This is a genomic window from Streptomyces sp. NPDC057877, from assembly GCF_042796855.1.
Lineage (GTDB): Bacteria > Actinomycetota > Actinomycetes > Streptomycetales > Streptomycetaceae > Streptomyces.
Map to the genome: position 1 here is coordinate 340,064 of NZ_JBHVMS010000006.1, position 114,766 is coordinate 454,829.

General features: G+C 72.0%; 96 protein-coding genes and 2 pseudogenes (2 of these 98 cut by a window edge). 33 read left to right on the top strand and 65 right to left on the bottom strand.

Translation table 11 applies throughout. The annotated features are described in order from the left end of the window. The 5 genes from ACFVQG_RS20125 to ACFVQG_RS20145 form a co-directional block, all read right to left on the bottom strand. Positions 1-177 carry the 5' portion of an ABC transporter permease gene (locus tag ACFVQG_RS20125; protein WP_383384700.1) on the bottom strand. Its footprint begins 801 nt before the window's first position, so 177 of the gene's 978 nt are visible here — the first part of the coding sequence; the start codon lies at positions 175-177; the stop codon falls past the left edge of the window. 97 nt (positions 178-274) lie between these two features. Then, positions 275-2,065: an ABC transporter substrate-binding protein gene (locus ACFVQG_RS20130; RefSeq protein ID WP_383384707.1), complete on the bottom strand. Its 1,791-nt coding sequence runs from the start codon at positions 2,063-2,065 to the stop codon at positions 275-277. A 102-nt stretch (positions 2,066-2,167) separates the two neighbouring features. After that, positions 2,168-3,214: an ABC transporter permease gene (locus ACFVQG_RS20135; RefSeq protein WP_383384710.1), complete on the bottom strand. Its 1,047-nt coding sequence runs from the start codon at positions 3,212-3,214 to the stop codon at positions 2,168-2,170. Between the two features lie 387 nt (positions 3,215-3,601). Continuing rightward, the gene (gene typA / locus ACFVQG_RS20140) at positions 3,602-5,518 is read right to left on the bottom strand and encodes a translational GTPase TypA (RefSeq protein ID WP_383384712.1); all 1,917 of its coding nucleotides are present in this window, start codon (positions 5,516-5,518) and stop codon (positions 3,602-3,604) included. A gap of 191 nt (positions 5,519-5,709) precedes the next feature. Continuing rightward, the gene (locus tag ACFVQG_RS20145) at positions 5,710-7,692 is read right to left on the bottom strand and encodes an ABC transporter family substrate-binding protein (protein WP_383384715.1); all 1,983 of its coding nucleotides are present in this window, start codon (positions 7,690-7,692) and stop codon (positions 5,710-5,712) included. Positions 7,693-8,127: 435 nt separating this feature from the next. On the opposite strand from ACFVQG_RS20145, the gene ACFVQG_RS20150 reads away from it, so the two are divergent. From ACFVQG_RS20150 to ACFVQG_RS20170, 5 genes are all read left to right on the top strand, one after another. Continuing rightward, a complete protein-coding gene (locus ACFVQG_RS20150) occupies positions 8,128-8,418 on the top strand; it encodes a hypothetical protein (protein ID WP_383384717.1) in 291 nt (96 codons plus the stop codon). 68 nt (positions 8,419-8,486) lie between these two features. Beyond that, positions 8,487-9,323, top strand: a complete 837-nt coding sequence (locus ACFVQG_RS20155) for a hypothetical protein (protein ID WP_383384720.1) — start codon at positions 8,487-8,489, stop codon at positions 9,321-9,323. Between the two features lie 16 nt (positions 9,324-9,339). After that, positions 9,340-11,223: a fumarate reductase/succinate dehydrogenase flavoprotein subunit gene (locus ACFVQG_RS20160; protein WP_383384722.1), complete on the top strand. Its 1,884-nt coding sequence runs from the start codon at positions 9,340-9,342 to the stop codon at positions 11,221-11,223. Further along, entirely contained in the window at positions 11,220-11,990 is a 771-nt protein-coding gene (locus ACFVQG_RS20165; protein ID WP_383384725.1) for a succinate dehydrogenase/fumarate reductase iron-sulfur subunit, read from the top strand. Before ACFVQG_RS20160 ends, ACFVQG_RS20165 begins: the two co-directional genes overlap by 4 nt. Before the next feature lie 88 nt (positions 11,991-12,078). Then, on the top strand, positions 12,079-13,563 hold the full coding sequence (locus ACFVQG_RS20170) for a hypothetical protein (RefSeq protein WP_383384728.1): 1,485 nt from the start codon (positions 12,079-12,081) through the stop codon (positions 13,561-13,563). Positions 13,564-13,567: 4 nt separating this feature from the next. Here ACFVQG_RS20170 and ACFVQG_RS20175 read toward each other — a convergent pair whose 3' ends face one another. The 7 genes from ACFVQG_RS20175 to ACFVQG_RS20205 all read right to left on the bottom strand — a co-directional run bounded on the left by ACFVQG_RS20175 (position 13,568) and on the right by ACFVQG_RS20205 (position 22,113). Continuing rightward, positions 13,568-16,411, bottom strand: a complete 2,844-nt coding sequence (locus tag ACFVQG_RS20175) for a SpoIIE family protein phosphatase (RefSeq protein ID WP_383384731.1) — start codon at positions 16,409-16,411, stop codon at positions 13,568-13,570. Between the two features lie 237 nt (positions 16,412-16,648). After that, positions 16,649-17,101, bottom strand: a complete 453-nt coding sequence (locus ACFVQG_RS20180; RefSeq protein WP_383385567.1) for an ATP-binding protein — start codon at positions 17,099-17,101, stop codon at positions 16,649-16,651. 83 nt (positions 17,102-17,184) lie between these two features. Beyond that, a complete protein-coding gene (locus tag ACFVQG_RS20185) occupies positions 17,185-17,613 on the bottom strand; it encodes a (deoxy)nucleoside triphosphate pyrophosphohydrolase (RefSeq protein WP_383384734.1) in 429 nt (142 codons plus the stop codon). Between the two features lie 37 nt (positions 17,614-17,650). Next, the gene (locus ACFVQG_RS20190) at positions 17,651-17,842 is read right to left on the bottom strand and encodes an SPOR domain-containing protein (protein WP_383384737.1); all 192 of its coding nucleotides are present in this window, start codon (positions 17,840-17,842) and stop codon (positions 17,651-17,653) included. 381 nt (positions 17,843-18,223) lie between these two features. Continuing rightward, positions 18,224-18,976, bottom strand: coding sequence for a GntR family transcriptional regulator (locus tag ACFVQG_RS20195; RefSeq protein ID WP_383384740.1), 753 nt, complete (start codon positions 18,974-18,976; stop codon positions 18,224-18,226). A 113-nt stretch (positions 18,977-19,089) separates the two neighbouring features. Then, a complete protein-coding gene (locus tag ACFVQG_RS20200) occupies positions 19,090-20,286 on the bottom strand; it encodes a DUF4190 domain-containing protein (protein WP_383384742.1) in 1,197 nt (398 codons plus the stop codon). A gap of 243 nt (positions 20,287-20,529) precedes the next feature. Then, the gene (locus ACFVQG_RS20205) at positions 20,530-22,113 is read right to left on the bottom strand and encodes a S8 family serine peptidase (protein ID WP_383384745.1); all 1,584 of its coding nucleotides are present in this window, start codon (positions 22,111-22,113) and stop codon (positions 20,530-20,532) included. 287 nt (positions 22,114-22,400) lie between these two features. Between ACFVQG_RS20205 and ACFVQG_RS20210 the strand changes: the two genes are divergently transcribed. From ACFVQG_RS20210 to ACFVQG_RS20230, 5 genes are all read left to right on the top strand, one after another. Continuing rightward, the gene (locus tag ACFVQG_RS20210; protein ID WP_383384748.1) at positions 22,401-25,730 is read left to right on the top strand and encodes a DUF4132 domain-containing protein; all 3,330 of its coding nucleotides are present in this window, start codon (positions 22,401-22,403) and stop codon (positions 25,728-25,730) included. Next, positions 25,727-26,869, top strand: a complete 1,143-nt coding sequence (locus tag ACFVQG_RS20215; protein WP_383384751.1) for an AAA family ATPase — start codon at positions 25,727-25,729, stop codon at positions 26,867-26,869. The genes ACFVQG_RS20210 and ACFVQG_RS20215 overlap by 4 nt, the downstream gene beginning before the upstream one ends. Further along, the gene (locus tag ACFVQG_RS20220; protein ID WP_383384753.1) at positions 26,869-29,169 is read left to right on the top strand and encodes a DUF5682 family protein; all 2,301 of its coding nucleotides are present in this window, start codon (positions 26,869-26,871) and stop codon (positions 29,167-29,169) included. Before ACFVQG_RS20215 ends, ACFVQG_RS20220 begins: the two co-directional genes overlap by 1 nt. Positions 29,170-29,312: 143 nt before the next feature. Further along, complete coding sequence (locus tag ACFVQG_RS20225) at positions 29,313-30,464, top strand: VWA domain-containing protein (protein WP_383384756.1); 1,152 nt, start codon at positions 29,313-29,315, stop codon at positions 30,462-30,464. Continuing rightward, a complete protein-coding gene (locus tag ACFVQG_RS20230; protein ID WP_383384759.1) occupies positions 30,464-32,557 on the top strand; it encodes a hypothetical protein in 2,094 nt (697 codons plus the stop codon). Before ACFVQG_RS20225 ends, ACFVQG_RS20230 begins: the two co-directional genes overlap by 1 nt. On the opposite strand, the gene ACFVQG_RS20235 is transcribed toward ACFVQG_RS20230, so the two are convergent. The 4 genes from ACFVQG_RS20235 to ACFVQG_RS20250 all read right to left on the bottom strand — a co-directional run bounded on the left by ACFVQG_RS20235 (position 32,547) and on the right by ACFVQG_RS20250 (position 38,520). Beyond that, complete coding sequence (locus ACFVQG_RS20235; protein WP_383384762.1) at positions 32,547-34,727, bottom strand: bifunctional serine/threonine-protein kinase/ABC transporter substrate-binding protein; 2,181 nt, start codon at positions 34,725-34,727, stop codon at positions 32,547-32,549. The genes ACFVQG_RS20230 and ACFVQG_RS20235 overlap by 11 nt on opposite strands. A 12-nt stretch (positions 34,728-34,739) precedes the next feature. After that, entirely contained in the window at positions 34,740-36,878 is a 2,139-nt protein-coding gene (locus ACFVQG_RS20240) for a bifunctional serine/threonine-protein kinase/ABC transporter substrate-binding protein (RefSeq protein ID WP_383384766.1), read from the bottom strand. After that, a complete protein-coding gene (locus ACFVQG_RS20245) occupies positions 36,878-37,756 on the bottom strand; it encodes a hypothetical protein (RefSeq protein WP_383384769.1) in 879 nt (292 codons plus the stop codon). Before ACFVQG_RS20245 ends, ACFVQG_RS20240 begins: the two co-directional genes overlap by 1 nt. A gap of 185 nt (positions 37,757-37,941) precedes the next feature. Continuing rightward, entirely contained in the window at positions 37,942-38,520 is a 579-nt protein-coding gene (locus ACFVQG_RS20250; RefSeq protein WP_383384772.1) for a helix-turn-helix domain-containing protein, read from the bottom strand. Between the two features lie 40 nt (positions 38,521-38,560). On the opposite strand from ACFVQG_RS20250, the gene ACFVQG_RS20255 reads away from it, so the two are divergent. Continuing rightward, the gene (locus tag ACFVQG_RS20255) at positions 38,561-40,096 is read left to right on the top strand and encodes an MFS transporter (protein ID WP_383384775.1); all 1,536 of its coding nucleotides are present in this window, start codon (positions 38,561-38,563) and stop codon (positions 40,094-40,096) included. 7 nt (positions 40,097-40,103) lie between these two features. Here the strand turns inward: ACFVQG_RS20255 and ACFVQG_RS20260 are convergent, their stop codons facing one another. The 3 genes from ACFVQG_RS20260 to ychF all read right to left on the bottom strand — a co-directional run bounded on the left by ACFVQG_RS20260 (position 40,104) and on the right by ychF (position 44,654). Further along, positions 40,104-40,760, bottom strand: coding sequence for a response regulator (locus ACFVQG_RS20260; protein WP_383384778.1), 657 nt, complete (start codon positions 40,758-40,760; stop codon positions 40,104-40,106). Further along, a complete protein-coding gene (locus ACFVQG_RS20265) occupies positions 40,757-43,114 on the bottom strand; it encodes a sensor histidine kinase (RefSeq protein ID WP_383384781.1) in 2,358 nt (785 codons plus the stop codon). The genes ACFVQG_RS20260 and ACFVQG_RS20265 overlap by 4 nt, the downstream gene beginning before the upstream one ends. A gap of 451 nt (positions 43,115-43,565) precedes the next feature. Next, positions 43,566-44,654, bottom strand: coding sequence for a redox-regulated ATPase YchF (gene ychF, locus ACFVQG_RS20270; protein WP_383384784.1), 1,089 nt, complete (start codon positions 44,652-44,654; stop codon positions 43,566-43,568). A 337-nt stretch (positions 44,655-44,991) separates the two neighbouring features. On the opposite strand from ychF, the gene ACFVQG_RS20275 reads away from it, so the two are divergent. Beyond that, positions 44,992-45,396, top strand: a complete 405-nt coding sequence (locus ACFVQG_RS20275; protein ID WP_383384787.1) for a DUF6542 domain-containing protein — start codon at positions 44,992-44,994, stop codon at positions 45,394-45,396. Between the two features lie 3 nt (positions 45,397-45,399). Here the strand turns inward: ACFVQG_RS20275 and ppgK are convergent, their stop codons facing one another. Both ppgK and ACFVQG_RS20285 read right to left on the bottom strand, forming a co-directional pair. Further along, positions 45,400-46,146, bottom strand: coding sequence for a polyphosphate--glucose phosphotransferase (gene ppgK / locus ACFVQG_RS20280; RefSeq protein ID WP_383384792.1), 747 nt, complete (start codon positions 46,144-46,146; stop codon positions 45,400-45,402). Positions 46,147-46,190: 44 nt separating this feature from the next. After that, the gene (locus ACFVQG_RS20285; RefSeq protein ID WP_383384795.1) at positions 46,191-47,210 is read right to left on the bottom strand and encodes a 4-hydroxy-3-methylbut-2-enyl diphosphate reductase; all 1,020 of its coding nucleotides are present in this window, start codon (positions 47,208-47,210) and stop codon (positions 46,191-46,193) included. A 126-nt stretch (positions 47,211-47,336) separates the two neighbouring features. Between ACFVQG_RS20285 and xseA the strand changes: the two genes are divergently transcribed. The 3 genes from xseA (at position 47,337) to ACFVQG_RS20300 (ending at position 49,647) form a co-directional block, all read left to right on the top strand. After that, positions 47,337-48,557 carry an exodeoxyribonuclease VII large subunit gene (gene xseA, locus ACFVQG_RS20290; protein ID WP_383384798.1) on the top strand — a complete coding sequence of 407 codons (1,221 nt, stop codon included), beginning with the start codon at positions 47,337-47,339 and terminating at the stop codon, positions 48,555-48,557. Continuing rightward, positions 48,554-48,802 (top strand): exodeoxyribonuclease VII small subunit, encoded by a 249-nt coding sequence (locus ACFVQG_RS20295; RefSeq protein WP_383384801.1) that lies wholly within the window; start codon positions 48,554-48,556, stop codon positions 48,800-48,802. The genes xseA and ACFVQG_RS20295 overlap by 4 nt, the downstream gene beginning before the upstream one ends. Before the next feature lie 251 nt (positions 48,803-49,053). After that, positions 49,054-49,647: a malonic semialdehyde reductase gene (locus ACFVQG_RS20300; RefSeq protein WP_383384804.1), complete on the top strand. Its 594-nt coding sequence runs from the start codon at positions 49,054-49,056 to the stop codon at positions 49,645-49,647. A gap of 90 nt (positions 49,648-49,737) precedes the next feature. On the opposite strand, the gene ACFVQG_RS20305 is transcribed toward ACFVQG_RS20300, so the two are convergent. Continuing rightward, on the bottom strand, positions 49,738-50,271 hold the full coding sequence (locus ACFVQG_RS20305) for a DUF4245 domain-containing protein (RefSeq protein ID WP_383384807.1): 534 nt from the start codon (positions 50,269-50,271) through the stop codon (positions 49,738-49,740). A 128-nt stretch (positions 50,272-50,399) separates the two neighbouring features. Between ACFVQG_RS20305 and glpX the strand changes: the two genes are divergently transcribed. Further along, positions 50,400-51,431: a class II fructose-bisphosphatase gene (gene glpX, locus ACFVQG_RS20310; protein ID WP_383384810.1), complete on the top strand. Its 1,032-nt coding sequence runs from the start codon at positions 50,400-50,402 to the stop codon at positions 51,429-51,431. A gap of 162 nt (positions 51,432-51,593) precedes the next feature. On the opposite strand, the gene ACFVQG_RS20315 is transcribed toward glpX, so the two are convergent. Together ACFVQG_RS20315 and ACFVQG_RS20320 are read right to left on the bottom strand one after the other, a co-directional pair. Continuing rightward, a complete protein-coding gene (locus tag ACFVQG_RS20315; protein ID WP_383384813.1) occupies positions 51,594-51,971 on the bottom strand; it encodes a WhiB family transcriptional regulator in 378 nt (125 codons plus the stop codon). A 118-nt stretch (positions 51,972-52,089) separates the two neighbouring features. Next, entirely contained in the window at positions 52,090-52,839 is a 750-nt protein-coding gene (locus tag ACFVQG_RS20320) for a DUF1707 domain-containing protein (RefSeq protein WP_383384816.1), read from the bottom strand. Between the two features lie 389 nt (positions 52,840-53,228). On the opposite strand from ACFVQG_RS20320, the gene ACFVQG_RS20325 reads away from it, so the two are divergent. The 4 genes from ACFVQG_RS20325 to ACFVQG_RS20340 all read left to right on the top strand — a co-directional run bounded on the left by ACFVQG_RS20325 (position 53,229) and on the right by ACFVQG_RS20340 (position 59,557). After that, positions 53,229-54,896: a fumarate hydratase gene (locus ACFVQG_RS20325; RefSeq protein WP_383384819.1), complete on the top strand. Its 1,668-nt coding sequence runs from the start codon at positions 53,229-53,231 to the stop codon at positions 54,894-54,896. Positions 54,897-55,041: 145 nt separating this feature from the next. Further along, positions 55,042-56,427, top strand: coding sequence for a class II fumarate hydratase (locus ACFVQG_RS20330; protein WP_383384823.1), 1,386 nt, complete (start codon positions 55,042-55,044; stop codon positions 56,425-56,427). 72 nt (positions 56,428-56,499) lie between these two features. After that, positions 56,500-57,195: a DUF402 domain-containing protein gene (locus ACFVQG_RS20335; protein ID WP_383384826.1), complete on the top strand. Its 696-nt coding sequence runs from the start codon at positions 56,500-56,502 to the stop codon at positions 57,193-57,195. A gap of 286 nt (positions 57,196-57,481) precedes the next feature. After that, positions 57,482-59,557 (top strand): SpoIIE family protein phosphatase, encoded by a 2,076-nt coding sequence (locus tag ACFVQG_RS20340; RefSeq protein ID WP_383384829.1) that lies wholly within the window; start codon positions 57,482-57,484, stop codon positions 59,555-59,557. A gap of 258 nt (positions 59,558-59,815) precedes the next feature. On the opposite strand, the pseudogene ACFVQG_RS20345 reads toward ACFVQG_RS20340, so the two are convergent. Then, positions 59,816-59,938 (bottom strand): annotated as a pseudogene (locus ACFVQG_RS20345) (peptidase); the annotation flags it as partial. 1 nt (position 59,939) lies between these two features. On the opposite strand from ACFVQG_RS20345, the pseudogene ACFVQG_RS20350 reads away from it, so the two are divergent. Beyond that, positions 59,940-60,322 (top strand): annotated as a pseudogene (locus ACFVQG_RS20350) (catalase); the annotation flags it as partial. Between the two features lie 22 nt (positions 60,323-60,344). Here the strand turns inward: ACFVQG_RS20350 and ACFVQG_RS20355 are convergent. Beyond that, on the bottom strand, positions 60,345-62,648 hold the full coding sequence (locus tag ACFVQG_RS20355; RefSeq protein ID WP_383384832.1) for a transglycosylase domain-containing protein: 2,304 nt from the start codon (positions 62,646-62,648) through the stop codon (positions 60,345-60,347). Between the two features lie 217 nt (positions 62,649-62,865). On the opposite strand from ACFVQG_RS20355, the gene ACFVQG_RS20360 reads away from it, so the two are divergent. The 5 genes from ACFVQG_RS20360 (at position 62,866) to ACFVQG_RS20380 (ending at position 67,939) form a co-directional block, all read left to right on the top strand. After that, positions 62,866-63,801 (top strand): SPFH domain-containing protein, encoded by a 936-nt coding sequence (locus tag ACFVQG_RS20360; RefSeq protein ID WP_383384835.1) that lies wholly within the window; start codon positions 62,866-62,868, stop codon positions 63,799-63,801. Continuing rightward, entirely contained in the window at positions 63,798-64,076 is a 279-nt protein-coding gene (locus ACFVQG_RS20365; RefSeq protein ID WP_383384838.1) for a hypothetical protein, read from the top strand. The genes ACFVQG_RS20360 and ACFVQG_RS20365 overlap by 4 nt, the downstream gene beginning before the upstream one ends. 322 nt (positions 64,077-64,398) lie before the next feature. After that, the gene (locus ACFVQG_RS20370; RefSeq protein WP_383384841.1) at positions 64,399-64,926 is read left to right on the top strand and encodes a PadR family transcriptional regulator; all 528 of its coding nucleotides are present in this window, start codon (positions 64,399-64,401) and stop codon (positions 64,924-64,926) included. Continuing rightward, positions 64,923-65,612 carry an ABC transporter ATP-binding protein gene (locus ACFVQG_RS20375; RefSeq protein WP_383384846.1) on the top strand — a complete coding sequence of 230 codons (690 nt, stop codon included), beginning with the start codon at positions 64,923-64,925 and terminating at the stop codon, positions 65,610-65,612. Before ACFVQG_RS20370 ends, ACFVQG_RS20375 begins: the two co-directional genes overlap by 4 nt. Further along, positions 65,609-67,939, top strand: coding sequence for an ABC transporter permease (locus ACFVQG_RS20380; RefSeq protein WP_383384849.1), 2,331 nt, complete (start codon positions 65,609-65,611; stop codon positions 67,937-67,939). The genes ACFVQG_RS20375 and ACFVQG_RS20380 overlap by 4 nt, the downstream gene beginning before the upstream one ends. Here ACFVQG_RS20380 and ACFVQG_RS20385 read toward each other — a convergent pair. After that, positions 67,884-68,903 carry a LysR substrate-binding domain-containing protein gene (locus ACFVQG_RS20385; protein ID WP_383385570.1) on the bottom strand — a complete coding sequence of 340 codons (1,020 nt, stop codon included), beginning with the start codon at positions 68,901-68,903 and terminating at the stop codon, positions 67,884-67,886. The two genes, ACFVQG_RS20380 and ACFVQG_RS20385, sit on opposite strands and share 56 nt — an antisense overlap. Positions 68,904-69,045: 142 nt before the next feature. On the opposite strand from ACFVQG_RS20385, the gene ACFVQG_RS20390 reads away from it, so the two are divergent. Continuing rightward, positions 69,046-69,600, top strand: a complete 555-nt coding sequence (locus tag ACFVQG_RS20390) for a peroxiredoxin (RefSeq protein WP_383384852.1) — start codon at positions 69,046-69,048, stop codon at positions 69,598-69,600. Between the two features lie 10 nt (positions 69,601-69,610). Further along, a complete protein-coding gene (locus ACFVQG_RS20395) occupies positions 69,611-70,144 on the top strand; it encodes an alkyl hydroperoxide reductase (protein ID WP_383384855.1) in 534 nt (177 codons plus the stop codon). Between the two features lie 310 nt (positions 70,145-70,454). Here ACFVQG_RS20395 and ACFVQG_RS20400 read toward each other — a convergent pair whose 3' ends face one another. The 7 genes from ACFVQG_RS20400 to ACFVQG_RS20430 all read right to left on the bottom strand — a co-directional run bounded on the left by ACFVQG_RS20400 (position 70,455) and on the right by ACFVQG_RS20430 (position 78,496). Next, positions 70,455-71,741 carry an AI-2E family transporter gene (locus ACFVQG_RS20400; RefSeq protein WP_383384858.1) on the bottom strand — a complete coding sequence of 429 codons (1,287 nt, stop codon included), beginning with the start codon at positions 71,739-71,741 and terminating at the stop codon, positions 70,455-70,457. Positions 71,742-71,900: 159 nt separating this feature from the next. After that, positions 71,901-72,605 (bottom strand): transglycosylase SLT domain-containing protein, encoded by a 705-nt coding sequence (locus ACFVQG_RS20405; protein WP_383384861.1) that lies wholly within the window; start codon positions 72,603-72,605, stop codon positions 71,901-71,903. 417 nt (positions 72,606-73,022) lie between these two features. Further along, complete coding sequence (locus ACFVQG_RS20410) at positions 73,023-74,348, bottom strand: PhoH family protein (RefSeq protein ID WP_383384864.1); 1,326 nt, start codon at positions 74,346-74,348, stop codon at positions 73,023-73,025. Positions 74,349-74,663: 315 nt separating this feature from the next. Beyond that, a complete protein-coding gene (locus ACFVQG_RS20415) occupies positions 74,664-75,437 on the bottom strand; it encodes an isoprenyl transferase (protein ID WP_383384867.1) in 774 nt (257 codons plus the stop codon). A gap of 611 nt (positions 75,438-76,048) precedes the next feature. Continuing rightward, positions 76,049-76,837: a methyltransferase domain-containing protein gene (locus tag ACFVQG_RS20420; protein WP_383384870.1), complete on the bottom strand. Its 789-nt coding sequence runs from the start codon at positions 76,835-76,837 to the stop codon at positions 76,049-76,051. Positions 76,838-76,840: 3 nt separating this feature from the next. Then, positions 76,841-77,713, bottom strand: coding sequence for an LLM class flavin-dependent oxidoreductase (locus ACFVQG_RS20425; RefSeq protein ID WP_383384873.1), 873 nt, complete (start codon positions 77,711-77,713; stop codon positions 76,841-76,843). Positions 77,714-77,752: 39 nt separating this feature from the next. Then, entirely contained in the window at positions 77,753-78,496 is a 744-nt protein-coding gene (locus ACFVQG_RS20430; protein WP_383384876.1) for a prepilin peptidase, read from the bottom strand. 114 nt (positions 78,497-78,610) lie between these two features. On the opposite strand from ACFVQG_RS20430, the gene ACFVQG_RS20435 reads away from it, so the two are divergent. Beyond that, complete coding sequence (locus ACFVQG_RS20435) at positions 78,611-78,988, top strand: DUF192 domain-containing protein (protein WP_383384880.1); 378 nt, start codon at positions 78,611-78,613, stop codon at positions 78,986-78,988. On the opposite strand, the gene ACFVQG_RS20440 is transcribed toward ACFVQG_RS20435, so the two are convergent. The 22 genes from ACFVQG_RS20440 to ACFVQG_RS20545 form a co-directional block, all read right to left on the bottom strand. After that, positions 78,969-79,481: a hypothetical protein gene (locus tag ACFVQG_RS20440; protein WP_383384883.1), complete on the bottom strand. Its 513-nt coding sequence runs from the start codon at positions 79,479-79,481 to the stop codon at positions 78,969-78,971. The two genes, ACFVQG_RS20435 and ACFVQG_RS20440, sit on opposite strands and share 20 nt — an antisense overlap. Beyond that, positions 79,478-80,191 (bottom strand): hypothetical protein, encoded by a 714-nt coding sequence (locus ACFVQG_RS20445; protein ID WP_383384886.1) that lies wholly within the window; start codon positions 80,189-80,191, stop codon positions 79,478-79,480. The genes ACFVQG_RS20440 and ACFVQG_RS20445 overlap by 4 nt, the downstream gene beginning before the upstream one ends. 98 nt (positions 80,192-80,289) lie before the next feature. Continuing rightward, on the bottom strand, positions 80,290-82,461 hold the full coding sequence (locus ACFVQG_RS20450) for a Tox-REase-5 domain-containing protein (protein ID WP_383384889.1): 2,172 nt from the start codon (positions 82,459-82,461) through the stop codon (positions 80,290-80,292). Positions 82,462-82,584: 123 nt separating this feature from the next. After that, complete coding sequence (locus ACFVQG_RS20455; protein WP_383384892.1) at positions 82,585-83,595, bottom strand: ACP S-malonyltransferase; 1,011 nt, start codon at positions 83,593-83,595, stop codon at positions 82,585-82,587. Beyond that, on the bottom strand, positions 83,592-84,890 hold the full coding sequence (locus tag ACFVQG_RS20460) for a beta-ketoacyl-[acyl-carrier-protein] synthase family protein (protein ID WP_383384895.1): 1,299 nt from the start codon (positions 84,888-84,890) through the stop codon (positions 83,592-83,594). The genes ACFVQG_RS20455 and ACFVQG_RS20460 overlap by 4 nt, the downstream gene beginning before the upstream one ends. Beyond that, positions 84,887-85,165, bottom strand: a complete 279-nt coding sequence (locus ACFVQG_RS20465) for an acyl carrier protein (protein ID WP_383384898.1) — start codon at positions 85,163-85,165, stop codon at positions 84,887-84,889. The genes ACFVQG_RS20460 and ACFVQG_RS20465 overlap by 4 nt, the downstream gene beginning before the upstream one ends. Positions 85,166-85,380: 215 nt before the next feature. Beyond that, the gene (locus ACFVQG_RS20470; protein WP_383384900.1) at positions 85,381-85,752 is read right to left on the bottom strand and encodes a hypothetical protein; all 372 of its coding nucleotides are present in this window, start codon (positions 85,750-85,752) and stop codon (positions 85,381-85,383) included. Positions 85,753-85,778: 26 nt separating this feature from the next. Beyond that, positions 85,779-87,827, bottom strand: a complete 2,049-nt coding sequence (locus tag ACFVQG_RS20475; RefSeq protein WP_383384903.1) for a PrsW family glutamic-type intramembrane protease — start codon at positions 87,825-87,827, stop codon at positions 85,779-85,781. A gap of 155 nt (positions 87,828-87,982) precedes the next feature. Beyond that, a complete protein-coding gene (locus tag ACFVQG_RS20480; protein WP_383384906.1) occupies positions 87,983-88,606 on the bottom strand; it encodes an OmpA family protein in 624 nt (207 codons plus the stop codon). 7 nt (positions 88,607-88,613) lie between these two features. Continuing rightward, positions 88,614-89,201, bottom strand: a complete 588-nt coding sequence (locus tag ACFVQG_RS20485) for a hypothetical protein (protein ID WP_383384909.1) — start codon at positions 89,199-89,201, stop codon at positions 88,614-88,616. A 34-nt stretch (positions 89,202-89,235) separates the two neighbouring features. Beyond that, positions 89,236-89,832 (bottom strand): pilus assembly protein TadG-related protein, encoded by a 597-nt coding sequence (locus ACFVQG_RS20490; RefSeq protein ID WP_383384912.1) that lies wholly within the window; start codon positions 89,830-89,832, stop codon positions 89,236-89,238. Continuing rightward, positions 89,832-90,026, bottom strand: a complete 195-nt coding sequence (locus ACFVQG_RS20495; RefSeq protein ID WP_383384916.1) for a Flp family type IVb pilin — start codon at positions 90,024-90,026, stop codon at positions 89,832-89,834. The genes ACFVQG_RS20490 and ACFVQG_RS20495 overlap by 1 nt, the downstream gene beginning before the upstream one ends. 145 nt (positions 90,027-90,171) lie before the next feature. Further along, the gene (locus ACFVQG_RS20500) at positions 90,172-91,077 is read right to left on the bottom strand and encodes a response regulator (RefSeq protein ID WP_383384919.1); all 906 of its coding nucleotides are present in this window, start codon (positions 91,075-91,077) and stop codon (positions 90,172-90,174) included. A gap of 13 nt (positions 91,078-91,090) precedes the next feature. Then, positions 91,091-92,575: a histidine kinase gene (locus ACFVQG_RS20505; RefSeq protein WP_383384922.1), complete on the bottom strand. Its 1,485-nt coding sequence runs from the start codon at positions 92,573-92,575 to the stop codon at positions 91,091-91,093. Between the two features lie 17 nt (positions 92,576-92,592). Then, the gene (locus ACFVQG_RS20510; RefSeq protein WP_383384925.1) at positions 92,593-93,480 is read right to left on the bottom strand and encodes a DUF5936 domain-containing protein; all 888 of its coding nucleotides are present in this window, start codon (positions 93,478-93,480) and stop codon (positions 92,593-92,595) included. Positions 93,481-93,509: 29 nt separating this feature from the next. Then, positions 93,510-94,454, bottom strand: a complete 945-nt coding sequence (locus tag ACFVQG_RS20515) for a type II secretion system F family protein (RefSeq protein WP_383384928.1) — start codon at positions 94,452-94,454, stop codon at positions 93,510-93,512. A gap of 11 nt (positions 94,455-94,465) precedes the next feature. Then, positions 94,466-95,806, bottom strand: coding sequence for a CpaF family protein (locus ACFVQG_RS20520; RefSeq protein ID WP_383384931.1), 1,341 nt, complete (start codon positions 95,804-95,806; stop codon positions 94,466-94,468). Positions 95,807-95,829: 23 nt separating this feature from the next. Further along, a complete protein-coding gene (locus ACFVQG_RS20525; protein WP_383384933.1) occupies positions 95,830-96,186 on the bottom strand; it encodes a TadE/TadG family type IV pilus assembly protein in 357 nt (118 codons plus the stop codon). A gap of 1 nt (position 96,187) precedes the next feature. After that, complete coding sequence (locus tag ACFVQG_RS20530) at positions 96,188-96,586, bottom strand: TadE/TadG family type IV pilus assembly protein (RefSeq protein ID WP_383384936.1); 399 nt, start codon at positions 96,584-96,586, stop codon at positions 96,188-96,190. Between the two features lie 3 nt (positions 96,587-96,589). Beyond that, positions 96,590-97,849, bottom strand: a complete 1,260-nt coding sequence (locus ACFVQG_RS20535) for a CpaE family protein (protein WP_383384939.1) — start codon at positions 97,847-97,849, stop codon at positions 96,590-96,592. A 9-nt stretch (positions 97,850-97,858) separates the two neighbouring features. After that, positions 97,859-98,563, bottom strand: a complete 705-nt coding sequence (gene cpaB / locus ACFVQG_RS20540; protein WP_383384942.1) for a Flp pilus assembly protein CpaB — start codon at positions 98,561-98,563, stop codon at positions 97,859-97,861. Positions 98,564-98,673: 110 nt separating this feature from the next. Continuing rightward, complete coding sequence (locus ACFVQG_RS20545) at positions 98,674-99,522, bottom strand: hypothetical protein (RefSeq protein WP_383384945.1); 849 nt, start codon at positions 99,520-99,522, stop codon at positions 98,674-98,676. 395 nt (positions 99,523-99,917) lie between these two features. Between ACFVQG_RS20545 and ACFVQG_RS20550 the strand changes: the two genes are divergently transcribed. The 3 genes from ACFVQG_RS20550 (at position 99,918) to ACFVQG_RS20560 (ending at position 103,657) form a co-directional block, all read left to right on the top strand. Continuing rightward, positions 99,918-101,627 carry a chitinase gene (locus tag ACFVQG_RS20550; RefSeq protein ID WP_383384948.1) on the top strand — a complete coding sequence of 570 codons (1,710 nt, stop codon included), beginning with the start codon at positions 99,918-99,920 and terminating at the stop codon, positions 101,625-101,627. Between the two features lie 197 nt (positions 101,628-101,824). Then, a complete protein-coding gene (locus ACFVQG_RS20555; protein WP_383384951.1) occupies positions 101,825-102,334 on the top strand; it encodes a SigE family RNA polymerase sigma factor in 510 nt (169 codons plus the stop codon). A gap of 54 nt (positions 102,335-102,388) precedes the next feature. Continuing rightward, entirely contained in the window at positions 102,389-103,657 is a 1,269-nt protein-coding gene (locus tag ACFVQG_RS20560) for a hypothetical protein (RefSeq protein WP_383384954.1), read from the top strand. Here ACFVQG_RS20560 and ACFVQG_RS20565 read toward each other — a convergent pair. The 4 genes from ACFVQG_RS20565 to ACFVQG_RS20580 all read right to left on the bottom strand — a co-directional run bounded on the left by ACFVQG_RS20565 (position 103,650) and on the right by ACFVQG_RS20580 (position 109,035). Beyond that, positions 103,650-104,978 carry an Nramp family divalent metal transporter gene (locus tag ACFVQG_RS20565; protein WP_383384957.1) on the bottom strand — a complete coding sequence of 443 codons (1,329 nt, stop codon included), beginning with the start codon at positions 104,976-104,978 and terminating at the stop codon, positions 103,650-103,652. The two genes, ACFVQG_RS20560 and ACFVQG_RS20565, sit on opposite strands and share 8 nt — an antisense overlap. 96 nt (positions 104,979-105,074) lie before the next feature. After that, on the bottom strand, positions 105,075-105,578 hold the full coding sequence (locus tag ACFVQG_RS20570) for an ATP-binding protein (RefSeq protein WP_383384960.1): 504 nt from the start codon (positions 105,576-105,578) through the stop codon (positions 105,075-105,077). A 92-nt stretch (positions 105,579-105,670) separates the two neighbouring features. Next, on the bottom strand, positions 105,671-106,582 hold the full coding sequence (locus ACFVQG_RS20575; protein WP_383384963.1) for an anti-sigma factor RsbA family regulatory protein: 912 nt from the start codon (positions 106,580-106,582) through the stop codon (positions 105,671-105,673). Between the two features lie 53 nt (positions 106,583-106,635). Further along, positions 106,636-109,035, bottom strand: coding sequence for an ATP-binding protein (locus tag ACFVQG_RS20580; protein WP_383384966.1), 2,400 nt, complete (start codon positions 109,033-109,035; stop codon positions 106,636-106,638). 353 nt (positions 109,036-109,388) lie between these two features. On the opposite strand from ACFVQG_RS20580, the gene ACFVQG_RS20585 reads away from it, so the two are divergent. Further along, entirely contained in the window at positions 109,389-110,744 is a 1,356-nt protein-coding gene (locus ACFVQG_RS20585) for a M14 family metallopeptidase (protein ID WP_383384969.1), read from the top strand. Here ACFVQG_RS20585 and ACFVQG_RS20590 read toward each other — a convergent pair whose 3' ends face one another. The 5 genes from ACFVQG_RS20590 to ACFVQG_RS20610 form a co-directional block, all read right to left on the bottom strand. Next, the gene (locus ACFVQG_RS20590; RefSeq protein ID WP_383384972.1) at positions 110,745-111,266 is read right to left on the bottom strand and encodes a hypothetical protein; all 522 of its coding nucleotides are present in this window, start codon (positions 111,264-111,266) and stop codon (positions 110,745-110,747) included. A 110-nt stretch (positions 111,267-111,376) separates the two neighbouring features. Beyond that, positions 111,377-112,831 (bottom strand): GntP family permease, encoded by a 1,455-nt coding sequence (locus ACFVQG_RS20595; protein ID WP_383384975.1) that lies wholly within the window; start codon positions 112,829-112,831, stop codon positions 111,377-111,379. Between the two features lie 108 nt (positions 112,832-112,939). Then, complete coding sequence (locus ACFVQG_RS20600; RefSeq protein ID WP_383384977.1) at positions 112,940-113,350, bottom strand: RidA family protein; 411 nt, start codon at positions 113,348-113,350, stop codon at positions 112,940-112,942. Between the two features lie 8 nt (positions 113,351-113,358). Beyond that, positions 113,359-114,120, bottom strand: a complete 762-nt coding sequence (locus ACFVQG_RS20605; protein ID WP_383384980.1) for an IclR family transcriptional regulator — start codon at positions 114,118-114,120, stop codon at positions 113,359-113,361. Continuing rightward, positions 114,117-114,766 carry the 3' portion of a sugar kinase gene (locus tag ACFVQG_RS20610; RefSeq protein WP_383385572.1) on the bottom strand. Its footprint extends 373 nt past the window's final position, so 650 of the gene's 1,023 nt are visible here — the last part of the coding sequence; the start codon falls outside the window, past its right edge; its stop codon occupies positions 114,117-114,119. Before ACFVQG_RS20610 ends, ACFVQG_RS20605 begins: the two co-directional genes overlap by 4 nt.

Here is a 114,766-nt window from a genome sequence, read left to right on the forward strand (position 1 = left end):
CTGGTCCAGACCGAGGGCGTGCCGGATGTCCTCCAGTCGCGCGGGCGAACAGTCCTTGCCACAGGCCAGGGAGGCGTAGTCGGACGGCGCGGCGACGAAGAGGAAGAAGGTTGCGGCGCCGATCAGGAACAAGGTGACGACGGCACCGACCGAGCGCCGGAGGATGTACTGAAGCATGGCGGGGGGCTGCTCTCTGCGGAGACGGTGGACGGGTTCACGGAACCGCGGGGACGCGCTCCGCCTGGTGCGCGCCCCCGCGAACAGCCGTAGAGAGTTACGACTTCAGGAACAGTCGGGTGACGTCCATGTAGCTGGACTCAGTGCTGTAGCGGGCACCACCGATGTTCGAGCCGTAGAGCTGCAGCTGCTTGGTGTACCACAGCGGCGCGGCCGGGTTGACCTCCTCCAGGATGTACTTGTGGGCCTCTTCCCAGGTCTTGGCGGCCTGCTCGGGCTGCTCGGTCAGGGCCTTCTTGATCAGCTCCTGGACCTTGGGGTCGTTGATGTGCGAGTAGTTCGACGCACCGTCGGCCACCTGGTCACCGTCGTAGATCGGGGTGACGACCGTTCCGGCGGACGGCCAGTCCTGGCCCCAGCCGGTGATGTAGATGTCGTACGGGTTGGCGAGCTTGCCGATCTGCTCGTAGTAGCTGGCGGCGTCGATCTCCTTGGAGACGACGTCGAAGCCGACCTTGCCGAGCGCGTCCTCGATGGCGACCTTGCGCTTCTGGCCCGCCTCCGAGTTGGCGTAGGCGAAGACGAGCTTCTTCTCGGCGGCCGGAACGTCCGCGAGCAGCTCCTTGGCCTTCTCGATGTTGCCCGCGGGCGTCGTCAGACGGCCGTAGGGGTCGTACTTCGCGTCGTAACCCGGCAGGGTCGGGGCGAACAGGTTCGGGGCGACGTCACCGCCGTACGCGCCACCCTCACCGGCGATCAGCGACTTCGAGTTCACCGCGTAGGTGGCGGCGTCACGGACGGCCTTGTTCTTGACGCGGTCCAGGTTGAACGTCAGCTGCATCACGTAGGGCTGGTAGCCCTTGATGGTGCGGCTCTCCACCGGCTGGTTGCCGATGACGTCCTGGATCTGGGTGGCGTCGACGCTGCCGGTGAACTGGATGGCGTTCTTGGCGTCACCCTGGTCGGAGATCAGACGCTTGGTCTGGGACGACTCGGTGATGCCGAACTGGAAGTCGAAGCCGTCCACGTACTGGTGACGCACCGAGTCCGTCTTCGGGTCCCAGTTCTCGTTCTTGACGAGCTTGAGGGTCTTGCCCGCCTTGAACTCGGCGATCTTGTACGGGCCGAGCGAGACCGGGGCGGTGTCGTACTTCTCCTTGGTGTCGGTCTCCTCCGGCACGATGGAGTAGCCCGGCATCGCCAGCGTCATCGGCAGGTCGGGACGCGGGGTGTCGAAGTGGAAGACGATCGTCTTGTCGTCCGGCGTCTCCAGGACCGAGTCCGGCAGGTGCTTCTTGCCGAAGCCGCCGTCCGGCAGGGCCTTGCGGTAGTCCGGACCGCTCAGCCAGGTCTGCAGGTAGGTCGGGCCGTCGAAGATGAACTCGGCGTACAGACGCTCGACGCTGTGCCGGACGTCGGCCGAGGTGATCTCGTTGCCGTTCTCGTCCTTGACGCCGTCCTTGAGCGTGAACGTCCAGGTCTTGTTGTCGTTGGACGCCTTGCCGGAGTCGGTGGCGAGGTCACCCACGACCGCGACACCGCCCTTGCCGTCTTCCTCGAAGTTGGTCAGGCCGCGGAAGACCAGGTTGGCGAACTGGCCGGCGTCCGAGACGTAGATCTGGCCCGGGTCCATGTGGGACAGGGCCGACTCCTGGTAGACCGTGATGGTGCCGCCCGGCTTGGCCCCGGGGACCTCCTCGGCCGGACCGGCGGAGGCCTCGGCGTCCAGGTAAGCGACGCCCTGCTGCTGCTCCTTGGCCTTGTCCTGCTTCTCGCTCTTGTCCTTACCGGTGTTACCGGTGTTCTCCGAGCAGCCGGTCAGCGCCAGCGAGCCGGCCGCGATGGCGACCAGTATGCCGCGCGCTCTGCGCGAGGTGAACGACTTCATAGCGGTGAATGCACCTACCTGTCGGTTGTTATCCATGAGTACTGCCTGACGCGGCTGGTAGGCCGACGCGGGGGCGGCAGCCACCCCCCACCAATGGACGGCTCAGCGCCCGGACTTGGGGTCGAAGGCATCCCGTACCGAGTCTCCGAGGAGGTTGAAGCACAGGATGAAGATCACCAGCGCCACACCCGGGAAGAAGATGAACGCGGGGTCCTGCTGGGTGTAGTCGGCACCGGCGGCGAACAGACGCCCCCAGTCCGGGGTGGGCTCGACGAAGCCGACGCCCGCGAAGGAGAGGAAGGCGATCGTCAGGATGGTGCTGGGCAACTGGTACGTGAACTGCACCAGCACCGGCGTGACGATGTTCGGCAGGACCTCCTTGCGGATGATCCGGCCCGGCGAGGCCCCCGAGACCTTGGCGGCCTCGATGAACTCGCGCTCGCGCAGCGCCAGGACGACGGAGCGCACGAGTCGGGACATGCCCATCCAGCCGAGCACCCACAGCACGATCAGGATCGCCAGCGCCCGGAAGTACGTGGGCGTCTCGTCCCGCGGGTCCACGAAGAACGAGGTCACCACGGGCATGAAGGCGATGAAGAACAGCTGCGAGGGGAAGGACAGGAAGAAGTCCGTGACCCGGCCCAGCCAGTAGTCGGTGCGACCGGCGAAGTAGCCGCCGACGAGACCGATGATCACGCCGGTGACCGTCAGCAGGACCGAGACCCCGAGCGCCATGAACAGCGACGTCCGCATGCCGTACACGAGCATGGCGAACAGGTCACGGCCGTACTGCGGCTCCACACCGAACCAGTGGTCCGCGGACATGCCGCCGAAGTAGCCGAGCGGGAGCCCGAAGTCGTCGAGGATGGGCTTGTCCGCGTACGTCGGGTCCTGGCCGTACAGCGTGTACGGGTCGGTGCCGCTGATCGCGGTGAGCAGCGGTGCACACAGCGCGATGACGAAATAGAAAATCACTACGCCGGCGCAGAACATCCCTGTACGGTCACGCCTGAAGCGCTGCCACATCAACTGCCCGGGAGAGCGACCCTCAAGCTTCTTGGGACCTTCGGCGACCTCGGAGGTCGCGTCCAGCTCTGGGTCCAAGGCGACCGCGGACCCGGAGCCCTCGGCCTTCGTCGGACTGGTCATGTGTGTTCTTCCCCCGGGGGGTTGGAGAGTTGAGCGCAGCACAGATACCGGCAGGTTCTGTGGTTTGGGGGAACTTTCGCCAAACGCATCAACGCGCGTCAAGGGCAGAAGACATAGGGATCTCCCTACCGAGCTTTTTTTGAGCAAAAATTGCAAAGATTGACACCTGCGCGCGCTTGACAGGTGAGACGGAAAATCTGCATTGCGGCTCAAAGCGGACAATTTACTGGTTTACATGTCCGAAACTTGAGCGCAGCCATACCGATATCCGAACAGCGCGGAACAACCACCATGAGTCGCCCTCCGCGGCCCTCTCCCGGACACGACGACGACCCGATTCCCCGTCGGGGGAACCGGGTCCGTGTCATGCGCCCCTCGCGGGGTCCGTCAGGTGTGCTTGGCGCGGCTCGCGGCGCGGGCGCGCTCGCGGGCGTCCAGGTTCACCTTGCGGATGCGAACGGCCTCCGGGGTCACCTCGACGCACTCGTCGTCGCGGCAGAACTCCAGCGACTGCTCCAGCGACAGCTTGCGCGGCGGGACGATCGACTCGGTCACATCGGCCGTGGAGGACCGCATGTTCGTGAGCTTCTTCTCCTTGGTGATGTTGACGTCCATGTCGTCGGAGCGGGAGTTCTCACCGACGATCATGCCCTCGTACACCTCGGTGCCGGGGTCCACGAAGAGTACGCCACGCTCCTGGAGGTTCGTCATGGCGAACGCCGTGACGGCGCCGGAGCGGTCGGCGACGAGCGAGCCGTTGTTGCGGGTCTGGAGCGGCCCGAACCACGGCTCGAAGCCCTCGTGGATGGAGTGGCCGATGCCGGTACCGCGGGTCTGCGTCAGGAATTCCGTCCGAAAACCGATCAGGCCGCGCGAGGGCACCACGAACTCCATGCGAACCCATCCCGAACCGTGATTGGACATGTTGTCCATCCGGCCCTTGCGGACGCCCATGAGCTGGGTGACGGCGCCCATGTGCTCCTCGGGCACGTCGATGGTCATCCGCTCGACCGGCTCGTACACCTTGCCGTCGACGTCCTTGGTGACGACCTTCGGCTTGCCGACCGTCAGCTCGTACCCCTCCCGGCGCATGGTCTCGACGAGGATGGCCAGCGCCAGCTCACCGCGGCCCTGCACCTCCCAGGCGTCCGGCCGCTCGGTGTCCAGCACCCGGAGGCTGACGTTGCCGATCAGCTCCCGGTCCAGCCGGTCCTTGACCTGGCGCGCGGTGACCTTGCGGTCCTTGACGGCGGCCTTGTTGTCGGCGCCCTTGCCGGTGCCGCCCCTGCCGACCAGCGGCGAGGTGTTCGTACCGATCACCATGGAGATCGCGGGCTCGTCGACCGTGATCAGCGGCAGGGCGACGGGGTTCTCCGGGTCGGCGAGCGTCTCACCGATCATGATCTCCGGGATACCGGCGACGGCGCAGATGTCACCGGGGCCCGCCTTCTCCGCGGGCTTGCGGGTCAGCGCCTCGGTCATCATCAGCTCGGTGATCCGCACGTTGCTGACCGAACCGTCGCGCTTCATCCACGCGACCGTCTGGCCCTTCTTCAGCTCGCCCTGCTGGACGCGCAGCAGCGCGATACGGCCGAGGAAGTTGTCGGCGTCCAGGTTGGTGACGTGCGCCTGGAGCGGGGCCTCCGCGTCGTACGTCGGCGCCGGGATGTGCTCCAGGATGGTGGAGAAGAACGGCTCCAGGCTGTCGCTGTCGGCCGGGACGGTGCCGTCCTGCGGCTTGGTCAGCGACGCGATGCCGTCGCGGCCGCAGGCGTAGACGATCGGGAACTCGATCTGGTCCTCGTCGGCGTCCAGGTCGAGGAACAGGTCGTACGCCTCGTTCACGACCTCGTCGATACGGGCGTCCGGCCGGTCCGTCTTGTTGATGCACAGGATCACGGGCAGCCGCGCCTGGAGCGCCTTGCGCAGCACGAACCGGGTCTGCGGCAGCGGGCCCTCGGAGGCGTCGACGAGCAGGACGACACCGTCGACCATCGACAGGCCGCGCTCGACCTCGCCACCGAAGTCGGCGTGGCCGGGGGTGTCGATGATGTTGATGGTGATCGGGTCGCCGCCCGCCTTCGGGTGGTACTTGACCGCCGTGTTCTTGGCCAGGATCGTGATGCCCTTCTCACGCTCCAGGTCGTTCGAGTCCATCATGCGGTCGTCGACCTGATCGAGCTGGTGGGCGGCGAAGGCACCGGCCTGCTTGAGCATGGCGTCGACGATGGTGGTCTTGCCGTGGTCGACGTGGGCGACGATGGCGACATTGCGGATGTCGTGACGCGTTGCAGTCACAGCCATATTGCGGCGTACTCCCGGGATGGTGAGGACGGCTGCGCGTAGGTCTGCGTTACGCGCGCCCTGCCGGGCTTGACACGCCTCGGCCTTATCCCATGGTACGGGGCGTATGGGGTAGGGGCTTGCCGGGACCCTGACAGCTCCGGGGGCCGCCTGCCCCCAGGAGCCCGCGACCAGGCACGACGAACCCGCGGCTAGGCCCTGGACGGCCCGGCCGACGGCTTGCCGGACTTCTTCAGGAAGCCCATGTCCTCGTACACCGGCGTCCGGAAGCCGAAGGCGCCCACGTTGGCCAGGTCGCCCTTCGTCGAGACGAGTTCCGGGCGTTGGTAGAGCGGGATGGAACCCGCCGCCGCCCAGATGCGGGCGTCCGCCTTGCGGATCAGGGCGTGGGACGCGCTCTCGTCCAGCGTGCTGACCGCCTGGTCGAAAAGCTGGTCGACCTGGTCGGTGCCGACCCGGGTGTAGTTCTGCTCGACGTTCAGCGAGCCGTCCGCCGCGGGCACCGGCTTGGCGTAGATCGGGCGGGCGTCGGTCGCGGGGAAGGCGGAGGCGGGCCACGAGTACAGCGCGAGGTCGTACTCACCGGACGCGATGTGGTCCTTGAAGTAGCTCTCCTCCTCGACCTTGGACAGCTCCGTGCGGATGCCCACCCGGTCCAGCATCCGCCGGATCCGCTCGGCCACGGTCCGCAGCGTCTCCGACCCCGGCCCCGTCGGCAGCACGAACCGCAACGACAGCGCCTTGCCGTCCTTGGCCAGCGGCCCCGCCGGGGCCCCCGCGGGCGCGGGCGTGCCCTTGGGCGCGTACGCTCCCGGCGCGCCGCCCTGCTTCAGGTTCTGCTTGCCGTCCTGCGCGAGCTCCTCATCGCCGCTCTGCCCCTTGTCGTCCTCCCCGACGATGTACGTACCGTCGTCGTTCCCCTCCCCGTCCCCTTCCCCGGCGGACTCCCCCTTCTTCTTCCCCTCGCCCTTGGGGCCCGCCGCCTTCTCGCCCTTCTCCTTCTCCTCCACCTTCCCCGGCACCCAGCCCGCGTCCGCCAGCAGCGCCCGTGCCTCCTTGGTGTCCTGACCGCCCAGCGCCCCGCTGCCGTCCGCGTACGCCGCCTGCCCGGACAGGGCGACATGGCTGCCGAGCGGCTTCACCGGCAGCCCCAGCGGCTTGTGTACGACCCGTGCCAGCTCCTTGCGGTCCAGCGCCCGCGCCACCGCCCGCCGTACCCGCTCGTCGGCCAGCGGCCCGCCCGCGCCGTTCAGCGCGAGCTGGGTGTACGCGGGCTCCAGGGACCTGCGCACCTCCACCCCGCGCCGCTGCGCCCGCCCGGCCGCCCCCGCGTCGATCTCCGCGACGTCGATCTCGCCCTTGGCCAGCGCGGTGGCCCGCTTCTCCAGGGGCACCTCGCGCAGCACGATCCCGGAGAGCTTCGCGGGCCGCCCCCACCAGCGTGGGTTGCGGGCCAGGACCACCTCGTCGTCCTCGCGGTCGACCTTCTGCACCAGGAACGGCCCGGCCGTCAGCTTCAGCTTGCGCCGCGCGCCCTCGTTGAAGGCGTCCGGCGCCCCCATGACCTCCTTGGGGTACAGCGGCGAGAACAGCGACTTCCAGTCGGCGTACGTCCGCCGGAAGGTCACCCTGACCTCCAGGTCGCTGTCCCCGCGCTCGATCCGCTCGATCCGCTCGTACCCGGCGTTGCGGGCCGTCCAGTACGCGCTGTCCCTGCCGGACAGGGCCCGCCACTGCGCGGCGAAGTCCGCGGCGCCGATCTCCCGGCCGTCGCTCCAGACGGCCTGCTGGTTGAGCTTGTACAGGACGACCTGCCGGGGCTCGGTCTCGACGACCTTGGCCGACTCCAGATAGTCGGTGTTGATCTCCGGGCGCCCCTGGGCGCTCATCCGGTACATCGACGGCAGCACGGCCTGCGCCACGCGCGTCGTGGTCGCGTCGGCGTCCGCCTGGAAGGTGTTCAGCGTCTCCGGCACCGCGTCCACGGCCCACCGCAGCGTGCCGCCGTCGGCGACCCGGTCCCGGGCGGCGGGCGCGATGTCCGGACCGGCCAGCGGCTTTCCGGCGGGGTCGGGGGAGCCGCACCCGGCGAGGGCGGGTACCGCGAGCGCGCCCGCGGTGAGGAAGACGGCCGAGCGCTTGACCGCGCGCAGTCCGACGCCGTGCTGGGACATCTCTGCTTACCTCCGGAGGCCGCGGGCGTTACGATCCCTTTGGCGGTATATGGCGGTATATGGAGCTGATCACATCTACTGCCCAGTGCGGCCACTGAAGAGGAAAGGGTTCTGCAACCACCGGCGACACGGCGACAACCACCGCGAAGCCCACCCGTGCGGCGCAACAGCACCGGACACCGCACCCCACGCGCCCGCGGGCCCGCCCGACACAGCCCCGCCTGCCCGGCGACACCAGGCGCGCTCCGGCGCACTGCGGCGCACGCACCCGTCAGCGCACGCACCGGACGACGGGTACTTGTCGGACCGGCCCTGGGCCAATCGGTGCACGTCCCTTCCCACCGACCGGTGTGACGCGCAACACTCGCAGGCGCATGAACGTCACCTGAACGTTGCCGCACGCGGCCGCCCGGCCGACGGAAGTGAGGTCACGTCATGTCCGTGCACGACGAACTGACATCGGTCCAGCGCTGTCTCGACGACCTGACCAGGTCGGTGCGGCGGCTGGAACAGCAACTGGGCAGCGGCGGAGTGGACATCCGCCGGGTCCGCGCCGACTGCGACCACCTGCGCGAGAGCGTGGCGCTGCTGCGCGAGGCGGCGGCCACTCCGCCCGCCTCCCGGCGCCCGGAACTGGTCACCATCTCCGACACGCCCTACGACAGCGCCCTGTGGACGGACTCGGACGACGAGGGCCTGGGCGCCCGGAACCGCCACGCGCCGTGACGCCGTAGAAGCAGCGCGCGGGGTGTGACAGCCGCGCCCCGCGCCCCCGACCCGACCGGAGTCAAGACTTGGCCACTGGTACGGAACCCCCGACAACAGAACCCCATCCCCCCGGCGGCGGTGTCCGGTCCGCGACCCGCGCCGCCATCACCGCCCCCCATCTGCGGACCGACCGCTGGTGGCTGGCGCCCGCCGCCACCGCCGCCGCGCTGACCGCCTTCATCGTGTACTCGACCTGGCGGGCGTTCGTGAACGCCGACTACTACGCGGCGCCGTACGTCTCGCCCTTCTACTCCCCCTGCCTGGCGGAGAACTGCGAGCCGATGAAGGCGGGGCCCAACTGGGAGATCTTCGGCAGCTGGTGGGGCCTGTCCCCGGCGATCCTGATCCTGATCTTCCCGCTCGGCTTCCGTCTGACCTGCTACTACTACCGCAAGGCGTACTACCGCGGCTTCTGGGCCTCCCCACCGGCCTGCGCGGTCGCCGAGCCGCACAGGAAGTACAGCGGTGAGACCCGCTTCCCGCTGATCCTCCAGAACACCCACCGCTACTTCTTCTACGCGGCGGTCCTGGTCGCGGGCATCCTCACCTACGACACGGTGCTCGCCTTCCGCGACGAGAACTACGAGTGGGGACACATGGGTCTGGGCACCCTGGTCTTCCTCGTCAACATCGTCCTGATCTGGATCTACACCCTGTCCTGCCACTCCTGCCGCCATATCGTCGGCGGCCAGCTGAAGCACTTCTCCAAGCATCCGGTGCGCTACCGCATGTGGCGGTGGGTGGGGCGGCTCAACGCCCACCACATGGCGCTGGCCTGGGCGTCCCTGGTGAGCGTGGCGCTCGCCGACTTCTACGTGTACCTGGTCGCGTCCGGCGCCTTCGACGATCCGCGGTTCTTCTAATGAGTGGGGCCTTCTGATGACGGTGGTGGAGCGACAGCAGTGGGACGTCGTGGTCGTCGGCGCGGGCGGCGCCGGACTGCGCGCCGCCATCGAGGCGCGCGAGCGGGGCGCCCGTACGGCCGTGATCTGCAAGTCGCTGTTCGGCAAGGCGCACACGGTGATGGCGGAGGGCGGCATCGCCGCGGCCATGGCCAACGCCAACGAGCACGACAACTGGCAGGTCCACTTCCGGGACACCCTGCGCGGCGGCAAGTTCCTCAACCAGTGGCGGATGGCCGAGCTGCACGCGCGGGAGGCCCCCGACCGGGTGTGGGAGCTGGAGACCTGGGGCGCGCTGTTCGACCGTACGAAGGACGGCCGGATCTCGCAGCGCAACTTCGGCGGCCACGAGTACCCGCGCCTCGCCCATGTCGGCGACCGCACCGGCCTGGAGCTGATCCGCACCCTGCAGCAGAAGATCGTCGCCCTCCAGCAGGAGGACCACAAGGAGACCGGCGACTACGAGTCCCGGCTGAAGGTCTTCCAGGAGTGCACGGTCACCCGGGTCCTGAAGGACGGCGAGCGCGTCTCCGGGGTCTTCGCCTACGAGCGGGAGAGCGGCCGTTTCTTCGTCCTGGAAGCGCCCTCCGTGGTGATCGCCACCGGTGGCATCGGCAAGTCCTTCAAGGTCACCTCGAACTCGTGGGAGTACACCGGCGACGGCCACGCGCTGGCCCTGCTCGCGGGCGCGCCCCTGCTGAACATGGAGTTCGTGCAGTTCCATCCGACGGGCATGGTCTGGCCGCCGTCGGTGAAGGGCATCCTGGTCACCGAGTCCGTACGCGGCGACGGCGGCGTGCTGCGCAACAGCGACGGCAAGCGGTTCATGTTCGACTACGTCCCGGACGTCTTCAAGGAGAAGTACGCCGAGACGGAGGACGAGGCCGACCGCTGGTACGACGACCCCGACCGCAACCGCCGCCCGCCCGAGCTGCTGCCCCGCGACGAGGTGGCGCGGGCCATCAACGCGGAGGTCAAGGAGGGGCGCGGGTCGCCGCACGGCGGGGTGTTCCTGGACGTGTCGACGCGGATGCCCGCCGATGTGATCAAGCGGCGGCTGCCGTCGATGTACCACCAGTTCAAGGAGCTGGCGGACGTCGACATCACCGCGGAGGCGATGGAGGTCGGGCCCACCTGTCACTACGTGATGGGCGGTATCGCCGTCGACTCCGACACGGCCGCCGCGCGCGGGGTGCCGGGGCTGTTCGCGGCCGGGGAGGTCGCGGGCGGGATGCACGGCTCCAACCGGCTCGGCGGGAACTCCCTGTCCGACCTGCTGGTCTTCGGGCGGCGGGCGGGCTGGCACGCCGCCGAGTACGCCCAGGCGCTCACCGGGGACCGCCCGGCCGTGGCCGACGACCAGGTGGACACGGCGGCCGAGGAGGCGCTGCGGCCCTTCTCGGTGAGCGGCGAGAACCCGTACACGCTCCACCAGGAACTCCAGCGCACCATGAACGACCTGGTCGGCATCATCCGCCGCGAGGGCGAGATGGAGCAGGCGCTGCGGGCGCTGGCGGAGCTGCGCGAGCGGGCGGCACGGGCCGGGGTGGAGGGCCACCGCCAGTTCAACCCGGGCTGGCACCTGGCGCTCGACCTGCGGAACATGCTGCTGGTCAGCGAGTGCGTGGCGCGGGCCGCGCTGGAGCGCACCGAGTCCCGCGGCGGCCACACCCGGGAGGACTTCCCCGGTATGGACCGGGCCTGGCGGCGCCTGAACCTGCTGTGCACGCTCGCCGACGCGGCCGGTGACGCCATCGCCCTGAGCCAGGAGACCACCGAACCCATCCGCCCCGACCTGCTCGCCCTGTTCGACAAGGAGGAGCTGGTCAAGTACCTCGCCGAAGAGGAGCTGTACGAATGAGCAGCTACGACGCCCACTTCAAGGTGTGGCGGGGGGACGCCGAGGGTGGCGGCCTGGAGGACTACAAGATCGAGGTGAACGACGGCGAGGTCGTCCTCGACATCATCCACCGCCTCCAGGCCACCGAGACGCCCGATCTGGCGGTGCGCTGGAACTGCAAGGCGGGCAAGTGCGGCTCGTGCTCGGCGGAGATCAACGGGCGGCCCCGGCTGCTGTGCATGACCCGCATGTCGGTCTTCTCCCGCGACGAGACGATCACCGTCACCCCGCTGCGCGCCTTCCCCGTGATCCGTGACCTGGTGACGGACGTCGGCTTCAACTACGCCAAGGCGCGTGAGGTCCCGTCCTTCGTGCCGCCCGCCGGTCTGGGTCCCGGCGAGTACCGCATGATGCAGGAGGACGTGGACCGGCCGCAGGAGTTCCGCAAGTGCATCGAGTGCTTCCTGTGCCAGGACACCTGCCATGTGGTCCGTGACCACGAGGAGAACAAAGGGGCCTTCGCGGGCCCCCGCTTCCTGATGCGGGTCGCCGAACTCGACATGCACCCACTGGACGCCGCCGCCGAGTCCGGCCTGGACCGCAGGACCACCGCCCAGGACGAACACGGCCTCGGCTACTGCAACATCACCAAGTGCTGCACGGAGGTCTGCCCCGAAGGCATCAAGATCACCGACAACGCCCTGATCCCCCTGAAGGAACGGGCCGTGGACCGCAAGTACGACCCCCTGGTGTGGCTGGGCTCGAAGATCCGCCGCCGCACGGGCTGACGAGAACGGCAGACGGCCACCGGGCGGCGGCCCGCCCCGGCCGTCGCACCGGTCGCGGCCCCGCGTTCCTGGTCATACGCTCCCACATGTGACGTCATCCTTGATCCGGGGCCGCAGGCGGCGGGGGAAGGGCCAGATAGCCGCTCGCCTCGCCCAGGGGGTGCTCGGGGGCGGGATCGCGGTGCTGTGGCTGTGCCTGGTGCTGCCGAGGATGACGCCCGGCGCGGACGGCGCCGCGGGGGCCGCCGCGCAGGAGGAGGGCGGGACGTACACCGCCGATCTCGTGCTGCCGCTGGTCGCCGCGGTGGTGGTGATCGCGCTGGCCGCCTACGGGTACGTGCGCCGCAACCGGCGCGCGGCGACCCGTACGGCGCCCGGGGGGACGGGGGCCGTCGCGGCGGTCGGGGCGCCGCTCACCGACCTCGACGCGCGGGCGTGCGCCGCGCTGGTCGAGGCGGACGACTGGGTGCGCGCGAGCCGCGCGGAACTCGGCTTCGCGGCGGCCGGTGCCGACCCCGCGGACCTCGAACCGTTCGAGCGGGCGGTGCGCGCGGCCGGTACGGAGCTGCGGGCGGCGTTCGCGATCCGGCAGCGCTACGACGGTGGCGTGCCGGAGGACCAGGCCGCGCGGCGGCAGGCGCTCGCCGGGATCGTCGGCCGGTGCACGGAGGCGGGGCGGCGGCTGGACGCGGAGGCGGCGGGGCTGGCGCGGCTGCGCGGGCTGGACCGGGCCCCGGACGCGGCCCTCGCGGTCGCGGAGGGGCGCTTCCGGGAGCTGGCCGGGCGGACCACGGGGCTGGAGGAGATCCTCGGCGGACTGCGGGAGCGGTACGCGCACGCCGCGTCGGCGTCCGTCACCGGGTACCCCGAACTCGCCAAGGACCGGCTGGTGTTCGCCACCATGCGGCTCAACGAGGCCCGGCAGTGCGCCGACCGCGGGGAACCGGACCAGGCCGCCGGACACCTGCGCGCCGCCGAGGGCGCGATCGCCGAGGCCGATGTGCTCGTCACCGGGGTCGAGCGGCTCGCCGATGCGCTGGCGGAGGCCCAGCGGCTGGTTCCGGCCACGCTGACCGGCGCGGAGGCGGAGGTCGCGGGCGCGCGGGAGCGGGTGGCCCAGGGGGTCACGGGGGTGCCCGTGGGTGAGCTGCGGGCACGGATCCGGCAGGCGGACACGGTCCTGGGCACCGTACGCGAGGAGCTGACGGGTGGGCGGGCGGGCGATCCGCTCGATCTGCTGCGGCGGATCGCGCGGGTGGTGCTGCCGGTGGCGGACGGGCGGGCCGGGGTGGTTCCGGCCGCCGCGCTGCTGGTGGCGCGGTACTCCGCCGCCGTCGCGGACGGCTTCGTGGCCACGCACCGGGGCGCGGTCCGCGCCGAGGCCCGGACCCGGCTCGCGGAGGCGCGGCGGCTGCTCGCGCCCGGCCCGGAGACGGACCTGCTCGCGGCCGACGAACTGGCCCGGCAGGCACGGCACCTGGCCGAGCAGGACGTACGCGTGCACGGGACGCCGTACGCGGCGGCGGCCGGGCCCGGCACGGGCTTCGGCGGGCCTCGCACGGCCGCTCCCTGAGGCCTCAGAACAGGCTCAGCAGCGCCTCCGCCGGGTCCGCGAGGCTGTGCTCCCCGTCCGGCAGCGGGAGTTCGAACCACACCGTCTTGCCGCGCGGGGTGCGCCGGGAGCCCCAGGCGGCGGAGAGCAGCCCGACGAGTTGCAGGCCCCGGCCGCCCTCGTCGGTGTCGCGGGCGCGGCGGCGGCGCGGCTGGACGAGACCGGCGTCCCAGACCTCGCACACCAGGGTGCGGTCGAGGAGCAGCCGGAGTCTGATCTCGCCCTCGCCGTACCGCAGGGCGTTGGTGACCAGCTCGCTGACCAGCAACTCGGTGGTGTCGACCAGGGGTTCGAGGTCCCAGCTGAGCAACTGGCCGCGGGCGTACTCACGGGCCCGGCCCACGCTGCGCGGCTCGCGCGGCAGGGTCCAGTCGCCGACGGACTCGGCGGGCAGGCCCTGCACCCGGGCCATCAGCAGGGCGATGTCGTCCTCGCCGTGGTGGGTGTCGAGGGTGTTGAGGACGTGGTCGCAGACGTCCTCCAGGGGGCGCGCGGGGTCGGTGAGCGCGCCGACGAACGCCTGCAGGCCCTCGTCGAGTGGGTGGTCGCGGCTCTCGACCAGGCCGTCCGTGTAGAGGGCGAGCAGGGCGCCCTCGGGCAGTTCGACCTCCACCTCCTCGAAGGGCTCCCCGCCGACGCCGAGCGGCATGCCCGGGGGTACGTCGAGCATGAGGGCCGCCTCGCCGGGTTCGACCAGGACGGGCGGCAGGTGGCCCGCGTTGGCGAAGGTGCAGCGCCGGGTGACGGAGTCGTAGACGGCGTACACGCAGGTCGCGAGGTAGACCTCGGACAGGTCGGCCTCGCGGGGGCGGCGGGCGGCGCGGGTGGCCTGCTGGATGCCTCCCCCGGGGCCGAAGGCCTGGGCGGGACCCCCGGGGGCGCCGAGGCCGCGGGCGATCTCGTCCAACTGGGAGAGCACCTCGGCCGGTTCGAGGTCGAGCTGCGCCAGGGTGCGTACGGCGGTGCGCAGTTCGCCCATCGCGACGGCGGCGCGCAGCCCGCGCCCCATCACGTCGCCGACGACCAGCGCGGTGCGGTGGCCGGGCAGTTCGATGACGTCGAACCAGTCGCCGCCGACCTCGCTGGGCCGTCCGCTGGCGACACTGCCGGGCAGATAGCGGCAGGCGATGTCCAGGCCGGCGGCGACGGGGTCGCCGGGCGGCAGCAGGGACCGTTGCAGCATCAGGGCGCGTTCGTGCTCGCGCCGGTACAGGCGGGCGTTGTCGATGCACACGGCCGCCCGCGCCGCCAGCTCCACCGCGAGGTCCCGGTCCCGGTCACCGAACGGCTCGCTGCCCTTCGTACGGGCGAACTGGGCGAGTCCTACGACGGTGTCGTGGGCGACCATCGGCACGGCGAGCGTGGACTGGACGAGGCCGCCCTCCTCGGCGGGGACCCTGCGCGGGCGGGCGGTGCGCAGGGCGTCCGCGCAGGGGGAGTTGAAGGGGTAGTGGTGGACGGCGCCCACGGCGACGGGCTTGCCGGTGCCGGTGAAGGGGGCGTCGGAGACGGCGCTGGCGAAGGCGACGCGGCGGAGTTCCGCGCTGCCGTCGGGGAGGCCGGGCGGGGTCTCGTCGCCGACCAGCAGGCCCTGGTAGAGGTCGACGGTGGCCAGGTCGCAGAAGCCGGGGACGACCACGTCGAGGAGTTCGCGGGCGGTGGTCTCCAGGTCGAGGGAGTTGCCGATGCGGGCCCCGGCCTCGTTGAGGAGGGCGAGGTTGCGGCGGGCGGCGGCGGCCTCGCGGGCGGCGGCGCGGCGGGCGGTGATGTCGATGCCGAGCCAGGCGATGCCGATGGGGCGTCCGCTGCCGCTGTGCACGCGGTAGAGGTTGACCGACCAGTGGCGGCGGTCGTCGGAGCCGGGCACGAACCCGGTGATGTGCATGTCGGTGATGGAGTCGCCGGTCTCCAGGACCCGGCGCAGGGTGGCCGAAACCCGCTCGGCCTCACCGCGCGGCAGATAGTCGTGGACGCCCTTGCCGCGGTGGTCGTCGGGGGTGCCGCCGAAGATGGACGCGAACCGCTCGTTGGCGCGGCGCACCCGCAACTCGGCGTCGATCAGCAGGAACCCGAACGGAGATTGGCCGAAAATAGCCTGCGAGGCGGCGAGATCGGTCTCGATGCTCCGCAGCACCCGCACATCGACGACGATGCAGACGGCGGCCTTCTCGCCGCCCTCGGCCCGCGTCGGCATCACATAGACCTCGGCGAGCCCTTCCACCCCGCGCCCACCGTCCACTGGGTCGGGCAGCCGCACCGGCACCACGCCGGTCCACTCCCGCCCGTCCAGGATCTCGGCCATCTTCCGCTGCCCCTCGGCGCGGCGGTCGGGGTCGACGAAGGCCTCGATGGGGTCCATGCCGACGGCCCGGTCAGCGGGGATGCCGAACAACTGCTCGGCCCGCACGCTCCACTGGTCGACCAGCCCGTCCGCGCCGATGGAGAAGGACGCGACCTTGATGTAGTCGTAGATGGAGCCGGGGGGGCTGCTCTGCCAGAGGGCGTCGCCGGGGGGTGTGCCCTCGGCGGCCAGGGCGGTGGCGGTCAGGGCGCGGGCGGTGGCGGGGGGGTTGGGGGGCGGGGTGCCGGGAACGCCGGAGCCCCGGGCGTCGGGGGCGGATGTGCCCTCGTCAGCGGAAGTACCGTCACCCGCGTCCGCATCACCGGCACCCGTACCGGCGGCACCGGCACCCGTACCGGCGGCATCGGCGGCGACCGGTGCGGCGGAAGGATCCGCGGCCCGGTCGTCGCCCCTCGCGCCGTCCGACGGGTCCTCGGACTCCGTGGCCTTCGCTGGTATCTCGCTCACGCGAACCGTCCCCTCCAGCTCACCGCGTCCGGCACCGGTCACCGGAGGCGGCTGCCCGCAGTATCCAGCACTACGGCGCCGCACGACACGGTGTTCACGATCACAGCACGGTCCTGGTGGTTTTCGGACCGGGCGGTGACAACACTCCCAGTCTTCTAACCAGCGGACACGCCCTCGAATCACGCCTGTCGACAACGAGTACCGAACGGATCCGGCCGTGGCACCCGGCACCGCCCCTCACCCGGGCACCGCCAGCTCGAACCACACCGTCTTGCCGGTCTCACCGGGGCGGGTGCCCCAGCGACGCGAGGTGGATGCCACGAGTTGCAGTCCGCGTCCGCTCTCGTCCTCGGGCCGGGCGACGCGCTCGCGGGGCGGGTCGGGCAGCGGGTCGGAGACCTCCACCAGCAGCACCCCACCGCCCCGGTCCGGCCGCACCAGCCGTACCCCGATGGGTCCGGTGGCGTGCCGCAGGGCGTTGGTGACCAACTCGCTCACCAGCAGGGCCGCGAGGTCGCCGACGCAGTCGAGGTCCCAGCCGTGCAACTGGCGGCGGACCACGCCGCGGGCGGCGCGCACCGCGCCCGGCTCCGCGGGGAACGTCCACTCGGCACGGTCACCCGCGGTGTCGGTCACGCCGATCACTTCCCAGCGCACGAGCCCAGCGCACCAGCTCACCCCACAGCCCATGTCCGATGCCACAGGACGAAATCTCACAGGACGATTTCGTGGGACTATATGACTAAGGGGGACATACCCGATATCGAGGGTCGCTACCGCGCTCGCGGGTGCGCCGTCGCATCGATCAGCGCGAGCGCCTCACGCACGGCGGGGACGTCCTGGTCGAGCCAGTCCACGTCCCAGATCTCCGCGGGGGTGAGCCAGCGCAGTTCGTCATGGTCCTGGAGCGGGCGGGGCGCTTCGCTGCCGGGACGCAGCCGGGCGGTGAAGACCCACAGGACATACGGCTGCCGCAGGGGCCACTCCCCCGGGATCCGCGCAATCGCCTCGGCCGCCACGCCGAGTTCCTCACGGAGTTCGCGGACGAGGGCCGCCTCGGGCGTCTCACCCGGCTCGACCTTGCCCCCGGGCAGTTCCCAGCGCCCGGCCAGTTCGGGGGGTGCGCTGCGGCGCGCGGCGAGCAGTCTGCCGCCGTCGGCGTCGAGGAGGGCGGCTCCCACCACCACGATCCGTTCGCTCATGCGCCGGAGCCTACGGGAGGCGTCCGGCCCGCCCGGTTCAGCTCTCCTCGGCCGGGGCCGCCTGTCCGATGCGCTCGACCCAGTAGAGCTGCTTGTGGCCGCGGCTGTCGAGGCTGTCGGCGATCTTCTGCGCCTCGGCACGGGTGGCGTACCTGCCCACGCGGTAGCGACTGCCGTTGTCGTCCTGCCGTATGACGAGCCAGGGGAGAGTGACCGTGCTGTCGTTCATCGCGCCCCTCCACTTCCCGTCCGCGGCCGGTGCCGTGCCCCACCCTCTAAGGAAACCGCAATCCGCATATGCCCGAGCGTACGCCTTACCTTCACGGAGCGAATACGGCTTTTCACAAAGAGGTACGCAACCGGCCATGCCCCAGGGGGCGCACAACGTCGAACGCGCCGCCCGCGCGGCTCGGCGCAGACGGTCAGCGGCATGTCGGGACCCCCTACACGCGTCCCGGACGACCTGCGAGAACGACCGGATTGCAGCGGCGCGACAGACGCCCTGGAAGGGGGTGGTGCCGGGGGCAACTGCCCCCCGGGCGTGCAGGTCTCACGCCCCTTCGTGTGCGCTACGTCACTCAGCCGTGTGCGCCCCTCGAACGCCCCTCGCTCATCGCACCGGCAGGTGGTACGCGACGCGGTAGCGGTCGGCCGGAATCACCACGTCCGCCGTCTCGACGGGGCGGCCCGAGGCGTAGAAGGTCCGCTGGACCACCAGGACCACATGGCCCGGGACGCCGCCGAGGGCGTGCAGCTCCTCGGCGAGGCCGGGGCGGGCGCCGACCTCCTCGGTGACGTTGTCCACGACGACGTCGATGGCGGCCATGCGCTCGACCACGCCCATCCCGCCGAGCGGCCCCTCCTCGGGCAGCATCACGGGCGTACGGCCGGTCAGGGCGAGCGGCTCCCAGGAGGTGGAGAGCATCATCGCCTCGCCGCCCTCCCGGAAGACGTACCTGGTGCACATCACCCGCTCACCGGTCTGGACGCCGAGCCGCTCGGCGATGGCGCCGCTGGCCTCGCTCTGCTCGCTGCTGGACTCCCAGGTGCCGCGGGAGGCGGCGTCGGCCTGCTCCTGGCGGTAGGGCGTGGCCCCGCCGGACGGGCGGTATCCGGAGCGGGCGATCTGCCGGGGCACGGGGCGCTCGCGGACGTACGTCCCGGAGCCGGAGCGGCCCTCGACGAGCCCTTCGGCCATCAGCACCTTGCGCGCCTCCAGGGCGACGGTGTCCGAGACGCCGTACTCCTCGCGGATGCGGGCCTGGGAGGGGAGGCGGGTATGCGGGGGCAGCAGACCGTCGACGATCTTCTTGCGGAGATCACCCGCGACACGCAGGTACGCCGGCTGCTCACCGAAAGTCACTGGCCGCTCCCATCAGGTTGTACAGACAGCCACAGCGTGGCAACCACGGGTTGGAGCGTGCAAGCAAAGGCCAGGGAATCACCCGATGTGATGACATGCGGGTCGGGAGGGTTTTACGCCTCCTCCGTCCTGTCTCCGGAGCCGTCGTCGTAGTCGTACGACGGCGGTGACGTGTCCAGGCCAAGAGCCTCGCGCGCGGTGACGGTCTCCTCGCCGTCGTAGAACCCGTACCCCTCGTCGTAGTGCACGTAGAACGTGTCCGCGTCGGTGGCGGCGCCCGCCTTCTCCCAGTGTGCCCGTGCCTTCTCCAGTTCCTTCACCAAGGCCGTGAGGGAGCGCTCGGCGTCGGGCCGCCAGGCGTGCTCGCGCAGGACGCCGGTCTGCTCGCCGAGCACCTCGTGGACGTCGTCCGCCCAGGCCCGGTTCCCCGGCAGGTCGTCCTCCGGGTAGGCCTCCGGCTCGGTCTCCAGCACCGCGTCGATGGCGCGGACGGCCTCCAGGTAGGCGAGCTGGTCCGCGCCGAGGGTCGTGCCGTCGTTGCGCAGCGAGCCGGTGAGCGAGCCGTGTTCGTCGGTGTTGCCGAAGACGCAGGTGATCTCCCGGTCGCCGAGCCGCCAGCTCTGCGAGGTGGGCGAGAAGTAGTAGACGTCGACGTGATCGGGCACCGCCCAGGCGTCCAGGGCGTAGTCACCCTGAAGGGCGTAGCACTTCTCGTCGGCGATCTCGGTGAGCCGGTCGTCGTTGGGGAAGCCGCCGTCCGGCAGCACGATCGTGCCGAACACCTCGCCGTCGTGCTCACCGGAGCAGGGCACGTCGTCGACGTCGTAGGTCACGCCCTGGAGCGAACCGGAGGGCGTGTCGAAGCAGTCGCCCTTGTCGAGCGAGAAGCTCGCGCCGTCCCGCGCGCCCTCCTTGACGCCCTCCCAGAAGCTGGACGCGGCACCGGTGCCCAGCGACACCGCCCACAGCAGCACCCCCACCGACGACAGCACGGTCCCGGCGACCGCCATCCCCTTCCCCCGCTGCCCCTTGCGCTTGATCTGCACCAGCGCGATCACCCCGAGCACCAGCCCGATCGCGGGCAGCAGACACAGCACACCGAACACCAGCGCGGCGATGGCGACCCCGTTGACCGGCGGCTGCGGCGGATACCCGTACGGGTAGGGGTACGGATGCCAGGCCGCCTGCTGCTGCGGGAAGGACGGCGGCTGCTGCGGGAAGGACGGCGGCGCGTACGGTCCCTGCGGAGCCGGGTACTGGCCCTGTGGGTCCTGGGGCTGGTGGGGCCCAGGGGGCGGAGGAATGGACACGAGTACCGTGCTCCCGGTGAGAACGACGACTGAGCGAGCCCGCGACGGGCGTACGCGGCTGGGCGCATCGTAAGCGGGTGGGCGACGGGGGCGACCCGGGAGTCCCCTCTGACCGGGGAGGGCCTGACCGGCCGAGGGTGTGGGCGCACGGACACGCCTCGCCCCCGGGGCGGCTGGGTCAGTGACCCGTGGCCCACCCCGAGGGCGAGGACTCTCAGGAACCGTGCGGTGATTGACGTGGGGTCAGAACTGCAGGGCCCAGGCGTCGATCCGTCCGGTGTCGTACGTCGCGTTGTCGCTGACCCTCAGCCGCCAGGTGCCGTTGGCGGCCTCCGAGGAGGCGTTGACGCTGTAGGTGGTGTTGATGTTGTCGGCGCTGCCGCCGGTGGTGTAGCCCTTGAGCGTGTACGCGGTGCCGTCGGGGGCGATCAGCTGGACCTGGAGGTCGCCGATGTACGTGTGCACGATGTTGACCTCGACGGCCAGGGTGGCGGGCGCGTTGCCGGAGACGCCGGAGACGGTGATCGGGGACTCGGCCGTGGCGTGGTCGGCGATCGCGTAGTCACCGGTGTTCTCGAAGCGCGGGCCGGGCGGGGTGGTGGGGCCGCCGCCGACGTAGAGCAGGCGGTTGGGCGAGCCGGTGCCCGGGTTGGTGACGACGTTCGGGGTGGCGGCGGCGACCAGCGCCGAGGACACCTGGGCGGGCGTGGCCGTGGGGTTCTCGGCCAGGTGCAGGGCCGCCGCTCCGGCGACGTGCGGGGTCGCCATCGACGTACCGGAGATGGTGTTGGTGGCCGAGTCGCTGGTGTGCCAGGCCGAGGTGATCGAGGAGCCCGGGGCGAACAGGTCCAGGACCGTGCCGTAGTTGGAGTAGCTGGCGCGGGCGTCCGTCGACGTGGTGGCGCCGACCGTGATGGCCTCCGTCACGCGCGCGGGTGAGCGGGTGGAGGCGTTGGTGGACTCGTTGCCCGCCGCGACGGCGAAGGTGACGCCGGAGGCCACGGCGTTGCGTACGGCGGTGTCGAGGGCGGTGTCCGCGCCGCCGCCGAGGGACATGTTGGCCACGGCGGGCTTGACCGCGTTGCGGGCCACCCAGTCGATCCCGGCAACGACCTGAGCCGTCGTACCGGAGCCGGAGTTGTTCAGCACGCGGACGCCGACGACCCGGGCCTTCTTGGCGACGCCGTAGGCGTTCCCGGCGACCGTGCCCGCGACGTGCGTGCCGTGGCCGTTGCCGTCCTGGGCGGTGTTGTCGTTGTCGACGGCGTCGTAGCCGTAGGAGGCACGGCCGCCGAAGTCGCTGTGGCTGATGCGGACGCCGGTGTCGATGACGTAGGCGGTCACGCCCTGCCCGGCCGAGTCCGGGTAGGTGTACGAGCTGTTCAGCGGGAGGTTGCGCTGGTCGATGCGGTCCAGGCCCCAGGAGGGCGGGTTGGGCTGGGTCGCGGCGATGCTGAACGTGCGGTTCTGGACGACGGACGCCACGGCCGGGTCGGCGGCGAGACGTTTCGCCTCGGACTCGGAGGCCTCGATCGCGTAGCCGTTGAGGGCCTTGGTGTACGTGCGCTCGATGGCCGCGCCGTACTTCTCGGCCAGCGCGCGGCCCTCGGCGGTGCCCGAGCGGGCCTCGTCCGCCCTGAGGGTCACGATGTAGCTGTCGGCGACGGCGTTGGCCGCGCCCTCGTACTGGATGCGGCCCTCGGCGGCCGGGGCCGCGCCCGCGGGCAGTGCCGACATCAGGCTCGCGGCGAGCGCCGCGGTGGTGAGGGCGCCTATCGCGGCCAGTCTTCGGCGGGCGTGGAACAGGGGAGTACGCATCACTGCCATCTGAGGGGTCCTCCTCAATCGGTGGTGCGCTGGTGGTGCTCGGTGGGGGGTGGTGCAGGGGTGGCGCACGACGCCCTGATCATCAGGTGCATGTCAATCTCCGGCGCGTTCTGGTCCGCCGTCTGCCGCACCGGGGCGTCAGGCGAAAGATTGAGGGATCCACAGGAATTGCACAAGAGGCACTGCACGGACCGGAGCCCGAAGGGCGTTGTCAGTGGTCCCCGTTACGGTGACAGCGACTTGATCGAAAGCATCGTCCGGCGGGGAGCCGGGCGAGGGGGTGGGTTGTGCGCAACGACGAGATCACGGGTCCCGACATCGTTTTCCCGGACGAGGACACCTTCGTGATGCCGGACGCCTGGCGGGAGTTGGCGCACCCACGGCGGGACGGGGTCCGCCGGAAGGCACCGGACCCGCACCCCGAGGGCGCCCAGCAGGTGGCACAGCGGCTGCGGGAGACCGCCGACCGGGTCGAGCAACTGCTCGCCGCCCCCGACAGCGAGCCCCGCATCGTCGAGGCGGTCCGCGCCCAGCAGCACGGCACCCCCGATCCGCTCGGCGCCGCCGTCCTGGCCGCCGTGGCGGTCAGTTTCCAGGTCCACAAGGGCGCCTTCGTGGACGCCTGGGCCGCCGCGCACGGCATCCCGTTCGCCGCGCGGGCCGTGGTCGAGTACGTCGCGATCAAGTCCAACAGCACCGAGTCCACCGGGTACAGCGGCTCCGCGCTGCGCTTCCGCGCCGCCTCGTACGACCGCGTCGACGAGTGGTACGCCCGGCCCCACTTCGCCGACCGCGTGCGCGAACTGCTGGCCGACACCGACGACGAGACCTACCGGCGCACCGTCGCCGCGCTTGCGGACCGCCGGACCGACGAGCGCACCCGTATCACCGTGTCCTACCTGCTGCCCACCGAGCACGACTGGTCCACCGAGTGCACCACGGGCCCGCTCACGGCCGACCAGCAACTGCGGGCGATGCTGCTGGCCTCGCTGCACTCACCGGCACAGCTCGGCCACTTCGGCGACCAGGTCCGGCTCTCCTGGGACGGCTGGCGCCTGCCGCTCGTCGCCTCCCTCGCCCACAGCACCGGCGCGGCCTGCGCACCGCTCCTGCGCCCCCTGATCGAGTACGACTACGAGGGCGACTTCGCCGGTGCCCTGGTGGAACTGCCGTCCGACGACGCCTTCGGCATCCTCCTCGCCCACGCGGGGCTCAAGCACGTGCGCCCCGAGCTGCTGACGGCGATGCGGCGCTACCCCGTACGCGCCCTGCGGCTGGTGGGCGCGGCGGCCTGCGGCACCGGCAAGGCCGCGCCCAACGCCCGGTACCTGCTGGCGGGGCACGTCCGGGCGCACCGGGAACTGGCGGCGGCCGTCCTGCCCGACCTGCCCGCCGAGGTCGCCGCGCGCGTCGAACCGCTCCTCACCGGCGCCGGCCGGGTGGCCGAGGCCCCCGCCGAGGCACTGCCCGCCCTGCTGGTCAGCCCGCCGTGGACGACGAAGCGCAAGACCCGCAAGGCGCGCGTGGCGACCGGGGTGACCCCGCCCGAGCCGCGGGTCGCCTGGGCGGCGGGCGAGCGGGAGGAGTGGGCGGGCACCTACGACGGCTACCGCAGCGGACGCAGGAACTGGTCGAAGGAGATCGAGACCCTCCGGAAGGGCGGACCGTTGCCGGACGTCCGGGACGCCCGGCTGTTCGTCGACAGCCGCGAGGACGTGGTCCGTCCGCTGCTGGCCGACTGGAACCCCGAGGTCTGGTGGGACGGCGAGCGCAGGCTCAGGCCGGTCGCCGCGCGGCACGGAGTGCACGCCGTGCCGGTCCTGCTGCGAGGCACCGCCCGGCGCCCGGCCATCATGGGCCCGCTGCTGCTGCCGTATCTGCACGTCGACGTGGCCGGGCGGCTCTGCGACTGGCTGACGCGGCTGAAGACCGTCCGGGTCCTCGCCCGCGACTGGCTGTCCCGGCACGGTCTGGCCGCCGTGCCCTTCCTGGTGCCGCACGCGGTGGGGCCGGTCGGCCGGGAGCGCGGAGGCGCCGGGCAGGCGCTGCGGCTGCTGGCCGCCGAGCACGGCGCGGAGACGGTGCTGGAGTACGCCGCCGAGTGCGGGCCGGAGGCCGCGGACATCGTCGCGGAGGCGCTGGCCGCCGACCCGCTGGAGAGCGGCCTCCCGGCCCGGGTGCCCACCGTCGGCGACTGGGCCGACCCGGAGCTGCTGCCGCAGATCCTGCTCACCCAGGGCGGCGCGCTGCCCGTCGACGCGACGGGCCATGTGCTCACCATGCTGGCGCTGTCCAGGCCCGGTGAGGCCTACCCCGGCATCGAGGTGCTGATCGAGCACTGCACCGCGGACTCCCTCGCCGCCTTCGCCTGGGGCGTGTTCGAGCAGTGGCGGTTCAGCGGGATGCCCGCCAAGGAGAGCTGGGCGCTGCACGCCCTGGCCTGGTTCGGGGACGACGAGACCGTCCGCCGTCTCACGCCCGTGCTGCGCGCCTGGCCCGGTGAGAACGCGCATCGCAGGGCCGTGGAGGGCCTGGACGTCCTCGCGACGATCGGCAGCGATCTGGCGCTGACCCATTTGCACTCCATCTCCCAGCGGGTACCGTTCAAGGCCCTCAAGGTCCGCGCCGAGGAGAAGATCTCCGAGGTCGCCGAGGGCCTCGGACTCACCCGCGAGCAGCTCGGCGACCGGCTCGTCCCCGACTTCGGCCTGGACGCCGACGGCAGCACCGTCATCGACTACGGCGCCCGCCGCTTCACCGTCGGCTTCGACGAGCAACTGCAGCCGTACGTCCGCGACGCCGACGGCAAGCTCCGCAAGGCCCTGCCCGCCCCGGGCGCCAAGGACGACGCCGAGCTGGCCCCGGCCGAGCGCAAGCGGTTCGCCGCGCTGAAGAAGGACGTCCGCACCGTCGCTGGCGACCAGGTGCGGCGGCTGGAGGCGGCGATGGTGGCCCAGCGCGACTGGCCCGCCGCCGAGTTCCGCGCGCTGTTCGTGGCGCATCCGCTGCTGTGGCACCTGGTCCGCCGTCTGGTGTGGCTGCGGGAGCTGGACGGCGAGGTGACCGCCTTCCGGGTCGCCGAGGACCGCACCTTCGCCGACGTCCACGACGACGAGCTGGCGCTGCCCGAGCGGGCGCGCGTGCGGCTGGCCCACCCGCTGCACCTGGGCGACCAGGTGGGCGCCTGGGCGGAGCTGTTCGCCGACTACGAGATCCTGCAGCCGTTCCCGCAGCTCGGCCGGGCCGTGCACGCGCTCACCGAGGACGAGGCCGCGGGCCACCGGCTGACCCGGTTCGAGGACACCCTCGTCCCGATCGGCAAGCTGCTCGGCCTGACCAAGCGCGGCTGGGAGCGCGGGGCGCCGCAGGACGCGGGCATCGAGCGCTGGTTCTTCCGGCGGATCGACGACGACCACTGCCTGGTCCTCGACCTGGACCCGGGGATTGTCGTGGGCATCCCCGACCAGTTGGGCGACCAGACCTTCCGCGCCGTCTGGCTCGACAGCGCCCCGGGGGACTACTACCCGAAGCACAAGCACCCGCTGCGGCTGGGCGGCGTCGATCCCGTCCTCGTCTCCGAACTGCTCGCCGACCTGACCGCGGTGACCACGCCGTGAGCGCGCCCGCAACGCCTTCCACGGCTGGCTCCCCGGCGGACTCCCCGGCGGACTCCCCGGCTGACGAGGCGCTGCTCCAGCGCCCGCCCGCCGAGGTCCGCCACGCCGACGAGCTGGCCGCCCTGCGCGCGGCGGACACCGACCCCCGCCCCACCGGCTGGCGGCTCAGCATGCGCGCCGCCCGCCGCTTCATCGTGGGCGATCCGCGGGCCGGGATCAGCCGCAAGTTCGTCGGCAACCCGTCCCTGGTCGAGCGGGCGCTGGTGACCCTGGCGACCAACCGCGGCCTGATGCTCGTAGGCGAGCCGGGTACGGCGAAGTCGCTGCTGTCGGAGCTGATCGCGGCGGCCGTCAGCGGCACCTCCACGCTCACCGTGCAGGGCGGCGCGGCCACCACCGAGGACCAGATCAAGTACTCCTGGAACTACGCCCTGCTGGTCGCCGAGGGCCCCTCCACGCGCTCCCTGGTGCCCGCGCCCATGCTGCGCGGCATGGCCGAGGGGCGGATCGTGCGCTTCGAGGAGATCACCCGCTGCCCCCCGGAGGTGCAGGACTCCCTGCTCTCCCTGCTGTCCGAACGGGTCATCGCCGTCCCCGAGCTGGACGGCGAGCAGGGCATGGTCTTCGCCCGGCAGGGCTTCAACGTCATCGCCACCGCCAACACCCGCGACCGGGGCGTCAACGAGATGAGCGCCGCCCTCAAGCGGCGCTTCAACTTCGAGACCGTCTTCCCCATCGCCGACTTCGACACCGAACTGGCCCTGGTCGAGGCCGAGGTCACCGCGCTGCTGCACCGGTCCGGGGTGACGGTGACGCCGCGCCCGGACGTGCTGGAGGTGCTGGTCGGCACCTTCCGCGAGCTGCGCGGTGCCGGGGCCGCGCGGGGGGAGCGGCTGTCCGCGGTGATGAGCACCGCCGAGGCCGTGTCCGTGGCGCACGCGGTGGGGCTGCGGGGCTGGTTCCTGCGCGGGGAGGCGGGCAGCGCCGCCGACGTGGTGGCCTGTCTGGCGGGCACCGCCGCCAAGGACAGCCCGGAGGACCTCGCGCGGCTGCGCCGGTTCCTGGAACAGGACGTACCGCGCCGGGCGGGGGCGCGGTGGCGGGAGTTGTACGACGCGCGGCATCTGCTGGCGGACTGATGGCGGGCGGCGACGCGGTGTTCCTCGGGGTGCGGCACCACTCCCCCGCCTGCGCCCGGCTGGTGGCGCGGACGATCGGGACGCTGCGGCCCTCCCACGTCCTCGTGGAGGGCCCGGCCGACATGAACGAGCGGCTGGACGAGCTGCTGCTCGGACACCGGCTGCCGATCGCCGTCCTCAGCCACTACCGCGACGAGACCCGCGTGGCCACCTCGTGGGCCCCGCTGTGCGACTACTCGCCCGAGTGGATCGCCCTGCGGGAGGGGCGTGCCGTCGGCGCCGAGGTGCGGTTCATCGATCTGCCCGCCTGGCACCCGGCCTTCGCGGACCGCGCCGACCGGTACGCCAACCGGTACGCCGACGCCGATGCCCGGTACGAGGAGGCGACCCGGCGGCTGTGCGCGCGGTTCGCCGTCGACTCGGCGGACGCGCTGTGGGACCGGCTGTTCGAGGCCGCCGACCCGGACGGGCTCCGGGCGCGGCTCGACGCCTACTTCGAGCTGGTGCGCGGGGACGCCGAGGCGGACGCGGGCGACCGGGTCCGCGAGGCGTACATGGCGTCGTGGGTGCGGGCCGCGCTGGCGCGGGCCGGGGACCGGCCGGTGCTGGTGGTGACGGGCGGCTTCCACCAGCCCGCGCTCCGGGCACTGACGGCCCGTCAGACACCGGTCCCGGACTGGCCGGAGGTGCCCGAGCCCCCCGAGGGCGCGCTCGGCGGCAGCTTCCTGGTGCCGTACTCCTTCCGGCAGTTGGACGCGTTCGCCAGGTACCAGTCGGGGATGCCCTCCCCCGGCTACCACCAGCGGCTCTGGGAGGCGGGCCCGCGGGCCGCCGCGGAGGGCCTGCTGCGGACGGTCGCCGAGCGGCTGCGGGCGCGCGGGATCACCGCGTCCACGGCCGACCTGGTCGCCGCGCGCACCCTGGCCGAGGGACTCGCGCGGCTGCGCGGCCATCCGTACGCGACCAGGGTGGACGTCCTGGACGGCCTGGCCGGTGCGCTGATCACCGACGACCTGGACCGGCCGCTGCCCTGGACCACCGGCGGCACGCTCGGCGCGGGCGCCCATCCGGTGGTCGTGGAGATGGTCGCCGCCTGCACCGGCGACGCGGAGGGCCGACTGCACCCCGGCACCCCGCTGCCGCCGCTGGTGCACGAGGTGCGGGAACAGCTCGCGCGGCTGGAACTCGACGCCGTGGAGCAACCGTTCGGCCTCAAGCTGACGGAGCCGCGGGGCCTGGAGCGGAGTCGGGTGCTGCACCGGCTGCGGGTGCTGGGCGTACCGGGCTTCACCCGGCTGTCCGGTCCGGTCGACGGCGCCGACCCGGTGTCCGTGGAGCGGTGGCAGCCGGGGTCGGTGGACGGGCGCGAGGCGGCGCTCATCGAGGCGGGGGCGTACGGGGCGCGGCTGGACGAGGCCGCCTCGATGCTGCTCGGGGAGCGGGTGCGGGACGCGGGCACGCGGATCGGGCCGTTGGCCGGGCTGCTGTTCGACACGGTGCTGTGCGGGATCGGCCCGCTCTGCGACGACCTGCTGGGCACCCTCGCGGACCGGGTACGGCACGCCGACGCGCTGGGCCCGCTCGGTGAGGTGCTGACCGCCGCGCTGGGCCTGTGGCGGCACGACCAGGTGTTCGGGGTGGCCCGTGACCCTCTGCTCGGCGGGGTGGTGGCGGGCGCGGCCGACCGTGTGTTCTGGCTGGCCGAGGGCTTGCACGGTGGCCCGCCCGTGGATCTCGCCCACCTGCGCGCACTGGCGGCGGCGCGGGACGCGCTGGTGCACGCGGGGCGGCTGATGTCGGTCACCCGGGAGGCCGCGATGGAGGCCGCGGCCCGCGTCTGCGGGGATCCGCTGGCGCCCGCCGGGCTGCGGGGCGCGGCGTTCGGGTTGCGGTGGTCTCTCGGTGGTGCCGATCCGGGGGCCCTCGGGGGGACGGTGTCGTCCCTCGCGTCCGCCCCGTCCGGTCTGCTCGGTGACTGGCTCACCGGGCTGTTCGCCCTCGCCCGGGAGGAGGTGGCGGGCGAGGAGTCGCTCGTCGACGTGCTGGACGGGGTGGTGTCGGCGATGACCGACGACGACTTCCTCACCGGACTGCCCGCGCTGCGGCAGGCGTTCGCCTTCTTCCCGCCCCGTGAGCGGGAGCGCGTCGCCGGGCGGCTCCTGGAGCGGCGCGGGCTGCGCGGCTCGGCCCGCTCCCTGCTGCGCACCACCGCCGACCCACTGCTGCTGGCCCGCGCCCGGGCCCTGGAGGAGAACGTGGCCCGACTGCTCGACCGGCACGGCCTGCGGGGGACGCCATGACGAGCCCGGACCCGGGCATGCCGCCGGGCTCCCCGGGTACGCCGCCCGGCTCCCCGGCTGTGCCGCCAGGCTTTCCGGATACGCCGCCCGGCCCCCCGGCTGTGCCGCCAGGCTTTCCGGATACGCCGCCCGGCCCCCCGGCTGTGCCGCCCGGCCCCGACCTCGAACGCTGGCGCCTGATCCTCGGCTCCCCCGCCGACCGCCACACCGGCCCCCCGCGCGGCCGGGCCGCCGCCCGGGACGCCGCCCTCGACTGGCTCTACGGCCGGGACGAGGAGCTGCGCACGCGCGGGGTCCGCCGCGGCGGGGCCGCCACGTCGCGGGTGGGCGGCTCCGGGCCCTCCCCCGTCACCCCCGTGGACTGGCTGGACGACATCCACCGGCTGTTCCCCAAGGAGACGGTGGAGCGGCTGGAGCGGGACGCCGTCGAGCAGTACGGGATCAACGAGATCGTCACCGACCCGGACGTCCTCGCCCGCGTCGAGCCCAGCCAGACCCTGCTCCGGGCCGTCCTGCGCACCAGGCACCTGATGAACCCCCAGGTCCTGGCAGTGGCCCGGCGGATCGTGGAGACCGTCGTACGGGAGTTGCTGGAGCGGCTGCGACCGGAGGTGCACCGTGCCTTCAGCGGCTCCCGGTCCCGCCGCCCGAGCCGACTCCCCCTGGCCCGCGACTTCGACTTCAAGGGCACCGTCCGGGCCAACCTCGCCCACTACCAGCCGCGCGAGCGCCGCCTCGTCATCCAGCGCCCGCACTTCCACGCCCGCACCCGCCGCCACCTCGAACAGTGGCAACTCGTACTGCTGGTGGACCAGTCGGGCTCCATGGTCGGCTCAGTCATCCACTCCGCCGTCACCGCCGCCTGCCTGTGGCACCTCCCGGGCCTGCGGACCCACCTGGTCGCCTTCGACGGCAACGTGGTGGACCTGACGGCCGACGTCACCGACCCCGTGGAGCTGCTGATGCGGGTCCAGCTCGGCGGCGGCACCGACATCGCCCGCGCCGTCGACTACGCCGCCGCCCTGGTCGAGAATTCGCGGCGCGCCATCGTCGCCGTGATCTCCGACTTCTACGAGGGCGGCGACTCCTACCGCCTGGTCCGCACCGTGCGCGCCCTGGTCCAGCAGGGCACCACGGTGCTGGGCCTGGCCGCCCTGGACGAGGAGGCCGAGCCCGCCTACGACCGCGGGCTCGGGGAGCGGCTCGCGGCGGCCGGGGCGCACATGGGCGCGATGACGCCGGGACGGCTCGCGGAGTTCGTCGCCGAGAAGGTGGGCCGGGGAGGGCAGGCCTGATGCCGCGCGCCGATCTGCTGGCGCTGACCCCGCAGACGCTCGCCGCGCTGGCCAACCGGGGCCTCGTCAAGCGGGCCGAGAAGGATCTCGCGGCGGGCGTCGTCCCGGCGGTGACGGACGCCGAGGACGGCACCGTACGCGGCCGCTTCCCGGACGGCACCGAGGCGGTGCTGCCACCGGGCCTCGGCATCGACGCCGCGGGGTGCACCTGTGGGGCGACGGGGGTGTGCCGCCATCGCGTCGGGCTGGTGCTGGCGTACCAGCGCACGGCCACCAGCGCACCCAGCAGCACCCCTGCCAACACCCCCACCAGCACCCCCGCCAACACCCCCACCAGCACCTCCACCAGCACCCCCACCAGCACCCCCACCAGCACCCCCACCGGCCCACCCCCCAGCACCGCCACCAAGCCCCCCGACACTCCCACCCCTTGGTCCCCCGCCGAGTTCGACGACGACGCCCTCACCGCCGCCCTGGGCCGCCCGGCCCTGGCCGCCGCCCGCCGCGCCCACGACCGCGGCTACACCGCCCGTCTGCACCGCCCCACCCCCGAGGACCCGGCCCCCCGGGTGGAACTGCCCACCTGCACCGTCCGCTTCCCCGTGCCCCACGAGCTGGCCTACGCCCTCACCGACGCGACCGCCGCCCTGCGCGGCGAGGTCGTGGCCCTGGCGGTGTGGGCGTTCCGCGCGGGGGACGCCCAGCGGGCCACGGACGTGACGGTCGGCGGAGGCGGAACCTCGATGGACGGGACCGCCCGCACCACCGACCCGCTCCCCGCCGCCGTCACCCTCGCCAACGACCTCCTCCTGGACGGCGTACCCGCAGCGGGCCCGGTGTTCGCCGCGTCCCTGCGCCGTGCCGAGGAGGCGCTGACCGCCGCCTCCCAGCACTGGCCCGCGGGAGTCCTGGCGGACCTGCGCGAGCAGGTCGAGGCGTACTCGGCACGCGGCGCCCGCTACACACCGCACCGTCTCGCCGGGCTGCTCGCCGAACTCCACGCCCGGCACCGCGCCGCCCGCCGCGATCCGGTCGGCGTGCTCGGCACCGGCGAGGCGCCGACGACCCCGCTGCGCCGGGTGCGCCTGGTCGCCCTCGGCTGCCGGATCGGTGGCACCGCCCAGGACCGTACGGCCGAGGTCTACTTCGCCCACGCGGACGCCGGTGTCGCGCTGGTGCTGCGCGAGCGGTGGGCGCTGGCCGAGGGCGAGGCGCCCACCGGACACGATCTCGCCTCCCGTCGGCTGCTCGGCTCCCCCCTGCACGCGCTGGCCACGGCGAACGTCGTCAGCGAGCGCACCGCCCGCAGCGCCGACCGCACGGTCTCCGTCTCCCGTGGCCGGGTCGCCGCCACCAGCGTCACCCCGGTCGGCACCGCCTGGACCGAACTGCCCGGCAGCCTGCGGCTGACCGACGTGGCGCGCCACCTCCGGGCGTCGGGCGACCGGCCGCCGCGTCTGATCCGGCCCCGGGTCGCGGCGGAGGCGGTACGGGTGGTGGAGGTGGCCGCCGTCGAGCCGCTCGGCTACGACCCGGCCGCGCAGCACCTGGAGGCGCTCCTCCACGACCCCGCGGGCAACGAGGTCCTGCTCCGCGCCGACCACAACCCGCTCTCCCCGGGCGGCCTGGACGCCCTGTCGGCCGCCCTGCACCAGCACGAGGGCCGGGCCCGCTGCGTCAGCGGGATGCTGCACACGGCCGAGGGCCGGATCGTCCTCTCCCCGCTCGCCGTCCTGACGTCATCCGGTGTCGTCGTCCCCGACCTCGCCCCCGGCGACGGCGACACCGCGCTGCCCCCGGCCCGCCCGCGCCCCACCGACCCGCTGACCGCCGCCCTGGAGTCGGCCCTCGCCGCCCTCGCCGACACCGCCCACCACGGTCTGCGCCACCGCCACGGCACGGCACGTGCCCGCCTCGCCGACACCGCCACCGCACTGCGCCGCACGGGACTGCGCACCGCCGCCCAGCTGCTCGAGGACGCGGACGCGGCGGTCCCGGCCTGGGTGGACGCGTATCTGCACCTGGCCGTGGCCCTGGAGGCGCACCAGCACCAGCACCAGCACCAGCAGAGCCGAACAGCCCTCACGCCTTGACCTTGTCGTGCCGCCCCAGGAAGCGGAAGCCGCCCTCCCGCACCTGGTACAGGAAGGTCGAGCCCACCGGTTGCAGCGCCTGCGTCTTGTCCTGGGCGAAGGCGAGCCGCTTGGCCACCCCGTCATGGCTGAGGCGGAAGATCCGCTCGGCGATCTGACCGGCCTCGATGCCGTCGCCCCCGCCGACGGCGGCGATGGTGCGGGCCACGAGGTGCACGGCGTCGTACGCCTCGGCGGCCCAGCGGCCGGGATCGCCGCCGTAACGACGGCGGTGCGCGGCGGTGAACGCCTTGGCGGCCCGGCCCGCGCCGTACGGCGCCGCGGCGTACGGGGCGCCGAACACCCAGCCCTCGGCCGCGTCGCCCGCCTCCGCCAGGAAGGCGTCCCGCATCACCGACTCGTACCCGGTGCGGGGTCCGGTGAAGCCCTCCGCCGCGAGGGCGCGGGCGCAGGCGGCGGCGCGGCGCGGCGAGGTGCCGACGTAGATGACGGCCCGCATCCGGTCGGCGAGCGCCGCGCGGACGGCCGGGCGGAAGTCATCCTGGTCTGCGGCCACCTGGTAGGCGACGGCCGTGCCTTCGGAGGGCGGTGTCCGCTCCAGGTACCGGGCGCTCTCCCAGGCGGTCTCACCCGCTTCCTGGTCCTCGATGAGGGCGGTGCGTTCGGTGCGGCGCACCCGGGTCAGATAGTCGAGGACCGACAGGTTGCGGTACTCGTAACCCGCCATCGTGGCGCACAGCGTGCGCAGTTCGGTGCGGTCCAGCCCGGCCTGCTCGACGTCGACCGACACCAGCACCACCGGCAGGTCGGCGGTCCCGTACAGCGGTACGGCGGTCTGTGCGGCCCCCTCGGTCGTGGGACCGATGACGGCGCGGACGCCGCGGTCGTCGAGCACCCGGCGGGCCACCTGCTCGGCCCGGCCCGCGTCGCCCTTGTCGTCGTACGTCTTCAGGGCGAGCCGGAAGGCGGCGTCGGCGCGGGCGTTGTGGGCAGCGACGGCGAGCCGCGCCCCGCGCTCGTGCGCCGTACCCGCCGCCCGCTGACCGCCGCTCAGGTCGGCGTGCAGGGCGAGGGTGTGGACCGGCGGGCCACCGGAGGCGCCACCGCCGGTGGCGGAGCTGCGGCGGGCCAGCAGGACGGCGGCACCGGCGCCGGAGGCGGTGAGCACGGCGGCGGCCGAGCCGCCGATCGTCAGGAACCGGCGCCGGGAGGTCCCGGGTACCGTCTCGGCTTCCGCCTCCGGCGCGGTCGGTGCCGTGTCGCGGGGCGGCGGGACCAGGGCGCGGGCCGACCGCTCGGCCACCAGCCGCAGCAGGTCCGGCGGCAGCCAGTCGCCCCGGTCCGGCACCGGAGCGGCGGCGGCCAGCAGGACCTCCCGCAGCGCGGCGGCCGTCGGCCGTGGCCCCGGGTCCTTGGCGAGGCAGGCCGTGACCGCGTCCCGTACGGCGGGCGGCAGCCGGTCGATGCCGGTCAGGTCGGGGTCCTCGTGGACGGTGCGGTACAGCACCGCGGCCGGATCACCGGTGCCGAAGGGCCGCCGCCCCGTGGCGGCGTACGCCAGTACGCAGCCGAGGGAGAACAGGTCGCTGGGCGGCCCCACCGCGGCGTCGGAGGCGCGGGCCTGTTCGGGGGAGAAGTAGCCGGGGGTGCCGATGACCGCGTCGGGGGCGGTCAGCGCGGTGGTGCCGACGCCGAGGGCGATCCCGAAGTCGATCAGCCGGGGTCCGTCGCGGGCGAGGAGGATGTTGGCGGGCTTGACGTCCCGGTGCACCAGGCCCGTCGTGTGCACCTCGGCCAGCGCCTCCGCGAGCCGGGCGCCGAGGGTGACGACGGTGGGCGGGGGCAGCGGGCCGTGCCCGTCCACGGCCTCGGTGAGCGCCGGGCCGGGCACGAAGGCGGTGGCGAGCCAGGGCTCGCGCGCCTCCGCGTCGGCCGCCGTCACCGGCACCACCCAGCGCCCGGTGAGCCCGGTGGCCAGCCGCACCTCGCGGCGGAACCGGGCCCGGAACGCCGGGTCGGCGGCGTACTCGGCGCGGATCATCTTCAGGGCCCGCAGGGCACCGTCGGGGGTGCGGGCCAGGTACACGGTGCCCATGCCGCCGGTGCCGAGCCGGGCGAGCAGCCGGTGCCCGCCCAGGGTCTCGGGGTCGTCGGCTCTCAGTGCGCGCATGCCGCCCTCACGTCACTCGGGGACGGCGACCGGGCCGACGTAGGCGAACCGGCCGCCGTCGACGCGGTAGTGGTGGACGGTGGTGGGCTTGAGCCGGTTGTGGGTGAAGGTGTAGATCCCGGTCAGCCCCTTGTACCGGGCCTTGGTGATGGCGTCGGCGATCTGTGCCCGGTTGGGGCGCTTGCCGTGCGTTCCGGCGAGGGCGGTGAGCCTGCTGACGACGAGGCGGGTGGCGTCGTACGCCTCGGCCCCCCAGATGCCCGGGGCGCTGCCGTACCGCTCGCGGTGGGCGGTGGCGAAGGCCCGTACCGACTTGGCCTTCGGCTCGATGTACGGCGTCAGGACCTGCCAGCCGTCGGCCGCGGTGTCCGCCGCGGCGGTGAACGACTCGGTGGCGGCGCTCATGTCGAGGAACCGGGGCCCGGTGAAGCCGCGTTCGGCCAGGGTCCGGGCGATCGCGGCGCCCCGTTCGGGGGTGCCGGTGTAGTAGAAGCCGTCGATGTCGTGGGCGAGCATGTCGTCGACGACCGCCGTGGCGTCGGTGGCGGCGCTCGGCACGACCCGGGAGTACAGGTTCAGCCGCATGCCCTTGGCGGCGCTCTGGGTGATCAGCGAGTGCTCCATGCCGATGACGCCGCCCGCGCGGTCGACCAGCAGCCCCGGCCGGAACGAGCCCTGGGTGCCGAGGACGGCCACGGTCGTGAAGGAGGCGTACGCCACCACGGGGGCGGCCTGGAAGTAGCGTTGCGGCTGGGTCAGCGTCGCGATGGCGGCGTTGGTCGACACCTCGGACACGGTCACCAGCGGCACACCGGCGGCCTCGTAGATCTCCAGGGCGGCCACGGTCGAGGTGTAGCCGGTGGGGCCGAGCGCGGCGAGCAGTTGACGGTCGCCGGTCAGCTGCCGGGCCACCCGCCGTGCGCGGACCGCGTCGCCCCGGTCGTCCACCACCCGCAGATCGAGGGTGAACGGTTTGTCGTCGTCGGAGTTGAACTGCTCCACGGCCAGCCGCACCGCACGCTCCTGGGCCCGTCCGATCTCCCGCTGCGGTCCGCTCAGATCCGCCTGGAGACCGATCGTCCAGGCCTGGTCGGCGGGGGTGTCCTCGTCGCCCCCGCGCAGCGCCGCCCACAGCCCCGCGCCGCCGCCCGCCGCGAGCAGGGCGGCGCCGCCCGCGCCGAGCAGGAGTACCCGCCGACGCCCCATCGGCTCCTTGGACTCCTTGGACTCCTCGGGCACCAGCGTCGGCTCGACTCCGGGCAGGGCGAGCATCTCGGCGGACCGTTCGGCGACCATCTCGACCACGGCGTCCGGCAGCCAGGCGAGGGAGCCCTCGGGGGCGTCCTCCACCAGCGCCGCGTCCACCTCCTCGACGGTGGGCCGTGCCTCGGGGTCCTTCGCCAGGCACCGCAGCAGCAGCGCCCGCAGTTCGTCGTCCGCCACGCCGTCCAGTTCGGGCTCGTCGTGGACGGTGCGGTAGAGCAGCGCGTCCACCGCGCCGGTGCCGAAGGGCGGCTGCCCGGTGGCGGCGTACAGCAGCACACAGGCCAGCGAGAACACATCGCTCGCCGGGCCCACCCGCTGCCCGCGCGCCTGCTCGGGGGAGAGGAACCCCGGCGTCCCCACGACCAGGCTGTCCGAGGTGAGGGCGGTCTCCTCCACGGCCGTGGGCCGCGCGATACCGAAGTCGATCAGCCGGGGGCCGTCCGGCGCGAGCAGCACATTGCCGGGCTTGACGTCCCGGTGCACCAGTTCCGCCTCGTGCACCGCCGCCAGCGCCCGCGCCAGCACCTTGCCCAGCACCCGCACCGCCCGCGCGGGCAGCGGCCCGCACGCCATGACGGCCTCGCCCAGCGAGGGGCCGGGCACGAAGGCGGTCGCCAGCCAGGGCACGTCGGCCTCGGTGTCGGCCCCGAGCACCGGCACCACCCAGGGGCTGTCCACCCGCCGCGCCGACTCCGCCTCCCGTCGGAACCGCGCCCGGAACTCCGGCTGGTCGGCGTACTCGGGCTGGATGGCCTTGACGGCGGCGAGATCCCCGCCCTCCGCCACGCGGGCCAGGTACACCACGCCCATACCGCCCGCGCCCAGCCGCCCCAGCAGCCGGTGCCCGCCCAGCCGCGACGGGTCGCCCGGAACCAACCGCTCCATCACGCACCGCCCTTGGTGTCCTGGCCGGAGTCCCCCACGGGCCGCCCGATCTCGTCCTGCAACCGCACCATCATCGTGGGGAGTGCTCCCCCGGCCATGTCGCTCAGCTCGGCCTCATCGCGCCCCCGGCCGCCGCACACCGACGTGCTGATCACCACCGACCCCTGCTGGGCCTGCTGCCAGTCGTAGGGGTACGGCCCGCCGTGGGTGTCGCTGACGCACTGTCCGCTCTCGATCAGCAGGTCGTCGCTGTGGTTGTTGCCGCCCTCGCCCGCGGCGTGCGCGGACGACGTCAGTTCGACCAGCCGCTCCCCCTGCCGCAGGGTCTGCTCCTGGCAGCCGAGCGCCTCCTCCAGCATCCCGGCCTGCTCCCACGCCGCGTCCAGCGCCGTGCGGTGCACCGTGACGGTGGCCGACATCCGCACCGTGCCCTTGCCGCCACCGGCGGGGATGACGTAGTGCCGGGTCAGCGTGGCCAGTACGTCGTCGGGGAGCACCTCCCGCTGCCAGACACAGTCCTCACCGAGCACCGCCCAACGGCTCGGATCACTCTCGTACGGCGTCCCCCGCTCCGCCTGCGACCCGAACAGTTCGGGCCCTCCGATCACCCTCCGGATCAGCGCCCGTGCCTCGGCCTCGGTGCCGGGCTGCTTGTCCGGGTCGGCCTGGATGGTGGGCGAGGTGACGGGCTCGGGTTCGGTCTCGCCACCGGGCTCGGGTTCGGCCTCGCCACCGGGCTCGGCGGACTGGCTGGCGCCGCTGGCGGCCTTGGTGTTCCCGGCTCCCTTCCCCGCCCCCGGGTCATTGGTGCAACCACCCGCTAAGACCCCGCCCACCACCAAGGCGCAGCAGACGCTGAGCACCCGCGCATGCTCCACGCCCTCACCCCCACTTTCGTGTTCCGGTTCCGGCGGCCGTGGTCGAGGGCCGCCTCGTCATGCCCGTACCGATGCGGTGCGGGTCACCGGTGGTTCCCGTGATCGCGCTTCAGTACGAGTCAACTCTCGCTGAGGGCACGGCAGTTAGGAAGACACGAGAAGATGAAGGTGCGGGGAGGGGGAGGTCAGGCGCCTTCCGTGCGCTGATGACCACGGCGGGCGTCCCGGTCGAAGATCCCGAGGATTTCGCAGGGGCCGCCTTCCGCACCGATGGCGTGCGGCAGCATCGTGGGGAACTCCGCGGCCTGGTTCGTCTCCACGCGGAGCCGCCGGTGCCCCAGCATCAGGACCGCCGTCCCGGACAGCACGACCAGCCACTCCCGGCCCGGGTGCGCGCGCATGCGGGCGGGATTGCCGGGGGGCGGTTCGGTCATCCGCTGCCATACGACGGTCATGCCCGGCTCGGCCTTGATGGGCCAGCGCATCAGCCCGTGCGCGGCGTCGATCATCGGACTGACGACGACGTCGTCGGAGGCCGTCTCGACGAGCTGGTCCAGGGTGGTGTCCAGGGCACGGGCGAGCGTGACGAGGCTGTCCAGCGCGAGGCGGCGCTGGCCGTTCTCGATCCGGCTGAGCGTGGACTGGCTGAGCCGGGCCCGCTGGGCGAGTTCCTCCAGGGACCACCCCTGCGCCACCCGCAGCGCACGGATGCGCTTGCGTACGAGGCTGTCCAGATCGCCTTCGTCTTGCGTCATGCGCAACATCGTATGCGTACCTGGCAACCTCCGCCTAGCGTCGGCACCCATGCACCCGACGACCACACACCCCCAGCCCACACCCCCGACCCCCCGCCAGCTGCGCACGATCCTGACCGCCGTCTGTGTCGCGCTGATGGCGGTCATCGCCTCGGTGTCCGGGCTGAGCGTCGCCCAGCCCGACCTGGCCGTGGCCTTCGACGCCTCGCAGACCACGATCCTGTGGGTCATCAACATCTACACGCTGACCCTGGCGGCACTCCTGCTCCCCCTGGGTGCCCTCGGCGACCGCCTGGGCCGCAAGCCCACGCTGATCACCGGCCTCGCGGTCTTCGGCGTCGCCAGCGCGGCGGCGGGCCTGGCCCCGTCGGCGGAGGTCATGCTCGCCGCACGGCTGCTCAGCGGGGCGGGCGCGGCGATGATCATGCCCGTCACGCTCGCCGTGATCACCTCGACGTTCCCCAAGGAGGAACGCGGCCGGGCGATCGGCGTCTGGACCGGCGTGGCCGGGGGCGGCGGCATCCTCGGCATGTTCCTGTCCGCGGCCCTGGTGGACCTGGCCACCTGGCGCTGGCTGTTCGCGCTCCCCGTCCTCCTGGTCGCGGTGTCGCTCGTGATGGCGCTGCGCGCGGTCCCCAACTCCCGGGAGTCCTCCGCCCGCCCCTACGACACCGTCGGCGCGCTGACCTCCGCCGTCGCGGTGGTCGGCCTGATCTACGTCCTCCAGGAGGCCCCGGAGCACGGCTGGCTGGCCCCCGCCACCCTCCTGGCCCTCGCGGTCGGCCTCACCGCCACGGTCTGCTTCGTGGCCTGGGAACTGCGCCGCCGGGACGCCGCCCTGCTGGACGTCCGCCTCTTCCGCGAGCGGGCCCTGGCCGGCGGCTCCGTGACACTCCTCGCGGTCTTCGGGGTCCAGGCGGGCATCTTCGTGGTCCTCTTCCCGTTCCTCCAGGCCGTGCTCGGCTGGTCGGGCCTGCTGTCCACGCTCGCGCTGATGCCGATGGCCGTCCTGATGATGGCGTCCTCGGGCCTCGCCCCTCGGCTGACCGCACGCGTCGGCGCCCGCGCCACCATGGCGACCGGCGTCCTGCTGTCCGCCGCCGGTCTGGCGCTGATGGCGGCCCTGGTCTCCGTCGACGGCGGCTATCCGGCCATCCTCCCCGGCATGCTCGCCATGGGCCTCGGCATGGGCCTGGCGATGACCCCGTCCACGGAGGCCATCACCGGCTCCCTGCCCACCGAGCGGCAGGGCGTCGCCTCCGCCCTCAACGACGTCACCCGCGAGTTCGGCACCGCCCTCGGTGTCGCCCTCCTCGGCGCCCTCCTCTCCTCCGGCTACCGCGACGCCATGGCCGACCACCTCACCGGCGTCCCCGCCGACACGGCCGACACCGCCCGCCAGGGCATCGCCCACGCCGTCGGGACCGCCGACGCCACGGGCACCCCGGCCCTGGCGCACGCCGCCCGGCAGTCCTTCGTCGACGGCTGGCAGCAGGCCATGTGGGTGGGCGTCGCCGTGATGGCCGCCCTGTTCCTGTACGTCGCCACTCGCGGCCCGGCACACCAGGACCGGGCCCGGAACTGAGGGGCGCTCAGAGGTCGTCCACGTCGACCAGCCCGTCCTGGACGGCGCGGGCCACCAGGCTCGCCTTGGTCCGGGCCGGGCGGCCGACGTTCGCGTACTTGATCCGCACCCGGTCCAGATACGAGTTCACCGTCCGCACGGAGAGGCCGAGCCGCTGTGCGACCAGTTCCTTCGACTCCGACTGGAACCACTCGATGAGGACGTCCTCCTCGCGGGCGGAGAGCTGGGGGCGGTCGGCGCGGGCGTTCGTGCCCATCGCACCGGCCAGCGCGGGCGGCGTGTAGGGCCGCTCGTCGGCCGCCGCCAGCGTCGCCTCGACCAGGTGCTCCTGTCCCTCGCTCTTGGTCAGGAAGGTCGCGGCTCCCAGGTCCAGACAGCTCAGCGCGGTCTTCTCGTCGTCCCGCATCGAGTAGACGACCACCTGCCGTCCCGCGTCGACGAGCCGTCGCAGGCTGCCGAAGGCGGGGCCGCTGTCGCCCAGTTGCAGATCCAGCAGCACGACGTCGGCCGTGTTCCCGGGCGCGGTCCAGGCCTCCCCCACGGAGGCCCCGGCCGCGACGACGGTGATGGGCCGCGGCGACGCGGCGTACCACATCCGCACGCCCGAGAGGATGGCGGGATGGTCGTCGACGATGACCACGCTGACCGCCGCGTTGCTACTCATGCCAGATCAACTCCGCAAGCCGCCGTTCTTCTCCAACTGGCCTCCACCCAGACGCTTCCGGCGCGGGCGGTGCGGGTCACGGACACGGGAGGGCGGGACGGGGTGGCCTCTGCCCCGCCACCGCCGTCGCCGCACTCCCCGCTGATCACGCTCACGCGTACCGCGCGGGCGGTCCACACGACCGTCACCCGCGCGGTCTTCCGCGTACGCCCCAAGATCACGGCCACCGGATCGATCAGCGCCCTGCGCACCTCCACGGGCACCTCACCCGGCCGCCCCCGTACGGCCAGGTCCACCGTCGCCCCCCGCTGTTCGGCCACCTCGACACACGCCCGCAACTCGTTCAGCAGCGGATCGGAGACGGCGTCCCCCTCCGCGAACAGACGGCGCATCCGGGCGGCCTCCACACCGCACCGCAGCCTGACCTCCTCGTCGTAGGGACTCAGCACACCGTGCCCGAGGCCCACGAGCAGCGGCACCGTCGTCGCCGTCAGGGCACGGTAGCGCTCCTTGTGGTCCCGCTGGACGTCCTCGTGGATGCGTTCGCGGGTCCGCAGTTCCTCCACCCGCGCGGCGGCGGACTGTGCCACGGGCGCCGTGGCGTGGAGCAGCCGTATCAGTACGGCGACGGAGAGCTGCAAGCCGCAGGTGGCCACCCCGGCGATCCCCATCGCGGCGGTCGGCGCCCCCGACAGGAACACCACCGCCGCGTTGAGCCCCATGTGCGCCCCGAGGAACCCCGCGAACGCCCTGACCCGCAGGTCCGCCAGCAGGAACACCGCGTGCCAGCCCACCAGTCCGAACGCCCAGTCCTCCGCACCCGTCAGCCGCTCCGGCGGAAGCGTGAGCGCGCACACCGCCGACACGCCCAGCACCGAGCCCAGGCTCCACCAGCGCACGTACGGCGGAATCCGCCTGCCCCGCAGCACACAGGCACCCCCGGCCACCGCGACGGCGGCGAGGCAGACGAACGCCGCGGTCTGGGCCCACGCCGGGCGGTACACGTCCTGGTAGGCCGTGAGCTGGCGCAGCGAGATGGCGAACTGCGACACCAGGCTGATGAGCAGCGCGGCCAACTGGGCCCCGTAGAGCAGTTGCCCGCGGATGAGGCGGACGACGGCCGTCTGCTGCGGACGCGGTACGCCCGTCACCCGTGCCTCCCGCGCCCGGTCCTGCCAACGCCACCGCACCCGGGTCCCGGCGCCCGGCTGTGAGACGACGGACGCGGAGCCCCCGACCGCCCGCATCCGGCCGACGACGGAGCCGGAGATGCCCCGCCGCCGCGCGGACACGGCCGCGGGGTCGAAGCCGCGCCCGAAGTCCGCCAGTTCGACGACGACGGTGCCGCCCGCCTCCCCCCATGCCGTCAACTCCGCCTCCCCCACCCCGGCGTGACGGGCCACGTTGCCGACTGCCTCCCGGATCCCGTTGAAGATCGCGAGCCCGGGCCCGGACGGAATCACGAGCGGGCCGTCGATACGTGTCTTCAGCACCACCCTCCCCCGCCCTTCACCCTCGGGTACGCAGCTCAGGAGCACCGCGAGATCGATGTCCCCCGTCTCGAAGCCGGGCGCCGCGGACAGCGCCTCCACGTCCCGCCGGGCCCGCGGAGCCAGCCACGACCAGTCCCGCGCGGCCCCCTGGGAGACCATCAGCAGCGTCGCGCTCGCCGTGTCGTGCAGGGTCGCCAGGTACTCGCGCTCGGTCGCCCTGCGCGCCGCGGCCACCTCGGCCTCCCGACGCGACGCCGCCCGGAGCGCGGCGGCCCGGTCGGCCGCCCTGGCCCGCGCCCGCACGATGAGATAGGCGGCCCTCGACAGACACACCACGACGAACATGCGCACCAGGTAGGCCACCTCGGGACCGTGTCCGGGCGAGGCGAGCACATCGCCCAGCACACAGGCGGCAGCTCCCCACACGGCCAGGACACCCCCGGCCACGGGCCGCCTGGCCCACTCGTGCTGAAAGGTGATGACACTGATGTCGACGATCGCCTCCACCATCACATCCGCCCCCGCCCCACCGAGCACCGGCTGCGACAGCCCGACCACCGCCACCCCGGCCGCGTCCAGCGTCCACAGCAGGGCGTCCGGAAGCGGACGGCGCAGCGCGTACAGACGCACACCACAGGCGAGTACGGCGGGCACCAGCAGCGCCAGCGCGAGAGGGACGTCCGCGGCATCCGCGGAGACCACACCCAGCGCACCGCACAGGAAGACCACGGTGGCCCGGAGCCACACCCCGTACCGCTCGAGGGTCCGGTTCAGCAGGCGCTCACTGGACCGGGGACCGTCCACCGCCCCACCGGCGACGTAGGTGCCCCCGCCGAACCCCACGTACCCCCCAAGCCCCATAGCGCCCAAGGTAATTGACCAGCCAACAAGACCGAACGCGCCTCTCCGGAGAACCCGGCTTGCCGCCTCGCAGGAGTCCGCACATGCGTCCCGCCGCGAGGCGTTGTCCCACGCCCGGCAGGTCCCGCCCGGAAGGCGCCCGACCCTGTACGAGACCACCGAGCGCGAACTGCCCGCTCAGCGGCTCCTCTTCACCCAACCCCACGACACCGCCGCGGCCCCCCGGCTTCCTCCAGGACCCGAGCCACCTGCTCCTCTCCCACCTGAGAACGGCTCCCCAGCCGTCGCCGCTCCCGTCACCCCGCGCTGCTCATGGCGAGGCCGTCGCGCCCACAGAGGCGGTGCCCACAAAACCAGCCTGCGGCACGCAAACAGGGTCGACTCCAATTCGAATCGACCCTGCTTGACCCGCGTGTCTGGCTAGTTCGCCAGGTCCACGCTAATGCGTGCCCTATACATTGAACCGGAACTCCACCACATCCCCGTCCTGCATCACATACTCCTTGCCCTCCATCCGCGCCTTCCCCTTCGCGCGGGCCTCCGCCACCGACCCCGTGGCGATCAGGTCGTCGAAGGAGATGACCTCGGCCTTGATGAAGCCCTTCTGGAAGTCGGTGTGGATGACTCCGGCGGCCTCGGGGGCGGTGGCGCCGCGCTTGATGGTCCAGGCTCGGGACTCCTTGGGGCCGGCGGTGAGGTAGGTCTGGAGGCCGAGGGTGTTGAAGCCGACGCGGGCGAGGGTGGCCAGGCCGGGCTCCTCGGCGCCCACGGACTCCAGGAGTTCCATGGCGTCCTCCTCGTCCAGTTCGGCGAGGTCGGCCTCGAGCTTGGCGTTGAGGAAGATGGCCTCGGCGGGGGCGACCAGGGCGCGCTGTTCGTCCTTGAAGGCCTCGTCGGTCAGTTCGTCCTCATCGACGTTGAAGACGTAGAGGAAGGGCTTCGTCGTGAGGAGGTGCAGGTCGTGGAGGGGCTCCGCGCGCTCGCTGCCCTGGACGATGCCGTGGGCGAAGAGGGTCTCGCCCTGGTCGAGGATCTCCTTGGCCTCCTCCACCGCCTTGACCTTCGACGCGAGGTCCTTCTTGATGCGGGACTCCTTCTGGAGGCGCGGGAGGACCTTCTCGATGGTCTGGAGGTCGGCCAGGATCAGCTCGGTGTTGATCGTCTCGATGTCGTCCTTCGGCGAGACCTTGCCGTCGACGTGCACGACGTTCTCGTCCTTGAAGGCGCGGATGACCTGGCAGATCGCGTCGGACTCGCGGATGTTCGCCAGGAACTTGTTGCCCAGGCCCTCGCCCTCGGAGGCGCCGCGGACGATGCCCGCGATGTCCACGAAGTCGACCGTCGCCGGGAGGATGCGCTCCGACTTGAAGATCGACGCCAGCTGTGCGAGGCGGCCGTCGGGGACGCCGACCACGCCGACGTTGGGCTCGATCGTGGCGAACGGGTAGTTGGCCGCGAGCACGTCGTTCTTGGTCAGGGCGTTGAACAGGGTCGACTTGCCGACATTCGGCAGACCGACGATTCCGATCGTGAGCGACACGTTCTCGACTTCCCGTGCGTGAGGAGGGGGCCCAGAGGGCCAGGCAGGACCAGGCTGGCCGATCCCCCAGTCTACGGGGTGCCCGGCCGGGGGCAGGCGAACAGTCGAACGCTTCGGCAAGGTCCGGGCTACGGCGTGTCCGAGAGCCCATTCGGCACATTAAACGACCTAAGTTGGTCCAGTGGAGCAACACAGGACGCGACCTCCTCAGCACGGACCGCGACGCGGGACGACCTCGCTGCCGCCACAGATGGGGCGGGGTGGGGTTCGTTCTGCCCGACCAGCGGGCGGTAGCACCAGCCGACGGCCCGCGCCCGGTCCGCAGGGCGTGCGGCGGATGCCCAATCCGCGGCTCACCGGGCTCGGGTGCGGACTGTTCTGTGCCGCCGTGATGATCGTGCTCGGGTGTCTGACGCGGTTGCTGTTCGGGGCCTCGCCCACCGTCTACGGCGTGCTGTTCCTGCCCGTGTGCCTGCTGAGCGCGGTGTGGGTGCGCAAGGGGGACCTGACGAGCGCGCCGGTCGTGGTGCCGATCGCCTTCGCCGCCGGGATGATCTTCGTCGCCGACAGCGGGGACGGTTTCGGGGGGCGTGTCGTGGGGCTGGTGACCGCGCTGGCCACCGAGGCCGGGTGGCTGTACGGGGGGACGCTCGTCGCCGGGGTGATCGTGACCGTACGGAAGGTGCGGCTCATGGCGCGACGCCGGGCCGCCGCCGTGGCCGCCCGGCGTGTCACCGGCTGAGTCTCAGCCTCTGTCCGCCGCGCGCATCGCCGCGCCCACGATGCCCGCGTTGTTCTGGAGCTGCGCCGGGACGATCTCCGCCTTGATGCCCTCGATGTAGTGCAGGAACTTCTCCGACTTACGGCTGACGCCACCGCCGATGATGAACAGCTCCGGGGAGAACAGCATCTCGACGTGCGCGAGGTACTTCTGCACGCGCTGGGCCCAGTGCTCCCAGCTCAGGCCGTGGTCCTCCTTGGCCTTGCTGGAGGCGCGCTTCTCCGCGTCGTGGCCGTGCAGTTCCAGGTGGCCCAGTTCCGTGTTAGGGACCAGTCGTCCCTCGACGAAGACCGCGCTGCCGATGCCGGTGCCGAAGGTGAGGAGGATGACCGTGCCCTTGCGGTCGCGTCCGGCGCCGAAGGCCATCTCGGCCACGCCCGCCGCGTCGGCGTCGTTGACCACCGTCACCGGCAGGCCGCCCAGGCGGTCACCCAGCAGGGCGCGGGCGTCGGTGTCGATCCAGCCCTTGTCGACGTTGGCCGCCGTACGGATCGTGGCGCCGCCGGTGACGACGCCGGGGAAGGTGATGCCCACCGGTCCGGTCCAGCCGAAGTGGTCGACGACCTGCTGCACGCCGTCGGCCACCGCGTCCGGCGTGGCCGGTTGCGGGGTCAGCACCTTGCACCGCTCGTCCGCCAAGTCGCCCCTGTCCAGGTCGACAGGGGCGCCCTTGATCCCTGATCCGCCGATGTCCACGCCGAAGATCTGCATGGCACCACGTTACGACGGACCACTGACAGTCACGTACCGGGTGTTCACTCCCCGGACGCGGCGTTGCCTCCGGTGCGCTCCGCGATCAGGGTCGCGGCCTCCTCGCGCAGGTCACGGCGGAGTTCCTTGGGGAGCGAGAAGGTGATCGATTCCTCCGCCGCCTTCACGATCTCCACGTCCTCGAAGCCACGCTGCGTGAGCCACTCCAGGACCTCCTCGACCAGGACCTCCGGGACGGAGGCGCCGGAGGTGACCCCGACCGTGCTGACGCCCTGCAGCCACGCCTCGTCGATCTCGTCGGCGAAGTCCACCAGATACGCCTCACGGGCACCGGCGAGCTTGGCGACCTCGACCAGCCGCTTAGAGTTGGAGGAGTTGCGGGAGCCGACGACGATCACCAGCTCGGCCTCGGCGCCCATCTGCTTCACGGCGAGCTGACGGTTCTGCGTGGCGTAGCAGATGTCGTCGCTGGGCGGGGAGATCAGCTGCGGGAACTTCTCCTTGAGCGCGTCGACCGTCTCCATCGTCTCGTCGACGGAGAGCGTGGTCTGGGAGAGCCAGACGACCTTCGACGGGTCGCGGACCTCGACCTTCGCCACGTCGCCGGGCCCGTCGACGAGCTGGATGTGGTCGGGGGCCTCGCCGGAGGTGCCGATGACCTCCTCGTGGCCCTCGTGGCCGATCAGGAGGATGTCGTAGTCCTCGTTCGCGAAGCGGACGGCTTCCTTGTGGACCTTGGTGACCAGCGGGCAGGTGGCGTCGATGGTGGCGAGCTTCCCGCGCTCGGCCTCCTCGTGGACGACGGGGGCCACGCCGTGCGCGGAGAACATCACGATGTTCCCCGGGGGGACCTCCTCCGTCCGCTCGACGAAGACGGCGCCCTTCTTCTCCAGGGTCTGGACGACGTACTTGTTGTGGACGATCTCGTGCCGGACGTAGACCGGAGCCCCGTACTGCTCCAGGGCTTTCTCGACGGCGATCACGGCGCGGTCCACACCCGCGCAGTAGCCTCGGGGGGCGGCGAGCAGGACACGGCGGCCAGGCGAAGCAGTCATGCGTCCCATCGTAAGGCCGCCCCCGGTGGCGGACGGATCACCACTGCCGCGCGGGCAGGGGCACGCGCGGGGGCGCACCCCGCCCGGCCCCGCGCACCGCCCTTCGATGTCGGTGCCTGCGGCTACGCTCGCGGCATGGCTCTCAACACGTCCGCGCACACACCACTGCCCGTCGGTGAGGTCTCGCGGCTCATCGGGGGGTGGATCGACCGGCTCGGCGCCGTGTGGGTCGAGGGGCAGATCACGCAGCTGTCGCGGCGGCCGGGCGCGGGTGTGGTGTTCCTGACGCTGCGGGATCCCTCGTACGACATCTCGGTGAGCGTCACCTGCTACCGGCAGGTGTTCGACGCCGTGGCCGACGTGGTGAGCGAGGGCGCGCGGGTCGTCGTCCACGCGAAGCCGGAGTGGTACGCCCCGCGCGGGCAGCTCTCGCTGCGGGCGGCGGAGATACGGCCGGTGGGGGTCGGGGAGCTGCTCGCGCGGCTGGAGCAGCTGAAGAAGGCGCTCGCCGCGGAGGGGCTGTTCGCGGCGGAGCGCAAGAAGCCGCTGCCGTTTCTGCCTCAGCTGATCGGGCTGGTCTGTGGCCGGGCCTCCGCGGCCGAGCGGGACGTGCTGGAGAACGCCCGGCATCGCTGGCCCGCCGTCCGCTTCGAGGTGCGCAACGTGGCGGTGCAGGGCGTGCACGCCGTGCCGCAGGTGGTGCAGGCCGTGAAGGAGCTGGACGCCCTCGACGACGTGGACGTGATCATCGTGGCGCGCGGGGGCGGCAGCGTGGAGGATCTGCTGCCGTTCTCCGACGAGCAGGTGGTGCGGGCGGTGGCCGCCTGCCGTACGCCGGTGGTGTCCGCCATCGGGCACGAGCCCGACAACCCCCTGCTCGACCACGTCGCCGATCTGCGGGCCTCGACGCCCACCGACGCCGCGAAGAAGGTCGTACCGGACGTCGGTGAGGAGTACGAGCGGGTACGGCTGCTGCGGGACCGCGCGCGGCGCTGTGTGCAGGCCTATCTCGACCGGGAGGAGCGCGGGCTCGCGCACGCGCTCGCGCGGCCGTCCATAGAGGACCCGCACCGGATGATCGACGAGCGCGCCGACCAGGTCGCGTCGCTGCTCGACCGGGGCCGCCGCTGCTTCGGGCATCAGCTCGATCGCGCCCACTCGGACCTCACGCACACGCACGCGCGCGTGGTGGCCCTCTCCCCCGCGGCCACCCTGCAGCGGGGCTACGCGGTCCTCCAGAAGACGGACGGCCATGTCGTCCGCACCCCCGACGACGTCACCGCCGACGAGCCGCTGCGGGCGCGGGTGGCCGAGGGCGAGTTCTCCGTACGAGTCGACACGAAGGTGAGCGAATGACCAGCAGGACGGACGAGGCGCTCGGGTACGAGCAGGCACGCGACGAGCTGATCGACGTCGTACGGCGGCTGGAGGCGGGCGGTACGACGCTGGAGGAGTCGCTCGCGCTCTGGGAGCGGGGCGAGGAGCTGGCGAAGGTGTGCCGCCGCTGGCTGGACGGGGCCCGGGCGCGGCTCGACGCGGCGCTGGCGGAGGAGGAGGCTGCGGAGGCCGCCGGGGACGAGGACGACGGCGAGGAGTCGTAACAGCCGGTTCCAGGGCGTCGTACCCGCGGGGGTCGTATCGCGGCTGTCGCAGCCCACGTGCCGTAGCGCGGGCGTAGCGCGGGCGCCGTAGCGCGGGTGCCGTGGCGCGGGTGCCGTGGCGCGGGTGCCGTGGCGGGTGCCTGTGAAGCGGATCACCACGTTCCCATTTTGATTGAACGTTGAACTTCTAGTGGGTAGTGTCGACGACGTCAGCCGATCCCCCCGGACCGACACATCGAGAAAGTCGAACCATGTCCCTCGTTCTTGACCCCGCCGCCCAGGACCTGCTCTTCCGCGAGGCCCGCACCGCGAACACCTTCACCGACGAGCCCGTCACCGACGAGCAGATCCAGGCCGTCTACGACCTGATCAAGTACGGCCCCACGTCGATGAACCAGTCCCCGCTGCGGATCACCCTGGTCCGCTCGGCCGAGGCCCGCGAGCGTCTGGTCGACCTGATGGCCGACGGCAACAAGGAGAAGACCGGCAAGGCCCCGCTGGTCGCGATCCTCTCCGCGGACAACGAGTTCCACCACGAGCTGCCGACGCTGTTCCCGCACTTCGAGGGCGCCAAGGACATGTTCGAGGGCCTCGGCCGCGAGGCCCGCGAGCCCCAGGCCACGATGAACGCCGCGCTCCAGGCCGCCTACTTCGTCATCGGCCTGCGCGCCGCCGGGCTGGCCGCGGGTCCGATGACCGGCGCCGACCTGGAGGGCGTCCGCAAGGAGTTCCTGGACGACGACCACACCCCGCTGATGATCGTCAACATCGGCAAGCCGGGCCCGGACGCGTGGTTCCCGCGCTCCCCTCGACTGGCGTACGACGAGGTCGTCACCACCGTCTGACACGCACGCGCGCGTGCCCGCAGGAAACGAGAAGACCCCCGGTGCCCACCGGGGGTCTTCTCGCTTCCTGCGTGCACGGCATCTCACGCACTACGACATCTTCAGCGCCCCAGCCATCTCCACCAACTGCTCGAACGACCCCGTCCCGGCCACCACGGTCGTCGAGCCCTTGTCCGCCTCGCCCTGCTCCAGCACCAGCGCGTCGTACCGACCGCCGGTGTACCGGGTCCAGGTGCGCCCGCCGATCTCCTCGGTGGCCTTGGTCTCGGAGGAGCCCTGGCTGGCCTTCTCGATGTACTTCGCCCGCTTCTGAGTGGACTGGCCGACCGCCACGTACTCCCCGTCGGGGGCGTGGAAGCCCAGGTGCCAGGTGTGGTGGGGCTCGCCCTGGTACCGGACGGAGGTGGGCTTCCAGCTCTCCGGCAGACCCTCCGGGGCCGCCACCGGGTAGGCGGCGGCGCGGCGTGCCGTCAGCAGCTCGATGCGGTAGTCCACCCGGGGAAGGTCGGGCTCCTTGTCGTCGTGCGGGGTGAAGATGTAGATGACCCCGGCCGCGAGCAGGCTCACCGAGAGGGAGAGCACCATGCCGCGGATCGTTCTCTGCTTTCGATTCGTCCCTGCCACGCCCTCTATCGTCGCAGGTGGCCCACTCCGCTCATCCGTGGGGTGCCCTGCTCATTTTGTCGGCCTGAGGATAGAGTCAGCGCCAACACCCTCATCCGGCCGTCGTCGTATCAGAAAGGTGCGCTCCGATGACCGAGCATCATCTGCCGTCCGAACTCGATGTCCCCTCCGAGGCCCCCGACCGCAACCTCGCCCTGGAACTCGTACGGGTGACCGAAGCCGCGGCGATGGCCGCGGGCCGCTGGGTCGGCCGCGGTGACAAGAACGGCGCCGACGGGGCGGCGGTACGCGCCATGCGCACCCTCGTCTCGACCGTCTCCATGAACGGCGTCGTCGTCATCGGGGAGGGCGAGAAGGACGAGGCCCCGATGCTCTTCAACGGGGAGCGGGTCGGTGACGGCACCGGGCCCGAGTGCGACATCGCCGTCGACCCGATCGACGGGACCACGCTGACCGCCAAGGGCATGCCGAACGCGATCGCCGTCCTCGCGGCGACCGAGCGGGGCTCGATGTTCGACCCGTCGGCCGTCTTCTACATGGACAAGCTGGTCACCGGCCCCGACGCCGCCGACTTCGTCGACATCAACGCGCCCGTGTCGGTGAACATCCGCCGGGTCGCCAAGGCCAAGCGGGCCACGCCCGAGGACGTCACCGTCGTGATCCTGGACCGGCCGCGGCACGCGGGCATCATCGACGAGATCCGGGCGACCGGCGCCCGCATCAAGCTGATCTCCGACGGCGATGTGGCGGGCTCCATCCTCGCGCTGCGCGAGGGCACCGGCGTCGACCTGCTGCTCGGTGTCGGCGGCACGCCGGAGGGCATCATCTCCGCCTGCGCCGTGAAGTGCCTCGGCGGCACGATCCAGGGCAAGCTGTGGCCGAAGGACGACGAGGAGCGGCAGCGGGCGATCGACGCCGGGCACGATCTCGACCGGGTGCTGACCACGGAGGACCTGGTCACCGGGGAGAACGTCTTCTTCGTCGCGACCGGGATCACGGACGGGGAGTTGCTGCGGGGGGTGCGGTACCGGTCGGAGACGGCCACGACCGACTCGATCGTGATGCGGTCCAAGTCGGGGACGGTGCGGAGGATCGACTCCGAGCACCGGCTGAGCAAGCTGCGGGCGTACAGCGCGATCGACTTCGACCGGGCCAAGTGATCGCGCAACAGCGCCGGGTGGGTGCTCACCATGGGCGGGTGCGGGTGTGGTGGGGCTTGTCGCGCAGTTCCCCGCGCCCCTTGGGCGGGCACGCGCCGCCCGCGTGAGAAGTGAAGGGGCGCCCCTGGTGCGGAGGGGCGCCCCTTGCTTCGCCGGGCTGGGTCAGCCCGCTGCCGCTATGCGGTTGGTCGCTCGGGCCGCCTTCTTCAGTTCCATGTCGCGACGGCGGCGCCGGGCGAGGACGACGCGGCGCTCGGCGGCGGTGAGGCCGCCCCAGACGCCGTAGGGCTCGGGCTGGAGCAGGGCGTGTTCGCGGCACTCGACCATGACAGGGCAGCGGCCACAGACGCGCTTGGCCGCCTCCTCGCGGGAGAGCCGGGCGGCGGTGGGCTCCTTGGAGGGGGCGAAGAACAGGCCGGCCTCGTCGCGCCGACACACCGCCTCGGTGTGCCAGGGTGCGTCTTGGTCCCTGTCCCGCACTGGCACCCGCTGGGCCGGAGCGGCAGCTACCTGCGGGGACGAATGCGGCGGTTGCAGCACGGTCTACTCCTGACGACGGCTTCGCGAGCGAGAGACGATGCAGCAAGGTCTACCCGCTGTGCGCGCGCCTATGCAGGGAGTCCCCAACGGCCCTGTGCGGGCGCTCTGTTCACATTCGTCAGTGGCCGAGATGTTTGCGCAGATGCCGGTCGATCTTCCGTTCGGCCTTGCGGTGCACCCGGTCGATGATGTCCGCCACCAGCTTGCCCCGCTTGGGCCGCGCCTCGATGTTCCCCAGCACCGACCAGCCCTCGACGAAGACGACGGGCGCGTCCGGGTCGCCGGAGTCCAGGGTGTCGACCTCGAAGTTGCCGAGGACGCCGCCGCCGGAGCCGCGCAGGGAGATGTTCTCCGGGACCTCGATCTCGACGTTGCCGAAGACGGAGACCGCCTTGATGACGACCTGCTGGTACTCGAACAGCGCCTCGCTGAGGTCGATCTCGATGTTGCCGAAGATCGAGTACGCGTGGATACGGCGGCCCGCGCGCCAGCGGCCTCTGCGGGAGGCGCTGCTGAAGACCGCGACCACGTTGTCGTCGGGCTCGACGGGTATCGCACCGGCGGTGGGGCGGCTGGGGGCCTGGGTGAACGTCGGGCCGGTCGGGCGCTGCTGGTGCTCGCCGGGCAGGTCGCGGACGAGGGGGGCCAGCTCGCCGACCGTCCGGGCGCGGTACACCCGTTCCACGCGCTCGGCGTGCTCCTCGGCGGTCAGACGGCCCTCGGCGAGGGCTTCGCGCAGGATGTCCGCGATCCGATCGCGGTCGGCGTCGGAGGCGCGCAGCTCGCCGGGGGCCGGGTCGGCGGCGGCAGCGGTCGTCGGCGCGGGCGCGGGGTCGGCGTGGGGCGCGGTCTGCTTCTCAAGGTCCACGGCAGCAGCGTACCGAAACACGATAGATCGCGATACCCCTGTTCGGAGGTCGCGTGCGCTGCATTCCGCGCGTTGCGCTGCATTCCGTGCGTTGCGCTGCATTCCGTGCGTTGCGCTGCGCTCCGTGCCTCGTGCTGCGCTCCGTGCCTCGTGCTGCGCTCCGTGCCTCGTGCTGCGCTCCGTGCCTCGTGCTGCGCGCGTCGTGCCGCGTGCCTCGTGCTGCGCGCGTCGTGCTCCGTGCCTCGTGCCGCGTGCGTCGTGCCGCGCGCCTCCCGGCGGGACCTCGACTGAGCCTTACCTCACAGGTTCACTGTCAGCGGCAGGTTCTACGCTGGTGAGCGCCCGCCAAAGGAGGCGGGCGGCCGTCTGTCGAGTGAGGAATGGGCGACATGCCTGAGTTCGCGTACACCGATCTGCTCCCCATGGGAGAGGACACCACCCCGTACCGGCTGGTGACCTCCGAGGGTGTCTCCACCTTCGAGGCCGACGGGCGGACGTTCCTCAAGGTGGAGCCGGAGGCGCTGCGCAAGCTGGCCGAGGAGGCCATCCACGACATCCAGCACTATCTGCGGCCCGCCCACCTCGCCCAGCTGCGCCGGATCATCGACGACCCCGAGGCGTCCGGCAACGACAAGTTCGTGGCCCTCGACCTGCTGAAGAACGCGAACATCGCGGCGGCGGGCGTCCTGCCGATGTGCCAGGACACGGGTACGGCGATCGTGATGGGCAAGCGCGGGCAGAACGTGCTGACGGAGGGCGGCGACGAGGCGGCGCTGAGCCGTGGCATCTACGACGCCTACACCAGGCTGAACCTGCGCTACTCGCAGATGGCTCCGCTCACCATGTGGGAGGAGAAGAACACCGGCTCGAACCTCCCGGCGCAGATCGAGCTGTACGCGACGGACGGGGGCGCGTACAAGTTCCTCTTCATGGCCAAGGGCGGCGGGTCGGCCAACAAGTCGTTCCTGTACCAGGAGACGAAGGCCGTTCTGAACGAGGCCTCCATGATGAAGTTCCTGGAGGAGAAGATCCGTTCGCTGGGTACGGCCGCCTGTCCGCCGTACCACCTGGCGATCGTGGTCGGCGGTACGTCCGCCGAGTACGCGCTCAAGACCGCGAAGTACGCCTCCGCGCACTACCTGGACGAGATCCCGGCCGAGGGGTCGCCGCTCGGGCACGGGTTCCGGGACAAGGAGCTGGAGGAGAAGGTCTTCGAGCTGACGCAGCGGATCGGGATCGGGGCGCAGTTCGGGGGCAAGTACTTCTGCCATGACGTGCGGGTGGTGCGGCTGCCGCGGCACGGGGCGTCGTGTCCGGTCGCCATCGCCGTGTCCTGCTCGGCCGACCGGCAGGCCGTCGCGAAGATCACCGCCGAGGGTGTGTTCCTGGAGCAGTTGGAGACCGATCCCGCGCGGTTCCTGCCGGAGACGACGGACGAGCACCTCGAGGCGGACGGGGATGTCGTCAGGATCGATCTGAACCAGCCGATGGAGACGGTGCTCGCGGAGCTGACGAAGTACCCGGTCAAGACGCGGTTGTCGCTTTCCGGGCCGTTGGTCGTGGCGCGGGACATCGCGCACGCGAAGATCAAGGAGCGGCTGGACGCGGGGGAGCCGATGCCGCAGTATCTGAAGGATCACCCCGTGTACTACGCCGGGCCCGCGAAGACGCCTGAGGGGTATGCGTCCGGGTCGTTCGGGCCGACCACGGCCGGGCGTATGGACTCCTACGTGGAGCAGTTCCAGGCCGCGGGGGGTTCGAGGGTGATGCTCGCCAAGGGCAATCGCAGTAAGCAGGTCACCGACGCGTGTGCCGCGCACGGGGGCTTCTACCTCGGGTCCATCGGCGGTCCGGCGGCTCGGCTCGCTCAGGACTGCATCAAGAAGGTCGAGGTCGTGGAGTACGAGGAGCTGGGGATGGAGGCGGTCTGGAAGATCGAGGTCGAGGACTTCCCCGCGTTCATCGTCGTCGATGACAAGGGCAACGACTTCTTCCAGGATCCGGCGCCTCAGCCGACGTTCACGTCCATTCCGGTGCGGGGGCCGGGGGTGGCGTAGGCCGTGGGGGGTGGTGGGGTGGTCTTCTCGCCCCCGCCGCCCCAAACGCCGGACAGGCCGGGTGGGGGGACCGATGGCGTACAACGCGGTCACCCCATGGGCCGAACCCCGGAACATCCCTGCCCTCCCGTTCGCTGTAGCCGGTATGAGCGAATACCGAATCGAGCACGACTCGATGGGCGAAGTCCGTGTCCCCGCCGATGCCAAGTGGCGGGCGCAGACGCAACGGGCCGTCGAGAACTTCCCCGTGTCCGGGCAGCGGATCGAGCGGGCGCACATCGAGGCGCTCGCGCGGATCAAGGGGGCCGCCGCGAAGGTCAACGCGCGGCTGGGAGTGCTCGACGAGGACGTCGCCGAGGCCATTCAGGAGGCCGCCCGGGAAGTCGCCGCGGGGCGGTGGGACGAGCACTTCCCCGTCGACGTGTTCCAGACCGGGTCCGGGACCTCGTCCAACATGAACACCAACGAGGTGGTCGCCACCCTCGCCAGCGAGCGCCTCGGACGGCCTGTCCACCCCAACGACCACGTCAACGCCTCGCAGTCGTCCAACGACGTCTTCCCCTCCTCCCTCCACATCGCCGCCACCGCCGCCGTCACCCGCGATCTGGTCCCCGCGCTCGACCACCTCGCCGCCTCCCTCTCCCGCAAGGCCGAGGAGTTCGCCGATGTGGTGAAGTCGGGGCGGACCCATCTGATGGACGCGACGCCCGTCACGCTCGGGCAGGAGTTCGGCGGGTACGCCGCCCAGGTGCGGTACGGCGTCGAGCGGCTGGAGGCCTCGCTGCCGCGGCTGGCCGAGCTGCCGTTGGGCGGTACCGCCGTCGGGACCGGCATCAACACCCCGCCCGGCTTCTCCGCCGCCGTCATCGAGGAGGTCGCGAGGGACACGGGGCTGCCGCTCACCGAGGCGCGGGACCACTTCGAGGCGCAGGGCGCGCGGGACGGGATCGTCGAGGTCAGCGGGCAGTTGCGGACCATCGCTGTCGGGTTGACGAAGATCGCGAACGATCTGCGGTGGATGTCCTCGGGGCCGCGTACCGGGCTCGCCGAGATCTCGCTGCCCGATCTCCAGCCGGGGTCCTCCATCATGCCCGGCAAGGTCAACCCGGTCGTCCCCGAGGCCGTCCTCATGGTCGCCGCCCAGGTCATCGGCAACGACGTCACCGTCACCACCGCGGGCGCCTCCGGCAACTTCGAGCTGAACGTCATGCTTCCGGTCATCGCGAAGAACGTGCTGGAGTCGATCCGGCTGCTCGCCAACGTCTCGCGGCTGCTCGCCGACCGGACCGTCGACGGGATCGTCGCCGACCGTGAACGCGCCCGCGAGTACGCCGAGTCCTCGCCGTCCGTCGTCACCCCGCTCAACAAGTACATCGGGTACGAGGAGGCCGCCAAGGTCGCCAAGAAGTCGCTGGCCGAGCGGAAGACCATCCGGCAGGTGGTGCTGGAGGGCGGGTACGTCGAGCGCGGTGACCTCACCGTCGAGCAGCTCGACGAGGCGCTGGACGTGCTGCGCATGACGCGGCCGTAACGCCCGGTCACCCGCGCGTGAACCGTGACGCGTACCGCAGCGTCGTACATCGGTGACACCTAAAATCCGTTCATGGCAGACGGTGGAGACGTGAGGCGAGTGGCGGCGGGCGAGGTCCCGGTGGCGTACTGGGCGTCCGGGACGCGGATCCTGTGGCGGTACCGCGAGAACGCCGGTGCCCGCTTCCACATCGCGCGCCCCGTCACCGTCGTACGCGACGACCCCGAACTGCTCGCCGTGTGGATGGCGCCGGGGACGGAGTGTGTGAAGCCCGTCCTCGTCGACGGCACTCCGGTGCACCTCGAGCCGCTCGGCAGCCGGTACACCAAGCCGCGCACCGTGCAGCGCGACCGCTGGTTCGGCACCGGGGTGCTGAAGCTGGCGCGGCCGGGTGAGCCGTGGTCGGTGTGGCTGTTCTGGGAGCCGGGGTGGCGGTTCAAGAACTGGTACGTGAACCTGGAGGAGCCGCTCACCCGGTGGGGCGGGGGTGTGGACTCCGAGGACCACTTTCTCGACATCTCCGTGCACCCGGACGGCAGTTGGCACTGGCGCGACGAGGACGAGTTCGCGCAGGCCCAGCGGGACGGGCTGATGGGTCCGGCGCAGGCCGAACGGGTGCGTGCGGCCGGGCGGGCCGCGGTCGACGTCATCAGCGCCTGGGGCGCGCCGTTCTCGGACGGCTGGGAGCACTGGCGGCCCGATCCGTCCTGGGTGGTTCCGCCTTTGCCGGAGGACTGGGATCGTACGCCCGCGCATGTGTCCTCGTGAGACCCTTGATACGCCCCCGGGCAAGAAACGTAGGATCGTCCTCCGCAAGGGCGCGTGGCAGCAACTCAGGGGGCACGTGTCGGGTCTGACCAGTTGTCACCGAGGGGCGGCAGGACGTGAGTGAGGGGTACGACGGCAAGACCCGCGCGGACCGCAGGTTCGCCGGTGGCACAGCAACAGCCTCTGACCACGCGGGAATTCCGTTCCTGGGGCACGTATTCCGGGTATCGGGACTTCTGCGGGACGAACTGCGCGTGCGGCGCACGGTGCGCACGACCCCGGACGGATGGATTCGACACGCGTGACGGAGCAGCCGACCTCCTTTGAACGCGCCCAGTCGGGCGCGGACCCCGCGATTCCTCGCGGGGCGATGCTGCGTTCTCCGGCGGGTTCCCCGGCCGCGACCGGGTTACCCGCCCAGTCCCACGCCAGTGAACCGCCCGCCACCGACCCGGCCGCCACGACCGGCCCGGAGCACGCCCAGCCCGCCGCGGCCGACCCCGGCACCCACCGGCCGCGCCCCGCGACAGCGCCCGAGCACATCCCGGCCCAGCCCGCCGACCAGGACCGCACCGGGATCGGTACGGGTCCCGGTCCCAGCGGTCAGGAACGGCGCACCGGGCACGCGGCGCTGACGCCGGGGCGGCCCACGCCCATGCGGCGCGACGGCGACCGGCTGCGCTTCGTCGGCGCCGCCACCCGGCGGATCGCCCGCGGCATCGACCTCGACGAGATCGTGATGGGGCTGTGCCGGGCGACCGTGCCGACCTTCTCCGACGCGATCCTCGTCTATCTGCGCGACCCGCTGCCGGTCGGCGACGAGCGGCCCACCGGCCCGATGCTGCTGCGGCTGCGCCGTACCGACCGGATCCCGGAGGAGCGGGACACCGAGAGCGGCTTCCTGCCCGCGCTGCCGCCGGAGCCCTCCGAGCTGACCGAGCTGACGGCCGAGCTGTCCGAGGTGCGGCCCGGCGGAGCGCTCGCCGAGGTGCTGCGCGGGGTGCGCCCGGTGTTCGCCGACGCGCCCGCGGCCCGCGCCGCGCTGCCCGAACTCCTCGGTCACGACGCCGACGCGATCGTCCCGGCCGGACAGCGCGCCATCCTCGCCCCGCTGCGCGGCCGTCGCCGGGTGATCGGCGCGGCGGTCTTCCTGCGCCGCCCGGAGCGGCTCGCCTTCGAGGCCGACGACCTGCTGGTGGCCGCCCAGCTCGCCACGCACAGCGCCCTCGGCATCGACAAGGCGGTGCTGTACGGGCGTGAGGCGTACATCGCCGATGAGCTGCAGCGCACCATGCTGCCCGAGACGCTGCCGCAGCCCACCGGGGTGCGGCTCGCCTCCCGCTACCTCCCGGCCGCCGAGACCGCGCGGGTCGGCGGCGACTGGTACGACGCCATCCCGCTGCCCGGCAGCCGCGTCGCCCTCGTCGTCGGTGACGTCATGGGGCACTCGATGACCTCCGCCGCGATCATGGGGCAGCTGCGCACCACCGCGCAGACCCTGGCCGGTCTCGATCTGCCGCCCCAGGAGGTGCTGCACCACCTCGACGAACAGGCCCAGCGCCTGGGCACCGACCGGATGGCGACCTGCCTGTACGCGGTGTACGACCCGGTCAACCACCGCATCACCGTCGCCAACGCCGGACACCCGCCGCCCGTGCTGCTGCACCTGGGCGGCCGGGCCGAGGTGCTGCGGGTGCCCGCGGGCGCCCCGATCGGCGTCGGTGGCGTGGACTTCGAGGCCGTGGAGCTGGACGCGCCCGCCGGAGGCACCCTGCTGCTCTACACGGACGGCCTGGTGGAGTCCCGACTGCGGGACGTGTGGACCGGCATAGAGCAGCTGCGCGAGAAGCTCGCCGCGACCGCGCAGCTCACCGGGCCCGACCATCCGCCGCCGCTGGAAGCCCTGTGCGACGAGGTGCTGGACATGCTCGGTCCCGGCGACCGGGACGACGACATCGCGCTGCTCGCCGCCCGCTTCGACGGGATCGCGCCGAGCGACGTGGCGTACTGGTACCTCGACCCGGAGGAGATGGCGCCCGGCAAGGCCCGGCGGCTCGCCCGGCGCGCGCTCGCCCGGTGGGGCCTGGAGGAGCTGACGGACTCGGTCGAGCTGCTGGTCAGCGAGGTCGTGACCAACGCCGTGCGCTATGCCTCCCGGCCGATCACGCTCCGGCTGCTGCGCACCGACGTGCTGCGCTGCGAGGTCGGCGACGACGTGCCCCAGCTGCCGAGGCTGCGGCAGGCTCGCGCCACCGACGAGGGCGGACGCGGGCTGTATCTGGTGAACCGGCTGGCGAGGCGGTGGGGCGCGACGCGGCTCAGCACCGGCAAGGTGGTGTGGTTCGAGCTGAACGGGTCATAGGCGGAGCAGATGCCGCGGCCACCCGGCGCCCCTGAACACCGGCCGCGTGCGCTCACGGTCACCGCCGCCTGAGCGCCGGGCAGCCGCGTCCGGTCACGGTCACGGTCACCGCCGCCCGAGCGCCGGGCCGCGTCCGCTCACCGTCACCGCCGCCCGAGCACCAGGCAGCCGTGTCCGGTCACGGTCGCCGCCTGAGCGCCGAGTGGCCGCGTCCGCTCACCGTCACCGCCGCCCGAGCACCAGGCAGCCGCGCCCCCGTCATGTCACCGGCGCCCTCGCCCGCGGCACCGTCAGGAACCCCCGAATCCACATCGGGTGATCCGGCCAGGCGCGGGCCGACACCAGGGTGCCGTCCACCACCGTCTCGGCGTCCTGGAAGGTGGTGACCCTGAACAAGAACCCCGAGGACCACTTCGTCCATATCGAGCAGGCCGCGTTCGAGCCGTCCAACATGGTGCGGGCATCGGGCCGTCCCCCGACAAGATGCTCCTCGGCCGCCTCTTCTCCTACCCCGGCACCCACCGCTACCGCATCGGCCCGAACTACGCCCAGCTCCCACCGAACCGGCCCTGTTCGCCGGTGCGCTCCTACGCCAAGGACGGCCCCATGCGCTACGAGGCCGCGCGCACCCGGCTGGTCTCCAACGTCAGCGGACACCTGCTCAACGGGGTGACCCGCCCGGTCGTCGACCGTGCCCTCCCGTACTGGCGCGCCATCGACAAGGAGACGGGCGACCGGATCGCCCGGGAGGTCAACGGGGGCTGACCTCCCGGGCCGTGTCCGGTCGCTACTCGTTGTTCCCGTTGCCGGGAGCCGCCGGGTTCTCCGGCGTCTCCTCCTCGTCCGTCTCCGTGGGCGGGGGTGCCGTCGTCGTCGGGTCGTCCGTCGGCGGTGCCGAGGTCGTCGGGTCGTCCGTCGGGGGTGCCGAGGTCGTCGGGTCCTCGGTCGCGGGCTCCGTCGTGGGCGGTTCCGTCGTCGGGGACTCCGACGTCGGCTCCTCGCTCGGCGCCTCGGAGGTCGGGGTCCAGTCCGGCTCGACGGCCGCGCCCTGGTCGGTGTCCAGGTCGAACTCGGTGACCTTGCCCATCGCGCCGAAGGTGTACTGCGCCCAGATCAGCGCGGGGAAGCCGCCACCGTTGACGCGGTAGTCGACGCCGCCCGCCTTGTAGAGCGGCACCTGCTTGTGCGGGGGCTTGTCGTCCTCGCCGAACACGCCGACCGAGGTGACCAGGTTCGGGGTGTAGCCGGTGAACCAGGCCGACTTGTTCTCGTCGGACGTACCGGTCTTGCCCGCGACCTGCTGCTCGCCCCGGGCCGGGTTGTCCCGCACGGAGACGCGGGCCGTACCGTCGTCGACCACGCCGGTGAGCACGGAGGTGACGGTGTCGGCGGCCTCGCGGCTGATCACCTGCTCGCCGATCGGGTCGGGCATCTCCACGGTGAGGTCCTTGTGCTCGGCGGAGCCCACGACCGCCGGGGTGACCTTCTTGCCGTGGTTGTCGAAGGTGGCGTAGACCCCGGCCATCTGCATCGGGCTCGCGCCCATGGAACCCAGGGTCTGGGCGGGTACGGCCTCCAGGTCGGCGCTCATGCCGAGTTCCTCGGCGACCTCCATCACGCGGTCCATGCCGACGTCGATGCCCATCTGCGCGAAGACGGAGTTGATGGACTTGTTCATCGCGGTCTGCGCGGTGACGTCGCCGTAGTCGACGTCGTCCTCGTTCGGGGGCGCGAAGCCGACCCTCTGGCCGTTGTCCACGGCCGGGCGCTCGCTGTCACCGTCGTAGATCGTGTCCGCGGAGATCGGGTCGCCGTCCTGGGTCTCGGCACCGTCCTCCAGGGCGGCGGCGAGGATCACCGGCTTGAAGGTGGAGGCGGCCTGGTAGTCGAGGCGGGTGGCGTTGTTGCGGTAGTGCTTGAGGTAGTCGACGCCGCCGTACATCGCCACCACCTTGCCGCTCTTGGGGTCGACGGACACCGCACCGGCCTGCACATCGGCGTCGACCTTGCGCTCGTCCGGGTCGAGCTTGCCGGTGAGCTGGTCCTTGACCGCCTTGACGAGCTGGGACTGCTTCTTCTTGTCGATGTTGACGGTGATCGTCCAGCCGCCCCGGTCGATCCGCGCCAGCGCCTCCTCCGTGTCGGTGGCGGCGCCCTGGTCGACGAGCTGCCGGGCGAGTTCCTGGTTGGCCGCGTTGACCAGGTAGCCGGTCTGGCCCTCCAGGCCGGGGGCGCCCGCGGGGTCCTCGGGCACCGGGAACTCCATGTCCGCGCGTTCCGCGGCGCCGAGCCAGCCCTCCTCGACCATGTTGTCCAGGACGTAGTTCCAGCGCTGCTTCACCAGCCGCTTGCCGCCGTCGGAGGCGGTCGCCCAGTCGTACTGGCTGGGCGCCTGGAGCAGCGCGGCGAGGTACGCGCCCTGCTCGACGCTGAGGTCCTCGGCGTCGACACGGTAGTAGGCCTGGGCGGCGGCCTGGATGCCGTAGGTGCCGCGGCCGTAGTAGCTGGTGTTGATGTAGCCCGCGAGGATGTCGTCCTTGGACATCTGGCGGTCCACCTTCAGGGAGATCACCAGCTCCTTGAGCTTGCGGGTGACCGTCTGTTCCTGGGTGAGGTAGTAGTTCTTGACGTACTGCTGGGTGATCGTCGAACCGCCCTGCTTGCCCTTGCCGGAAAGGGTGTTGAGGACGCCTCGCGCGGTGCCCTTCAGATCGACGCCCGAGTCGCCGTAGAAGGACTTGTTCTCGGCGGCGACAAAGGTGCGCTGCACCTCCTTGGGCACCTGGGCGAGGTCGACGACCTCGCGGTTGACCTCACCGGTGCGGGCGAGGGGGGTGCCGTCGGCGTACTGGTAGACGTTGCTCTGCTCCTGTGCGAGGGCGTTGCCCTTGGGCACGTCGATCAGCAGGTACAGCAGGATGAAGCCGCCGATGCCGAGCAGGCACAGGCCGAGGAACGTGCCGAGGATCTTCTTCCAGGTGAACAGCCTGCGTATGCCGCGAGGACCGGCCGCACGCGACGAGCGCCCGTGCGACGGTGCCGCACGTCGGCCACCGCGCTGCCGCGCCCGTCTTTCTTCGGCTCGTCCCATGAGTCCGCTCGCTCCGCTTCGTTCTCGTCCGTCTCATACGTCGGTGTCAGCCTTGCAAGCTAGCACCCGTTTATATGACCAAGTCCGTCCGATCCGGTTCTTTACGGACGTGACAATGAGCACCCGTCCCACAGGAACCGACGACTGAGGGCGGGTTGAGGTTGCTGCGATCGGGTATTGTGATATCACTTTGCAAGCACCGAACGGGGGGACCCTCATGTCCACACACGACACCGCACCCACCGCCGACGTCCCGGAGATGCCCGCCCCGCGCGTGCGCGAGTTCGCGGCGCAGAGCATCGGCGGCGGACTCGCCCTGCTGCTCGGCCTCCTCGGGCTGTTCGGCGGGGTCGCGATGGCGGTCTCCGCCGTCGCGGTCAGCTCGGGCGGCGCGAAGGCGGCGCTGATCGCCCCGGGCATCCTGATCTCGATCGCCGCGTTCCTGGCCATGTGCGGGCTGAACATGGTGGCGCCGGGCGAGGCCCGGGTGGTGCAGCTGTTCGGCCGCTACCGGGGCACGATCCGGCAGGACGGCCTGCGCTGGGTGAACCCGCTCACCAGCCGCACCCGGATCTCCACCAGGGTCCGCAACCACGAGACCGCCGTACTGAAGGTGAACGACGCCTACGGCAACCCGATCGAGCTGGCCGCGGTCGTGGTGTGGCGGGTCGAGGACACCGCGCAGGCCACCTTCGAGGTGGACGACTACATCGAGTTCGTGTCCACCCAGACCGAGGCGGCCGTGCGGCACATCGCCATCGAGTACCCCTACGACGCCCATGACGAGGACGGCCTGTCGCTGCGCGGCAACGCCGAGGAAATCACCGAGAAGCTGGCGGTCGAGCTGCACGCGCGCGTGGAGGCGGCCGGGGTGAAGATCATCGAGTCCCGCTTCACCCACCTCGCCTACGCCCCCGAGATCGCCTCGGCGATGCTCCAGCGGCAGCAGGCGGGCGCGGTCGTGGCCGCCCGGCGGCAGATCGTGGACGGCGCGGTCGGCATGGTCGAGGCGGCGCTGGCCCGGATCGCCGAACAGGACATCGTGGAGCTGGACTCGGAGCGGAAGGCGGCGATGGTGTCCAACCTGATGGTGGTGCTGTGCGGGGACCGCTCGGCGCAGCCCGTGCTGAACACCGGGACGCTCTACCAGTGACGGCGCCCCACGAGGAACCGGAGAAGCCTCGACGCCGGTCGCAGCAGCGCAAGCAGGTGCTGCTGCGGCTGGACCCCCTGGTCTACGAGGCGCTCGCCCGCTGGGCGTCCGACGAACTGCGGTCGGCCAACGCCCAGATCGAGTTCCTGCTCCGCCGGGCCCTCGCGGAGACGGGACGACTGCCTGGCGAGGCGGGGCCGATTCCCCGCCGGGGGCGACCGCCGCGGGGGCCGGAGGGCCCTGAGGGCCAGACGCGAGGCCCCGAGACCCAGTAAGGCGCTCGCGCGGCAGGCGGACGCCGCCCGGCGAGGCACGTGCGATACCGCGCCGAGGACGACCGCCCCGAGGCCCGAGGCCCGAAGACCCGGTAAGGCGCTCGCGCGGTGGGCGGACGGCTGCCCGGAGGCGGGTTCCGCTCCGCGCCGGAGGCGATCCGCCGTGAGGTCCGGAGGGTCAGGCGCGCGGTCCTGAGGCTCAGTAGCGCAACTGTGACAATCGGCTCCCACCTGCGTCGCCGTACCCGTCCCGTACTCCCTGCTGAGCACTGTGCACCCCGCGTATACACCCGAGGTATACGCCGTGTGTACAGTGCTCGCCATGTCCATCGGTCACACCCTCCTCGGACTCCTGGAGTCCGGCCCGCGCCACGGCTACGACCTGAAGCGGGCGTTCGACGAGAAGTTCGGTCAGGACCGGCCCCTGCACTACGGCCAGGTCTACTCGACGATGTCCCGTCTGCTGAAGAACGGCCTCGTCGAGGTCGAGGGCATCGAGCCCGGCGGCGGCCCGGAACGCAAGCGCTACGCCATCACCGACGCCGGGATCACCGACGTCGAACACTGGCTCGGCACGCCGGAGAAGCCCGAGCCGTACCTCCAGTCGACCCTGTACACCAAGGTCGTCCTCGCCCTGCTCACCCGGCGCGACGCCGCCGACATCCTCGACACCCAGCGCTCGGAGCATCTGCGGATGATGCGGATCCTCACCGACCGCAAGCGCAAGGGCGACCTCGCCGACCAGCTGATCTGCGACCACGCCCTGTTCCACCTGGAGGCCGATCTGCGCTGGCTGGAACTCACCGCCGCCCGTCTCGACAAGCTCGCGGAGGCGGTGAGGGCCAAGTGACCCCACCCGCCGGTTCCCTGCTCACCGCCGAGCAACTGCGCAAGGCCTACGGCCCCACCACGGCGCTGGACGGCGCCGACTTCTCGATCCACCCGGGCGAGGTCGTCGCCGTGATGGGCCCCTCGGGCTCCGGGAAGTCGACCCTGCTGCACTGCCTCGCGGGGATCGTCACCCCCGACTCCGGCTCGATCATGTACGCGGGCCAGGAGATGGCCACCATGAGCGACACCCGGCGCAGCGCGCTGCGCCGCTCGGAGTTCGGGTTCGTCTTCCAGTTCGGCCAGCTGGTGCCGGAGCTGACCTGCGTCGAGAACGTCGCCCTGCCGCTCCGGCTGAACGGCCGCCCCCGCAAGGAGGCCGAGCGCGCCGCGCTCACCTGGATGGAACGCCTGGAGGTCGACGACCTGCGCAAGAAGCGCCCCGGCGAGGTCTCCGGCGGCCAGGGCCAGCGGGTCGCGGTGGCCCGCGCGCTGGTCACCGACCCGCGCGTGCTGTTCGCCGACGAGCCGACCGGCGCGCTCGACTCCCTCAACGGCGAGCGCGTGATGGAACTGCTGACGGACGCGGCCCGCTCCACCAACGCCGCCGTCGTCCTCGTCACCCACGAGGCCCGGGTCGCCGCCTACTCCGACCGCGAGATCGTCGTACGCGACGGCAGGTCCAGGGACATGGAGCGCGCCGTATGACGGCCAGGCAGTGGTCCCGCGATCTGGCGATGGGCGTCTCCTTCGCGTTCACCGGACGCGGCGGCTGGGTCCGGGCGGTGCTCACCGGCGTGGGCGTCGGCCTGGGGGTGGCGCTGCTGCTGCTGACGACCGCGATCCCCAACGCGCTGGACGCCCGCAGCGCACGGGAGGCGGCCCGTGCGGACATCACCTACGGTCCGGCGGTCCCGGAGAAGTCGGACCACTCGCTGCTCGTAGCCGACGTCGGCGGCAGCTACCGCGACCTGTACGTCCGGGGCCGGGAGCTGGAGCCGGAGGGAGCGCGGGCGCCACTGCCGCCGGGGCTGTCCGCGTTCCCGGCGAAGGGCGAGATGGTCGTCTCCCCGGCGCTGAAGCGGCTGCTGGAGTCGGACGAGGGGAAGCTGCTGCGCGAGCGGCTGCCGGACCGGATCACCGGCACCATCGCCGAGCCCGGCCTGATCGGCTCCGCCGAACTGGCCTTCTTCAGGGGCGGACAGGGCCTCGCCCCGCACGTCGACGGCGCCACCGTGACCCGTATCGAACGCTTCGGCCGTGACCAGCAGCCGTCCGAGCCCTGGGACCCGGTGCTGATCCTGCTGATCGTGGTGCTCTTCGCGGTGCTGCTGATGCCGGTCGGGGTGTTCATCGCCGCGGCCGTGCGGTTCGGCGGGGAACGGCGCGACCGGCGGCTCGCCGCGCTGCGGCTGGTCGGCTCCGACAGCCGGATGACCCGCCGGGTGGCCGCGGGCGAGGCGCTCGCCGGGTCCGCGCTCGGCCTGGTCTTCGGCGTGGTGTTCTTCCTGATCGGCCGGGAACTGGCGGGCTCGGTCCAGGTGTTCGAGGTCAGTGTCTTCCCGGACTACCTCAACCCGTCCCCCGCGCTGGCCGCCCTGGTCGCGGTGACCGTCCCGCTGGCCGCCGTCCTGGTCACCCTGCTGGCGCTGCGGGGTGTGGTGATCGAGCCGCTGGGCGTGGTGCGCACGGCGAAGCCCGCACGGCGGCGCCTGTGGTGGCGGCTGCTGCTGCCGCTGGCCGGTCTCGCCGCCCTGTACCCCATGGTCGGCAAGGGCCGCGACAACGGCGACTTCAACCAGTACCTGGTCGTCGGCGGCGTCATGCTGCTGCTGATCGGCGTCACCGCCCTGCTGCCCTGGATCGTCGAGACGGTCGTCGCCCGGCTCGGCCCGGGCGCGGTCTCCTGGCAACTGGCCGTCCGCAGGCTGCAGTTGAGCAGCGGTACGGCGGCCCGTACCGTCAACGGCATCGCGGTCGCGGTGGCCGGTGCCATCGCCCTGCAGATGCTCTTCGCCGGTGTGGAGAACGACTACACCGAGCCCTCGGGCAACGACCTCACCCGCGCCCAGATGCAGGTCAACCTGCCCGACGACGTGGCGATCGGCGCCGCGGCGGAGCGGTTCCGGCAGACCCGGGGCGTGCGCGAGGTGGCCGCGTACTCCGAGGGCTACTTCGGGGAGCAGCGGCGGAACCCGGACGGCACCACCCAGATGACGGTCGCCGACTGCACGGCGCTGCGGGAGCTGGCGGCGCTGCCGTCGTGCCGGGACGGCGACGTGTTCCTGCTGCGCGGCGCCGACTACGAGGGGGACACACCGCGGTACGTGAAGCCGGGCCACACCGTCTACATCGACCCGTCCTACGAGGGCACTCCCCCGAGCGCGGAGGTCCCCTGGACCCTCCCGACCGGCCTCAAGGACGCCAAGTCGCGCAAGGACATGACCGGCGTACGGCGCGGGGGCCTGCTGGTCACCCCGGCCGCGCTGCCGGAGGGGGCCGCCACGGCGCTGCGCGGCCAGGTGTACCTGTCCGTCGACGGCTCGGTGCCGGACGCCCCCGAGCTGGTGCGCAACACGGCCGCGGCGCTCTCCCCGCTGGCCCAGCCCTACAGCTGGTCGGCCACCGAGCGCTCCGAGCGCTACGACTCCCTGCGCACCGGCCTGTACGTGGGCGCCGCCTGTGTCCTGACCCTGATCGGCGCGAGCCTGCTGGTCTCCCAGCTGGAGCAGTTGCGGGAACGCCGCAGGCTGCTGTCGGCCCTGGTCGCCTTCGGCACCCGGCGCCGTACGCTCAGCCTGTCGGTCCTGTGGCAGACGGCGGTCCCGGTCGCCCTGGGCCTGGCCCTGGCCGCGACGGTGGGTCTGACGCTGGGCACGGTCCTGCTGCGGATGGCGGACACGCCGGTGACGGTGGACTGGGCGAGCGTGCTGACGATGACCGGCATCGGCGCGGGCGTCGTCCTCGCGGTGACGCTGCTCAGCCTGCCGCCGCTGTGGCGCCTGATGCGCCCGGAGGGTCTGCGGACCGAGTGACGGGGGGCGGTGCGCCGTCCTCCAGCACCCGCACCGGAAGCGGCCGCAGTGCCTCGCGCAGTGCGGCCGCCAGCTCCTCGTACTCCCCCGCGCGGGCCGCGCCGGTACGCATGGCGAGGGCGATACGGCGGGTCGGGGCGGGTTCGGCGAAGTCCGCGGTACGGAGCTGGGTACTGCGCCGGGTCTCCACGGTCAGGGCGGTACGGGGCAGCAGCGTGCAGCCCAGCCCTCCGGCGACGAGCTGGACGAGGGTCGACAGCCCGGCGGCCGTCGTGCTCACGTCGACGTCCTCCCGCCCGACCTCCCGGCAGATGTCGAGGGCCTGGTCCCGCAGGCAGTGCCCCTCGTCGAGCAGCAGCAGATGCAGCACCCGCAACGCCTCGCGCGGGATGCCCCGCCCTCCGCCGAGCCGATGATCGAGCGGCGTGACGAGCACGAAGTCCTCGTCGAACAACGGCAGTTCACTCACCCCCGGCATACCCAGCGGCACGGCGAGCAGCAGCAGATCCAGCCGACCCCCGGTGAGCCCGTCCAGCAGACTGGCGGTCTGCTCCTCGTGCACCTGGAGGTCGAGGTGCGGATACCGCTCACGCACCAGCCGCAGCACGGTCGGCAGCAGGTACGGCGCCACCGTCGGGATGACCCCGAGCCGCAGCGCCCCGGTGAACGGCGCGCGGACCGCCTCCGCCTCCTCCAGCAGCGCCCCGACCTCCGCCAGCACCGCCTTCGCCCGCACCGCGAGGCGCTCACCGGCCGGGGAGAGCAGCACCTTGCGGGTCGTCCGCTCGACCAGCGTCACCCCGAGGGTCTCCTCCAGGGCGGACACGGCACCCGAGAGGGCGGGCTGGCTCATCCCGATCGCGGCGGCGGCGTCGCGGAAGTGCAGATGCTCGGCGACGGCGGAGAAGGCGCGGAGCTGGGCGAGGCTGGGCTGCCGCTTGCGCACCGCGCCGGGACTACCGATGGTCACTGATAACTACCTCCGATCAACCTGACCGAGTGTAGCTATTTCCCGGATCAATTCCTCTCGTGCCAAGATCGGCACCTGTCCAACCCATGGGAAAACCCCGACAAAATCGGGTGTTTCCTCGCTGCAAGGAGAGCTAGTGCTCACTGTCGGTGACAAGTTCCCCGAGTTCGAACTGACCGCCTGCGTCTCGCTGGAGAAGGGCAAGGAGTTCGAGAAGATCAACCACAAGACCTACGAGGGCAAGTGGAAGGTCATCTTCGCCTGGCCGAAGGACTTCACCTTCGTGTGCCCGACCGAGATCGCCGCCTTCGGCAAGCTGAACGAGGAGTTCGCCGACCGCGACGCCCAGGTCCTCGGCTTCTCCGGCGACTCGGAGTTCGTCCACCACGCCTGGCGCAAGGACCACGACGACCTGCGTGACCTGCCGTTCCCGATGATGGCGGACTCCCGGCACGAGCTGATGCGGGACCTGGGCATCGAGGACGAGGAGGGCTTCGCCAAGCGTGCGGTCTTCGTCGTCGACCAGAACAACGAGATCCAGTTCGCCATGGTGACCGCCGGTTCCGTGGGCCGTAACCCCAAGGAGGTCCTGCGGGTCCTCGACGCCCTCCAGACGGACGAGCTGTGCCCGTGCAACTGGTCCAAGGGCGACGAGACGCTGGACCCGGTCGCGCTGCTCGCCGGGGAGTGACGGCACCGACATGTCCCTCGACACCCTGAAGTCCCGTATACCGGACTACGCCAAGGACCTGAAGCTCAACCTGGGCTCGGTCATCGGCAACTCCGACCTCCCGGCGCAGCAGCTGTGGGGCACGGTCCTGGCCACGGCGATCGCCTCGCGCTCCCCGATCGTGCTGCGCGAACTGGAGCCGGAGGCGAAGGCGAACCTGACGCCGGAGGCCTACCAGGCGGCCAAGGCGGCAGCGGCGGTCATGGCCATGAACAACGTCTTCTACCGCACCCGCCATCTCCTCTCCGACCACGAGTACGGCACCCTGCGCGCCGGTCTCCGCATGAACGTCATCGCCAACCCCGGCGTCGACAAGGTCGACTTCGAGCTGTGGTCCTTCGCCGTCTCCGCCATCAACGGCTGCGGCATGTGCCTCGACTCCCACGAACAGGTCCTCCGCAAGGCGGGCCTCGACCGCGAGACCATCCAGGAGTCCTTCAAGATCGCCTCGGTGATCCAGGCGGTGGGGGCGACGGTGGAGGCGGAGGCGGTGCTGGCGGGGTAGGGACGGGGCACCGCCCCGCCCACCCGTGCCGCCCCGGCGGCACGGGTGCCCGCGGCTGGACGGGGTGCCCGCACACCGCCGCCTGCGGCGCAGGGGTGCAGGGGACGAAGTGCCCGCCGGGGTCTGGGGCGGAGCCCCAGGCCGGGGCCTGTCAACTGGCCGAGACGGGCGGGTGGGTGGGAAACGCCCGGGGTCTGGGGCGAAGCCCCAGGGTGGGAACCCCTTTCAACCAACCGAGACGGGTGGGTGGGTGGGCAAACACCCGGGGTCTGGGGCGGAGCCCCAGGCGTCCGGCGGGGGCGGGCCCGCCTCAGGAACCCCGTTCCACGGGTGGCGCCGGTTCCGAGGGCGTTGCCCTCGCCCGCGCCGTTTCCTCCGCGTAAGAGCGCAGGTAGCCGACGACCGTGTTGGTGACGGCCACCAGGGGGACGGCGACCACCGCGCCGCCGATGCCCGCGATCATGCCGCCCGCCGTTACCGAGAGGACGACGGCGAGGGGATGCACTCGCACCGCGCGGCCGAGGATGAAGGGCTGGAGGATGTGGCCTTCGATCTGCTGGACCGCGAGTACGACCGCCAGGGTCATCACCGCGGTGAACACGCCTTGCGTCACCAGGGCCACGACCACCGCCAGCGCGCCCGACACCACCGCGCCGACCAACGGGATGAAGGCGAAGAGGAAGATGAAGACGGCGAGCGGGACGGCCATCGGGACGTCCAGGAAATAGATGCCCAGGCCGATGAAGATCGCGTCGATCAGGGCCACGACCACCGTGCCCCGCACATACGCCGTCAGCGTCCGCCACGCCCGCGGCCCCGCCCCCGCGACCCCCGGCCGAGCCGCCGCGGGCACCAGCTTCAGGCACCACTCCCAGATCCGCCTGCCGTCGTAGAGCAGGAAGAGGGTGGAGAAGACGGCCAGCAGGATGCCGGTCAGCGTCTCCACGACCACCGTCACGCCCTCGAGCCCGGCGGACGTGATCTGATCCGTGTTCGCCCCGACCGCCTCCCGCAGGTTCTTGGCGATCTCGTTGATCTGTTTGTCCGTGACGTGGAAGGGGCTGTCCAGCAGCCACCGCCGCAGTTCCTCGATGCCGTCCTGCACCTGGTCGGAGAGATCGTCGATGTTCTCCATGACCTGCCAGGTCACGAACCACCCGATCAGCCCCATCACCACGAAGCCCAGCACCGCGGCCAGCGCGGTCGCCGCCCCACGCGGCAACCCGAGCCGCCGCAGCCGCGCCACGGTCGGCTGCAGCAGCGCGGTCATCAGCAGCGAGGCCACGAACGCCAGCACCACCAACTGCACGGCACTGATGACCCGCATCAGCACCCACACCGTCCCGGCGAGCACCAGCAGCCGCCACCCGGCCTCGGCGGCCACCCGCACCCCCCACGGCACGGCCTGCGCCGGATCGGGACGGGCCTGCACCAGGGGCGGATGATCAGGGGGCGGCGGCACCTGCGAGGCAGTGGACGGCTCCGACCGCTCCTTGGCGTGTTCCCGCTCCGCCTCGGCCCGCCGTTCGCTCCACCGCTTGCTCATCGCGGTGAGCCCGGCACCGAGTCTGCCGAGCCACCCTGGCACTCGCGACATGATCCGTCCTCTTCCCCCGTTCTTCCCCACCACTCCCCCCGGAGTCGTCGGATCCGACCGTACAGTGCGCGGGGCCCGGACAGCGCGAAAGCCCCTCCCCTAGGACGGGGAAGGGCCGCGCGAGGTTGAGACCGGCCGGTCAGCCCGGCAGGCTCCGGGTCAGTACCAGTTGTTGGCCTGCCAGAAGTCCCAGGCGCCACAGGGGCTGCCGTAGCGCTCGTTCATGTAGTTCAGGCCCCACTGGATCTGCGTGGCCGGGTTGGTCTGCCAGTCGGCGCCGACCGACGACATCTTCGAGCCGGGCAGGGCCTGGAAGAGACCGTAGGCGCCGGAGGAGGGGTTGACCGCCTTGTAGTTCCAGTCGGACTCGTGGTCCACGATGTTGCTGAAGCACGTCCACTGGTCGGCGGGGACCACCTGCCGTGCCATCGACTGGATCTGCGCGATGGTGTAGGAACTCTGGACCGCGAAGGTGGTGGAGTCCCGGGCCGCGTCGCGGCTGGCCTGCTCCTCGGCCTCCTCGCGCTCCTTGGCCTCCTGGGCGGCCTTCGCCGCCTTCTCGGCGGCTTCCTTCTTCTCGATCGCGGTCTGGGCGGCAGCCTTACGGGCCGCTTCCTCCGCTTCCTTCTTGGCACTGGCGTCCGCGGCGATGGCCTGCACGTCGGCCTGCTGCGTCAGGGACGCGGTCTGCACCTGGGCCTGCTGGCCCGCGGGTATGTCCGCGAGGAGCGTCAGGTCGGTTGCCGCCGCCTCGGCGTCGTTGTCCTGGGCGGTGCTGCCCGAGGCAACGCCGACGACGCTTCCGACTGCGGTGACCGCGGTGGCGGAGGCCACTGCGAATCCCCGGACCGAGATCCGGCTCACACGGTTTTCCTTCCAGCATCGCCCGCTTCGGTGACCCTGGCGGACGCAATCGTGCCCCTGGCACTGGCCTCCCCAACTGCGGGGTCACGGGAGGCACGGGCCCGGTGGGCAACTCCCCAGCGGGGGAGCGCCGCGTGGTGCTCGGGCGGCATACGACGGCTGCTATGGAGTTGTTGCCTGTGGTGTGCCGTGGTGCTGGGGGCACAGGTGTGTCGTATGCGGGGCCTGACAGGTCTGAGACTCTGCCGTAACCGGACGGCGCAAGGCAATTCCGAGTTGCGTGTGAAAGCTCACACGCAGTTCGCCCCTGGGGATTTCGGCTTTCCGCCCCACACGACGGCGCCGCCCGGCTAGGCTCTGAGCCTTTGCCGGACGGCGCCAACTGCCGCGTAACCGCCCCGAGCTGGGGCGCGTCGGTCAGATCTGCCCATCCTCCAGCATTTCGGTCACAAGGGCGGCGATCTGGGACCTCTCGGACCGGGTCAGGGTGACATGGGCGAAGAGCGGATGGCCCTTCAGCTTCTCCACGACGGCCACCACACCGTCGTACCGCCCGACCCGCAGATTGTCGCGTTGCGCCACGTCATGGGTCAGGACGACCCGCGAATTGGCCCCGATCCTGGACAGAACGGTCAGCAGGACGTTCCGCTCCAGGGACTGGGCCTCGTCCACGATGACGAACGCGTCATGCAGCGAGCGGCCACGGATGTGGGTGAGCGGCAGGACCTCCAGCATGCCCCGCGCGGTGACCTCCTCGATGACCTCACGGCTCGTCACCGCCGACAGGGTGTCGAAGACCGCCTGCGCCCAGGGGCTCATCTTCTCGGCCTCGGTGCCGGGCAGATAGCCCAGTTCCTGCCCGCCCACGGCGTACAGCGGCCGGAAGACCATCACCTTCTGGTGCTGTCGGCGCTCCAGGACCGCCTCGAGACCCGCGCACAGCGCGAGCGCCGACTTGCCGGTGCCCGCCCGGCCGCCCATCGACACGATCCCCACGTCCGGGTCGAGGAGCAGATCGAGCGCGATCCGCTGCTCGGCGCTGCGCCCCTTGATGCCGAACGCCTCCCGGTCGCCGCGCACCAGCCGGACGTTGCCCTCGGGCGTGATCCGGCCGAGCGCCTTGCCGCGCTCCGACTGGATGGTCAGGCCGGTGTGCACGGGCAGGTCGGCGGCCTCGGGGACGTGGAGGTGTCCTTCCTCGAAGAGGATGTCCACCTGTTCCCCGGGCAGGGTCAGTTCCGACATCCCGGTCCAGCCGGAGGAGTCCGTGATGGCGAGTTCGGCGCGGTACTCCTCGGCCAGCAGCCCGACGGAGGAGGCCTTGATCCGCAGCGGCAGGTCCTTCGACACGACGGTGACGTCGAACCCCTCGGCCTGCAGGTTGCGGGCGACCGCGAGGATGCGTGAGTCGTTGTCACCCAGGCGGTAGCCGCTGGGCAGCACGCTGGGGTCCGAGTGGTTCAGCTCGACACGGAGCGTGCCGCCGAGGTCCCCGGTCGGGATGGGGGCGTCGAGACGGCCGTACCGGACGCGGTAGTCGTCGAGCAGCCTGAGGGCCTGCCGGGCGAAGTAGCCGAGTTCGGGATGGTGCCGCTTGGCCTCCAGCTCCGTGACCACGACGACGGGGAGCACGACCTCGTGTTCCTCGAAGCGGCTCAGGGCGTTCGGGTCGGCCAGCAGGACGCTGGTGTCGAGAACATAGGTGCGCCGGTCTGGCTTGTGGCGCTTTGTGCTGGTCACCACGGAAGGACGTACCCCCTCGGATGAGGTCGGGGAGCGACGGAGTGGAGCTGGACCGGTCCACGGCCGCGATGCACTGCGGGCCGAGAACCGGCCCTCCGCTGCTGCGTCCGCGCGGTAGACGCACGATCGGGCTGGTGCAAAGGGCCTCCCGGGCGGACGGCCCCGTGCCGCCCGCTGAGATCCGACACCCGTGGTTCGGGTGTCGACCTGATTGGCTTATGCCCTCGAACACGCGCCGCCATGCCACGGCATATGACGGCGCGCTGGTGAACTCCGTGTTACGGACGGCCTGGTGATCGCCGCGGAAGGGGTACGTCAGCCGCCGTAGCGGCGGTGGCGGGCCGCGTAGTCACGCAGGGCGCGCAGGAAGTCGACCTTGCGGAAGGCGGGCCAGAAGACGTCGCAGAAGTAGTACTCGGAGTGCGCCGTCTGCCAGAGCATGAATCCGGACAGCCGCTGTTCGCCGCTGGTCCTGATCACCAGGTCCGGGTCCGGCTGGGCGCCCGTGTAGAGATGACGGCCGATCATGTCGATGTCGACGGACTCGGCGAGTTCGTCCATGGGCACGCCGCTGTCGTGGGCGTCGAGGAGCATCGAGCGCACCGCGTCGGCGATCTCCTGGCGACCGCCGTAGCCGATGGCGAAGTTGACCACTATGCCGTCGACGTGCGCGGTGTCCTCCTGCGCCCCCTTGAGGGTGTGCTGCATCTCGGCGGGCAGCAGGTCCATGTTGCCGACGTGGCGCACGCGCCAGCGGCCGTCGGCGGCGAGGGAGCGGACGACGTCGTCGATGATGCCGAGCAGCGGGACCAGTTCGTCGGCGGGACGGTCGAAGTTGTCCGTCGACAGCAGCCAGAGGGTGACGACCTCGACCTCGGTCTCGGTGCACCAGCCGAGGAACTCCCCGATCTTCTCGGCACCGGCCCGGTGACCGTGCACGGTGGACGAGCCCGCGGCCTTCGCCCAGCGGCGGTTGCCGTCCATGATGACGCCGATGTGCTTGGGCACCTGAGCGTGGTCCAGGTGGCCTTCCACCCGGCGTGCGTACAGCCTGACCAGCAGGCTACGCAGCTTGTCGCGCAGGTTCACGTGATCGTCAGCCCCTCCGTGCGTGGCGGTCCCCGCTGGCGAAGCGTACCCCCGCGGGACGGGGGGCGGAGCCCGGGGTGCCGGGCGTCGAGGCGCCGCAGCGGGCGGTCGAAGAGGCGGGTGCGCGGGCGCCCCGAGGGGCCGGAACGCGGAAGTCCGCCGGGGCGGGGGCGCGCGAAAAGCGACCGGGCGCGGGCAGGAAACGGGCATGAAAAAACGGGCCGGTCCGTGGGGGGGAGACGGACCGGCCCGAGGGGGGGCTTCCACCATAACCCTTCGTAAGTGATGCTGGGTGCATCTGCGTGCCACAACTACTCTCCGAATTCGCCCGGCAACGCGCCGATGGTCGCGGAATGCCGGGTTCACCAGGGGTTCATGGCCGAATCGCAGCGGATTCAAGGCGACACGCGACGTCCCCCTGATGGGCTAACCGGAGGTCGGACGCGCGCTTGACGCGGTACACGGCACCGCGCAGCCCCCTCCACCGCGCGGTGCCGCCCCGCGCAGCTTTGCTGGCGCGAATTACCTTGGTCTGAACCTACCCGAGCCTCCGGGGCCGAATCGAGCCACCCCCGATAACGATGTGAAAACCACACCGGCCGCCCGGCTATTTACCGATCGCTTTTCCGGGCGTCGAACAGGTGCCGGGTGCTGTGGGCGACGAACGGCCCGTCGGCGCGGATCCGCTCATGCAGGGCACGCAACCTGGGCTCGTACGCGGCGACGGTGAACCCCGGCACCATCCACACCACCTTGCGCAGGAAGTGCACGACGGCGGCGATGTCATGGAACTCGACGCGCAGCCGCTCCGCCCTCAGCTCCACCACCTCGAGCCCGGCGGCCGCGGCGGCGGCGCGCTCGCGCCCGGGGTCGCGGGCGCCGCGGACCGCCTCCGGCTGCGGGCCGAGGAAGAACTCCACCAACTCGAAGACGCTGTTCGGCCCGACGTGCTGGGCGAAGTAGGTACCGCCGGGCCGCAGCACCCGGACGATCTCCGCCCACTGCGGGCGCACCGGATGCCTGCTGGAGACCAGGTCGAAGGCGGCGTCCGGGAAGGGCAGCGGCGCGTCCTCCGGCACGGCGACGACGGTGACGCCGCGCGGCCCGAGCAGGCCGGTGGCCTTGGCGGCGTTCGGCGGCCAGCCCTCGGTGGCGGCGACCCGGGCGGGCGCCGCCGGAGCGGCCCGGCCCAGGGCGAAGTCCAGCACCTCGCCGCCCCCGGTCTGCACGTCCAGCGCCGCCCCGGCCCGCGCCAGCCGACCGGCCAGCGACTCCGCGTACCGCCAGGACGGCCGCTCCTCGGTGGCCCGGCCCTCGAACCAGGAGAAGTCCCAGCCCTCGGTGGGCACGGCGGCGCCCTCGGCGGTCAGTTCCTCGAAGGAAGCCTGTCGATCACCCATGGCTCACGGCACGAGCGGCCGGACCTCCTCGGCCACGAACCGCACGAACCCCTCCGGGTCGGGCTCGTCCCCCGTCGGCTGGAGGACCACGGTGTCGGCCCCGGCCTCCGCGAACCGCGCCACCGCCTTGGCGACGGCACCGGCGTCCCCCGCCACGCCGACCTCGGGTACGTCGGCCAGACCCTCGGCGACGAGTTCCGCACGCACCCGGGCGGCGGCGTCGGGACCGGTGGCGGCGAGGAGGTAGACGACGACGCGGTGCGGGTCGGTACGACCGGCCGACGCCCGCCCCTCGTCGATCAGCCGCCGCGCCTCCCGTACGCCGTCCGGGGAGGTGGCCGAGGTGAGCAGGGTGCCGTCCGCCGCCGCACCGGCCAGCCGCAGCGTGCGCGGCCCGGTGGCACCGGCGAGCACCTCCGGCGCCTCGGCGGGCGGCCAGTCGAGGGCCACGTCGTCCAGGCGGACGTACCGCCCCTCGGTGGTGAGGCGCTCGCCGCGCAGCAGGGCGCGCAGGGCGTCGAGGTGTTCGCGCAGCAGGGTCAGCGGCGACTCGGCGCGGGCGCCGACCTGCCCCATCCAGTCCTGCACACCGTGCCCGACGGCGAGGACGGGACGGCCCGGGAACATCCGGTACAGCGCGGCGGCCTCCATCGCGGTGAGGGCGACGTTGCGCAGCGGCACCGGCAGCAGACCGATGCCGACCCGGAGCCGTTCGGTCCAGGCGAGGGCGGCGGCGGCCGTGGAGATCCCGCCCTCACGGAAGCAGTCCTCCCACAGCCACAGTTCCTCCAGGCCCGCCTCGTCGGCGAGGCGGGCGACCTCGCGCAGCCGCTCGGGCGGGAGTTGCGGACGGAAGACAGCGCCGAGTCCAGTCATGGGATCTTCCTAGCGGGCGCACGCCGGTACGACAACCGCTTATCCGTACGCCGCCATGCCGCCCAGCACGACCCCCGTGAACGCCCCGCCGATCATGAACGGCCCCAGCGGGATCGCCGACTTGCGGCTCGCGCGGCGCAGGGCGATCAGGGAGAGGCCGTACAGGGCACCGTAGGCGAGACCCGCGAGGGCGCCGGTGAACAGGACGGACCAGCCGTACCAGCCGAGGGCCGCGCCCAGGCCCAGGGCCAGCTTCACATCGCCGAAGCCCATGCCGGACGGGTTGACGAGGAAGAGGACCAGGTACCCGGCGCCCAGCACGAGCGCCCCGAGCACCGCCATGCCCCAGGAGCCCCCGTCGGCGGGCAGCGCGGCGGCGGCGCCGAGCAGGACGAGGATCCCGGCGGCGAGCGGCAGCGTCAGCACGTCGGGCAGCCGCTGCACCCGCTGGTCGACCAGGGCGAGGAGGACGGCGAACGGCGCGACCGCCAGCCACACCACGACCTCGGGACGCGCCCCGGTCGCGGCGCCGAGCACGGCGCAGACCACGGCGGTGAGCGTGGCGACGAGGGCGGCGCTGGGCCCGTACGGCGCACAGCCGGTCTCCACGCACCGCGCCCGCCCCACCCAGCCCCCGAACGCGCCCGTGATCCGGTGCCCGCCCGGACACCGCTCGCTCCACGGCTCCCCGGCGGCCACCGAGAACCGGTGAGCGGCCCGCGGCAGCAGCAGCCCGGCTCCCCCGCCCCACAGGGCGGCCACGAGGACGATGAGTGCGCGCACGCCCGGACCCTAATCCGCCCCGGCCGCACCCGGCATGGGCCCGTGGACCCATGTGGGGCCCACTCGCCACCGGATACGGTCCCCGCACGCACGGACGACGGGAGGAACCGGCACATGGGCCGACGCTGGCGGGACGGACGGGGAGAACTGGTCGTGCGCGGCGGCCCGCAGGGCACGGACGTCACCGTCCCCCTGGAACTGGCCACGTCCTACCGCGCCCGCACGAGGGGCCTGCTGGGCCGCGACGCGGTGGACGGCGCGCTCCTGCTCTCCCCCGCGAGCAGCGTCCACACCTTCCGCATGCGGATCCCCATCGACGTCGCCTACCTCGACCGCGACCTCACCGTCCTGGCCGTCCGCACCATGCCGCCGGGCCGCCTCGGCCTGCCCCGGCCGCGCTCACGGCACGTACTGGAGGCGGCGGCGGGGGTCATGGCGCAGTGGGGGCTCCGCACGGGCACCCGCGTGGAGGTCATTCCGGCGGCTCGGTGACGGGCCGGGCGGAGACGGCCGCGACCAGGATCATCGGGGCGTCGCCGTCGGACTGGTTGAGGGAGAGCGCGAGGCAGCGGTCCGCCCCGAGGTCCCAGACGGTGAGGTCGCCGAGGAGGTCCCGGCCGGTCAGGGCCCGCAAGAGCGGAGGCAGCGGCTCACCCGTACCTCCGCGGAGGGCGGGGGCCCGCATGCCGACCGTGCGGTGCGGCCCGTAGGCGCCGTCGAACTCATGGGTGAGGGCGGCGAGATGCTCCTCCGCGACCGCCGCGGCCTCGTTCCACTCGGGGTCGTAGAGGCCCGTGAAGGGGGCGCTCTCCCAGAGGGGGACGACGAGGAAGCCGTCGCCGCTGGTCCTGGTCCACTCGCCGGTGACCGGATCGCCCTCGTCGGCCGTGGCCTGACCGGGCCCCGGCACCGGTGCCGCGAGCAGTTCCGCCACGTCGGTAACCGCCCGCGTCAGCTCGAAGGGTTCCCCGAAGCGGGCGGTCACAGGGCGGGCCTGTCCATCGGCTGGGGCAACGGGTCCAGGGCTCCGGCCGCCTTCAGGGCCTCGTACGCCCGGACGACGGGCGCGGTGTCGTCGCCGGGTGCCGCGATGTCGAGGAGTACGCCGGTGCCGGGGAGTTCCCTGCCGAAGACCCCGTCCGGCATACGGGACGCCCGCCCCGGAGACAGGAAGCCCGCCCAGCCGACGGACGGCGTACCGACCTTGAAGCCCGCCTCCCTCTTCAGAGCGGCCGTCACAGTCCGGTCCCCGGCGTCGCCGTAGTCCGGCTGCCACGACTCGGCGACGGCGGTGAGCAGTTCGGCGTCGGGCAACCGCGCGTCGTCCGGGGCTACGACGGTGACGACCAGCGACTGGAGCAGGAACTCCGGGCTGCCGCCCGCCAGCCCGGCGATCTCCACCTTCCAGGCGGGGGCGGGGTCGGCGAGCAGCACGCGCAGGGAGGTGCCGTTCGCGGCGGACCAGTCGTCGGCCGCCTGCGCCGCGCGCAGCGCCTCGGTGAGGGACGCGCCGTCGCCGGTGCGGACCGCGGCACCGGGACCGGAGACGGGCACCGTCCGCCAGGTCGGCTCCGCACCGCCGGTGGCCTCCGGGAGGAGTCCGGCGATGCGCTCCAGGGTCGCGCTCCAGCGTGCGGTGAGCGCGTCGACCGGTTCCGGCCGGGGGCCCCAGAAGCCTCGGACGACTCGTCGCATGTCTTGTGCTCCCACGTCTGCGTCTCGTGCACGGCTCGTCTGTGTCTCGTACTGAACGGTCTTCACCATAGGGCGGGGAAGGCCGGGTGACCCGCTGGTCACTCGTCGAACGCCTCCGGTCTGCGTTCGCCGCCGGTCGGCTCGGGCCGGGTGTGGACGACCTCGATGTCCAGACCGGCGTCCTCGAAGGCGTCGCGGGCCGCGTCGGCGACCTCCTGGTTGGAGAAGTGCCACTCGACGTCCTTGCCCCGCGCGGCCTCGACCTGCCGACGGGCCTCGGTGAGCAGCCGTTCCCGGCCGGAGGGGGTGAGTTCGGCGCGGTCCGCGGTCAGGAGGGAGTCGTAGCCGTTCTTGGCCTCCAGATACGTCTGCCGGGAGGAGTCCCAGCCGTCGAACTCGACGTCGGGGACGTCGGGGTCGGGGTGCGGTACGACGTACTCGTGGCCGCGCTGGGTTCCGGTGACCTGCTCCTGGTAGCGCAGCCAGGACTCGTTGCGCCAGGTGGGCTCGGGGTTGCGGTCGCGGCTGGCCCAGAACCCGTCGCCGCCGTCGGCGTCGCCGTAGGTACGGCTCCGGAGGTCGTCGGCCCACTCGGGCGGCTGGTAGTTGCGCGGGTCGGCGGTGTCGCCGTGCTCGGGCGGGGGCCACTCCTTGCGGTTCTCCAGCGCGCGCCCGGCCCGCTCCGGCTCCTCGGCCCGCTTGCGCTCCAGGTAGGCCAGCCGCTCCTGCTCGCGGGCCCGCCGTGCCTGCTCCCTGGCCTCCTCGTCGCAACCGCCCTCCGCGCGCACGCCGTAGGGCACCCGGGCCTGGGCGGCGGCGAGGACGGTGGTCCCGGTGCCGGGGCCGCCGGAGAGGGGAGGGTCGTACGGTACGACCCGTGCGGGCGCCGCGATGGCACAGCCCGACCTGCGCGCCGCGTCCTCGGCCTCGTCGGCGGCCTCGTCGGCCCGTCGGGCGGCGTCCTCCAGGGCGTCCAGGTCACCGGCGCGCGCCGCCCGCCGGGCGTCCCGCGCCGCCTCGGCCGCGTCGTCGGCGAGCTTGCTCAGCTTGCCGAGGGAGCCGACCCTCTCGACGATCTTCGCCTCGCCGTAGCCGGGGATGAAGAGGGAGCCGACGTTCCACAGGACGGTGGTGACGGCCCGGGTCTCGTTGCCGCTGTCCCACTGCTCCACGACCTCGTCGCCGATGAACGAGTCGAACAGCACGGTGCCGCCGGTGCCCAGTGAGGCGCCGCCCCAGTCGAGGACCGCGCCGAAGTAGTCGCCGTCGTCCCACTTCTCGCGGGCGTCCGCGGTGTCGTCCCACCACGCGTCGCCCAGCGAACGGCCGTAGTCCATCAGGCCGTTCCAGGTGTCGACCGGGTGGATGACGGTGTTCCAGATGCCCTCCAGGTCACCGCCGATGCCGTCGACCACGAGGCCTTCGCCGACCTGCTTCAGCTGGTCGCCCGCGCAGCCGAAGAAGGCGCCGACGCCGGAGAAGCAGCCTTCGCCGTCGTCGCCTTCGTCACTTGGGGTGGGGTCCTCGTAGGGGGGTTCGTCGGTCTCGTCCTCGGCGGCGACGGGGTCGGCGGGGTCGAGGGCGGCGGGTTGGTTGGGGCCGTTGGTGTTCGGGACGTCGGTGTGCGGGACGTCGGTGTGCGGGCCGTCGGTGTGCGGGCCGTCGGGGCTGTCGGTGTCTCCGGCGACGGGCTCCGCCGTACACCCCATCCCGACGACCCGGCAGACCTGCGCCTGCAGACCGCCGTAGAGCCGCGTGCCGAGGCCGCTCACCACCAGCGCGGCGATGACCGCGGCGACCACGGCGACGAGACCGGCGTACTCGACGGCGGTCTGCCCGTCGTCCCGCCGCCAGCGGATCATGCGGCTCAGTGAGAAGGGCCGCCGTTGCTGTCGGTCGTACTCGGCGAGGCGGTACCAGTCGCGGCTCTCGGGCCGGGTGACGAAGTAGAGGACGAGGACGGGCAGAAGGAGCTGGCTGAACCCCCGCCCGGACCCCTCGGCGACATGGGCGAAGGCCCCGAGGACCAGCCACACCTGGACGGCGACGAGCCCCCACCAGACCCGGACCCCGCCCTCCCCACTGCGCCGGGCGAGCCACCAGCCGAGCGTGCCGGGCGCGGCGGCGTAGGCCGCGACGGCGAGGAGGCGGCCGTCGACGATGTCGTACGAGGCGGCGGTGAGGAGCATCCCGGCGCCGCCGAGGACGGTGAACGCGAACAGCGCGTGCACCAGGACGAGCGCCACCGCCAGCGACCGCGGCAGCTCCACCCGCCCACCCCGCCCCGACGGCCACGAGGCACCACCGAACTTTGGAACTCCCCCGACCGAGGCCATGCCCCCTCCTCAGCTCAACGCTCAGATCATGGGCCGAGGTTAGGAAGGGGCTCCGGTTCAGAGATGGGCCCGTGGACCCAATGCGGCACCCAAAGTGGCCGGGCGCGAGAGGCGGGCGCGGATGCGGGCCGGGGCGGCGGGGGTGCGCAGCGGGGCCGGGGCGTGGCAGTCGGGGGGCAGGTTCGTCTTGGCGAGGGTGCTCAGGAGGGCGCGGGGGCCGGTGTCGACGTAGGTGGTGTAGCCGTGTTGGTGGAGGGTGCGCAGGGCGGGGATGAAGGTCACCGGTTCGGTGAGGTGGGCCGCGGCGGCGGTGCGGAGCTGGGCCGGGGTGTGGGCCTGGTGGCCGCCGGTGGAAGTGGTGTGGACCGCGAGGCGGGGGCGGGTGACCGGCTGGCTCTGCAGGAGACGGCGGAAGACGCGGTGGACCTCGCCGAGCAGCGGGTGGTGGAAGGCCGTGCGGCTGGTGAAGGGGGTGGCGCGGTGGCCGCGGTCGTGGAGGAGGGGGCGGATCCGTGCCAGGGCGGCGGTCGGGCCCGCGAGGACGACCTGGGCCGGTGCGTTGTGGGCGGCGATGGCCAGGTGGCGGGGGGTGCGGTCGTCGTGGAGGAGGGCCGTGGCCTGGTCCCAGGTCAGGTCGGTGACGAGCAGACCGGCCGCGGGCAGCGCGGCGTCGCGTAACAGGTGGTCCCTGATCTGCAGCAGTCGTACGCCCTGGCGCACGGTGATCGCCCCCGCGACGGTCAGCGCGGCCAGGTCGCCCATGCTGTGGCCGATGACGGCGTCGGCGGGGGTGGGGAGGAGGTCGAGCACCGCCGTGGCGGTGGCTACGGCGGCGGTGTAGGTGGCCAGGTCGAAGGCCAGGGGGTGGGAGCGGACGAGGTCTTCGGGGGCGGGGGCGTCGGGGTGGGTGAGCAGCGCGCTCACGGGCGAGGTGGGTTCCCGGGCGGGGGCGCAGGCGTCCACCGTGTCCAGTACGGCGCTCACGGCGGGGTGGTCGCGCAGGGGGCGCAGGGCGCCTGGGAGGTAGGCGCCCTGGCCGGGACACATCAGTACGGTGCGGGGAGTCATGCGGCGTTGGTGAAGGCCAGGGCCACGTTGTGCCCGCCGAAGCCCATGCTGGTGCTGAGGGCGGCGAGGGGGCCGGAGGCGGGCAGTGGCTGGGGGTGGCGGCCGACGACGTGCAGGCCGATGGTGTCGATCTCCGGGTCCAGGCGGTCGAGGCTGTGGACCGGCGGTGCGGTCCGCTCCCGCAGGGCCAGCACCGTGAGGACGGCCTCGATCGCACCGGCGGCGCCCAGGGTGTGCCCGAAGGCGGCCTTGGGCGCGCTGACCGCGACCTCCTTCAACTCCTCCCCGAACACGGCCGTGAGAGCCTGCGCCTCGCACAGGTCGCCGACCGGGGTGGAGGTGGCGTGGGCGTTGATGTGCTGGATGTGGGAGGGGAGCAGGCGCGCATCGCTCAGGGCGGCGTGCACGGCGGCGGCGCAGCCCGTGCCGCCCGGGGCGGGCTGGGCGACATGGTGACTGTCGTTGGTGATGCCCGCGCCGGTCAGATGGCCGTGGACACGGGCGCCGCGGGCGGCGGCGTGCTCGGCGCTCTCCAGGACGACGACGCCCGCGCCCTCCCCCATGACGAAGCCGTCGCGGTCCGCGTCGAAGGGACGGGACGCCTGCGCGGGGTCGTCATGGCGCTCGGAGAGCGCCTGAAGCCGAGCGAACCCGGCGAAGGCAAGGGGCGTCAGCGCGGCCTCCGTACCCCCCGCGACCACCACGTCCGCCAGACCGTCCCGGATGAGTTCCAACCCGAGCGCGAGGGCCTCGGCGCCGGAGGCGCAGGCGCTGACGGGGGTGTGCACCCGGGCCTTGGCCCCGATCATCAACCCCACTTCGGCGGCGGGATGGTTGGGCAGCATGCGCGGAATGGTGCGCGGACTGACCCGGTGGGGCCCAGCGGTCTCCAGACGATGGTTCTGCTCGAGGATCGTGGTGAGCCCGCCCAGCCCGACCCCGACGACCGAGGCCACCCGGGAGCCCTGGTCGCTGAGCGCCGCTCCGTCGGCGAGCCCCGCGTCCCGCCAGGCCTCCTTGGCGGCGACCAGGGCGAACTGCGCGGAACGGTCGCAGTGCGAGGCCTTCGCGGCGGGCAGCACGGTACGGGGTTCCACGGCCGCCCGGGCGGCGAGGTACCGCTGCGTGGGGCCGTTCGGTGGTCCGATGTCGAGGTGACCGATACCGGACGCGCCCGCCAGCAGGGCCGCCCAGGTGGAGGGGACGTCACCGCCCAGTGCCGTGGTCATGCCCAGTCCGGTGACCACGGCCGGTGCCTTGGCGGGAGCCGGTACGGCTCCACAACGAGGGCTCACGAGGACTCACCGGCGGGGGCCGGGACGGTGGCACGGAGATGCGCGACGATCTCCCGCACCGTGGTCAGCTCCTCCGCCTCCTCCACCGGCACCTTGATCTGCCAGTGGTCCTCGATCGCGGCCACCAGCTCCAGCCGGGCCAGCGAGTCGACACCCAGGTCGTCCTTCAGGCTGCTGTCGGGCTCGATCTCCTCCGCGGTCAGGTCCTCGACGGTGGCGGTCAGCAGCTCGCGGACCTCGTCGAACAGGTGTCGTTCCTCGATCGTGTAGGGCACGGGGGGCTCCTCTGCTGGGACGCGAATGACGGCTCGTGCACGAGTGCACGGCGTCAGCCTTTCCGACCGGCCGGGACGGGATGCGTCTGGAGAGGAGGGTGGTGGATCACCGGGAGCACGTGGGGGGCGCCCTGTGAACGAGCCCGACACCCGCGCACTGTCACGCGCTTCAGGACGGGCTTAGGGTGCGGGAGACCGGGTGCGTATCAGTCCCGTCACGGATTCTTCCGGTGCCCGGCGCCCCAGTGAAGCGCGGGCGCGGCGGACACCACGACGATCGCTCCCCAGTCACCCTCGACGTGATAGGCCGAGCCGTCCCAGAAGAGGGCGTCGATTCCGCCGTAGTCCGTCTCACCGGACGCGTCCTTCGCGGGCGGCGTCCCCTGCCCGTCCCAGGTGAGGCGCCGCACATCGGCGAACTCGATCACGGCGACCGCATAGCAGTACTGCTCCCCGGGGGCGGGGGGACGGTACCGGGGATGCTCCGGCGTGAGAACCACTTCGACGTCCAGGCACAGACGACCGGGGTTCGCCTGAATTCCCAGGACGAAACCGTCCTCCAAGTACACACCGTCAAAGACGCCCATCTGAAAATATTCGACCCTGGCAGAGTTCACGGCAGATCCCAAACAATCGGTGTGTGGTTTCCCGGGCTTTTCCTGGTCACGGTGTTTCCGGCGGGGTCTATCCGATCTCCTTGAGCGTTCCTTATCTCCACGTGCGGCGTTCCGCTGCCCGGAGCACGACTGCTGCCCTGCTTCAAGGTGACACGAACGATCCCGTTCTCGTCGACGAACTTGGGAGGGCCGTTCTCCGTACGCGTCTCCCTCCATCCTTGCTGACGCGCCCACTTCGCGATCCCGGACGCTGTCCGGTGCCCACCGATCGCGTCCGCCGAAGCACCCGGACCCTGCGACCCGGGGGACACACTGCCACCCCGACCTGATCCGCCCGCCCCAGAGCCAGCACTTCCGGAGTCTCCCCCTCCGCCCGTCGCTCCCACGGCCATCAGCGCGACACCGGCCAGACCGAGACGTGCGGCCAGCGCAGCCCCGAGCATCCCTTCTCCCGCCACCGTCACCCCCGCGAAGGCGAAGCCCGCTGCGGGCGGAAGCAGCGCCAGGAGGGAGAGGAGGAGCAGGGCGAAGCCGAGGTAGACGAGGAAGCGGTCCAGGGCTTCGAGGAGGTGGGCCGGGGGGATGGCCGGGCCGTCGGTGCCGGTGGGGCCGGTGCTGCGGTAGACGAGGAGGGCGCCGGTGGTCGCGGAGGACACGGCGACGCAGAGGCGCAGGCGATGGGCGGCGAGGGCTTCCCCCAGGGGCTGGGCCGCCGCCTGGCGCCAGGTCCGGAGCAGAACCGTCAGCAGCCACGCGATCCAGACCATGGCGGCCACCGTGAAGCCACGCAGGACCGCCGGGCCGGAACCGCCGGTGAAGTGCTCCTGGAACCCGGCCGTCGACCTGAACGAACCGACACAGAGGAACAGCACCGCCGGTGCCATCAGCACCAAGGGGAGGATCACCAGAACCCATCGGCCACGGCTCACGCGCGCTCGGACCGCCGCTCTGACGCGAGCGCGTGTTTCGGCCCTGCCCGTACGCCACGCCTCCGCGCTGTCCGTGGCGTTCATCCGGCCCGCGATATCGGCCACGGTCCGGCGTAAGGACTCGTCGGACGGGCGACCCCGCGGTCCGGCCGCCCCGGCGGAGTAGCACAGGGCCCGCCGCAGCCGCAGGAAGCGAAGGGCGATCAGCGGGGTCCAGGGGAGACGCCAGGCGGCATAGCGGATCAGCGCCGCCGCACTGTCGCCGTCCACCCGCTCGTCCCCGACCAGGACATCGGGGAGGTGACGCTTGCCGCGGCGCAGGGAGGCGGTGTCGATCGCCATCGCCAGCAGCAGCGCCGCCACGGGGACGGCCCACAGATGGTCCTCGACGGACTCCAGCCACCGCTCGCGCTGATTCGCCGTCGGGTGCGTCGCGACGTAGTTGTTGAGCGCGTGGTGCGCCGCCGCCGCGCCGACGAGCACCAGTGACAGGGGTTTCAGCCAGCCCGGCGCCCGCCACAGAATGCCGATCCCCAGCCCCGCCACCGCGGTCCACACCAGGTGACTGAAGGTGGCCACCGTGATGTCACCGGCCTGCCCCAGGCCCAGCGACGCGGCGGGCGCGGGGAGCCAGGACGTGAATATCCGCGCCACGCCCGGTATGTACGGCGGCGCCAGACTGTCGGGCACGATCCAGCCGCCCTGGCGCGCCAGTACCCGGTCGCCGTCCAGGGAGTACCGCAACAGCGCCTCAAGCAGCCCGAACCCGGCGCCCAGTGCCGCGCCCAGCACCGTGAAGTCGGTCAGTCCCCACTGTCGGCGGACCTTGACGTACAGCCCGGCCGCCAGCAGGGGCGACACCTTGACCAGTTCCTCCACCCACGGCGCGACGGTGTAGGCGGTGGTGTTCACCACCTGGATCAGCGACCGGTCCGTCAGGTCGGCGATCGTCCTCGTGTACCCCAGCTCCAGCAGCGCCGTGACCGTGCCGCACACGTACGCGCCCACCAGGATCGCCAGCAGCACCGTGGACAGGCGTACGGAACGGGTGGGAGCGGACAGGAGGAAGACCTGGATGACGCCGTACAGCGCCGCGAGGAGCATGAGTACGGTCATACGGGTTCCCCGTTCCCCGAGCCGACGTTCCCGAGTCGATCACTCGCACCTGATTCGCTCGCGCGAACGACAGGTTAACGGCTGGATCACCTGGAGTGCGCCTTCGTGACCACCACGAGGCCCACCCCTGCGGGGCGGGCCTCGTGGTGGTCGGGTCAGGCGTCTCCCCTCGGGAAGGAGATCTCCACCCGGCGGTTCTTCTTGCGGCCCGCCTCCGTGGAGTTGTCGGCAATGGGGTACTGCTCGCCGTAGCCCCGCACCTCGAAGGTGATGCCGGGGTCGTTCAGCTCGGACTCCAGGATTCCGTGCACGGCGTTCGCGCGCTGGCGGGACAGGACGTCGCCGTGGGCGGAGGAGCCCAGGTTGTCCGTGAAGCCGAAGACGCGGATCGTCGTCGCGTTCTGCGTCTTGATCTCCGCCGCGATCGCGACGATACGGGCCTTCGCCTGCGCGCCGAGCCGCGCGCTGTCCTTGCCGAAGAGGACCTCCGCCTGCAGCGCGAACTTGACGTCCGCGTTCGTGTCCTCGCGGCGTTCGTCGCCGCTCTGGTCCTCTACGACCTGCTTGATGTCCAGGACCTTGGGCTCGGCCAGGGTGGCGCCCTCGGGGAGCTTCAGGTCCGGGTCGTTGGCGTCGAGTTCCACGGGGGCGGCGGCTGTCGCCTCGGTGCCGGGGGGGACGCTGGGGTCGTCGGCGTGGGCGGTGGTGGCGGCGTAGAGGTTGGTGGCGAGCATGACGGTGGTGGCGGTGAGGGCCAGGGTGAGGCGGGTGGGGGTCATGGTGGCCTCACCCGGAGATCGTGATAGTGCCGGTGGAGAAGGTCGGCAGTTGGAAGGTGACCTCTGTGGTGCTCGAGGGCGGGGCGGGGAACTGCATGAAGACGGTGATCTCCTCGCCTGCCTTGAGGATCGACAGCCCGGTTGTCGTCAACGGCCGTCCATCTGTGTCACGTAGCACGTAGTAGCGCTTCTTCTCCTTGCTGTCCACCAGGGTGGCTCCGCCCAGCGACCTGCCGTGCGCGATGATCTCGGACTCGTTTCCCCTCAGCAGCGTGGAAACGGTGACTGACTTGTCACTGTCATTCTTCAACGTGCCGTTCACGGTGACGAAGCCGCCCGCATCACGCTCAGCAGAGGTGATCTGGAGCATCAGCCCATCGGAGCCCCTCAACTCGGCCAGCGGATCGCCCTCCTGGCCCTCTTGAGCGCTAGGCTGCGAACCGTCACCCTTCGAAGCGGTCGCCGAAGCCTGAGGCTTCTCGTCATCGCCGCCGTCCCCACCCCCACCGCAACCAGCCACGCCGAGGGCCAGACCGGCCGCAACGGTCAACGCGACCATCCCCCTGCGGGCCTTCGTCGTGAACCGCATCCTCATGACTCCGCTTCCTTTATCACTCGTCGTTCGCTATTCAGTCGGCCAGATGGACGTCGAAGAGATCCTTGGGTTCCGGGAGGTCGAGCTGCGGGTCCAGGTCCCATGTCACGCCTCCCTTGCAGGAGAGACTGGGCAGCACGTCCTCACCGGCGTCCTCGGCCGGGGGCTCGAACCCGCAGCGGGGTTCGATGACGGCGATGGCGGACGCCGTGGCGTGCTGGCCCTCCGTGCCGGGCACGACGGTGTCACCCACCGGCTCGTCGGTCTCGACTGCAACCGTGAAGCGCAACGGCTCCGACGTACAACCCGTCACGTGGGCGTCGTTCTGGCCCGCGAGTTGCTCCGCACGCCAGCATGAAAGCCCTGGCACCACACCCGGCACGTTGCCCTCGAAGATGTCCTGCCACCGAGTTGGGTCCAGCACGTCGTCCAGCCACTGGCCCGTCAGCAGTGCACGCCGGTGCTGGGCCGCCGCGAGCGCTGCGGCGTCAGCCGCCGTCTGGGCCTCGTTTCGGGTGGTCGCGGCCTGGCCGACCGCCAAGAACGCGAACGCGAGAAAGAGCAGGCCCCCCACCACCGTGATGTAGATGGGGAAGGCCTGCCCTGCGTCGTCTCGGTGACGCCCGTGCATCAACCCGTGATCTCGCCGATCTTCGTGGTGATCGCATCGGCGATCGTGGCACCGAAGTCCGTGGCGAGGAGCACCAGAATGATCGCCACGACCACCGCGATGATCCCCAGATACTCCACCGCGGTCTGCCCCTTGTCGTTCCTGGCGGCGCGGGACTGAAGGTACGAGACGGTGGTGTTGATCCAGTTGCTCATGGTGTTCCCCTCCGGTGTCGGCTCGGGTGCCGTTCGCGATGCCAGAAAGGTACGTCCCGGCGCCCCGCCCAGCAGAGGGTCCCAGGGCCCAATCGCGGGCCCAATCACGGAGGTGGGGCCGCAGGCCCCGGCGAGCCGCCACGGGTCAGCCCACCTCTCGCCGCGAACCCGGCGCCGTCCCCAGCCACTTGGCGGCGGCCTCGGCGCGGCTGGTGCTGTGGAGCTTGGCGAAGATGCGGTTGATGTGGTTCTTGACGGTCTTCTCGCTGATGAAGCAGGTGGCGGCGATCTGCTGGTTGGTCATGCCGGACGCGATGAGGTCCATGATCTCCGCCTCCCTGGTGCTGAGCTGGAACCGCGATCGGTCGGGGGCGGGCGGCCTACCCGCCCCGACACCTGTCCATCCAGACGTCGACTGTGCCACAGTCGGTTGCAGTTGCGAAAGGTTTTCCGCAGAAGTAGTTTGGGGCGCGACCGCGCTCGCAGGGTCCATTCTGCTGCTAAGCGGGGGAAGATGGGTGCCCTCACGTGCACCTAAGCCGTCCGGGAGGGGAGCCTCCACCCCTCCCTTTCGCAGTTGCGCCAGCAATGCCCCCGCCGCCGTGGACGTGAAGTGCGCCCTGCCCTCCTTGATGTCCCGCACCGCCGCCACCAACTGGTCCGCCGTGAACTCGCCGTGGACCAGGTAGCCGCCCGCACCCTTGCGCAGCGCCTCATGGACGATCTCCGACTCGCGGCTGTACGTGAGCATCACGACGGGGGCCAGCTGGACGAGGTACGGCAGGGCCGAGATGCCGTCGACGCCGGGCATGCGGACGTCGAGGAGGACGACGTCGGGGCGGTGGGCGAGGGTGGCGTCGTAGGCCTGGCGGCCGTCGGCGGCCTCCGCCACGACCGTGATGTCCTCGCGGCCGGAGAGCAGGGCCGTGAGGCCCGCCCGGACGACCGGGTTGTCGTCGGCCACCACCACGCGCAGGGAGGGCGGCACGGAGTCGTCGAACGGGTTCGGGAGCGGCTGTGGAGGGCCGGAGTGGGGCGTTTGAGCCGTCATCGGCGGTCTCCTCTCAGGTCGTGGTCGAGATGTTCAGTGCTGCCAACGGCAGGTCCAGGCGGACCTCCGTGCCGCTCGGGTGGGCGCCTCGGCCGATGCGGATGCGTGCGCCCACCGAGGCCGCCCGTTCGACCATGCCGACCAGACCGAAGTGGCCTGCCTGGCGCAGGTGTTCGAGCGTGGTGCCCGGGGGCAGGCCGCGTCCGTCGTCGTAGACGCTGATGCGGAACAGATCGCCGTGCACTCCGGCGCTGACATCGACCTTGGTCGGGGACGCATGCCGGTGGGCGTTCTCCATGGCCTCCGTGGCGATGGTGAGGAGCTGACGGGCGACTGCCGGGGGAACGGGTGGGACCGCCCCGCCGCCTGTCGGGTGATACACGGCCGGGACTCCGGTGCGTGAGGCGAAGTCCACCGTACGGGCGGCCAGTTCCAGCGAGACGTCCGTGCCGTGGGACGGGTCCGACTCGCGGCGCAGGTCCGTCAGTAGTTCGCGGGACTCGGCCGCGGCCCTGCGGGCTGAACGGGCCACGAGTTCCGCCCGCTGCTTGACGAGTGCCGGGTCCAGCTTGTCCGCGGTACCCGCCAGGCCGTCGGCGGCCAGCGCCACGCCGTGCAGGGTCTTCGCCACCGAGTCGTGCAGTTCGCGGGCGAGACGGGCGCGTTCCGCCCCGATGGCCTCGGTGACCGCCAGTCGTGCCTGCACCGCCGTCAGGGCCTGCGTCGCCTCGCCGAAACGGAGCATCAGGTTGCGCAGCGTGGAGCCGACCGCGCCCGCGATGACGCAGAGACCGGGAAGGAGCAGGGCCTCCGCCACCGCCGCGCCCGGCGTGTCCGTGAGCGTCGCATGGACCAGGAGCAGGATGAGCGACTGGAGGCAGGCGAAGGCCGCGGCGCCGCGCCAGCTGTAGACCAGGCCTGCCAGCAGGGGTGTGGTGACGCTGACGTAGGCGAGGGTGGTGTCCGGGCCCGCCGAGACCAGCAGCAGGGAGCCGAAGAGGGTGTCCAGCACCAGGAGAGTGGGGTGGCGCAGGAGGAGGGGGCCGAAGCGCTCCCAGTCGCGGAACAGAACGTAGGACGCCATGAAGGTGATGACCACGGCGGCGGCCACGAGCCAGGCCGCCAGCCCCGGAGCGGCGTTGAGGAGCGCGGCCGGAGCTGCCAGGGCGATCATGGCCAGCCGAAAGCCGAAGACCTGGCGGCACATCGCCTGAAGGGCGTTGACCTGGATGGGAAGGGTGGAGTCTGAGGCGGGAGCCACGGGCAGCGGGTGGCTGTGCCGTGCGTCCGGCGCGACCGGTCCGACGGTCCTCTCCCGTTCCTTCGGCAGGGCAGGCGTCGCCGAGGTCACCGGGATGTCCGGTGCGCCGGTGCGTGCCTGCACCGGGAGGACCGTGCCCGCCGGAGGCGTGGTGATCTCCGGTGGCTTCGCCGTCCTCGGACGACGGCGGAGCAGGCCGATGCCCGGGTCCTCGTCGGACGTCTGCCAGGTCGGCATGGTGAGCCACCTCCCCCCTACTCACCCGTGACCGTGCCGAAGTCCGTGCCCGACCCGAGCAGCAGGCCCGCGCCGAGGAGGAGCATCGTGGCCGGGACCATGAAGGTCGTGATCATCAGTGTGGCCTTGGGGACCGCGCGGGCGGCCTTGCGGCGGGCGTTCTGGGCGTCCGTACGGCGCATGTCCTTGGCCAGGGCCACCAGGGTGTCGACGATCGGGGCGCCCAGTTCCTCGCCCTGCTGGAGCGCCGAGACGAACATCGCCACCTGTTCGGAGTCGTTGCGACGGCGGAGCTCGGCGAAGGCCTGGCGGCGGCTCATGCCGAGGTCCATCTGCCGCAGGGTGATACGGATCTCGTCGGCCCACGGGCCCTCGTACTTGGACGACACCCGGTCCAGTGCCTGCCGGAAGCCGAGGCCCGCGCTGACGACGACGGCGAGCACGTCGAGGAAGTCCGGCAGGGTGCGTTCGATGACGTCCTTGCGGACCCGGATCGCCGACCAGATGCCGACCTCCGTCCAGAACGCGCCGAAGGCGAACAGGACCAACGCCAGGAGCACGTTGTCGTTCATCACCATCACGAGCCCGCCGAAGCACCCCAGAAAGCCGTAGACCGCACGACGGGCGGCATAGCGGTCGATCGTCAGGCCGCCGGGATTGCCCGCGAGGTCGATCTTGCGGCGGTACTTGGCGACCTGCTTGGGGCCCATCATCCGCAGTACGGCGGGCGCGTACCGCATGCCGAGACGGTCGATGACGGAGTCGACGGCGCCGGTGCGGGTGGAGCCGACCTCCAGGGCGAGGGCGAGGTCACTGGGGAGTCTGGCGTCCGCACGGTACATGCGTATGCCCGCGAAGATGCCGTAGACCGCGAGGCCCGTGATCAGTGCCAGAAGAAGTGCCATCAACTGACTCGACCTCCCTTCTCGGAGTCTCAGACGTCGATGCGGGACAGGCGACGGATGAGCAGGAAGCCGACCGCGTACATCGCGAACGCGATGATCACCGCGCCCTGGCCGATCGGGGAGCCCGTCATGCGCTCGAGTGCGCCGTCTTCGATGCTGTTCATCAGCAGCAGGGCCCCTACGCCCATGATCGGCACCGCGTACGACGTCATATTCACCTGCGACAACTGCGTCCGCACCTCCCTCCGAGTCTCCTTCCGCTCCTCCAACGTCTCCGTCAGATTCCGCAACGCCCCCACGACCTGACCCCCCGCCCGGTTGGACAGCACGAGCGTCGTGACGAGGACGACCAGTTCGCGGGAGGGCAGCCGGTCGGCCAGTTCGCCGAGGGCGTCGTCCATCGAGGCGCCGAGGGCGAGTTGGTGGGCGACCTTGGCCAGTTCCTCGCCTGCCGGGGCCTCCAGTTCCTCCGCCGCCATGCCGATCGCGGTGCGCAGGGCGAGGCCCGCCTGGGTGGCGTTGGCCATGATGCGGGAGAGTTCGGGGAGTTGGTTGATGAAGCGCTCGATGCGTTTCTGGCGTTGCCAGTTCAGGAACTGCGTCGCCGCCCAGACGCCGAGCAGTCCGGCGATCGGGCCGAAGAAGGGGGCGAGCGTGGCCTGGCCGATCAGCCAGAGGCCCGCGACCGTGGCGAGCATCGCGGCGAAGAACTCGCCGGGGGTGATGTCGAGACCGGTGGCGGCGAGGCGGAGTTCCAGCTTCCTGCCCAGTTGGGTGCGGCGCAGGCGGCGGTCCAGGTCACGGAAGTGGCGCTTGCGGCCCGTGACGGGGATCTGGCCGGTCGCGGAGAGGCGGTCGACCAGGGCCTGGCGCTGGGCCTTGCCCATGGCGTAGGCGTGGAAGCCGGTGACGGCCAGGACGCAGGCCAGCAGGGTGACGCCGGTGGTGAGGGTGACCAGGGATTCGAGTGCCATGGGGACGGGACCTACTTACCTGCTTCTCGGGCGGTCAGTTGGGCGGCGGACTGGGCGACGCCGTAGGCCTGGGGGATGGGCTGGCCCGCCATGTAGAGGCGCTCGGCGACGCGGCGGGGCAGCGGGAAGTACTGGAAGGAGCCGTAGACACGGCCGTCGGCGGCCATCGGCTGGGCGTCGAAGCGGGCGACGGTGGCCAGCCGGTACGGTTCGCCGCCGTGGCTGTCGACCAGTGCGATCTCGGTGATGCGGCGGGCGCCGTCGGCGAACCGGGTGAGCTGGACGATGACGTCCACCGCGCTGTTGATCTGGTCGTGGAGGGCGATGAAGGGGACCTCCACGTCGGACATGGAAGCGAGGGTCTGGAGGCGCATCAGCGCGTCCTCCGCGCTGTTGGCGTGGACGGTGGCCAGGGAGCCGTCGTGGCCCGTCGACATCGCCTGGAGCATGTCCAGGGACTCGCCGCCTCGCACCTCACCGACCACGATCCGGTCGGGGCGCATGCGCAGGGAGTTGCGGACCAGGTCGCGGATGGTGACCTGGCCCTTGCCCTCGACGTTCGGCGGGCGGGACTCCAGGCGGATGACATGGGCCTGCTGGAGCTGGAGTTCCGCGGAGTCCTCGATGGTGATGATGCGCTCGCGGTCGGGGATCAGGCCGGAGAGGGCGTTCAGCAGGGTCGTCTTCCCGGTGCCGGTGGCGCCCGAGACGATGATGTTGAACTTCGCCTGCACCAGTCCGGCGAGCAGGTACAGCATGTGCTCGTCGAGCGAGCCGAAGCCGATCAGTTCCTGGAGGGTGAAGGAGCGGGGGAAGCGGCGGATGGTGAGGGTGGCGCCCGTGAGGGACAGGGGCGGGATGATGACGTTCACTCGCTCGCCGGAGGGGAGGCGGGCGTCGACCATCGGGTTCGACTCGTCCACGCGGCGGTTGACGGTGGACACGATGCGTTCGATCGTTTGCATGAGCTGGTCGTTCGAGGCGAAGCGGAGGGGGAGTTGCTCCACCCGGCCCGCTCGTTCCACGAAGATCGCGTCCGGGCCGTTCACCATGATCTCCGTGATCGACGCGTCCTCCAGGAGGGGTTCGAGGATGCCCAGGCCGAGGGCCTCGTCCACCACCCTGCGGATCAGCTGCGAGCGCTCGACCGTCGACAGCACCGGGCCCTCACGGCTGATGATGTGGCCGAGGACCCGCTCCAGGCGGGCCCTGCGCTCGGCCGCCGCCAGCGCGCTCATCTCCGCGAGGTCGATCTCCTCCAGGAGCTTGGCGCGGTAGGAGGCGACCAGGTGGCCGTCCTCGCCACGGTGGCCGTTCTCCTCGGGGGAGTTGATGCGTGCCCGCAGGCTCATTCGCCGTACACCTCGCTCCTCGTTCAGTCGTCCGACGGCATGGTGGCGGTCTTGGTCGCCGGGCCGAAGTCCCAGCCGGGGACGATCGACGGGATCTCCACGGTGGCGGTCACCCGCACCTCGTCGCCCAGGTCCGTCGGTACGCACGTGGTGCCGTCGGCCAGCCAGTCGCTGACCGCGTTCTGGCAGTCCTGCTGCGTCGGCCCCTCCAGCGAGGCGCTGCGCGCCCCCGTCCGGGCCGCCGTACCGGCCTGCTGGGCGGTGTAGGCGATGATGCCGAGCTGGATGCCCGCCATGGCGACGATGAGGAGGATCGGGAGGAAGCCCAGGTACTCGATGGCGACCTGGCCCCGGTCACGACGGCCCGTGCGATACGTCATCTCAGCCCGTCTCCTCCACCACGGCCCCCGCGTGCCCGTCCACCTGGAAGGGGAAGCCGACGGCGCCCGGGAAGAGCACCGGGACCTCCAGCCTCACATCCGCCGTCACCAGGCCGCCGCTCTCCCCACAGCTCACCGACGCCGCCCCCTCCCACGCCCCCGGCAGGTCCTCCATCGCCGCCGCCTCGCAGGCGGCCTGGCGGTCCTCCGCCGCCGTCCCCGCCCGCGCCGCCTCATCCGCAGCGTTCCCCGCGAGCGTGAAGGTGTACCCCACGAGCACGAACTGCCACAGCAGCACCAGCGTCAGAATGATCAGCGGGGTCATGCCCAGGAACTCGATCGCCACCTGGCCCCGGTCCCGGTCCTCGCGCCGCACCCGCATCCGCGTCGGCGTCCACATCGGCTAACCCCCTCCGTCCCGGCGCCGCCGGAAGGTCAGCGCCCCCCGGTCTCCGCCCCGCATCCGGCCGCCGCCCTTCTGGGCGCCGTCGGGCACCTTGACGAGGCCCAGTTCGCCCGCGAGGGCCCACAGGGCCTGTTTGACCACGCTCTTGCTGTCGAGTTCGTGGAGCCGTCCGGCGTCCACCGCGCCCTGCAGTTCCTTGAAGTTGGCGGGGATCGCGGTCGCGGCGACCGTGGTGCCGGTGATCCTGCGGATCAGCGGCGGCTGGATCTCCGTACCGCGGGTGTGGCGGTTGACGACGACGGTGGTCTCCTCCGCCTTGCGGATCTGGAGGCGGTCCCACATGCGGACCATGCGCTTGGCGCCGCGGACGGCGACGACGTCGGGGGTCGTGACGAGCACGGCCGTGTCCGCCATCTCCACCGCCGCCGCGCTGGCGCCGCTCATCTGGGCGCCGCAGTCGATGACGACGGTCTCGTAGCGGGAGCGCAGGGCGCTGACGATCTGCCGGGCGGCCCGGTCGGTGACCTCCTCGCCGCGTTCGCCCTCGCCCGGGGCGAGCAGCAGGGCCACGCCGGTGTCGTGCCGGAAGACGGCGTCGGCCAGGACGCGCGGGGAGATGTCGGTGATGGCGGCCAGGTCGACGACGGAGCGGCGGAACTGGACGTCCAGGTAGGAGGCGATGTCGCCGGACTGGAGGTCCATGTCGACGAGGACGACCCCGCGGCCGGAGGCGCCCGCGGCCAGGGCGAGCTGGATGGCGGTCAGCGTGGCGCCCACGCCGCCCTTCGCGCCGCTGACCGTGACGACCGTGCCGCCGACGCCGGTGAAGACGTCGCCGCCGTGGCCGAGGTGGCGGCGTACGCCGACGGACCACTGGGCGACGGCCTGGACGCGGTGGGCGAGTTCCTCGTAGCTGAGCGGGAGGGCGACCAGGCCGCGGGCGCCGGAGTCCATGGCGGCGGAGAACAGGCCGGGGCTGGCGTCGGAGGTGACGAGGATGACCCCCACGGCGGGGAAGCGCAGGGCGACTTCCCGGATGAGTTCCAGGGCCGGGACGGGGCCGATGCGCTCATGGACGACGACGACCTCGGGCAGTTCGTCGACGGACTCGGCGGCGAGCCGGGCGAGGGTGTCGACGAGCTGGGTGGAGTCGACCACCGGGGCCACCGGCTCGGCGTCCGGGAGCTGGCTGAGCAGGGTCGTGATGGACCGGACCGCGTCCGCGTCGCCGACCGCCGGCAGGATCCTCGTGGGCATGCGGGCCTCTCACTTGTCCTTCGCGAGTTCGTACGTCCGGTCGGTCTCCGGGACGGTGGTGTCAGTGCCGGGCGCGACCAGGGCGAGCCGGACGCGCTGGGCGAACGACTCGGCGTACGTGATGCGCTGGGCGTCGATGGTGGACAGCGCGAAGGTGATCGGGACGGCGTCGGTGGGGCGGCCCCGGTTGTCCTGGTCGGGCTCCAGGGAGGTGAGCCTGCCGACGTCGAGGACGCGGGCGTTGGTGACGATGATCTTGGACTGGGCGGGGTCGCCCTCCCGTTCACCGGCGAAGGTGGCGTAGACGTTGACCGTCGAGCCCGGGGTGATCTTGCCCGCCACCCCGGTCGCCGCGTCGATCATGATGGCGACCTCCTGCTCGCCCGCCTGGAGCGCGGGCTGGTTGACGATCATGTCGCTCTGGAGCAGGGAGCCCTTGCGCAGGGTGGTCACCGCGATCTTGCCCTCGATCTGCCGCAGGTCGGTCACCGCGTTCTCGGACAGCCAGCGCTCGGGCATATCGATCTTCTCGAACTGGCCCGTGCTGAGCGTCGTATAGGGCGCTACGTCGGACTTGACGCGGTAGGCGGTGACCTCGGGGCCGACCTTGGACTCGACGTCGTTGATGACGGACAGGACGCCCGCGAACGCGGCGAGGGCGCAGAGGACGGACAGCAGCAGGAGGATCACGCCGCGGCGCTGACGGGAGTTCATGAACCGTACAACCTCATTGGGGATATCGGTCGAGCGGGCAGGAGTCGTGCGAGCGGTGCGGTTGCCCAAGGGGCGGTTGCCGGTGGTGCGGGGGCCGCGGACGGGGGGGCTCATCCGGCCGGGAGGGCTCTCTGGTTCTCGACGGGCGGTGCGGTGGCGGAGCAGAAGACGCAGCGGTCGCCGATGACGTCGATGCCGCACCAGTGGCAGCTGCCCTGGCGCACGGACGTGACCAGTTGGTAGAGGACCGACAGGTCGGGCAGGTAGGTGCAGAACTCGATCAGTCTGCCGGTCCCCCACCACACGGCGGACTCGGCGGGCGGCGCCACCTCCCGCATCCCCTGCACCTTCCAGGCGGGGGCGAGGGTGCCGGTGACCCAGTCGGACTGGAGCTGGCCCCTGGCGACCAGCATCCAGGTGCCGAACTCGGGACCGGCGAGGCGGGCTTCGGGCCCGATGCGCACCAGCTGCGGCTCGGGATGGGCGACGACTCCGAACTGACTGCCCGGCATCCAGGACTTGGCGTGCGACTTCAGGCTCACCGGGACCCGGTCGAGCTTGGCGACGGAGCCGAGCAGCGCCCCGGAGTGGATGTAGTGGGTCAGGAGCCGCCCGGCGGAGGCGAGGACTCCCGGGGACAGGTCACAGGAGGCGAGCTGGCGCAACTGCCGGGCCAGGACGGCGAGTCCGAGCGGCGGCAGATCGGGGCGGAAGAGGGCTATCCGGTCGCTCTCCAGGATGGAGCGTACGGTGTGCAGGCGCCGCTCCACGGCGGCGGGGACGGCCTGGGAGCAGACGACGATCACATGCCCGTGCAGCTCGATCAGGGACACCATTTCGGCCAGCACCTGTTCGAGCGGGCGCGTGTCGAGGTCCCCCAGGACGACGGCGGGCATGGTCCGCTCGTCCTGCGGCGGCAGCGCCATGTCGGCGCTGGTCACGGCAATGGCAGTTGGCACGCGCAGCTCCCCGTTTCCCCATGCCCGGCGGCCTCGCCGTGATCACTCGGGCGGCCCTGGACGACTTCACTGCGTGACTACCTCAGCACTGTATCCACGCCCCGATGACCGGAGAACAGCGTTTCTGTAGCTGTGGAGCAACTGTCGTTGCACAAGACACGTCAAACCGGGGCAGGACGACCATCCCGACCCCACGTGAAGGCGTACCCCGGTGCCGCGCCGGTTGACACCACCCCTCTCTACGGCCGTCCGAAAAAGGCCTGTTGTTCACGCCGCCCCCGCCGAAGCGGTTGGTCTGGACCTCTTGACAACTCAATTGGCCTAGACCAACTTGTAGGGCGCACGGTGGCCACCGTCGTCCCGCTACGACCCCCACTCCCCCACCGGAGGCTCCAGTGGACCGCGCACGCAGACCCAGACGCTCCCGAAGCGGTCGGATACGACTCTGGTCCGGAGCCGTCACCGCCGCGCTCGCCCTCTCCCTCACCACCGCCCAGCAGGCGTCCGCCGCGGACGTCAACAACGCCAGGAACGCGGGCTTCGAGTCGGGCCTCGCGCACTGGACCTGCTCCGCGAACAGCGGTACGACGGTATCCTCCCCGGTGCACGGCGGCTCCGCCGCGCTCAAGGCGACCCCCGCCGGACAGGACAACGCCCGCTGCACCCAGACGGTCGCCGTCCGCCCCAACTCGACGTACGCACTGAGCGCCTGGGTGCAGGGCGGGTACGCCTATCTGGGCGCCACGGGCACCGGCACCACGGACGTCTCCACCTGGACCCCGGACTCCACGAGCTGGAAGCAGCTGTCGACGACCTTCACCACCGGCGCCAACACCACCTCGGTGACGGTCTACACGCACGGCTGGTACGGCCAGCAGCCCTACCACGTCGACGACGTGTCGGTCTTCGGCCCCGACGGCGGCGGAGGCACCGACCCGGACCCGGTGGTCCCCGCCACCCCGACCGGCCTGGCGGTCGGGTCCACGACCGCCTCCTCGGTCTCCCTGCACTGGAACACCGTCTCGGGCGCGACCGGCTACAGCGTCTACCGCAACGGCACCAAGGTGACGGCGGTGACCGGCACCTCGGCCACGGTGACCGGGCTGGCGCCCTCGACCTCGTACTCCTTCCAGGTCACGGCGACCAACGCGGCCGGTGAGTCGGCCAAGTCGACGGCCGTGACGGGGACGACGACCACGAACCCGGGCGGCGGCACGGGCGTGCCCAAGCACGCCGTCACCGGCTACTGGCAGAACTTCAACAACGGCGCGGCCGTGCAGCGGCTCTCCGACGTACAGGCGCAGTACGACATCATCGCCGTCGCCTTCGCCGACGCCACCGCGACGCCGGGCGCCGTGACCTTCAACCTGGACTCGGCGGGGCTCGGCGGCTACACGGTCGACCAGTTCAAGGCCGACATCCGCGCCAAGCAGGCCGCCGGGAAGAAGGTCATCATCTCGGTGGGCGGCGAGCTGGGGACGGTCCGCGTCAACGACTCGGCGTCGGCCACCAACTTCGCCAACTCGGTCCACGCCCTGATGCAGGAGTACGGCTTCGACGGCGTCGACATCGACCTGGAGAACGGCCTCAACGCCACGTACATGTCCCAGGGGCTGCGGTCGCTGTCCCAGAAGGCGGGCCCCTCGATGGTCCTCACCATGGCCCCGCAGACCATCGACATGCAGTCCACGTCGGGCGCCTACTTCCAGACCGCCCTGAACGTGAAGGACATCCTCACCGTCGTCAACATGCAGTACTACAACAGCGGTTCGATGCTGGGCTGCGACGGCAAGGTGTACTCGCAGGGGTCGGTCGACTTCCTCACCGCCCTGGCCTGCATCCAGCTGGAGGGCGGCCTCGCCCCCTCCCAGGTCGGCATCGGCACCCCCGCCTCGACGCGGGCCGCGGGCAGCGGCTACGTCTCACCGACCGTGGTGAACAACGCCCTGGACTGTCTGACCCGGGGCACCAACTGCGGCTCCTTCAAGCCGTCCCGGACCTACCCCGACCTGCGCGGCGCGATGACCTGGTCCACGAACTGGGACGCGACGGCGGGCAACACCTGGTCCAACGCGGTCGGACCCAAGGTGCACGGGCTGCCGTAGCCAGCGGCGGTACGTCTCGACGGCCGGTGCGTCGGCGGACGCACCGGCCGTCGTCGTGCGCGGTCACCGGGCGGGGGCGCCACGCCTCCCGGTGGGCGTGCCGTGACGGAGGTGTTGTGAAACATTTCCCCGGGTCCACCGCATCAATGAGGTGTCAGGACGACGACGAGCACATCGGTGGGCGGGGAGAGCGGCATATGAGACAGGCGCGGGCCGATGAGTACGCGGAGTTCGCGGCGGTGCGCGCCGGGCATCTGTACCGGTCGGCGTGTCTGCTCACCGCCGGTGACACGCATCTGGCGGAGGACCTGGTCCAGGAGACGCTCGGGCGGCTGTACGTCAGCTGGCACCGGGTGAGCCGTGCCGGGAACCCCGCCGGATACGCGCAGACCGTGCTCACCCGTACCTTCCTCGCCCAGAAGCGGCGGCGCAGCAGCACCGAGCGGGCCACCGACGCGGTGCCGGAGTCGGCGGACACCCGCGGTGGGGACACGGCCCTGCGGCTGACCCTGCTGGACGCGCTCGCCCAGTTGTCCGCCAAGGACCGCGCCGTCGTGGTCCTGCGCTACTGGGAGGACCGCAGCGTCGAGGAGACCGCCGACGTCCTGCACGTCAGCTCGGCCGCCGTGCGGACCCGGTGCGTGCGCGCCCTCGCCCGGCTGCGCACGCTGCTCGGTGAGGACCTCGCCGAGTACGCCGCCGCCTGAGACATCCCCTCCGTTCGCCTCACTCACCTCACCTTCAGGAAAGGGTGGTTCGCCATGCCCGTAGGACCCTCCGAGGAATCGTCGGCCGACCCCTTCGAGCGGCGGCTCGGGGCCGCCCTGCGGCAGACCGGTGACGCCTTCGACACCGACGGGACCGACCTGGTCACCGCGGGGCAGGCGCGTGGCCGACGGCTGCGGCTGCGGCGCCGGGCCGCGGTGTTCGGCGGGGCGGCCTCCCTCGCCCTGGTGGGCGTGGGCGGGGCGCTGGTCCTGCCCGGCGGCGGCGGGAGCGCGAGCCCGGCCGCCGACGGCGGGCAGCGGGTGGCCGCCTCGCCCACCGCGAGCGAAGGGACCGGCGCCGTCACGGGGGCGGAGATGATCGCCACCCTCAAGTCCCTGCTCCCCGAGGGCGAGGTCAGCCGGGAGAACAGCGGCGGCGCGGACGCGGGCACGCCGTTCGCGACGGTCGTGTACGACGACGGCCGGGGCGGCGGAGCCATCGGCGTCAGTCTGGCCCGGATCGAGCCGGGCAGCGCGGGGGCGCGGGACCTGACGACCTGCCCCGACAAGGTGTACGTCCCGTACGACGACTGCGACTCCACCAAGCTGCCGGACGGCTCGCTGCTCATGCTGATGAAGGGGTACGAGTATCCGGACCGCCGCGTCGACACCAAGCTCTGGCAGGCGCAGCTCGTCACCCCCGAGGGCCACCACGTCAGCGTCACCGAGTGGAACGCCGAGGCGGAGAAGGACGCGCCGATCACCCGGCCGGACCCGCCCCTGAGCGCGGAGCAGTTGACGCAGATCGCCACCGCCGAGCGGTGGCGGGACGCCGCGGACACCATCCCGGAGAACCCCAAGGGCGTCCCGGACCGGGGGGCCGGGGCGGAGCCGCCGCCGGTGCTGGGACCGCCCGTCACCCAGGTGCTCGTCGACCGGCTGCCCGACGGGCTCGACGTGGTCTCCGAGGGCGGTGACGACAGCACCGAGTACGGGTACGTCGTCGTCGACGACGGCCAGGGCCGCAGCCTGGTGCAGGTCACCGTGCAGACGGGCATGTCCGGTGTCGCGGGCGACCTGTTCGACGCCGACGACGAGACCCTGGGCGACGGGACGCGGGTCGCCGAGCGCCAGGAGCCCGGGGAGAAGGGCGGCGAGGGTGTCGTGATGTGGTCCGTGGACACTCTGCGCACGGACGGCTCCCGCGTGCTGGTCAGCGCCTTCAACAGCGAGGCGCAGCACACCGCCGCGACCCGCGGGGAGCCCGCCCTGACCATGGCGCAACTGCGCGAGATCGCCCTCGACCCCCGTTGGTTCAACTGAGGAAGCCGAGGAAGTCCGACCACGGCTGGTCCCAGATCTGCTTCACGCACAGCACCAGGAACAGCAGCCCCGCGGCGGCGAGCATGCCGTTGCTGAGCGGGCCGTTGCGCCACTCCGCCGGGGTGCGGGCGGAGTTCAGGAGCCAGATCAGGGTGAGGGCGAGGAACGGCATGAAGGCGGCGCCGAGGACGCCGTAGACGATGACCAGGCGGAAGGGCTGGCCCTGGAAGATCAGGACGATCGGGGGGAAGGTCAGCCACAGGAGGTAGGCGCGGAAGGGCCAGGAGCGTTCGCGGGCACCGGACGCGACCTCCTCGCCCCGCGCCGTCGCCCGCCCCCGGTAGCGGGCGGCGAAGTCGGCGAACAGCAGGCTCACCCCGTGCCAGACGCCGATCAGGGAGGTGAAGGAGGTGGCGAAGAAGCCGATCAGGAAGAACTTGGCGGTGGCGGTGCCGTACTCGGCCTCCAGGATGTCCCCGAGCTGGACGAGGCCCTTGTCGCCGCCCGCCAGGGCGATGTCCGCCGCGTGCAGGAGTTCCGCGCCGACGATGAGCATGGCGACGACGAAGACGCCGGTGGTGAGGTAGGCGACCCGGTTGTCCAGGCGCATGACCTTCATCCAGCCGGAGTCGGTCCAGCCCTTGGCGTTGACCCAGTAGCCGTAGGCGGCCAGCGTGATGGTGCCGCCGACGCCGCCGATCAGGCCGAGGGTGTTGAGCACGGAGTCCTTCTCGTCGGGGAGGACGGGCAGCAGCCCGGCGAGCAGGTCGGGGAGGTTGGGGGTGACCCGGACCGCGAGGTACACGGTCACCACGAACATCACGCCCACGAGCACGGTCATGACCTTCTCGAAGACCGCGTACTTGTTGAACCAGACGAACACCAGTCCGACCAGGCCGCAGGCGATGGCCCACCACTCGAGGTCCATCACGTCCGGGAACAGCGCCTGGAGCGGCAGCGCACTCGACGACATCGCCGCGGCGCCGTAGACGAAGCCCCAGATGACGACGTAGACGACGAAGAAGTACGTCGTCCAGCGGCCGAGGCTGGCCCAGCCGTCGAAGAGGGTGCGGCCGGTGGACAGGTGCCAGCGGCCCGCCGCCTCGGCGAGGGAGATCTTCACCAGGCAGCCCAGGACGGCGGCCCACAGCAGGGTGTAGCCGAAGCTGCTGCCCGCGATGAGGGTGGCGACCAGGTCACCGGCGCCGACGCCGGTCGCGGCGACGACGATGCCGGGTCCGAGGGAGCGCCAACTGGACGCGCGGGGCGTGGGTTTGTCCGACGTGCCGGTTTCCCTGGTGTTTCCCGTGGTGTCCGCCATGGGGTCAAGAAAGCGGAAGGGTGGCGGCCGGGCAAGAGGGCGTGCGCCGATCACCGCGATCTCCGCACGCCCTCCCCCCTTTGTGTGATGCGCGTGCTACGGCTGTCGCCGTCCGCAGCCGTCGCACGCGCAGGTGCCGAGTTCGAACCAGACGGTCTTGCCCGGCCCGTCCTGATGGCAGCCCCAGCGCCGGGCGAGGGCGGAGACCAGGAACATGCCCCGGCCGCTCTCCGAGGCGCCCGCGTCGAGTACCTGCGGGGTGCGACGGCCCGCGTCGGCGACCTCACAGCGCAGCACGCCGTGGGCCGCGGTCAGCGTGAGCTGGAAGCGGCTGGCGGAGTGCAGCAGGGCGTTGGTGGCCAACTCGCTGACCAGCAGCTCCGCCGTGTCGACCAGTTCGGCCCTGTCGACGGTGTCGTCCCGGTCCGCGAGGCCCCATTCCTCCAGTCGTTTGCGTACCTCCGCGCGGGCCTCGCGGACGGCGGACGGACGGGGGTCGTACTCGACACTCGCGTGGCCCGCCCCCAGCGGGGGCTGCGGATACGCGCCGTACCGAGGGTCACGGTCGTCCGGGAGGCGCCGCCCGGAGAGTTCCAGCATGTCCTCAAGGGTGACCGGCGTGGCACCGGAGCACACGGGGAGGACTACCCGTTTCCCTACCTGCACTCGCTTCTCCACCTGAACCCGCACCCCTACTTGAACTGGAGGCGCACGGAACTGCCCCCGGCGTCGTCCCGTACGTCGACGTACGCGCACACCTGCCGCGTGAACCACAGTCCCTGCCCGGGCTCAAGACCGGGGGCGGTCGGCGGGACGAAGCCCGCGAGCGGGTCGGCGACCGGGCGGGAGGCGCGCACCTCGCAGACGCAGGCCGGGGCCGCGCCCCACAGCAGGGCGCCGGTGACGGGTCCGACGGCGCTCACGGCCTCGCCGACGGCGGCGGCGAACAGCTCCGCGTCCGCGGCGGACAGGCCCTGGCCGCTCGCCCAGGCGCGTACGGCGTCCGGGTCCACGGCGCCGGTCAGCCGGTGCGCGTCCGGCGGCGGCTCCGGCAGCGGTACGGCGTCCAGTTCGGCGGCGATGACGGCCGGGTCGGTGTAGACGCCGGTGCCGGGGTGCGCGCGGCGGGCGGCGGCGACCACGGCGGCGCCCGCGGTACGGGTGTCGTAGGCGCACAGGGCGGTCGTGGCGAGCGGCGCGAAGAGGAGGTTGGCGAGGGCCTCGTAGCGCAGCCACTCGGCGCTCTCCCGGGCCGAGCGTCCGGCGCGCCCGCCCCAGTCGGGCTCCATCAGCAGGTGGACACGGCCGCCGGGTGCGGCGTGGGCGGTGACGTAACCGGCGCTCCGGGCCACCGCGTTGGCGGCGGAGCCGGTGTACCAGTCGGTGTGCGCGATGTACGTGACCCGCTCGGCGTCCGCCCCGAGGGCGTCGCGCAGGAGGTCCAGCCTGCCGGGGGCGGTGATGGCGACGGGCGCGGGTTCGCCGGGGGCGGCGAGGCCCTCGGCGAGGAAGGGCAGGGCGGCGGCGAGGAAGTCGTCGTCGGTGCCGAAGGCGGTCATGCGGTGGTCGAAGGTGTCCAGGGCCGTGGGGGCGGGTAGCGGCATGGTTTCCCTGTTCGGTCGTAGGGGCGGGGGGTGTGGGGGCTTGGGGGGCGCGGTCAGCGCTGGGCGGTCACCCAGGCGGCGATCTGACTGCGGTTGCTGAAGCCGAGCTTGCTGAGGATGCGTTCGACGTGTCCCTCGGCGGTGCGGCGGGCGATGACCAGGCGGTCGGCGATCTGCTGGTTGCCGAGCCCTTCGGCGACGAGGTCGGCGACCTGGCGTTCGCGGCGGGTGAGCTGGGGGGTGAGCTGGGGGGCGAGCTGAGGGGCGAGCTGAGGGGCGGCGCCGGACGGCCGTCGGCCGCCGTCCCGTTCGCGCTCGCCGAGCGCGTATCCGACGGCCCCGGTCAGTCCGAGGGCGCCGCCGCGCCGGTGGCACCGCTGGTAGGCGTCGTCGCCGAGGGCCTTGCGGGCGCGGGCCTCGCTGTCGTGGCGGGCGGTGGCGAGGGGGGTGGAGCCCCAGCGGTCGCGGTCGATGTCCGCCCAGACGCGGTCGGCGGCGCCGAGCAGGACGGCGGCCCGTTCGAGGTCGGTGCCGTGGGAGGCGATCTCGGCGAGCAGGTCGAGGGTGAGGCCGATGCCGATGATGTCGCGCACGGCGAGCTTGCGGCGCAGGGCCTCGTGGGCGTGGCGCTCGGCCCGGCGGCGGTCGCCCTTCACGGTGTAGGCGAGGGCGAACATGCGCAGCACGTACGACAGCACCCACTCCTCCCCGTGCTCCTGGCAGAGCCTGCGGGTGTCCTCGCAGACGGCGATGGCCTCGTCGGGCCGCCCCAGGAAGGACAGGGCGCAGGCCAGTTCGACGCGGTCGAGGCCCACGAGGCTTAGATGCTGACCGGGCACCCGGCCGCGGTCGACCCCGGCGCGGAAGTGGGCGAGGGCGCCGGTGAGGTCGTTGCCGAACAGCCGGATGACGCCGACGACATACCCGGCGTGCGCGGCCTCGGCCTCGTCGCCGAGGCGCAGGGCGAGGGCGTGCGCGGCCTCGGCGCGGCGGCGGCCGAGGGCGAGGTTCTGGGTGGCGGCGGCGAGCAGTCCCTCGACCCACAGTCCGCGGGCGCGTTCCCGGCTGTCCTCCGGGTTGGCGTCGAGGGCGCGTTCCATCCAGTAGCGGCCCTCGCGCGGGGCGCCGCACGCGTGCCAGTAGAACCACAGGGCCCCGGCCAGCCGCAGCGCGGCGGGGGCCTCGCCGGGGGTGCGGAGGCTGAAGTCGAGGGCGGCGCGCAGGTGGTCCTGGTCGGCCGACAGCCGGGCGACGATCCCGCTCTGTCCCGGCCCGAACCACGCCGCCTCGCACGCCGCCACCCTCCCCTGCACCCACTCCCGCTGCCGCCGCCGCGCCGTGACCTCCTCGCCGGGGAGTTCCCGCAGCTTGTCGAGGCCGTAGTGGCGGAGGGTGTCCAGCAGGCGGTAGCGGAGGGGGGCGGTGGGGGGCGGTGTCTCCGGTGCGGCGTCCCCCGGCGGGCCGGGGTCCGGGTCAGGTTCGCGGGTGAGTACGGACTTGTCGACCAGGCCCGCGACCGCCTCCAGGACGTCGTAGGCGCGTACGCGCTCCCCGTCCGCCGCGACCGCCTCGGCGGTCTCCAGGTCGAAGGAGCCCGCGAGGACGGAGAGGCGGGCCCAGACGAGTCTCTCCTGCGGGGTGCACAGGTCGTGGCTCCAGTCGACGGCCGCGCGCAGCGTCTGGTGGCGGGGCAGGACGGCGGAGCCGGTGGTGAGCAGGCGGTAGCGGTCGTCGAGGCGGGCGAGGAGCTGTTCGACGTCGAGGACGCGCATCCGGACCGCCGCCAGCTCGATGGCCAGCGGCAGCCCGTCGAGGCGTCCGCACAGCCGGGCGACGGCGGCCCGGTTGCCGGGGGTGAGCCGGAAGCCGGGGACGACGGCGGCGGCCCGGTCGGCGAAGAGGGCGAGGGCGGGTCCGGCGTCGTCCGCGGCGGTCAGCCCGGCGTCCGGGTCGGGCACCGCCAGCGGCCGTACGTCCATGAGGTGTTCCTCGGTGAGGCCGAGCCGGTGCCTGCTGGTGGCGAGGAGGCGGATGCCGGTGGTGCCGCGCAGCAGGGCGGCGGCGAGTTCGGCGCAGGCGTCCAGCAGGTGTTCGCAGTTGTCGAGGACGAGCAGCAGACGTCGGTCACGGACCTGTTCGACCAGGGCGGCGAGCGGCGGCTGCGCGGAGTGGTCGTGCAGCCCCAGCGCGGTGGCGGCGGCGACCGGGACCAGCGCGGGGTCGTGCAGCCCGGACAGCGCCACGAAGCGGACGCCGTCCGGGAACGCGCGGGCGACCCGCGCCGCGATCCGGGCGGCGAGGCGCGTCTTGCCGACCCCGCCCGGCCCGGTCAGGGTGACCAGGCGGGCCCTCGCCAGCAGTTCGCGGCCTTCGGCCTGTTCGGCCCGCCGGTCGACGAAACTGGTCGTCTCGACCGGCAGCCCGCAGTCCCGTCGCGACGCTGATCCGCCCATGATCAGCCAGTCCTCTTCAGCGGTGGGGGCTTTCCTTGGCTTTCCTTGGCTCTTGTCGTCCTCTGCGCGCCCACCCTCTCGCCGCGCCTCACATATATGCACGCCCCGCGTCACACCCCCGGGTGCTCTTTGCGGCACGCCGCGCCCCCCGTACCCCGCCCGCGTACACTGCGCGGCTGATTTTGGCGGGATTCAGGCCAGCAGACCACGATTCGCTCTTGACCCGTTCATGCCACACCCTCAACCATGAGCGCCACACGACGAACAGCACGTCGCACGGAAGCACCACCCCCCGCTCCACTCCCTCCCCACTTCCGGAGACCCCGGAATTCCTGGAGTACCAAGGAGATTTCATGCGACTTCGCCCACGCGGCTCAGGCGCGCGATCCGGCAGACGCACCGCCGCCCTGGCCGCCCTCGCGGCCTTCGCGCTCGCCGCCCCCCTCGCCGTCACCGCGACGGACGCCACCGCGACCGGCGCCGAACGCACCGCGGCGGCCTCGGCGGACGACATCCGCCAGTACGAGGTCCACATGCACTCGGACGCCAAGTCCCGCACCGCGCTGCTGCGTTCGGGCGTCAGCATCGACGAGGTGCACGGCCACGGCGTGGTCGTCTCCGGCCGCGCCGACCAGATCCGCAAGCTGCGCGGCCTCGGCTACGACGTCACCGCGCTCGGCGAGGTCCCGGACCGCTCGTCCGCCGCGGACGACATCCGGCTCTACGACTTCCCGTCGGCCGACTCCCGCTACCACAACTACGCGGAGATGACGAGCGAGATCAACTCGATCGTCTCGGCCAACCAGTCCATCGCCAGCCAGCGCGTCATCGGCACCTCCTACCAGGGCCGCAACATCGTCGCGATCAAGATCAGCGACAACGTCGGCACCGACGAGTCCGAGCCCGAGGTGCTGTTCACCCACCACCAGCACGCCCGCGAGCACCTCACCGTGGAGATGGCGCTCTATCTGCTGCGTGAGCTGACCAGCGACTACGGCAGCGACTCCCGCGTCACCAACATGGTGAACAACCGCGAGATCTGGATCATCCCCGACCTCAACCCGGACGGCGGCGAGTACGACATCGCCAGCGGCTCCTACCGCTCCTGGCGCAAGAACCGCCAGCCCAACTCCGGCTCCTCCTACGTCGGTACGGACCTCAACCGCAACTGGAACTACCAGTGGGGCTGCTGCGGCGGCTCCTCCGGCTCGACGTCCTCCGAGACCTACCGCGGCTCGGCCCCCGAGTCCGCGCCCGAGGTGCGGGTCGTCGCCAACTTCGTGCGCAGCCGCGTCGTCGGCGGGGTGCAGCAGATCAAGACGGGCGTCGACTTCCACACGTACAGCGAACTGATCCTGTGGCCGTACGGCTACACCTACTCCGACACCGCGCCCGGTCTGACCGCCGACGACCGCAACGCGTTCGCGACGGTGGGTCAGAAGATGGCCGCCAGCAACGGCTACACCCCGGAGCAGTCCAGCGACCTCTACATCACGGACGGGTCGATCGACGACTACCTCTGGGGCGCGCACAAGATCTTCGGCTACACCTTCGAGATGTATCCGCGCAGCAGCTCCGGGGGCGGCTTCTACCCGCCCGACGAGGTGATCGAGCGGGAGACGTCCCGGAACCGGGACGCCGTGCTCCAACTGCTGGAGAACTCGGACTGCATGTACCGCTCCATCGGCAAGGAAGCCCAGTACTGCTAGTCACTCGGCCGGTTGCTCGGCGTCGTCCTCGAAGTACGCGTCGAGGACGGCGTCCAGCTTCTCGTCCCACTCCTTGAAGCGGCTCCTGGCCGGTGCCTCGATCTCGATCGGGTACCAGCGCCGGTCAGGAGTGTGCACGGTGACGGTGTACCGCTTGCCGAAACGGCCGGTCTCCGTCTCCACCGCCCCGATCTCGTCCCAGCGGAACTCGCACTCCTGGTCGTCCAGGGCGAGTCGTACGCCCTTGTGGTCGGCGACGATACGGGCCCGGCGGTCGGCGGCCTCGAACACGGGGCCGTCGACGGGTTCCTCCCCGGGCTCCGGCGCCTCGTCGGCTCCCTCGGATTCCGGCGCCTCGTCGGTCCCCTCGGGCTCCGGCGCCTCCTGCGTCTCCTCCGGTTCGGTGTCCTCGGCGGACTCCTCCGCCTTCCCCGACACGGGTGAGGTGAGCCCGGGGACGAAGGCCGGGTCGAATCCGGCGCCTTCCAGGGGCTGGCTGCTCGAACCTATGCGCTGCTCCACAGCGGGCAGTATGGTCCAAGAACCTGTGCCGGACACAGCCAGCCCCCGTATCAGTGAACGAAGAGTTATACGAAGACGCGTGGGACGAGGACGCGTCAGACGAAGACGCGTCAGACGAAGACGCTCAGGACGGCGGCGACCACGAACCCCGCCACCGACAGCACCGACTCCAGCACGGTCCAGGTCTTCAGGGTGTCCCGCTCACTGATCCCGAAGTACTTGGCGACGATCCAGAAGCCGCCGTCGTTGACGTGCGAGGCGAAGATCGAGCCCGCGGAGATCGCCATGATGACCAGCGCGATGAACGCCTGCGAGTGGTCGCCCTCCGCCAGCAGCGGCGCCACGATGCCCGCCGTGGTCACGATCGCCACCGTCGCCGAGCCCTGCGCCACCCGCAGCACCAGCGAGATCAGGTACGACAGCACGATCACCGGCAGGCCCACGTCGTTGAAGGTGTCCGACAGCGCCTGCGCCACCCCGCTCGCCTTGAGCACGGCCCCGAACACCCCGCCCGCGCCGACGACGAGCAGGATGTTGCCGACCGGCTTGAGGGACGAGGTCGACACCGTCTCCAGGGACCTGCGGGACCAGCCGCGCCGGATGCCGAGGACGTAGTACGCCAGCAGCAGCGCGATCGTGAGCGCCACGAACGGGTGGCCGAAGAACTCGATCACCGAGCGGAGGGTGGAGGGGTCCAGGGCGATCGAGGAGAACGTGGCGGCGAGGATCAGGATCAGCGGCGTACCGATGATCGCGAGCACCGTGCCGAGCGCGACGGGCGCCTCCCGGGGCTCGACCCCGGCCGCCCGCTGCTCGGCGAAGACGGCCTGCTTGGACTCCTGAGCTGCCTCCACCATGTCCTGCGGCACGGCGACGAAGATCCGGCGGCCGATCCACGCGGAGAACGCCCAGGCGGCCAGCACCGCGGGGATGCCGCAGACGACGCCCATGAGGATGACCCAGCCGAGGTCGACGTGGAGCAGCCCGGCGGCGGCCACCGGGCCGGGGTGCGGCGGCAGGAAGGCGTGGGTCATCGACAGGCCCGCGAGCAGCGGCAGGCAGTACAGCAGGATCGACTTGCGGGAGCGCTTGGCGGCGGCGTAGACGATCGGGGCCAGGACGAAGATGCCGACGTCGAAGAAGACCGGGATGCCGAAGATCAGGCCGGTCATGCCCATCGCGAGCGGCGCGCGCTTCTCGCCGAAGAGGTTGAGCAGCCGCGAGGCGAGCACCTCCGCGCCGCCGCTGACTTCGAGGATGGCGCCGAGCATGGTGCCCAGGCCGATGATGATCGCGACATGGCCGAGGATGCCGCCCATGCCGGACTCGATGGTGGAGACGGCGTCGGAGCGCTGGACCGTGCCGAAGAGTTCGGTGACCGACAGCCCGGCCAGCAGGCCGACGGCTATGGAGACGGCGAGCAGCGCCACGAAGGGCTGCAGCCGGGTCCTGATGATCAGGAAGAGGAGCAGGGCGATACCGAGGGCGGCGACGGTCAGCAGGCCCGCGGTGCCGTCGATGAGGAGGAGCAGGCCGCCGGTGTGCGGTGGGGCTTCGGGGGACATGAAGGGGGTCCTCTGAGTAAGTGCATACTGCTTTCGGGCAGGGAGGATCGCGGGACGGCACCGCATGGGGTGCCGCCCCGGTGACGGCGTACGGGGGTTGAGGGGGCGTCAGCCGAGGACGGCGAGCGCGTCGATCTCGATGAGCAGGCCCGCGGGCAGACCGACGTAGACGGTGGTGCGGGCGGCGGGCGGCCGGGTCAGGCCCTGGGCCTCGAAGTAGGCGTTGTAGAGGTCGTTCATCTCGGCGAAGTGGTCCACGTCCGTGAGGTAGACGCGGATCATCATCACGTCGTCCCAGGAGGCGCCGCCCTCCTCGAGGATCGCCTTGACGTTGGCGAGGGTCTGGAGGGTCTGTTCGCGCAGGGTGGGCCCGGCGGGCGTGGGCGGCTTGCCCTCCTCGGCGGGCAGGAAGCCGACCTGGCCCGCGACCTGGAGGATGTTGCCCTTGCGGACGCCGTGGGAGAACTTCGCGGGCGGGGTGGTGTGGGTCTTCGGGGTGAGGGCGGTCTTCTCTGTCACGGGGGTCCTTACTGTGGTCCGGTTCCTGGGGTCCTGCCGGAGTACTCCGCGCTGATCGCGTCCGCCGTACGGCGCACCAGCGGGAGCAGGGTGAGGAGTTCGTCGGCGGTGACGACGACGTTGGGCGCCGAGACCGACATCGCGGCGACCACCCGGCCGCCGGTGCCCCGGATGGGGGCCGCGACGCAGTTGATGGACTCCTCGTGGCCGCCGAGGTCGGTGGCCCAGCCCTGTTCGCGCACCCGGTCCAGCTCCCGCAGGAACGCGGGGGCGTTGGGTGTCGAACGGGACGTGTAGAGGGGGTAGTCGAGCTTCTCCGCGAGGGCGCGGCGCTCGGGTTCGGGCAGGTCGGCGAGGAGCAGCTTGGCGACGGCGGCGACGGTGATGGCGACCGGCTTGCCGATCCGGGAGTACATGCGGACCGGGTAGCGGCTGTCGACCTTGTCGATGTAGAGCACCTCGTTCTCCTCGTGGACGGCGAGGTGCACGGTGTGCCCGCACTGTTCGTTGAGGCGTACGAGGTGGGGGTGGGCGATCTCCCGGATGTCGAGGTTCTCCATGGCCTCCTGGGCGAGCGCGAAGAGACGGGCGCCGAGCCGGTAGCGCTGGTCGGACTGGCGGTAGACGAAGCCGTGGTCGTGCAGGGTGCGCAGCAGCCTGAGCGCGGTGGACTTGTGCACGCCGAGTCGGTCGGCGACCTGTCCGAGGTCGGCGGGGCCCTCGGCGAGCAACGGCAGGATGCTCAGCGCGCGGTCGACGGTCTGGCTCATGGGGTGGGTACCTCCTCCTCGCCCGGCTGCCTCACGTCGTCGATCCAGCCCGGGCCGAGTCGAAGTCTCCCCCACGCGCCGTCGTCCAGGGCGGCGAGGCGGTCGGCGTGGTCCCGGGCGGGGGGCGCGGCGAGGTCGCCGGGGGCGGTGAGGGCGGCGGCGGCCCAGAGGTGGCCGTGCCGGAGGCGGTCGCGGACGGGGAGTCCGCGCAGGGTGGCGGAGAGGAACCCGGCGGCGAAGGCGTCGCCCGCGCCGACGGCGGCGATGACGTCGACGTCGAGGGCGGGCACGAAGGTGGCGTCGGGGCCGTGGAAGGCGGTGGCTCCGGCGGGGCCCTGCTTGACGACCAGCACCTCGGGTTCGGGGAGCGCGGCCCGCACGGCGTGCGGCCCGTCGTGTCCCCAGGCCTCGTCCTCGCCGACGAAGACCAGGTCGGCACGGCGTGCGAGGTCCCGCAGCACCTCGGGGCCGTCGCCGTGCCGCCACAGGCCGGGGCGGTGGTTGACGTCGAAGGAGACCAGCGGGCGGCCGGGGACGGGAGCCGTCAGCTCCCGCATCAGCTCCAGGCAGCCGTCGGAGAGGGCGGCGGTGATGCCGGACAGGTGCAGGATCCGCCCGGACCGCACCGCCGCCAGGTCCACGTTCC

What these genes read in the sequence shown, in the direction of transcription:
- ACFVQG_RS20130 (WP_383384707.1), bottom strand. Translation starts at nt 2,065, where the DNA reads ATGAAGTCGTTCACCTCGCGCAGAGCGCGCGGCATACTGGTCGCCATC.
- ACFVQG_RS20135 (WP_383384710.1), bottom strand. Translation starts at nt 3,214, where the DNA reads ATGACCAGTCCGACGAAGGCCGAGGGCTCCGGGTCCGCGGTCGCCTTG.
- typA (WP_383384712.1), bottom strand. Translation starts at nt 5,518, where the DNA reads ATGGCTGTGACTGCAACGCGTCACGACATCCGCAATGTCGCCATCGTC.
- ACFVQG_RS20145 (WP_383384715.1), bottom strand. Translation starts at nt 7,692, where the DNA reads ATGTCCCAGCACGGCGTCGGACTGCGCGCGGTCAAGCGCTCGGCCGTC.
- ACFVQG_RS20150 (WP_383384717.1), top strand. Translation starts at nt 8,128, where the DNA reads ATGTCCGTGCACGACGAACTGACATCGGTCCAGCGCTGTCTCGACGAC.
- ACFVQG_RS20160 (WP_383384722.1), top strand. Translation starts at nt 9,340, where the DNA reads ATGACGGTGGTGGAGCGACAGCAGTGGGACGTCGTGGTCGTCGGCGCG.
- ACFVQG_RS20165 (WP_383384725.1), top strand. Translation starts at nt 11,220, where the DNA reads ATGAGCAGCTACGACGCCCACTTCAAGGTGTGGCGGGGGGACGCCGAG.
- ACFVQG_RS20180 (WP_383385567.1), bottom strand. Translation starts at nt 17,101, where the DNA reads ATGGGCTGTGGGGTGAGCTGGTGCGCTGGGCTCGTGCGCTGGGAAGTG.
- ACFVQG_RS20185 (WP_383384734.1), bottom strand. Translation starts at nt 17,613, where the DNA reads ATGAGCGAACGGATCGTGGTGGTGGGAGCCGCCCTCCTCGACGCCGAC.
- ACFVQG_RS20190 (WP_383384737.1), bottom strand. Translation starts at nt 17,842, where the DNA reads ATGAACGACAGCACGGTCACTCTCCCCTGGCTCGTCATACGGCAGGAC.
- ACFVQG_RS20205 (WP_383384745.1), bottom strand. Translation starts at nt 22,113, where the DNA reads ATGGCAGTGATGCGTACTCCCCTGTTCCACGCCCGCCGAAGACTGGCC.
- ACFVQG_RS20220 (WP_383384753.1), top strand. Translation starts at nt 26,869, where the DNA reads ATGGCGGGCGGCGACGCGGTGTTCCTCGGGGTGCGGCACCACTCCCCC.
- ACFVQG_RS20230 (WP_383384759.1), top strand. Translation starts at nt 30,464, where the DNA reads ATGCCGCGCGCCGATCTGCTGGCGCTGACCCCGCAGACGCTCGCCGCG.
- ACFVQG_RS20235 (WP_383384762.1), bottom strand. Translation starts at nt 34,727, where the DNA reads ATGCGCGCACTGAGAGCCGACGACCCCGAGACCCTGGGCGGGCACCGG.
- ACFVQG_RS20240 (WP_383384766.1), bottom strand. Translation starts at nt 36,878, where the DNA reads ATGGAGCGGTTGGTTCCGGGCGACCCGTCGCGGCTGGGCGGGCACCGG.
- ACFVQG_RS20250 (WP_383384772.1), bottom strand. Translation starts at nt 38,520, where the DNA reads ATGTTGCGCATGACGCAAGACGAAGGCGATCTGGACAGCCTCGTACGC.
- ACFVQG_RS20255 (WP_383384775.1), top strand. Translation starts at nt 38,561, where the DNA reads ATGCACCCGACGACCACACACCCCCAGCCCACACCCCCGACCCCCCGC.
- ACFVQG_RS20260 (WP_383384778.1), bottom strand. Translation starts at nt 40,760, where the DNA reads ATGAGTAGCAACGCGGCGGTCAGCGTGGTCATCGTCGACGACCATCCC.
- ACFVQG_RS20265 (WP_383384781.1), bottom strand. Translation starts at nt 43,114, where the DNA reads ATGGGGCTTGGGGGGTACGTGGGGTTCGGCGGGGGCACCTACGTCGCC.
- ACFVQG_RS20275 (WP_383384787.1), top strand. Translation starts at nt 44,992, where the DNA reads ATGCCCAATCCGCGGCTCACCGGGCTCGGGTGCGGACTGTTCTGTGCC.
- ppgK (WP_383384792.1), bottom strand. Translation starts at nt 46,146, where the DNA reads ATGCAGATCTTCGGCGTGGACATCGGCGGATCAGGGATCAAGGGCGCC.
- ACFVQG_RS20285 (WP_383384795.1), bottom strand. Translation starts at nt 47,210, where the DNA reads ATGGGACGCATGACTGCTTCGCCTGGCCGCCGTGTCCTGCTCGCCGCC.
- xseA (WP_383384798.1), top strand. Translation starts at nt 47,337, where the DNA reads ATGGCTCTCAACACGTCCGCGCACACACCACTGCCCGTCGGTGAGGTC.
- ACFVQG_RS20295 (WP_383384801.1), top strand. Translation starts at nt 48,554, where the DNA reads ATGACCAGCAGGACGGACGAGGCGCTCGGGTACGAGCAGGCACGCGAC.
- ACFVQG_RS20300 (WP_383384804.1), top strand. Translation starts at nt 49,054, where the DNA reads ATGTCCCTCGTTCTTGACCCCGCCGCCCAGGACCTGCTCTTCCGCGAG.
- glpX (WP_383384810.1), top strand. Translation starts at nt 50,400, where the DNA reads ATGACCGAGCATCATCTGCCGTCCGAACTCGATGTCCCCTCCGAGGCC.
- ACFVQG_RS20325 (WP_383384819.1), top strand. Translation starts at nt 53,229, where the DNA reads ATGCCTGAGTTCGCGTACACCGATCTGCTCCCCATGGGAGAGGACACC.
- ACFVQG_RS20330 (WP_383384823.1), top strand. Translation starts at nt 55,042, where the DNA reads ATGAGCGAATACCGAATCGAGCACGACTCGATGGGCGAAGTCCGTGTC.
- ACFVQG_RS20335 (WP_383384826.1), top strand. Translation starts at nt 56,500, where the DNA reads ATGGCAGACGGTGGAGACGTGAGGCGAGTGGCGGCGGGCGAGGTCCCG.
- ACFVQG_RS20340 (WP_383384829.1), top strand. Translation starts at nt 57,482, where the DNA reads ATGGATTCGACACGCGTGACGGAGCAGCCGACCTCCTTTGAACGCGCC.
- ACFVQG_RS20355 (WP_383384832.1), bottom strand. Translation starts at nt 62,648, where the DNA reads ATGGGACGAGCCGAAGAAAGACGGGCGCGGCAGCGCGGTGGCCGACGT.
- ACFVQG_RS20360 (WP_383384835.1), top strand. Translation starts at nt 62,866, where the DNA reads ATGTCCACACACGACACCGCACCCACCGCCGACGTCCCGGAGATGCCC.
- ACFVQG_RS20370 (WP_383384841.1), top strand. Translation starts at nt 64,399, where the DNA reads ATGTCCATCGGTCACACCCTCCTCGGACTCCTGGAGTCCGGCCCGCGC.
- ACFVQG_RS20380 (WP_383384849.1), top strand. Translation starts at nt 65,609, where the DNA reads ATGACGGCCAGGCAGTGGTCCCGCGATCTGGCGATGGGCGTCTCCTTC.
- ACFVQG_RS20395 (WP_383384855.1), top strand. Translation starts at nt 69,611, where the DNA reads ATGTCCCTCGACACCCTGAAGTCCCGTATACCGGACTACGCCAAGGAC.
- ACFVQG_RS20400 (WP_383384858.1), bottom strand. Translation starts at nt 71,741, where the DNA reads ATGTCGCGAGTGCCAGGGTGGCTCGGCAGACTCGGTGCCGGGCTCACC.
- ACFVQG_RS20420 (WP_383384870.1), bottom strand. Translation starts at nt 76,837, where the DNA reads ATGGGTGATCGACAGGCTTCCTTCGAGGAACTGACCGCCGAGGGCGCC.
- ACFVQG_RS20425 (WP_383384873.1), bottom strand. Translation starts at nt 77,713, where the DNA reads ATGACTGGACTCGGCGCTGTCTTCCGTCCGCAACTCCCGCCCGAGCGG.
- ACFVQG_RS20435 (WP_383384880.1), top strand. Translation starts at nt 78,611, where the DNA reads ATGGGCCGACGCTGGCGGGACGGACGGGGAGAACTGGTCGTGCGCGGC.
- ACFVQG_RS20445 (WP_383384886.1), bottom strand. Translation starts at nt 80,191, where the DNA reads ATGCGACGAGTCGTCCGAGGCTTCTGGGGCCCCCGGCCGGAACCGGTC.
- ACFVQG_RS20455 (WP_383384892.1), bottom strand. Translation starts at nt 83,595, where the DNA reads ATGACTCCCCGCACCGTACTGATGTGTCCCGGCCAGGGCGCCTACCTC.
- ACFVQG_RS20470 (WP_383384900.1), bottom strand. Translation starts at nt 85,752, where the DNA reads ATGGGCGTCTTTGACGGTGTGTACTTGGAGGACGGTTTCGTCCTGGGA.
- ACFVQG_RS20475 (WP_383384903.1), bottom strand. Translation starts at nt 87,827, where the DNA reads ATGACCGTACTCATGCTCCTCGCGGCGCTGTACGGCGTCATCCAGGTC.
- ACFVQG_RS20480 (WP_383384906.1), bottom strand. Translation starts at nt 88,606, where the DNA reads ATGACCCCCACCCGCCTCACCCTGGCCCTCACCGCCACCACCGTCATG.
- ACFVQG_RS20485 (WP_383384909.1), bottom strand. Translation starts at nt 89,201, where the DNA reads ATGAGGATGCGGTTCACGACGAAGGCCCGCAGGGGGATGGTCGCGTTG.
- ACFVQG_RS20490 (WP_383384912.1), bottom strand. Translation starts at nt 89,832, where the DNA reads ATGCACGGGCGTCACCGAGACGACGCAGGGCAGGCCTTCCCCATCTAC.
- ACFVQG_RS20495 (WP_383384916.1), bottom strand. Translation starts at nt 90,026, where the DNA reads ATGAGCAACTGGATCAACACCACCGTCTCGTACCTTCAGTCCCGCGCC.
- ACFVQG_RS20500 (WP_383384919.1), bottom strand. Translation starts at nt 91,077, where the DNA reads ATGACGGCTCAAACGCCCCACTCCGGCCCTCCACAGCCGCTCCCGAAC.
- ACFVQG_RS20505 (WP_383384922.1), bottom strand. Translation starts at nt 92,575, where the DNA reads ATGCCGACCTGGCAGACGTCCGACGAGGACCCGGGCATCGGCCTGCTC.
- ACFVQG_RS20510 (WP_383384925.1), bottom strand. Translation starts at nt 93,480, where the DNA reads ATGGCACTTCTTCTGGCACTGATCACGGGCCTCGCGGTCTACGGCATC.
- ACFVQG_RS20515 (WP_383384928.1), bottom strand. Translation starts at nt 94,454, where the DNA reads ATGGCACTCGAATCCCTGGTCACCCTCACCACCGGCGTCACCCTGCTG.
- ACFVQG_RS20520 (WP_383384931.1), bottom strand. Translation starts at nt 95,806, where the DNA reads ATGAGCCTGCGGGCACGCATCAACTCCCCCGAGGAGAACGGCCACCGT.
- ACFVQG_RS20525 (WP_383384933.1), bottom strand. Translation starts at nt 96,186, where the DNA reads ATGACGTATCGCACGGGCCGTCGTGACCGGGGCCAGGTCGCCATCGAG.
- ACFVQG_RS20530 (WP_383384936.1), bottom strand. Translation starts at nt 96,586, where the DNA reads ATGTGGACGCCGACGCGGATGCGGGTGCGGCGCGAGGACCGGGACCGG.
- ACFVQG_RS20535 (WP_383384939.1), bottom strand. Translation starts at nt 97,849, where the DNA reads ATGCCCACGAGGATCCTGCCGGCGGTCGGCGACGCGGACGCGGTCCGG.
- cpaB (WP_383384942.1), bottom strand. Translation starts at nt 98,563, where the DNA reads ATGAACTCCCGTCAGCGCCGCGGCGTGATCCTCCTGCTGCTGTCCGTC.
- ACFVQG_RS20555 (WP_383384951.1), top strand. Translation starts at nt 101,825, where the DNA reads ATGAGACAGGCGCGGGCCGATGAGTACGCGGAGTTCGCGGCGGTGCGC.
- ACFVQG_RS20560 (WP_383384954.1), top strand. Translation starts at nt 102,389, where the DNA reads ATGCCCGTAGGACCCTCCGAGGAATCGTCGGCCGACCCCTTCGAGCGG.
- ACFVQG_RS20565 (WP_383384957.1), bottom strand. Translation starts at nt 104,978, where the DNA reads ATGGCGGACACCACGGGAAACACCAGGGAAACCGGCACGTCGGACAAA.
- ACFVQG_RS20570 (WP_383384960.1), bottom strand. Translation starts at nt 105,578, where the DNA reads ATGCTGGAACTCTCCGGGCGGCGCCTCCCGGACGACCGTGACCCTCGG.
- ACFVQG_RS20575 (WP_383384963.1), bottom strand. Translation starts at nt 106,582, where the DNA reads ATGCCGCTACCCGCCCCCACGGCCCTGGACACCTTCGACCACCGCATG.
- ACFVQG_RS20580 (WP_383384966.1), bottom strand. Translation starts at nt 109,035, where the DNA reads ATGGGCGGATCAGCGTCGCGACGGGACTGCGGGCTGCCGGTCGAGACG.
- ACFVQG_RS20585 (WP_383384969.1), top strand. Translation starts at nt 109,389, where the DNA reads ATGCGACTTCGCCCACGCGGCTCAGGCGCGCGATCCGGCAGACGCACC.
- ACFVQG_RS20595 (WP_383384975.1), bottom strand. Translation starts at nt 112,831, where the DNA reads ATGTCCCCCGAAGCCCCACCGCACACCGGCGGCCTGCTCCTCCTCATC.
- ACFVQG_RS20605 (WP_383384980.1), bottom strand. Translation starts at nt 114,120, where the DNA reads ATGAGCCAGACCGTCGACCGCGCGCTGAGCATCCTGCCGTTGCTCGCC.